Here is a 100580-nt window from a genome sequence, read left to right on the forward strand (position 1 = left end):
TTGGACTTAAGTTTGCTTTTCAAGGGATTTCCGATTTGTTTGCTGTCCTCCTTCAGGCAGCAATTGTAGTTATAGTCAATTTCGGAGCTATTTATTTTTTAGGAATAACAATGTCTGAAAAAGCATTTATAAAAACAATAATACTTCAAAAAATCAGAAAAAAGTAATGAAAAATATAAAAGACATTGTAGAAGCAGGATTGTGTACAGGGTGTGGACTCTGCATATCACAAACACCATCTGCTAAGATGATTTGGGATGAGGAAGGATTTCTTGTTCCTGATTCACAAGTAGAATTGGATCAAAATGCAATACAATATTGTCCTTTCAATCCTTTTCCTGCTGAAGAAGTTAAAAATGAGGATACATTAGCAGAGGAATTTTTAAATACTGCTACCGAAAAAGATGCAAGAATAGGGAAATATAAAAATATTTATGTAGGATATGTTCCGCAATATCGCGAAACATCTTCTTCAGGAGGATTTGCGACCTATGTTTTTGAACGCTTGTTAACACTAAAAGTTGTAGACCATTTATTCATAGTAACAGAAGTAGAAGGAAGGTACCAATACTCTTTTTTTTCTGATGTGTCGAGTATCAAGAAAATATCAAAAACACGATATATTCCTGTAACTTTGTCCGAACTGTTCCAGAAAATTGATTCAGTAGAAGGAAAAATTGCCATATCCGGAGTAGCTTGTTTCATAAAGGCAATTCGTTTAAAGCAGCATTATAAACCGGAATTAAAAGAGAAAATTCCGTTTTTAGTCGGGATTATTTGCGGAGGAATTAAAAGTCGTTTTTTTACTGACTTTTTAGTCCAAAAAGCGGGTGTTCAAGGAGCATACCATTCTCAGGAATATCGTATTAAAGATAAAAAATCGACAGCTCCGGATTATTCTTTTGGAGCATTTGACGAACAAGAAAAGTTTTATGAGCTAAAAGTGGCTACTGTTGGTGATCTTTGGGGATCCGGATTATTTAAGGCAAATGCATGTGATTTTTGTGATGATGTAACTACAGAATTAGCCGATATTTCATTAGGAGATGCTTGGTTACATCCTTATTCTTTAGACGGACTGGGAAATAGTGTGGTTGTAACGCGTTCCGAATTAGCGGAAAAGATCATGCAAGAAGGAATTGCCAACAAAACTCTTAAAGCAGATCTGCTAAGTTTAAATGAATTCAAAAGATCTCAGCAAGGAAGCTTTAGTCATCGTCAGGATGCATTATATCATAGAATAGATCAAACTAAGAAAGCAGGGAAATTAGTGCCGGAAAAAAGAGAAAGGTTTTATGTAAAGATTCCGTTCTATTTTAAAAGGGTACAAAAACAAAGAATGAATGTGAGAAAGCTAAGCTTGGAGATATGGAAAGAGAAAAGACAAGCAATACAGTTTGAAGAAAAAATAGCCCCTTATAGAAAGAAATTGGTTGAAACAACCCTTTTCTACCACAGAATGAAAAAGTTGAAAAATTTAATCTTAAGAAAATGAAAAAAGCTGTAATCTTAACACAACCACTATTTGTTAATTATGGTGGAATAATTCAAAATTTTGCATTGCAGCAAGCATTATTAAAATTGAATATTCAATCCGTTACAGCAAATAGATTAGGTAATTTGCCTTCTTTGCCTAGAAAAGTTTTAAGCTGGATAAAAAATGAAACGTATAATAGAATAAAAGGGTGTCACTACAAAAAGTATACAAAGAAGGAGAAAAATTTGTTCAGTAGAAATGCTCAGTCTTTCATACAAAAAAACATCAATGTTTCTCCGGATATTCATAGTACGAACCAATTGGAGAAATTTATAAAAGGAAAGTATGATTACGTAGTAATAGGAAGCGATCAAACTTGGAGACCAAGTATATCAGCAGATATCTATAACTTTTTCTTAGACTTTTTACAAGATGAAAGTCAGATAAAAAAAATTGCCTATGCGACTTCTTTCGGAACAGATCAATGGGAATTTTCAGAAGAACAGGAAAAAAGATGCAAACAACTGGTAAAACAATTTGATGCAGTTTCTGTAAGAGAAGAATCGGGAATTTCATTGTGCCAACAGTTTTTAGATGTTGATGCGGAACATGTTTTAGATCCGACATTATTGCTCAAACAAGAAGATTATTTAAAAATAGTACATGCTTCTGATTTTGAAAATAAAGAAGGGATTTTTACGTATGTTCTAGATAAAGCGAAACAAAAAAATGATTTGATTAAGCATGTTTCTGATACACTGGGAATGAAAGTGTATACAAACCAACCTAAAAAAGATTTTTATACAGAATCGGCTGAAGATTTGGAAGATTTTGTATATCCGTCCATAGAAGGCTGGCTCGCTTCTTTTTATAAAGCAGACTTTGTAATTACAGATTCTTTCCACGGAACCGTTTTTTCCATTTTGTTCAATAAACCATTTATTACTATTGTCAATCACGAAAGAGGAGCTTCTCGTTTCTATTCGCTATTGAAAAAATTGAATTTGGAAGACAGATTAATACGTGATGTAAATCTTTTTAATGACGAAATTTTACAGCAACCTATAGATTACAGCGCAGTAAATAGTACTTTGGAAGAATTAAGAAAAGATTCGTATGCTTTTTTAAAACAGACATTATGCTAATATCTGTAATTATACCGGTTTATAATGTAGAAAGCTATCTGAAAGAGTGTCTGGATTCAGTTTCAAAACAAACCTACGGGGATTTTGAAGTAATTCTGATTAACGACGGTTCAACAGATTCTTCGTTACAAATTTGTAAACAGTTTGAAGAGCAAGATAAGCGGTTTAAAGTTATAGACAAGAAAAATGAAGGAGTAAGCATTGCCAGAAATGCAGGGATTGAAAAAGCAAGCGGAGAATGGATCTCTTTTGTTGATTCAGATGATAAAATAAATGAAGATTATTTATCTCAATTATTCATAGAAGTAGAAAAGGGTATTGATCTGGTATTTCAAGGAGTAAAAAGAATTGACAGAAACAGCGGTTCACTGATTTCAAAAACTAATTTTACAAGAGAGAAAGTCAATGTCAGCGAAGTAGAAAAAATAGCTGTGAAGCATGAAATTACATTAAATGGAAATCCGGTAGCAAAACTATTTAAAAGAGATATAATTGTTAAGAACGGATTAAGATTTAATGAAAAATTTACCTATAATGAAGACAAACTCTTTATTATGGATTATATTGCTCATAGTAAAGGAGATATTTTGTTTTCTGATATAATCAATTACCATTATTTTATTCACAAAGGTTCTCTTACGAACAGACTACTAGAGCCTGAAGAATATTTAAAGCCTTATCGTCATTTTAAATTTATTTTGAAAGAACAATTTAAAATAGATTACCAGAAATCAGAATATAGTATACTATTTGTGAATTTTAAAATATACCTTCACATGTACATTAATTCCGTTTTTATCCTTAAAAAAGGAGAAGAACAAAAATATCTTGATGAACTAACTGAAGAAGATTGGAAAATTTATAAAAGAGTTTCAAAAATAAGTTCAAAAGGAAGAAAGATATTTGATTTCTTTCTATTGAGAAATTATATGACATTGAGCCGAATTATAATTAAATATACACTAGCAAAGCATTTTAAATAAAAGCCATGCAGCATAAATTAACCCAACAATCTCATCCGGTTTATCCGGAGTTTAATTTTTTTAAAGGAATAGGGATCTATTTAGTGGTATTAGGTCACATGGGAGATTTAAATACTAACGTAATGCATTTTATTTATAGTTTCCACATGCCACTGTTTTTTTTTGTTTCTGGGTTTTTCTATAAGAAAGATACCATTCAGAATTTTATATTAAAAAGAGGAAAGCGAATACTAATACCTTATTTGTTCTTTAGCTTTTTGACTTATTTTGTGTACCGAAATGCGAACGGAGAAATATTTGTAGGTGTTTTTGATCTGGTGTTCGGAACTTTATCAGGAATATCTAACGGACAGTATCTCAGTTGGAATGTTGTTTTGTGGTATTTACCTTGTATATTTATCATGACATTGTTATATACGACTTTTGATATCTACAATAAAAAATGGATTCTCACTTTTGTGTTTTTATTTTTTCTTTATTTTTCTAACGATGACGACTTATTTCTGCCATATCATCTAAATTCAGGTTTTTTACTGCTTCCCTTTTTCTGGTTGGGAACAGTAATAAAGAAATACTATTATTATCTGGATAAGTTCAATAATATAGTAGCAACAATTATACTCATCACTATCGGAGGATATATTGCTTTTTTCAATACTCAAACACCAGATGTTAGGATTAATATAATAGGAAACTCTATAGTTTTTTATATAGCAGGTTCTCTTTTGATTTTAGGATTTTTATATTTTTCTAGGATTTTCAAGAAAGAAATTTTTATTAATTTTTTAGGAGTCAATTCATTATTAATAATGTGTTTGCATATAAAATTCAGTATTGTTAGCAAAAGTTTAGAAAACCAATGGTTTCACCTCTATGATCCATATTTAACATCAATACTCATTTGTGTATTGTTAGTGCTTCCTATTTTGCTTATTAATCGATTTCTCCCTATTATTGCAGGCAGGTCATAAGTCTATGAAAAACTTATTAATAATATCGTATGATTATCCACCTTCCAATGGAGGTATTGCTCGTCTGTGCAGTGAAGTTGCTGTAGGAATGCAAGAATATTACGAGTCGGTAAAAGTTATAACATTAGAAAACGCAAGTGATAATAGGAGTTACAACTTTGAAAATGTTGAAGTTATTCGGTTCTCTAATAAAAGGATTTTATGTGAAATAAGTATTTTTCTATATTTATTTTTTAGGAAAGAAAAAAGAAAAACAGACGTTATTTGTGGTCTTTGGCATCCTGAGGCTACGATAAGTTATTTGGCAGGATTTAGAAATGTCTTTATTCTAGGACACGGAACAGAATTTTTGTTTGGAACGAGTAAACTTCGAAAATACTTTTGGTTGCCGGTTTATGCAAAATGGATACTCAAAAGAGCTAAACTGTGTATTGCTAACAGCCATTATACAGAACAGCTTATACAAAAAATAAATAAAAAAATAAGAACAGAAGCGTTGTCTTTAGCTGTTAATCCTGATTTTTTCCATCCAAAACATAAAACGGTTAATGGTGACGGTTTGTTGAGAATTTGTACAGTCTCTCGGGTTCTAAAATTTAAAGGTCATGATTTTATCGCTCAAACTATAGCGAATCTTCCGGATCATTTAAAAAATAAGATTCACTGGAATATAGGAGGTACAGGAGAATATCTGGAAGGATTAAAACAAAAAGTTCAAGAACTAAAAATAGAAAAGCAAGTCACGTTTCACGGTTTTATACCCGATGAAGAACTTCCGTCTTTCTATTCAGAAAACAATGTCTTTATTCTCTGTACAAGAGAACAAGAAACATCTACTCAGGTAGAAGGTTTTGGTTTAGTTTTTTTAGAAGCTCAAGCTTGCGGACTTCCTGCGATAGGAACTAGAACAGGAGGAATACCGGACGCTATAGAACCGGAGAATGGAGGTTGGTTGATAGAACAGGATAACGAAGAAAACTTAAGTAGTATTTTACAGGAAATTATTCAGTATCCAGAGATACTATTACGCGAATCTGAAAAAGCAAGGAAAAGAGTTGAGGCGCAATATACTTGGGAAAAATATACTAAAAAATTACATCAACTTTTACAGCATTGATACCAGTCGAACTTTATTCAAAAGCGTATTATTTTTTACTTAGTGCAGTAGTGCTATTAAGTATTTTGCCTTTGTTTTTTAAACAAACTCTAGATCAGTTTCCTAAAATAAATCTTTTAACGGGAACATTTCTAATATTGTTGATATGTATAGGTTTTATAGGTTTAAGAGAACCTTACGCAAGTTCAATATTTTTAGGAGATACTATTACTTACACAAGAACATTTGAAAAAATAGACGAGGTGAGTGTATACGATCTTAAAGACTTAGGGTTTTATGCCATGATGAAGTTTTTTGCCCAATTTGCTTCTGTAAATGTGTTCTACTTTTTTTGCGCTTTTCTTTATGTGATCCCTACATTTTATACATTCAAAAAATGGTTTGGAAAATATGCCTTTTTTGCCTTAGTATCTTATGTAGTTTCCATGTCTTTTTGGAGTTTTGGGATTAATGGTCTACGGAATGGAATTGGAGTTTCCTTCTTTATTTTTGCATTAAACTTCAATAAACAAAAAAAGATACAAATACTATTAATGCTTATAGCTATAAGCATGCATAAATCAATGATTTTACCTTTTATAGCATATTTTATAGCAAGTTATTATACAGATACCAAAACATACATTAAAATCTGGTTATTTGTTGCTGTTTTATCATTTTTTATAGGAAGACAGTTTGAGGGTGTAATTACAGATATCCTAATAAGTGTCGGATTAAATGATGATCAAAGGGTAAGCAATATGTTTGAAAGTGAAATTGAAGGGAATTTGGTAGAAAGAAGATACCGTATTGATTTTGTGATTTATAGTGCAATACCTATTATGTTAGGATACTATTACATTTATAAAAAGAATTTCAATGATAAATTATATGAGCATTTGCTGAACTTTTATCTAATAGCAAATACGGCTTGGTTAGTTGTAATCTATGGAGCTTTTACAAATAGAACGGCTTTCTTGTCATGGTTTATTATGCCAATTTTATTATGTTATCCAATCCTGAAAGATAAATACTTAGTGCCTAAACAAAATCTATTTTTGGGGATAGTATTGTTTTTCTCTTTGTTGTTTACATTAGCTATAGAATTTAAATAGAATGGACTATAAATATAAAGTAACCATATTCACTCCTACTTACAACAGAGCTTATACTATAGAAAGATTATACAAGAGCTTACTTTCTCAAAGTTGTATGGATTTTGAATGGCTGATTGTTGACGATGGAAGTAATGATGAAACAGAAAACCTTGTTCAAGAATTTATCTCTGACAAGAAAATCAGTGTGAGTTATTTTAAAAAACAAAACGGCGGTAAACATACAGCTATTAATAAGGGGTTAGATTTAGCGCAGGGAGAATGGTTTTTTATTGTAGATAGCGATGATTATTTACCTACAGATTCTATAGAAAATATATTGCAAGAGCTAAAGAACATAGAAGAGGATAAACGTATAGTAGGTATAGTAGGTCTGATGCAAGATGAAAAAAGGAATGTGATAGGAACTGGATTGAAAGGAAACGACGGACTCCTGTCTACGGTTATAGAAAGTAGGAATAAATATAAAATACAAGGAGATTTAGCTAAAATTGTTCGGACAGATATTTCTAAGAAATTTAAGTTTCCAATAATTCCTAATGAAAGATTTGTAGCAGAATCAATAATTTGGAATAGAATGGCTGCAGAGGGTTATCTATTCAGATTTTTTAATAAAGTAATTTATATTGCAGAATACCAGAAGAACGGATTGTCTGCAAATTCAATTAGAAATAGAAGGAAATATCCTAAATATGCAACACTTTTATATTCTGAACTTGTAATAAATCCTAAGAATACATTCTTGTATAGAATTAGAGCTTCTATTAATTATTGGAGATTTGCTTTCTGTACTAAGGACTTTTATATGTCGTATAAGAAATCAGGTGATAAATTTTTATCTTTGTTTACAGTCTTTTTAGGGGCTCTATATTATATGAAAGACACCATTCAGTTATACATTAAAGAAAGTAGAAATAATTTATAAATGAGTGTTTTTATGATTGTATTTTTTTAGATAAAAAATATATAGAAAAAGGCAGGAGAATAAGATAAAAAGCGAAACAATGACAAAGAAAACAAAGCTCATTCGTATTACAACAGTCCCGGTATCTCTTGACAAGTTACTGGAAGGACAGCTTGGTTATATGAATCAGTTTTATGAGGTTATTGCGATCTCCTCTGATATACAATATCTACAAGAGATTGCAGAAAAAGAGAATGTTCGTTTTCTTTCTGTTGAAATGACCCGCAAAATAACACCTTTAAAAGATATAATAGCAGTATATCGTCTTTATAAGATATTCAGACAGGAGAAACCGGAAATTGTACATACACATACACCTAAAGCAGGTATAGTCGGAATGTTAGCTGCTAAATTAGCTGGAGTTCCCTTGCGTTTTCATACTGTAGCAGGTTTGCCGCTTATGGAAGCAAGAGGAATAAAGAGAGGAATACTGAATTTTGTAGAGAAGTTAACTTATTTTTGTGCAACTAAAGTATATCCTAATTCTAAAGGTTTGTATGATTTTATTTTAGCAGAGAAGTTTACTTCTTCCTCTAAGTTAAAAGTACTGGGCAATGGAAGTTCTAACGGAATTAAAACAGAGTATTTTAAACATGAGAACATATCCCAACAAGAAAAAGTAATTTTAAAGGAAAAGCTGGCAATAGAAGAACAAGATTTTGTTTTTATATATGTAGGACGTTTGGTAAAAGACAAAGGAATAAATGAACTGACAAAAGCTTTTTCCGATTTTACTAAAGGGTACACAAACACAAAATTACTTTTAGTCGGAGACTTTGAAATGGAATTAGATCCTTTACTTCCTGAGACAATACTTGAAATAAACAACAATCCAAAAATAATTGCTGTAGGGTTTCAAAAAGACGTAAGGCCATATTTTTCAATTAGTAACGCTTTAGTTTTTCCAAGCTACCGAGAAGGCTTCCCTAATGTTGTGATGCAGGCAGGAGCTATGAACTTGCCTTCAATTGTGACCAATATTAATGGTTGTAATGAAATCATAGTTGAAAATAAGAATGGAATAATCATTCCGGTCAAAAATACAATTGCAATCTTTGAAGTAATGCGTAAGATAATATCGGATAAAGAATACTATGAAAAGCTTAAAAATAATTCAAGAAAAATGATTCTTGAAAGATATGATCAGCAATTGGTTTGGCAAGCTATTCTAAATGAATATAAAGAACAGAGAAGAAATGTATAAAAAATATATAAAGAGAATATTAGATTTTATATTAGCAGTAATTGGTTTTATGCTCCTATTGCCTATATTTAGTGTAGTTACAGTCTTTTTGATATTTGCAAATCAGGGAAAGCCGTTCTTTTTTCAACTTAGACCAGGAAGAAACGAAAAGATATTTAAGATTATCAAGTTCAAAACAATGAACGATAAAAAAGATAAAGAAGGGAATCTTTTACCGGATGCCGATCGATTAACAAGAGTAGGGCAATTTGTGAGAAAAACATCATTAGACGAAATTCCTCAATTGTTAAATGTAATAAAAGGAGATATGAGTATCATAGGACCACGTCCGCTTTTAGTACAATATTTGCCTTTATATGATGAAAATCAGAAAAGAAGACATGAAGTGAGACCAGGAATAACAGGTTTGGCGCAAATAAACGGAAGAAATGCAATTAGCTGGAAAGAAAAATTTGAGTATGATGTAGAATATGTTGACAATTTAAGTTTTATCTTAGACATAAAAATTATCATTTTTACACTCAAAAAAGTGTTGAAAAGAGAAGGGATTTCACAAGAAGGTCAAGCAACAATGGAATATTTTAAAGGGAACATTGATACAAAATAATGGAAAAAATAGTTATTATCGGAGCCGGAGGTTTTGGACGAGAAGTTAAAACAGTAATTGATACTATAAATGATAAGCAACCCAACGAGGTCTATCAATTTATAGGCTTTTTTGACGATGGTTTTGAAAAAGGAAAAATTATAAATGGTTTTCCCGTTTTAGGAGGAATCGAAGATTTGAATAATTTTTCAGAGCCTTTACATGTAGTAGTGGCTATTGGCGATCCTCTTGTTAAAAGAAAAATAATAAAGAATATAAAAAATAATAGCAAACTGTCTTATCCTAATATTATTCATCCTTCTGTTTTAATTTCTAATGACGATGTAAAAATAGGAATGGGAAATATTATCTGTGGAGGAACTATTATAACTTGTAATATTGAAATTAAAGATTTTGTGATTTTAAATTTAATGTGTACTGTGGGGCACGATACTAAAATAAATTCATATTCTTCTTTTATGCCTTCAGTTAATATTTCAGGAGAAGTGCTGATTGAAGAAGCCGTTTATGTTGGTACAGGGACAAAAATAATAAATCAGCTAACAATAGGACAAAATACTATTGTTGGAGCAGGAGCAGTTGTTGCTAAGTCATTGCCGGAAAATTGTACAGCTGTGGGAATTCCGGCCAAGCCTATAAAATTTCATAACGATTAGAATGAAGAAAAGAACGTTTGATTTAGTGTCGGCTTTATTTGGATTGATTGTTTTAGGAGGAATAATCATTACATCAACAGTAATTGCAGCTTTTGATACTAAATCAAGTGGTATTTTTACTCAGAAAAGAGTAGGACAATATGGAAGGCTATTCACTATTTATAAGTTAAGAACGATTCATAAACAAACCGGAAAGATTAGTAAAATAGGTTCCTTTTTCAGGAAATCAAAGTTAGATGAACTTCCTCAATTGTTAAATGTTCTGATAGGAAACATGAGTATAGTTGGACCACGTCCTGATATTCCGGGATATTATGATAGATTAATCGGAGAATCCAGAAAGATTTTAGAACTTAAGCCGGGATTAACTTGTGAAGCAAGTCTAAAATATGCAGATGAGGAATTATTATTGAGTAAGCAAGAAAACCCTTTGCAGTATAATGATGAAATCATTTTTCCGGATAAAATAAAAATGAATCTGGAATATTATTATAAACAAAGCTTAACCGAAGATTTTAAAATTATAATTAAGACAATACAAAAAATAATATGATAGCCTCAAAAATATGGCTTTCTTCTCCACATATGGGAGGAAAGGAACAAACATTTGTAAAAGAAGCTTTTGATGCAAATTGGATAGCACCTTTAGGACCAAATGTAAATGGTTTTGAACAAGATTTAGAAACGTATTTAGGAGAAAATATACATGTAGCAGCATTGAGTTCAGGAACTGCTGCCATACATTTAGGACTAATCTTGTTAGGAGTAACATCAGGAGATGAGGTGATTTGTCAAAGTATGACTTTTTCGGCTTCTGCCAATCCTATTGCATATCAAGGAGCTACTCCTGTTTTTGTGGATAGCGAACCTGATACTTGGAATATTTGTCCTGTTGCTTTAGAAGAAGCAATTGTTGATAGAATGGTCCAAGGGAATAAACCTAAAGCAATTATAGCAGTACACCTTTACGGTATGCCTTTTAAAGTAGATGAAATAAGGGCTATTGCTGATAAATATGAAATTCCTCTTTTGGAAGATAGTGCGGAAGCTTTAGGAAGCTTTTATAAAGGTAAAAAATGCGGAACTTTCGGAGATATAGGAGTTTTATCTTTTAACGGAAATAAAATTATAACGACTTCGGGAGGCGGCGCATTGGTTTCGCATGATCAAAAGTTAAAAGAAAAAGCTGTTTTTTTTGCTACGCAGGCTCGGGATAATGCTCCTCACTATCAACATTCTGAAATAGGTTATAATTATAGATTGAGTAATGTTTGTGCCGGAATAGGTAGAGGACAAATGAAAGTTCTTGATGAGAGAGTAAAACAAAGAAGAAATGTAAATCAGTTTTACAAGGATATATTTGCAAAAATTGAAGGAGTAGAAGTCTTATCAGAGCCTAATGAAGATTTTTTTTCAAACCATTGGTTGACTGCTATTGTAATTCATGAGCAAGTTTGTGGAATTAATAGAGAAACATTACGTTTAGCCTTAGAAGAAGAGAATATAGAATCTCGTCCACTTTGGAAACCTATGCATTTACAACCTGTTTTTCAAAGCTACCCATTTTATGGAAAAGGAGTCTGTGAAAGTCTGTTTTCAGAAGGACTTTGTTTGCCCTCCGGATCCAATTTGTCTCAAACGGAGCTAGATAGAGTTGCTAAAGTTATTTTGAGCATTTTTAATTCGAAATAACTCTTGAATAAGTTTCCTTATAACCTTTTTTTTTTAATACATTTGTAAACCAAATCTCAAAAGAAACCTAAAAAGTGTTAAATGAAAAACCTAACACCTTTAAAAATAAATTACCTAAAAGAATTGTTGATTTTTTTCAACGCCATTTTCGTAATTTAGGATATCTGCCTAGGTGGATTATAATCTGTATTGATATAGTTCTTTTGGCTATAGCAATACTAATTACGCATTTGATAATTTCAAATTTAACCTTTGGTAATTATGATGTGTTTTCAATAACACAAAGGTATGCAATCATTATTTTTACAAACTTATTTTGCTTTTTTGTTTACCGAACTTATGCGGGAATTATTCGTTATTCAACGATTAAAGATGCTTTAAGATTGTTGCAGGCTACTTTTACCGCTTTTGTGATTTTAGTAGCATTTAATTACTTTCATTATTTTATTAATGGAAACAAAGTATTTCTGATTCCTTTACTGGCGGTTAATTTTATTGTATCTTTTATTCTATTATTAGCGTTTAGAATTGCTGTAAAATTTGTTTTTGAAAGATATCTTTTGACCGCTCATGATAATTTTATAAGAGTCGCTATCTATGGGGTAAACCCTAATTCTGTTGCTTTGGCAAATGCGCTCAGTACGGAAATACCTAAAAGGTATTGTTTAGTCGGATTTATAGATCAAAAAGATTCAAAACTCAGAAAAGAACTTTTGGGTGTTCCTGTAGTTTCTAATGGAAATAGTGATGTAGCAGATGTTCTTAAAGATTTAAAAGCAAATGCTATAATTATCTCTGATAAATCAATTGATAATGAAGAAAAATTGAAAATTGTAGAACAGTGTTTAGAAAATGGATATGAAATTTTAACACTTCCTACAATTTCTGATTGGAATAAGCAAAAAAAGCTATCAGAGAAAATTAAAAAATTCCAGATTAAAGATTTATTAGAACGCAGCCCTATTGTTATACAGAACGACGTCAAGATAAAGGAACAATTAAAAGATAAAGTTTTGTTGGTTACCGGAGCAGCGGGATCTATCGGAGAAGAAATTGTTTACCAGATCATTGCATTTAATCCGCAGAAAATTATTTTGTTAGATCAAGCCGAAACACCTCTTTATCGATTAAATCTTATCTTAACAAAGTTTGAAACAAAAACAGAAATAATATCTTTGATAGGAGATATAAAAGATAAAAAATGCCTTGAGTATATATTTAAAACGTATAGACCAGAAGTGATTTATCATGCAGCGGCATATAAACATGTCCCATTAATGGAAGAAAATCCGTATCAGGCTATTGTTACTAATATTTTGGGGACAAAAAATTTAGCAGATTTAGCAGTTCAATATTCAGTGGAACGTTTTGTTATGATTTCTACAGATAAAGCTGTTAACCCAAGCAGTATAATGGGGGCAAGTAAAAGAATTGCTGAAATATATGTGCAGTCCCGTTGTTTTGATGCTATTCATAATAATGTATCTTGTACAAGATTTATAACAACTCGTTTTGGAAATGTTTTGGGGTCTAATGGTTCTGTTGTTCCACTCTTTACAAAGCAAATTGAAGAAGGAGGTCCGGTAACAGTAACTCATCCTGATATCATTAGATATTTCATGACGATCTCAGAAGCATGTCAATTGGTGTTGGAAGCCGGAGCGATGGGAAATGGAGGTGAAATCTATCTTTTTGATATGGGTAAGCCAGTGAAAATTATAGATTTAGCAAAGAAAATGATTCGTCTGGCAGGGTTTGTTCCAGGGCAAGATATTGATATTAATATCATTGGATTAAGACCGGGAGAGAAATTGTATGAAGAACTTTTAAATGATAAATCCAAAACGCTACCAACCTATCATGAAAAAATAATGATAGCTATTGAGTCAAAAGATGAGAAATTTGAAGAGATAAAAGCAGGAATAGAGTTGCTAGAAAAAGCGATTTCAAAAATGGATATTGAACAAGCTGTTCTAATCATGAAAAGAATGGTTCCTGAATTTAAGAGTTTGAATTCAATACACGAAGTATTAGATAAAAAAGATTATTTTTAATATAAATAGGAGAATTCTATTTAGATAAAAAACTATTGGACGATTATTATGCGTAAATTTTATATATTATTCTTAGTAGCAACTTTTTTATTGTCTTGTGCATCACGAGAGAAAATTGTGTATCTGCAAAATGATTCAAGTGCCGGTGGGGAGCTTAATTTTGAAACATATTTAAAACCGGACGATATTTTGTTAATTGTCGTTTTGTCAGAAGACCCGGCTGTAGCAGAACCTTATAATTTGAAAAGTCTTAGCTTGCAAGGAAGTTCAGAAGAAGCTAGTCAGGTTTCTCGTACACAAACATATCTTGTAGATAGAGAAGGTTATATCGACTTCCCTTTTGTAGGTAAAATTAAATTAGCAGGATTGACAAAAGAAAAAGCGGTTTTGGAAATACAAAAAGCATTAGAGAATCATGTTAAGGATGCCATAATCAATTTAAGAATACTGAATTTTAAAGTTTCTGTTTTGGGGGAAGTTAATAATCCCGGAGCATTTAATATATCAGGAGAAAGAATCACAATTTTAGAAGCAATAGGGAAAGCTGGAGATTTAACTATTTATGGAAGGCGAGATAATGTGTTACTAATAAGAGAAGAAAAAGGAACTAAAAAAATATATAGAATAGATTTAACAAAATTAGACTTTAATTCTCCTTATTATTATTTAACACAGAATGATGTAATTTACGTTGAGCCTAATAAGACCAAAGTAAATTCTTCAGCAATAGGACCAAATATAACTGTTGGAATTTCAGCACTTTCTTTAATAGTTACAATAATAGCCCTGGCAACGAGATAATATATATGCAAGATCAAAATCAACATAGAATAACGACCACTCTAGGGAATAACTCAAATTTTAATCTTAAAGAAGAGTTACTTAAATATGTAAAGAATTGGAAATGGTTTCTTTTTGGAGTTACAATGGCTATGTTGATGGCGTATGTCTATTTAAGATATACTATTCCTCAGTATCGAGCTGTGGCGACTATTTTGGTTAAAGATGATCGAAAAGGAAGTATATATTCTGAACTTTCTGCTTTTTCAGATTTAGATATATTGTCTAATATAAAGAATAATGTTGACAATGAAGTTGAAGTAATAAAATCCAGAGGGATAATTCAGGAAACAATTAAAGAGTTGGAATTGAATTATTTATATTTTAATTTAGGGAGAGTCAGATCGGAAGAACTGTATAAGATTTCGCCTATAAAAATTTTGTTTGTAGAAACAAGTGATGAGTTTGTATCAACATCTTATTATTATAAGTTTAAAAATTCTTCAGCAGATAGTTTTAATTTGTATACAGCGTCTGATGAACTGATAGGAACTTACAAATACGACATGCCTTTTTCTTTAGGTAAAAACAAAGCGATTATCGTTAAGAATGAATTGTTTGTTACTTCTAAAGAGTATAATATAGGAATACAAATTCTTCCGGTAAGTTTAGTTGCAGAGCGATTCAAAGCCAAGCTTAATGCTTCCGTTTTGAGTAAAAACACAAGCGTAATAGAATTAAGTATTATAGATCAGGTAAAAGTAAGGGCAGAAGATTTTTTGAACGGATTAGTAATTAATTATAATAAAGATGCTATTGAAGATAAGAAGTTCGTTGCAGAAAATACCGCTAAATTTATCGAAAATAGATTAGACATTATTTCAGAGGAATTAAAAGATGTAGAAGAGGAAGTTGAGGTTTTCAAAAGAAAAAATCATGTAACAGATATTGTCTCAGAAGCAGGACTGTTTTTAGAAAATACAAGTGAAGCAGAGAAAAAAAGAGTAGAAGTTGAAACGCAAATTAAAGTAACAAAAACAATGCTTGACTTTGCAATGGATAATGAGCAGTTTAATTTGATGCCTTCTAATATTATTCCTGTAGAAGAAGGAGCATCTAAATTGATAGAAGAGTTTAATCTTTTAGTGTTAAAGAGAAATAAATTTGTAAAAACTGCAGGAGAACAGAATGCTGTAGTGTTATCTTTGGAGAAAGAAATAGAATCCTTAAAGCAAAATTTAGTTGTTAGTTTAAAGCAATTAGAAACAAGTTTGAATATCCAATTAAGAGATGTTAAACGTCAAAGTGCAATTTTGAATGGAAGAATCTCTCAGATTCCGACTCAAGAGAAGATTTTTAAAGACATAGACAGGAAGCAACATATAAAGGAAGCTTTATACTTGTATTTACTTCAAAAACGAGAGGAAACAGCAATTTCTCTTGCTGTTACAGAACCTAATGCTAAAGTAATTGACGAAGCTAAATCCACAGGACAGGTTTCCCCTAATAGAAGTATGATTTTGATGGGTAGTCTGGTTTTAGGGTTGCTAATTCCTTTCATGATTGTGTATTTATTAGACTTATTAAATACAAAAGTAAAATCAAGATTAGATATTGAAGGTGTCTTGCCAATACCTTTCTTAGGAGAAATTCCTAAATTAGATTCGGTTAATATGCCTAATGATGTATTTTATAAAACGCCGACAGCAGAAGCTTTAAGGATTGTGAGAACAAATTTGAATTTTTTGCTTAATGGAGTAGTTGAAGGAAATGCAAGAACTGTTTTTATAACATCGACCTATCCTAAAGAAGGAAAAACATTTATTTCGGTTTTTTTATCCTCAATTATTGCAAATACAGATAAAAAAATATTGCTGATGGGGATGGATATTCGTAACCCCAAATTAAATGAGTTTTTTGATATGCCGGAGGAAGGGTTTACTAATTTCTTGACGGATAGGGAGGAAAGATCGATTACAGAATATATAATTTCTTCTAAAGAAGTTAGGAATTTAGATATATTACCTTCAGGTATTATTCCTCCTAATCCTGCTGAATTACTTATGAGTTCCAAAGTAGAAGGGATGTTTAAAGAAGTAAAAAGCATTTATGATTATATAATTGTAGATACAGCTCCTTTAAGTTTAGTGACAGATACTTTGGAAATAGTAAAACATGCAGATGCATTTATATATATAGTAAGAGCAAATTATCTTGATAAAAGAATGCTTGACTTCCCGCTTAATTTATATAATGAAAAGAAATTGCCTAATATGTCCATTTTGTTAAATGATGTTGAGGTAGGAAAAAGGTATGGCTATGGGTATAGTTATGGATATTATAAGCCTGAAAACAAAAAGAGGAGATGGAACTTTTTAAGTAAAAAGTGAAATTAATCTTTCTCTTTTGTTGTGAAAGACTGATAAAGTTATATAAATAAGTAAAAATATCTTTTTTGTGTTTTTTTTAACAAATAAAATATATTTTAGATATAAAAACTTTTAAAAGCTGGTTTTTCAGGTAATTGATCTTTGTTTGTTAATTTTTTTATTGCTTTTTGTTTTGGAAAAGAAAAAAAATGCAATACCTTTACTAAGTCTCATTTCATTATAAAACTAGGTAATATGCGAAAAAATTACAATTTAAGAGCAGGCAAAAAATGGTCTTATTATTTACTTGTGTTTATCATTCTTCCTTTTTTTGGATATAGCCAATTCATGGTTCCTACATCAGGAAATAACTCGGTTTCGACTTGTTCAGGGACCATTACGGATAATGGTGGAACTTCAAATTATCTTGATAATTCTGATGGATATACTGTTATTAATCCGGGTGTGCCTGGTAATTATGTAAAACTTTCAGGGAATGTGCAGTTATCTGCTTCTGGTGATGACTTAATCATATATGATGGGGTTGGCACTTCAGGAACAGTTTTGTGGAGTGCTTCTTTCTATGGTTCTTCTTTTAGCTGTGTTAGTTTTTCTTTTCCGGAAATTACATCACAGTCAGGATCTTTAACAGTACGATTTAAATCTGATGCTTCAACAAATTGTTCCGGTTTTGATTTAAATATTGGATGCTCTACTTATCCCGGGTATTGTATTCCAATAACAGAAACCTCTGCAGCTAATATTTATATAAGTAGTTTTAAAATCTATGATGGATTTGTTAATTCTGCAGTTAATACTTCTACCTATAATAGTATAGGCTATCAAGATTTTTCTGTGGTTACTCCTATTGCTCAAATTCCGGTAGGTCATATAGCAAACGTTTTGGCGGTGGCAAGTGGTCCTGCATCTAAAGGTAAATGGAGTGCTTGGGTAGACTGGGATAAAGATGGGATATTTGATGAAGCTACTGAGGTTGTGTTTAATTCTACAGATGTTCCTTTGCGTAAATGTAATTTTGCATTATCCGTGCCTTCGGGGCAAGCTACCGGAGATTATAGATTAAGAATAAGAGTTAATAATGCTAAAGGTATAGATCCTTTTACAGGTGACCCTGCTACAAATTATAATGGAGGAGGATATTTAGCTCCTTGTGAAAATGCAATCGATGATTCTTGGGGTATAACAGGAGCTATCTATTATGGAGAAACAGAAGATTATACTATTAGAATCATTGCAGATTGTACGGCTAAAATAACAGGTGTGACAAACGGGCAAAACTGTGGTCAAGGTGCTGTAACTCTTGAAGCAACAGGTAGTGCAGGGGTTACTGGATTTAATTGGTACAGCAGTCAAACAGGAGGAAGCTTAATTGCATCTACGCCAACAGGTGTTTGGGATACGCCGGTTATCACTTCAACAACATCATACTGGGTGACAGCTCTTGACGGAACTTGTGAGTCTTTATTCAGAACTAGAATTGATGCAGAGGTATTGTCTACGGCAGATTTAACGATCACACCGTCAACCCCGACATTATGTGGTGAAGAAGTTTTACATGTGGAGGCTTCAGGAAATGCTTTTGATTATTTGGTTGATGAAGATTTTGAAGGAGGAGGATTAGGTGTGTTTACACATAAAAATTATGATGCTAATGGAGCGTCGTATGATGCTGTAGGTAGGTTTGAAAATAGAACTAGTTCATATATTCCTGATTTTACTCCTAACTGGAAACCTCAGATATCTTCAGGTTTCGAGGGAGATCACTTCGCTTTAGCTGTTTCTGGATATTTAGATTCAAATATTCCTTCTGGAGGTCCTGTTATTAAAGCACTTGAATTAACAAATTCGTTGAATACTACAGGATTCACGGATTTAACTTTAGAATTTGATGCTTTCTATTTTAAAAGTTTCCCAGATGCTAGTAATAGTGAACGTATTCTTTTACAGGTATCTACAAACGGAGGTATTTCTTACACAAATACGGTAGTTATATATAATTCAGAATTAGGGAGTGCTCAGAAATTTGAACATATAACAGTAAGTTTAAACGCTTTTGTTAATAGAACAAATTTAAAGTTTAGATTCTATAATTATACTTATGGTACAAGTGGAGATGCTACATCTCCTCTTACGACAGGTCTTGCATTAGATAATATAAAGCTTTATGGTCATAAACCTTTTGCTGATTTTGAATGGACAAGCGTTCCTGTTGTAGATATTTATACAGATGCGGCTTGTACAGTACCTTATTTATCGGGAACTATTGTTGATGAAGTTTATGTTAAACCAACATATGCGCAATTAGAGCAATCTAATTTTAGTTTTACAATAGGTGCAATTTTAGATAATGGATGTACTTTTAACCAAGATGTTAATGTTAGTAATAATACTAAAATTTGGAAAGGAGCTATTGGTACTAATTGGAGTGATCCGAATAACTGGGCACCAGTTGGAGTACCTACGATAGACAATTGTGTTTACGTACCGTCGCATGCTATTATAGACGGAACAGATTATGATGCTTTTGCTAAAAATCTTACAGTTAGTCCAACAGGTGATTTAGATAACCTTTCAAGTAATACTATTACAGTTAAAGAATGGGTGGAAGTAGAAACTGGAGGTAGTTTTGATTTGGAAAATTCAGCAAGTTTAATACAAATTGATAATGTAGCAAATATCGGTACCATTTCGATGAAACGTAATGCCTTTATTAAGAAGTTAGATTATGTATATTGGTCTTCACCGGTATCACCATTTACTACAAGTGCTATTTCTCCTTCAACGCCAACTGGATTTATTTATAAATGGATACCTTCAATCTCAGGATTGTCAGGAAATTGGGCTGCAGGAAATGAAACTATGGTTCTAGGGAAAGGGTATATTGTTCGTGGACCAAATGGATTTGGTGCAGCTCCGTCAATGTTTACAGCTAATTTTGTGGGAGTTCCTAACAATGGTAATATTATAGTGCCAATTTCTAGAGGAACTTATACGAGTGACCCATATAGCGTATGTGCAGAATGTACTTTGGCGACTAAAGATGATGATAACTGGAATCTTTTAGGAAATCCTTATCCGTCAGCTATAGATGCAGATGTATTTTTATCGACAAATTCAACTAATCTTGATCAATTTGTAAAAATCTGGACTCATGGATTAGATCCGTCAGATGGTACAGATAATCCTTTTTATGGAGAGTATGGATTTAACTATAGTGTAGCTGATTATATTACATATAATGCATTAGGAGGAACTCAGTTTGGATATGATGGTAAAATCGCTGCTGGACAAAGTTTCTTTGTGTTGATGAATGATGCGAATTCGCAAACAGAAAATGTGAGTTTTGACAACACAATGCGCTCTAATACACTTAGAAATGATCAATTTTATAGAACATCTAATTCAAATCGTGATTTGAGTTCTGTAGAAAAACATAGAATTTGGTTGAAATTAGTTGATGCTTCAGGAGTTTCAAGTGATGCTTTAGTAGGTTATGCAACAGGTGCTTCTAATACATTTGACCCTACATTTGATGCGCCGGCTATAGGGTTAAAAGCAGACTATGAGTTATATTCATTAGTAGATGATAAAGTTTTATCTATTCAAGGCAGAAGTTTACCTTTTACAGATCAAGATCAAGTGCCTTTAGGTGTTGTTGTGCCAGCGCAAGGCGAATATACTATAGCTGTTTCAGCATTGGATGGTGTGTTTTTACAAGAATCTCAATCAGTTTATTTAGAAGATAAAGCGACAAATTATATTCACGATTTAAAAAGTTCTCCTTATTTGGTTAACTTAAATGAGGGAAGATTTGAAGATCGTTTTGTATTGCGCTATTCTACAGCTTTAAAAGCGGATGCTCATCAGTTATCTACAGAAGATTTATTAGTATATGCTAATGATCAAATTAACATTTTAGCTTCTACTGAAGATATTAAAAGTGTTACTGTTTTCGATGTTCTAGGTAAAAAATTATACAACAAAGAAAATATTTCTGGTAAAGAGTTAATCATTTCTACAATTGCTAAAACTCAGTCAGCTTTGATAGTTAATGTTGTCTTGGAAAACGGATATGAAAAAAGTTATAAAATTATATTTTAAGCCTTAGGTTTGAAGAATAACAAAAAGAGAGAGCTTAGCTCTCTCTTTTTGTTATAAATATTTTTGATATTGTTTAGTTGAAAAATGAATTGTTTTCAATTGCCTCTTGTAATTCTTTTATGGTCTTCGTTTTCACAGAGGAATTAAAAGAAGAAATATGTTCTTTATTATGAATGTCTGAACCTGTAAAATCGATTAGTTCCCTTTTAAGTAAACTCTCAGCAATATTCATAACATCTTTTCCGTAATATCCAGTTACAGAAAGTAAATTGATTTGAAATAAGCATCCGGATTTTTTAAGCTTTTCGTATTCTTCGGGCTTGTTGTGGAAATACATATAACGCTCGGGATGAGCTAATACAGGTTTATATCCTTCCAGTTGGAGTTCAAATAGAAAATCATACAATTGTAGAGGAGCATTCAAATAAGACATCTCAACTAAGACATGATTGTTTTTTAAAGTTAATAGTTTTTCTGATTTGAAACGCTTTACAAATTCTTCGTCCATGAAATATTCAGAAGCACAATCTAACGATATTCTTGAATTTGCTAAATCAAGAACATTGGAGGTTTCTTTTAAATTTTCTTTAATAAGAATTGAAGAATTCTCCCAGACATTAGTTTTAGTGTGCGGAGTTGTTATAATTTTTGAAAATCCCATGGTGGTCATTTCCTGCAATAAAAACTTTGTTTCAGTTATGTTTTGAGCACCGTCATCTAGTCCTGGTAAAACATGTGAATGAATGTCAATAAAGCCTTCAGGAATGAGTTCTTTCAGTTTGGGTTTGGATTTTAGAAATGAAAACATACCATTTTTTTGCAAAGATATGCTTTTCTTTTTTTAGTTGAAAAGAATGAAATAGTAGAATTATTATTTTTAAATCAATATGTTACTGCTTTTAATGGCTCTTAATCTTAATTAATAATTAACAATTACAGTATTAATTGCATAAAGAAAGAATGAATCGTTATCTCATGAGGAATAAATTTGCTGCTTCTTTAAAATAGTTTAATTTTGGTACGATTTATACCCCTAACAGAGGTTTTGAGATGAGTTTAGTAAAAAAGACCATAAAAAAATATTTTTCCTCATTTGCTTATTTTTATAAATATCTAGGAACTAGGTTGTTTATAGTTATTCTGTTGAGCATAGTTGTTGGAGTTTTGGATGCTTTCGGATTGACGATGTTTTTACCGTTAATAAAGTTTGCCGATTCAAGTACAATGGAGTCCGTTAAAGGAAGCGAATTTGAAAATTTTGAGTTCTTACTCAATTTCTTTAATAAAATCGGAATAGAGTTCTCTTTGAAGATAGCTTTACTGACGCTAAGTACAATTTTTGTTTTAAAAGGAGTGTTTAATTATCTAACAAACGCTTATAAAGTTTCAGTTAATCAGTATTTTGTATCAAAATTAAGATTACGGCTGTCTTATTTGTTTTCAAAATTCTCATTTAAAAAATTTGTCGTTTCAGATGTCGGTAAAATTCAAAATTCTTTTACTACAGAAGTAAGCAGAGTGTCTAATGCTTATAATGCTTATGCAACTTGTATTCAGCAAATTTTTATGACCGTTGTATATGTTGTTTTTGTGTTTATAGTAGACTGGAGATTTGCTTTGTTAGTTTGTTTGGGAGGTTTATTTACAAATTTGTTATACCGATCAGTATACAAAAAAACAAAAGTAGAATCTTCACGATTAAGTAAAAATAATAGTGACTATCAAGGATTAATTATTCAATATCTGACCAATTTTAAATATCTAAAAGCAACCGGATTTTTGGAAGTGTATGCTAAAAAAATGGAAGCGGCTATCCTTAACATCGAAAAGAATAATAAGAAAATAGGATTGCTTAATGCTGTAGTAGCTTCTACCAGGGAACCCGTTTTAGTAATTGTTGTTTGTCTTGTCATTTTAGTTCAGGTTTATTTGTTAGGAGGAGAATTGGCAGCAGTAATGGTCAGTTTACTTTTTTTCTATAGAGCTCTTACATCTTTAATTGGTTTCCAAAATAGTTATAATCTTTTTTTATCGGTTTCAGGATCTCTTGAAAGTGTGGAATCGTTTGAAAAGGAACTTCAAGAGGGAGCGGAACAAACAGGGAATCAAAATGTAGACAAATTCAATAATCAGATTCTTTTAGAAAATGTTAGTTTTAGCTATGATAGTAAAAGAACAATTTTAGATAGTATAAATATTTCGATACAAAAAAATCAGACTGTAGCATTTGTCGGAGAAAGTGGAAGTGGAAAAACAACTATTGTCAATATAATTTGTGGATTGCTAAAGCCTGTATCAGGTCATGTCAAGGTTGATGAAATCTCCTTAGATGTAATTAATTTGGATTCTTATCAAAAAAGAATTGGTTATATTGCACAAGAACCAGTTGTGTTTAGCGATACAATTTTCAATAATATTACTTTTTGGGATAGTCCGAATGAAGAAAATATAAAACGCTTTCAAAAAGCAATAGAACAGGCTTCTATAAAAAAGTTTATAGAAGAATTACCGGAAAAAGAAAATACATTATTAGGTAATAATGGAATTAACCTTTCAGGAGGACAAAAGCAGCGAATATCAATAGCCAGAGAGCTCTATAAAGAAATAGACATTTTGATTCTGGATGAGGCAACATCTGCCTTAGATTCGGAAACAGAAAGAGAAATTCAGGAAAATATAGATAAGTTAAAAGGAAACTATACTATTGTCATAATAGCGCATCGTTTGTCAACAATTAAAAGTGCTGATGTAATTTGTCTAATGGATCAGGGACGTTTATCAGATCAAGGAAATTTTGATGAATTGATCATAAAGTCAGACAAATTTAAAAGAATGGTAGAGCTACAAGAAATATGACGATTATAACCAATGGAAAATAAATCGCTTAATAATAGAGCAGATATCAGGGATTTCATTATTCAAATGGAAAACCAATTCAGTGTAAATAACTGGAAAGTTAACGCAATTCATCTATGGCCTGTAATTCGAATACAACTTTATTTTTATTTGGTTCAAAAAGTAGAGTTTGAGCAAAAGAATAAAACAGAGAATAAAAAAAGCAAATCTTTTCTGGAAAAAGTAAAAAACAAAACTAAAAAAGAAGTAAAAAAATTATATTCTAAAATTTACAATACATTTTTCTTCTCAGGAAAATTTAATACGTGGTTAAACAAATTGCCCAATAAAAAATATTTGTTTGTGGCATTTGATGGGCATAGAGTCGATTATAAAGAGAACAGATTTAATAAGTATTTTGATGTATTTATCGAAGATAAAGGAATACAAGAGGATTACTTTTATTATGAATACGATGATTCATTTGTTACGAATCAATATAAAAAAGAAAATGTATATCGATTTAATGAGTATCTAAAGAATTACGTAAATACAAAAAATAGCAACACAAATGTAGTATTAGAAGGGTATCAGGATTTTATCTCTTATTTACAAAGTAATGCTATTACCACTTCTTTTGCCGAAAGATTTAACATAGAACAAATCAAAACCAAAGCAGCTGATTTTGTGAAAAAAGTAGCATTTTTTAAAGAAATTCTAAAAGCAAAAGATAAAATAGAACAGGTGCTTATATTGTGCTATTATTCGGAAAAAATAATGGCTTTAGTTACTGCCGCTAATCAGTTGGGAATAAAAACAATTGAATATCAACACGGACCTCAATCAGATATTCACATGGCGTATTCTAATTGGTCTGTAATTCCCTCAGAAGGTTATGATGCACTTCCTGAAACCTTTTGGAATTGGAATAAAGAAAGTAGTGAAATAATACAACACTGGGCAAATAAAAGTAAACGATATAAAACACTCGTTACTGGCAATTTCTGGGTAGATTTTTGGAAAAGACAAAATGAAAAATACCAGTTTGAAGATTATATTTTATATAGCTTACAAACTTTCCCTTATACCATTGAAGATTTTTTTCATCCCAACATCATAAAAACAATTAAAGAAAGTAATAAATTGTGGATGATTAGATTACATCCTAGAGGTTTAGAAGAAAAAGAGAAAATAAAAGAGTTTCTGAAGTTGCAAGGTTTAGAAAAAAATGTTAATATAGAGCAAGCAACAAATGATCCGTTACCTTTATTGTTAAGTAAAGCAATTCTACATGTGACGTATTATTCAGGAACTACAATAGAAGCAGAAATGTTTAATATAAAAACGGTATTTTTAGGAGAAGAAGGAGCGTTGACGTTTCCATATCTTATTGAGAACAACAAAGCTTTTCTGCTTCCGGTACAATCAGATACATTTGAGAAAGACTTCCTAAAAATCATGAATAAAAATATTTTGGAATAACCAATGAAAAAAGTAGCTATTATTCCTTTGCGTAAAGGATCGAAAGGAATTCCGGGAAAAAATAAAAAGAAGATGTTGGGACGTCCTCTTTTTGCTTGGGCATTAGGATCTGCTGTCTTCTCTGATCTAGATGAAATCTACATTTTTACAGACGATCAGGAAATTTTAGATTTTATTGTTAGAGAATACCATTGGACTTCAAAAGTAAAAGGAATGTTACGTAGTGACGAAAATGCAAACGATACAGCTTCAACAGAAAGTGCTATGTTAGAGTTTGCAAAAAATGTACAATATGATTTTGACATATTGTGTCTGCTGCAAGCTACCTCACCTATGACTACTTCTGAAGATATCAATAAAGCATTAGAATTAATTAGTAAAGAAAATTACAATTCAGCTTTATCCGTAGTAAAAACACACCGATTTACTTGGTCACCAGCAGGAACTCCGCAAAATTATGATGTCTTTAATAGACCAAGAAGACAGGATTTTGAAGGATTGCATATCGAGAACGGAGCGGTTTATGCAACAACAAAAGAATCGTTTATGCAATCAAAAAATCGCGTGAGCGGCACTATTGGTTTGGTTGAAATGCCTGAAGAAACTTTAACAGAAATAGATAGTTTAACAGATTGGGAAATAATTGAAAAATTATTAGCCGAACGTCAAATTAAACAGAAAAAACAAAACCGAATCAACTATTTGGTTTTAGATGTAGATGGGGTTTTTACAGACGGTTGTGTATATTACAGTAAAGAAGGAGAAGCTCTGAAAAAGTTCGATATGAGAGATGGGATGGGCTTGGAAATTTTACGTCAGTTTGGAGTGCAGGTTGTTATTATGACCTCTGAAAACTCAGAACTTGTAGCACAACGTATGAAAAAATTGCAAATACAACATGTTTTCTTAGGTGTAAAAGATAAATATGCATTATTGCAGAACTTTATTAGAGAACATAAAACTTCTTGGGGCGACTTAGCATATATAGGAGACGATGTTAACGATCTGGCTAATTTATGTACGGTTGGGTGGAGCTTAACACCTAACGATGCAACAGAAGCGGTTAAACCTTTTGTAGATGTGATTTTGAATCATGAAGCAGCAAATGGTGCCATCAGAGAAGCTTGTGAATGGATAATGAAATACAATAAAAGATTTTAATTTACATAAGAATAATATTTTTCCATTGTAAATAAATAATAAAATCACTTCCTTTGTTTAAAGACAAATTGTTATAAAAAATGAGAGAATATAAAAACCCCTACGTAATTGCTGAGATTGGGTGTAATCATAAAGGAGAAATGGAAATAGCCAAAGAATTAATTAAAATGGCTAAAATTTTCTGTAATGCAGATGCTGTTAAATTTCAAAAAAGAAATAATAAAGAGCTATTAACAGAAGAACAATATAATGCTCCTCATCCAAATCCTGCTAATTCTTATGGAAATACCTACGGTGCACATCGCGAATATTTAGAATTTACAGCAGAACAGCACGGAGAATTAAAAGCCTATTGTGAAGAAGTTGGTATTGTTTATTCTACTTCTGTTTGGGATACAACTTCGGCAAAAGAGATAGCGGCATTAAAGCCGGAATTCATCAAAATACCATCAGCATGTAATAACAACTATGAAATGTTAGAATGGTTGTGCGATCATTATCAAGGTGAGATACACATATCTACAGGAATGACAACAAAAGATGAGACTGAAGAATTAGTGTCATTTTTTGTTAATAAAGGAAGAAATAAAGATCTAGTGCTTTATAATTGTACTTCAGGTTATCCGGTGCCATTCGAAGATGTTTGTTTGTTAGACATTAATGTATTGATTGAAAAATACGGAGATAAAGTAAAACATATCGGATTTTCAGGGCATCATTTAGGAATTGCAGTTGATGTAGCAGCATATACTTTAGGCGCTAATGTTATAGAAAGACATTACACTTTAGACAGAACATGGAAAGGAACTGACCATGCAGCATCTTTAGAACCGGAAGGAATGAGAAAATTATGTCGTGATTTAAAAGCAGTACATAAAGCACTTCATTATAAAAATCAGGATATTTTAGCTATTGAGCAAGTTCAACGAGATAAGCTAAAATATAAAAAATAACATAAAGTTAATTTTGGTAAACTTTTTTCTCATAAAGTTCAAGAATTTATTAGCAAAAGTTAATAATGTAGCAAAAGGAGCCGTTGTATCGCCTACGGCTTCGTTAAGAGGAGCTGTAATAGGGCAAAAAGTAGTGCTGAATCCTAATGTTACGGTCAAAGATTCTACTTTATCAGGCGAAATTCGAGTTGAAGAAAACGGATTTATACAAAATTCGAAGTTCAATGGAATTATCAGTTTAGAAGAAAATTGTAGAGTATTTGGAGCCACTTTACAAGGGAATATTTCCGTAGGAAGATATTCGTCACTTTGGGGACCTAATATGAATATCATATCGGGCAATCAAAAAGTTATTATCGGTAATTTTTGTTCCATAGCTAGGAATGTGACATTACAGACATTCAACCATAATCATAAAAAAATAACAACATACTTCATTGGACAAAATTTATTCAAAGAAAAATGGGACAATGAAACAACCTCAAAAGGAAATATTGTTATAGAGAATGATGTTTGGATTGGAGCGCAATGTGTGATATTGGGAGGTGTCACTATTGGTAATGGAGCAGTTGTTGCTGCAAATTCCGTAGTTACTGCAGATGTCCCGGAGTTTAGCATAGTTGCAGGAACACCCGCTAAAGTAATAGGTTATAGATTTGATAACAATACAATAGAAAAGATCAAGGAATTGCAATGGTGGAATTGGTCAGTTGAAGAAATTAAGCAAAACAAAAAAATATTTCTTGACGAGTTTTCTGTTGATGTACTACAAAATAATTAGAAATGAATCCTTTGGTTTCCATAATTATTCCTTTTTATAATAGAGCTTTATCTATAACTAAAATGCTTCAATCCATAAGTAGTCAAAGCTATTTAAATTGGGAATGTATTTTGGTCGATGATGAAAGTACTGATGCTACCGAAGAAATTATCTTAGAATATATTGCGGTTACCAAAGACACTCGTTTTCAATATTACAAAAGACCCGATTCCCATGAACCAGGAGGGAATGGTGCTCGAAATTATGGTTTTGAAATTAGTAAAGGAAATTATATTAATTGGGTAGATAGCGACGATATTCTACATCCTGATTTTATCAAAGAAAAAGTAAATACATTTGACAAAGAAACAAATTGCGATGTAGTTATTTCCAAAACTATACTAACAAGGTCAAATGTTAATGAAGTAATTAAGTATGAAGACAGAACTAAACTTTCTGATAATTTAATTGAAGATTTTATAACATTAAAGATCAGTTGGTATACGTTTGATCCTATGTGGAAAAGAAGTTTTCTGGAACGCCAAGAAGAACTTTTTAATGAACAACTTCTCAAAGGACAAGATCGGGATTTTCATATTCGAATGTTGTTGCATAATCCTAAAATACAAATAGTAGATAAATACTTGTACTATTATGTAGTTACAAGTCAAGATAGTATTTCTTTAAAAAATTCAGAAAAAGTAGCTTGGTCTATGTTTTTGGGAAACACAAAAAGAAATCAAATACTATTGAGTAAGAAAAAGGTAAGTATTTCAACTAAGCTAATGTTATTAAAACAGCAGATAAAACTATATCCTAATTTATATAAAAAGAAAGATATTTTAAAAAAGTATAATCAGGAAATTAAGCTATTATTTGTCTTAAATTTACAAAATATAATATGGCTGGTAAAATTTGGTTTGGCAATTATATCTTTTAAAATAATTGGAAAAGGAGAAAAGATTTTAAGATGATGAGTAGTAAAAAAACTATTGCAATCATTCCCGCTCGCGGAGGTTCAAAACGCTTGCCTGGTAAAAATATAAAGAAGCTCAATGGTCAGCCGCTCATTGCGCATAGTATTGAATTTGCGAAGCAACATAGCTTTATTGATGAAATTTATGTCTCAACGGATGATACTGATATAAAGAAAATTGCTTTAGAATTTGGTGCCAAAGTAATTGATAGACCTGCTTCAATATCGGGTGATTTTGAGCCTACAGTAACTGCTTTGCAACATGTTCTTGAAGTAATAGAAATGGAAGTTGAAAATGTAGTTCTTTTACAGGCAACCAATCCTTTACGACCAAAATTATTATTAGAAGAAGCCTTTGAAATATACGATAACAGTAAGTTAGAAAGTTTATTTACAGTTTCTCGTGACGAACATAAATTAGGGAAAATTACAGCCAATAAATTTATTCCTTATAATTACAAACCCGGACAGAGAAGTCAAGATTTGGAACCTCTTTATTTTGAAAATGGCTTATTGTATATTGCAAAAGCCAACGTAATAAAAAAAGGTGTTTTAATAGAAGAAAATTCGTTTCCAATGGTTGTAAATCATCCATTTGCAAAAGTAGATATTGATACGCAAGACGATTTTGAATATGCAGAATTTTTATTGCAAAAAAACATTAATCACTAATTACTATTCATTTAAATTATGAATCCATACATAGAAATAGCAGGAAGAAAAATAGGTCAGGATTATGCACCATTAGTAATAGCAGAAATAGGGATCAATCACGAGGGATTACTGCAAGTAGCAAAAGAAATGGTAGATGCAGCACATAGAGCAGGAGCAGAAGTGGTGAAACATCAAACACACATTGTTTCTGATGAAATGAGTGGAGCAGCTAAAAAAGTAATTCCGGGAAATGCAGATGTTTCTATCTATGAAATAATGGAGCGTTGTGCTTTAAATGAAGAAGAAGAATTGGAGTTAAAAAAATATGTAGAAAGTAAGGGAATGATTTTTATTTCAACCCCATTTTCTCGTGCAGCAGCAGATCGTTTGAAGAAGTTTGATATTGAAGCCTATAAAATAGGATCGGGCGAGTGTAATAATTATCCACTGTTAGAGCATATCGCATCATTTGGAAAACCGGTCATTCTAAGTACCGGAATGAATACTATTGAAAGCGTGAAAAAAGCAGTAGCCATTTTTGACCGATATAACGTGCCGGTTGCACTATTACACACGACGAACTTATATCCTACGCCTATTCATTTAGTTCGTTATGGAGCGATGATGGAACTACATCAAGCTTTTCCTGATAAAGTTTTCGGTCTGTCAGATCATACATTGAATAATAACGCTTGTTTAGGAGCAGTCGCTTTAGGAGCATCAATATTAGAACGTCACTTTACAGACCACATGAATCGAACAGGACCGGATATTGTGTGTAGTATGGATGAACAAGCTTGTAAAGAATTAATACAAAGTTCCGCTGAAATTGCTCAAATGAGAGGAGGACATAAAGAACCGGCAAAAGAAGAACAAGTAACTATCGATTTTGCTTTTGCAACTGTTTGCTCAATAGCTGAAATAAAAAAAGGCGAAACATTCTCAAAAGAAAATATCTGGGTAAAACGTCCGGGAACCGGTAAAATTTTAGCCGAACATTTCAACTCACTTATTGGGAAAAAAGCAACACGTGATATTTTAAATGATGAGCAACTTGACTTTTCAGATTTTGAATAATTATCATCAGAAAAGATGTTAAATCATCATTTGAAAAGTTCATTATCATATAAAGCAAAACAATTTAATCGTCTATATTTGCACGAATAGCATACCCAAAATGAAAAAAATACTATTCCTCACAGGAACAAGAGCTGATTTTGGCAAAATAAAATCATTAATTCAAGTTTTGGAAAACAATCCACAATTTGAGCCCCTTGTTTTTGTTACCGGAATGCATCTTCAGGAAGAATATGGTTATACCTTAATTGAGGTTGAAAGATGTAATTTTTCAAATATTTACACTTTTAAAAATCATACGGATGAATCGACAATGGATTTAACATTAGCCAAAACGATTCAAGGGCTGTCTGAATATGTTAAACAATATAAACCAGACATGATTGTTATCCATGGAGATAGAGTAGAAGCTTTAGCGGGAGCTATTGTAGGAAGTTTGAATAATATTTTAGTTGCACATATAGAAGGAGGCGAAATTTCAGGAACAATAGACGAACTTATCAGACATTCAACCAGTAAAATGAGTCATATCCATTTCGTGTCAAACGCTTTGGCAAAGAAAAGATTGGTTCAGATGGGAGAGTTAAAAGAATCTATTTTTGTTATAGGTTCTCCTGATGTTGATATTATGTTTTCAGATAATTTACCATCGTTAGACGAAGCAAAGAAATATTATGAAATACCTTTTCAAAATTATGGAATTGCCATGTTTCACCCGGTAACTACAGAAGCTGCTTATATGCAAGAATATGCGAAAAGCTTTGTAGAAGCGTTATTAGAAGATGATCATAATTATGTGGTTGTGTATCCCAATAATGATTTAGGAAGCAAGTCAATTTTAGCAGAATACGAGCAATTAAAAAATAATAGTAGATTTAGAGTATTTCCTTCATTGCGATTTGAATATTTCTTGACTTTGCTGAAAAAATCGCAGTTTATTATAGGCAATAGCAGTGCAGGAATCAGAGAAGCACCTTATTACGGTTTACCCATAATCAATATTGGTACAAGACAACAAAACAGAGCATTGCATACAGATATTGTTAATGTGGATTATTCTAAAAGTGAAATAAAAAAAGCGTTACAAACAATTGATAACTATCCGATTTCTCCATCTTTATCCGATTTTGGAAAAGGAGATAGTGCTGAATTATTTTTAAAATCACTTATAAATCAAGATATTTGGATGTTGAACCATCAAAAACAGTTTAGAGATATTTAAACATAAACACAACAATGCAAGAGAAAATACTTTTTTTGGTTCCAGACGGAGTAGGTGTTAGAAATTATCTATATTCAAATATTTTAAAAGTTATTTCCGATCAAAATATTGAAGCAACAATAGGAACGGTTTTACCTAAAGAATTTATTCACGATTTGGAAAAAACTCATGGATTTTCCATACAAACATTTCCAATTCGGATTTTTGCTGAAAATTTAACGACGAGACTTTTTAGAGAAGCCGCAACTTTTGGCAGATTGAAAAATAATGCAAAAATTTCTGAGAACAAAACAATACTGACAAATTGGAATTACAATCCCAAGTCTTTAAAACAAAAAGTATTGAATAAAACGGCAGAAATCATGGGAATCTGGGCTTCAAAAAACTATAGCAGGATTTTAAGCCTTGAGTCGTGTTCAGAGAAATACTGGAATCAGCAAAGTGTTGAAAAAGCAGAGAAACTTTTAAAGGAAATACAGCCTAATAAAATTTTCATTACTCATCAAAGAGTAGCCGGCTTAATGCCTTATTGTATTGCCGCAAAAAAACTAGGAATAGAAGTAATATCAGTTATCTATTCTTGGGATAATTTACCCAAAGGAAGACTGGCCGTTAAAGCAGATAAATACTTAGTATGGTCAGATTATATGAAAAAGGAAATGGAAATCTATTATCCTGAAATACCATCTGATAAAGTAATAATAACAGGGACACCACAATTTGAATTTTATTTACAAGAACGATTTCTAAAAAACAGAGTAGAATTTGCAAAAGAAAATGGTCTGGATGCAAGTAAAAAGTGGATTTGTTTTAGTGGCGATGATGAAAAAACATCACCTTATGATCCGCAATATTTACAAGATGTTGCCCAAGCCGTTTCTGAAATGGATGAAAGAAACAGACCTCAAATCATATTCAGACGATGTCCTGTAGATTTTTCCGGTCGATATGATGAAGTTTTGAAAAAATTTGAAACAATTATAATAGCTGTTAATCCTTTATGGAACACGCCTAAATCCGGTCAAAACTGGGGATATGTTTTTCCGCAATTTGAAGATATCGGTTTACAGGTTAATTTAGGATGTCATTGCGAGTTTGTGATCAATTTAGGATCAACAATGGCACATGATTTTGCAATATTCAATAAGCCTTGTTTTTATTTAAACTACGATACCGTAAAAGACGATAATTGGTCTGTAAAAACTATTTATGGATACCAACATTTTAAAAGTATGGAGAAGCTAAATGCCGTAGGTTGGTTAAATAGTTCGTCTGAAATAAGAAATGAACTGGAAGGAGTTCTTTCCAATACTAAAAATATTGGTCCTGATAGAGAAAAATGGTTGCAAAAAATTGTACAGCATCCTATTGATAATGCATCTGTTGCTATTGGCAATCTTTTAAAAAACTAAAAATGGACAAAATAAAGATATATACAGATTTTGAAAAAATATCAGATGTCCCGCATTTTGGTTATGTTTTTCCATTAATTGAATATTTGTATAAAAAGAACGAAATACTTTTAGCGTATTATGAAATAGTACAAGATATAAGTGAAGCAGACTATGTTGCGTTGCCAATAGCAGTTGAATATTTATTTGCTTCTCAAGATAAGGCATATTTCAATCATTTTTTACAAAAAGCTCATGAACATAATAAAAAAATATTGGTATTTACTTCAGGAGATGTAGGAAAGACAATACATGATGAAAATATAATCACAATACGTTTAGGAGGATTTAAATCTAAATTCCCTTGTCAAACTTTTATAATGCCTCCTTTTATAGAGGATCCGCTTTTAAAAATGGATTTATCCTTCTCTTTATTGAAACATCAAGAACAGCCAACGATAGGGTTTGTCGGACATTCAGCATCAGGAATTAAGAAATGGATAAAAGAATTTTTAATTTTTGTAAAAGGATTAGTAAAAAGAATAATTAAAAAAGATCATACAGATTTCCAATCTTTTTATCCTTCAAGTTTAAAGAGACACCAACTTTTAATGGAGCTTAAAAATAAAACACAAATTAAAACGGATTTTATTTTTAGGAAAAAGTATAGAGCGGGTTTAAATTCAGACCAAGACAGAAAAAAAACTACAGCAGAGTTTTTTAAAAATATAGAACAAAACCCTTATACGTTTTGCATGCGTGGAGGAGGAAACTTTTCAGTTCGGTTTTATGAAACATTAGCAATGGGAAGAATACCTCTTTTAGTAGACACAGATTGTAAGCTTCCTTTTGAAAATATAATCGATTGGGATAAACATATAGTAAAGATTGAGGAAAGTAATTTTGGAGCAGTAGAAAATGAAATTCTAAAGTTCCATAATAGATTTGAAGAAAAAGAATTTGAAGCAGTATTGAAAGAAAATAGAAAACTTTGGGAAGAATATTTTACTAAAGAAGGCTATTTTATTAGTTTATATCACGAATTAAAAATATTGTTATAGTTATGCATATTTGTTATATAACATCGGAATTTCCTAAGCAAGGTTTTCCTCATGGAGGAGCAGGAACCTTTATTGCAACTATAGCGAAAACCTTGGTTGAAAAAGGAATTTCAGTTAGTGTAATCGGACTGAATTATGAAAATAAATATGAGGAAGAAATAGTCAATGGAATTAAAATTTATAGACTACAGGTGAAAAAAACAAAAGGATTACAGTGGTATAACAATAGTAAAGCAATAGCAAAAAAAATACAAGAAGTACATACTGAAAATCCTATTAGTATTATAGAAACAGCAGAGCTAGGATTAGCTTTTCTTCCGAAAAATAAAGAGATAAAATATGTCATTCGCCTACACGGAGGACATCATTTTTTTGCTGAAGGAGAAAAACGCGGTATAAATTGGTGGAAAGGTTTTCAAGAAAAACGTTCTTTTAAAAAAGCAGATGCTTTTATAGCGGTTTCAGAATATGTAAAAACGCATACGGCTAAATATTTGAGCTATCATCATAAAATAGTGGAGTTGATCAATTACCCTATTTCGTTTGAACAATTTAAGCCTAGTGAAACAAATCAAGAAGAACCTCAAAGTATTGTCTTTGCAGGAACTGTTTGTGAAAAAAAGGGAGTTAGGCAATTAATACAAGCTTTTCAATTGGTAAAACAAAAATTTGTTGATGCTAAACTCTATATCTACGGACGTGATTGGTTTTTCACGGACGGTAAATCGTATATTAAATTTCTAAAAGAAACATTTACAGAAAATCAATTACATAATGTTTTTTTCATGGGAGCAGTTAGTCATACTGATTTACCTCAAATATACCAACAGGCTCAGGTTTGTGTGTTTCCTTCCCACATGGAAACACAAGGTTTAGTAGCGCCAGAAGCTATGGCTATGGAAAGAGTAGTGGTTTTTTCTGAGACAGGGCCAGGTCCTGAGACAATAAAGCCTTATCAAACTGGACTACTTTGTAATCCCCATAAACCAGAAGATATTGCTGAAAAAATCAGCTGGGTTTTTAATCATCCGGAAGAAGCAAAAACAATAAGTAAACAAGCTCGTATTGCTGCCGTTAAAAAATTTGAGTTAGAGGCAATTGTTGAAAAAAATATTGTATTTTATGAACAATTAATTTAGTCAATAGAAAATGGTAGTATTAACGGACTATAGAAAATACAAAAAATATGGAGGTAATTTTATTTCCATTGTTTTTTTTACACAAGGTTTCTGGGCAATAATGCAATACAGGTTAGCACATAGTGTTTATAAAATGAAGCTTCCTGTAGTAAAACAAATTTTTCAGATATGTATGTTGGTTTGGCAAAAACTAATTGAAATCACTACAGGAATCAGTATACCTGCATCAGCAAAAATAGGACACTCTTTCTATATAGGACATTTTGGAGGAATAATTTTGAATGCTAATACTGTTATTGGAAATAATTGTAATATTTCACAAGGAGTAACCATCGGAGTTTCTGGTCAGGGAGAGAAAAGAGGCGTTCCCGTAATAGGTGATAATGTATATGTTGGCGCTAATTCTGTAATAGCTGGAAAAATACAGATAGGAAATAATGTGATAATAGGAGCATGCTCTTTGGTGACAACTAATGTAGAAGACAATGCTGTGATGATAGGTGTGCCGGCATCTAAAATTTCAGAAAAAGGTTCGGAAGGTTATGTTTAATGGAGGGCTTCGACGAATAGCTTTTATAAAAAAATAGATATAAATTGAAATTATTAGTTGTATCATCAGCACCAATAGTCCTTTTAGAAGAAAGGCAATATATGTATGGACCCTATCAAAAAGAGATGAAAATTTGGGCTCGTCATGTAGGGCATATTCAATTTTGTTGTCCGATATGGAAGGATGATAGAAAATTATTAGTTGATGAAATTTCTTTTCCGGTCTTAAGAACAATAGAATTAAAAGAATTCGATATAAAATCAGTTACAAAGATTCCTCAGGCATTTTATTATTCACTACTCAATTTTTGGATTATTGTAAGGGCAATGAAAACAGCAGACCATATTCATCTGCGTTGTCCGGGAAATATAGGCTTATTAGCCAGTATAGCACAAATTTTTTATCCGAATAAGAAAAAAACGACGAAATATGCAGGGAACTGGGATCCTAAGGCAAAACAACCTTGGAGTTATCGTATGCAGAGAAAGATATTAAGCAATACATTTTTAACAAAGAATATGCAAGTTTTGGTATATGGAGAATGGCCTGGTCAAACGAAAAATATCAAATCTTTTTTTACTGCGACTTATAGTCAATCAGAAATTCAAAATTCAAAATTCAGCACCCAGGACTCAACGTTTCAGGAAGCAATAAAATTCCTTTTTGTGGGAACTTTATCCCCTGGAAAACAACCTTTATATGTTATTCAGTTAGTAGAAAAATTGAAAGAAGCAGGAGAGAATGTTAGTTTAGAAATGTATGGAGAAGGAACTTTACGTAAGCAATTAGAGGAATATATAAAAAGACAACACTTAAAGGAATATGTTCAGCTAAAAGGGAACCAACCTAAAGAAGCTGTTTTACAAGCTTATCAAAAATCGGATTATTTAATATTGCCATCAAAGAGTGAAGGCTGGCCAAAAGTAGTAGCAGAAGCTATGTTCTGGGGATGTGTGCCTTTGGCAACGCCGGTTTCTTGTGTTTCTTATATGCTTGGTCATGGAGATAGGGGCATTGTACTCACTGAAAAATTACAACAAGACGCTCAGACCATTTTAGATAATTTGCAAAATAGAGAATTATACCAAGAAATGTCGCAAAAAGCTCAAACGTGGTCACAACAATTTACGACGGATAAATTTGAAGAAGAAATAAGGAAACTTTTAATTCCTAAAGCATTATAAAGTATATTTACATTCTAAATAAAACGATATAAAAACACAACATAAAAATATTCGAATAGTCCAATTAATTGACAGTTTAGAGCCTGGTGGAGCTGAACGTATGGCTGTTACCTATGCAAATACACTGTCAGGGCATATTGTATTTTCAGGATTAATTGCTACACGAAAAGAAGGACTTTTAAAAGAACAATTAAATTCGGAGGTACATTATTCTTTTCTGAATAAAAAAGGGCATTTTGATATTAATGCTTTATTGAAATTGCGTCATTTTTGCAAAAAGAATAAAATAGAATATATTCATGCCCATAGTTCCTCTTTTTTCTGGGCAGTATTAATTAAAATGACTTTACCCAAGATCAAATTGATCTGGCATGATCATTATGGAGATAGAGCAAAGCAGAGCAAAGCAAATTTTATTCTTAAAGAATTCTCGCGTTTTTTTTATTTAATCATAGCAGTAAATGAAGAGTTAAGAACATGGAGTCTTTCTCAATTGAAAGCTAAAAGAGTAGTTTATTTACCTAATTTTTCTGTTGAAAATGGTTCATCTATAAAATCTCAAACGATATTAAAAGGGGAAGAAGGTAAAAAAATTGTTTTTTTAGCTAATTTAAAACAACCTAAAAACCATATTACTTTTTTAAGAGCATTTTTTAATTCTTCCATTCAAAAAGAAGGTTGGACGGTACATTTAATTGGCAAGATTTTCAATGATAATTACTCTCAGGAAATTTTAGATTTTATAAACAAAAACAATTTACAAGAAACAGTATATCTTTACGGAAGTTGTAATAATATTCAAAATATTTTGAAACAAAGTACTGTGGGAGTTTTAAGTTCTACTTATGAAGGTTTTCCAGTTACTCTTTTGGAATATGGAATTTGCGGATTGCCAGTTCTGTCAACGAATGTGGGATATTGTTCAAATCTTATTGAAAACGGAAAAACAGGATTACTTTTTAATCCATTACAAGAAGAAGAAATTAAAGATATCTTATGTAAATTGGCAAAACCGGAAAAATTAGAAAAAATAAAAGAACTGGGAGTAAACCTTAAAAATAAAATAAAGCAAAATTATAGTGCAGAGAGCGTTATTTCGAATTACATTCAATTATTGAATTAATTTACGAATTATAGCTAGTGAAAATGGAATTTGAAAATGGAAAAAGAAGAATTAAATTCTGGCAACTCAAACCAATCCACTGTTTTTAAAAAGGTTTTGGAAAATCTTATTAAAGACAAACTTTTATTGTTTGTACTTTACGGAATGATATTATCGTATTTCTATAATTTACCAGTCTTAAAATATAGTATTAAAGGAGATAATGAGTTTCGATTGTATGATATTTTCGGAGTATTTATCTTGTATTATTATTATAAAAATCATAAACTCATCAATTATATAACGAATAAAGTAACGTATCTAAAAGTTCTGAAAAAGTTTATTTACTGGTGTATGATGACAATGGTAATATCTTTATTTTTTTATATTTACAATAGTGCGCTATTATCTTTTTTACAAGTTATATTGTATTTATATCACTTTATTGTGTTTTACCTTTCAGCAGTATTTTTTTATATTTTTTGTTTAGATAAAAAAGTGCAAAAAAATGGAGTTTATTTAATAATTATTTTATCGATTCTTTGTAGTTTAATAGTTCTTTTACAGAATTTAGGAATTGTGAATTTTTTATGGAGTGATGCTTATAAAGATGCTTATGGTATATTTTTATCAGGAACTTTAGGTCCCAATAAAATTGTTCTAGGAATGACTACCTTTTTTTCTTTTGCAATGTGTATGGGGGTATTTTTAGAAAGACAGATAAAGATTAATCGGATATTACTCTATTCAGCAATTCTTCTTAATCTTTATATATTAATACTTTCCGGTTCCAGAACATCTTATGTTGCATTAGGCGTTTTTGTACTTTACTTTGCATTGAGAAGCCCGAGGCGCTTTACAGTTGTGGCAGGAGTTTTTAGCGTAATCTTTTTTACAATAATCACAATTAATCCTGATTTACGCTTAAGTATGGAAGAAACTTTAGAAAACAGGATATATTCAAAATTAAGAAGAGATCAAAAAGAAGATAAAGATGTAGGGGATTATTATTCAGACCTAGGATCAGGAAGAGATAAATTGACAATTACTAATGCAATTTATATTATAGAAAATCCACTGATAATCCCTTTCGGAGCAGGTTTCATGAATCGTTTTGATAAGGCGCCAGGACTATCAGCGCATAACATGTATCTACAGGTGATAAAAGAAACCGGGTTAGTCGGTTTTGTATTATACTTTGGTTGGCTTTTTAGTTATTTCAGGATAAAGTTTGATCGATATAAAGATTTCTCATTAGCATTGAATGGGATGGTTTGGGCTATGCTAGTCACACTGTTCTTTGGAGAACACCTTTATATCTATAGGCCTTTGTTTGGATTATTAGGGCTATTTTTGATGATAACGTCTATTTTTGTTTCCGGATTACATAAAATTGAAATTAAAAAAGCGTAAATTCTTTTAGTAATATGAGTAAAGTGAACTACTTAACAATTATGATTCCTGTCTACAACGAGGAGGAATGTATTGATGAACTTTATGGACGTCTACTTAGCGTTAGTAGTTCAATAAGCCCGAAGTGTGAATTTTTATTTGTGAATGACGGAAGTACAGATCGCACACTAAGTCTGTTAATAGAACTTAAGGAAAAGGATGAAAGAGTTTCCGTTGTAGATTTGTCTCGTAATTACGGTAAAGAGATTGCGATGACAGCGGGGTTAGATTATATGAGGGGAGATACTTTGGTTATTATAGATGCTGATCTTCAAGATAATCCGGAGTTATTGCCCGAAATGCTTAAAGAGATAGAAAATGGTTATGATGATGTTTATGCGCAAAGAATTTCCAGAAAAGGCGAAACATGGTTGAAAAAAACAACATCATATTGGTACTATAGAATTTTAGCTTACATGTCAACAGTTCCTATACAAAAAGATACCGGAGACTTTAGAATGTTGAGTACAAAAGCCATTGAAGCGTTGAGAACTTTAAAAGAAAAGGAACGCAATATGAAAGGATTGTTTTCTTTCATAGGCTTTAAGAAAAAAGCAATTTATTATGAAAGAGACGAAAGGATTGCCGGAACAACAAAATGGAACTATTTTAAACTGATAAATTTAGCGATAAGAGGAATTACTGCATTTTCTATAAAACCTTTAAGAATAATTTCTATAGTAGGGATATTAGTTTCACTATTCTCTTTTTTGTTTTTAGTGAAGGTGATTTTTAAAGCTTTGATTTACGGAGATGCTGTGGCAGGTTATCCTTCGATGATGACAGCAATCTTATTTTTAGGAGGATTACAGCTTTTAGCAATTGGAGTATTAGGGGAATATCTGGGAATTATTTTTTCTGAAACCAAAAAACGACCTATTTATTTTATTAACGACTATTACAAATCTGAAAATGATGTTGCAAAATCTGAAGAGACTCATTCAAAGTGAGAAAAATTTAGGAAATATTATAGTATTATTTACTGTTTTTCCTTTTTTAATGTTGTCTTTTTTCAACGTTCCCATAGGGGATGATTTTGCTTATGCAAGTTCATTTATAGAACACGGCTTTGTAGATGCACAATTAAAATGGTATTACGAATGGTCCGGTCGATATATGGCTTCGTTGGCAATATCAACATTTAATCCTTTATCATACGGACATTTAGGATACGCATTCATACTGCCTATTTTTTTGATTATAACAACCGCATGGAGTCTTAAAGTCTTAATTAAAAATAGTGTAGAAACTTTTAAACTGCCTATAAACAGTAATTTGTCTTTTGGGATTCTTTTATTTCTTTATTTTAATTACTTACCCGATTTTGGGGAAACATTTTATTGGTATGCAGGAGCTTTTACCTATCAATTACCGATTGTCTTTTTGTTAATCTATCTCAATGCAGTCCTTAATCTTTTGAAAGAAGATAGAAAAACCATAATGATCATTAAAGATGTGTTGGTATCTTTGGTTAGCTTAATTATAATCATGGGATCCAATGAAGTCATAGTTGTTTATACCTCTTTTATTACTGTTTTAATAGGAAGTCTTTTGATGTTTTTCAAAAGAAAATCTTTCTGGAGATTACTTCCAATTACCATAATTACATTAGGTTTAGCTTATTTTATGATAACTGCACCGGGTAATTTTGAAAGAGCGGTGTTGTTTGAAAAAAGCGATTTTCATCTTTTAAAAGCAATAATACATACATTTTTTAGAGCCGGATTTGTTTTATTATTCTGGATTCCGGTTACAACTGTATTGCTTTTGATTGTTCCTAGATTCTATCAGATAGAATTTCCTCAGCTCAATTTGAAAGCTTTAAAACACATGCAAAAATATATGTTACTTGGTTTTGGTGTATTTATATTAGGTGTTGTTTGCGTTGGTTTTTTTCCAAGTATCTACACAACAAACTGGATTCCTAAAAGGTCATATACACCAATATTTTTTGCCTTTATATTATTTTTTACGCTTCTGTTTATTCAAATTCTTCATAGATTTGAGGTGTTAAATAAAATCAATAAAACACTTTCAGACAAAAAGTATCATGTATTTTTATTATTGATAGTATTGGCATTGTCTGCTAATGCTAATGTGATGAAAGCCTACTCAGATTTAGGAACAGGTAAAGCTACTACTTATCATAAACAAGTTAGCGATACTTACAAAATGTTAAAAGAAACCACGAAAGATACTGTTTACGTACAAGAGTTGATCAAAAAGCCTGAAATATTGCCAATTCGATGGCCTGAGAAAAAAAATAGATTAGCCAATCAAGAATTAGAAGAATATTTTAAAATCAAGCGTATAGAAATAGAATAGTCCAAAAATGAAATTATTATATCTAGGGAATAAGTTAAGCAAACATGGCCTTAATGCTACTACAGTAGAAACTTTAGGAAAAGCTTTTCAGAGCGAAGGGTATGATGTAGTTTCTGTTTCAGAAAAAAAAAGCTTCTTATTCAGAATCTTGGATATGGCTTTAGCTTGTTTATTTCAACGAAATATGGCTTTTGTTCTAATAGATACTTATAGTACTAAGGCATTTTGGTATACTGTTATATGCAGCCAAATCTGTCGCTTAAGAAATTTGCGCTATATTCCCATTTTACACGGAGGGAATTTACCGGAGCGTTTAGTTAAAAATCCAAAATTATGTCGTTTGGTGTTTTCCCATGCTTACCGCAATGCAGCACCTTCAAATTATCTGAAAAACAGTTTTGAAGAAGCTGGATTTACCAATGTGCTATATATTCCCAATTCTATTGAAATTGATAAGTACTCTTTTAAAAAACGAACCGTATTTCATCCTAAACTACTTTGGGTAAGAGCGTTTGCCGAAATTTATAATCCTCAGATGGCGGTTTCGGTACTACACAAAATAAGTGCTGTTTATCCTGATGCATTACTAACTATGGTTGGACCTGATAAAGAAGGGATTCAACATGAAGTAGAACGGTTAGCTAAAGATTTAAATGTAAAAGTTCAGTTTACAGGAAAATTAACAAAAGAAGAATGGTGGAAACTATCTGAGGATTACGATTTTTTTATCAATACCACTCATTTTGATAACACTCCGGTGAGTGTGATGGAAGCTATGGCATTAGGATTATGTGTCGTTTCCACAAATGTAGGAGGCTTGCCTTATCTGTTGGAACATGAAAGAGATTCAATCTTAGTGCCTGATAACGAGATTAATGAAATGGCAGAAAAGATAGTAGCATTAATGCAAAAACCTTTTGAAGCAGAACAATTGACTTTAAATGCCAGAAGTAAAGCAGAACAGTGGGATTGGAGGATCATAAAAGAAGCATGGAACAGATTATTTTCACTTTAAATTGTTAAAAAAATCTAAATAAATTCATTACTTTGCATTATTAAAAAAAGAAAAAATGTCCCCGAAAAAGAAAATACATTTCGAAATTTCCGAACGGAAAATATTACTTCGTTTTTTTGATATTTTCTTCGTGTTTCTGTTTCTCCAAATCATTGGTCATTTTTTCAATTTCGATTATTTTTCCATAAAAATAGATAATTATTATTGGGCTTTAGTATTGGTTCTTTACCTTATGATTATTGGGACAATTTTTGAAATGTACAACCTACAGGTGGCCAGTAATCATTATCAAATTACAAAGAGTATTATTTTAACAGCAGCAGTCACTACACTGACTTACTTGTTAACCCCTTTTTATACTCCTATTTTACCTTCTAATCGTTTACAAATTATTTTCTTTTTCCTCGCTATTTTTACGGCTCTGTTGGTTTGGCGCTATTTGTATATTAAGTTATTAGCTTCACAACGCTTCTTTAAAAATGTACTTTTTGTTGGAAGCAGCAAAAAAATTGAAGATCAAATAAATGAACTTGTTAAGGATAATCCACATTATATTGTTAGAGGCTTTATACCAACGGATGAAAGAAAAAAAGAGACTATCTTTCCTGAAATTAGCGTAGAGGATATAGAAAACTTCGTATACGAAAAAGGAATTTCAGAAATTGTAGTAACTAATGATTCTAACAAAATAATATCTGTTGAATTATATGATCAACTATTAGGGTTATTAGAGCAAGGAGTTGTTATTAAACAATATGCAGACGTTTACGAATCGGCTACATATCGATTACCTATTCATTTTGAAGATAGAGAACTGTATAAATTTTTTCCTTTTAGTCGAAGCAATCAAAATAAAGTGTATTTATTTTATACTCGTTTATTTGATGTTGTTTTTTCAATAATAGGCTTAGTTTTATTATTAGGATTACTGCCTTTCGTTATTTTGTTGAATTTGATAGGAAACAAAGGACCTTTATTCTATAAACAGGAAAGAGTAGGTAGAAATGGCGAAGTATTTAAGATTGTAAAACTTCGTACTATGGTGGTTGATGCCGAAAAAAACGGAGCTGTTTTTGCCAAAGTTAATGATAGCCGAATTACTCCGATTGGACGTTTGTTGCGTAAGTCTCGATTAGATGAGGTACCTCAGTTTATCAATGTTTTAAAAGGAGAAATGGCAATTATTGGCCCAAGACCGGAACGTTCTGTTTTTGTGGAGCAAATTGCCGAGAATATTCCTTTGTATAAAACACGCCATGTGATTAAACCGGGATTAACAGGTTGGGCACAAGTAAATTACCCATACGGTGAAAACTTAGAAGATAGTTTGATGAAGTTGCGCTATGATTTGTACTACATTAAACACCGTAGTTTATTTTTGGATATCAATATTGTGGTAAAAACTTTGAGTACAGTATTGTTCTTTAGAGGACAATAATTAATTTTTCTTCCAATAAAAAAAGAAATTACTTTTAATTATTGCTTTATCACTTAAAGCAATTTTCGCCAGTAGAATAAAATGAGCTACAATAAAAGGCATTACAATTCCCAAATGAATTTTATTGAGCATATAGACCAAATAACCTAAAAGCATAGCAATTAATATTTTTGCCATTAAAATACTTTGTTTGAGTTGTTTTTTGACTAAGAAATAAAACAGAACCAAATAAAGTGGATTGAATAAAAGCGCATTGTAATTCCATAAAACTTCTTGGTGTTCAGAATATAAACCCACAAGACAAAAGAAAAGACCTAAAATTCCTAAAATAAAAAAATAAGAATAGGTAATTGCTTTTTTGCGAACCAAAACAATCAAAGCTAGCACTAAAATAACAGTATAAATGCTATTGAAAATAGACGGTGTAAAACTATTTTCAGGAGCTTGATATACAATTTTAGTAGTTTGCGCCAAAGGTTTTCCGTTGTATTGTGCTTGTTCCAAGGATTGAATAAAATCCAGGGGTAAAAACAAACGTTCAGCCGGCTGGTCTACTTTTGTACCAAAAATGATATTGATGCCTAGTTTTTCAAAAAAATGATTTTCTACATACGGATATAAAACATCACGATACGTTTTTGTTATAGGTTTTAAACTAGTAACAACTTCGCTTCCCAATACTTCATTTACCTTATCGATTACCATAGTAGTGCAATTGCGATCGATAAATTTATAAGTGTAAAAGCGTTCATCTGATTGTAACGATTGCCACAACTTATCAAATAAAATTTGTTTTTGTTCCTGATTTAAGTTTAATTCCTGTTCATAAACGGAACGTTGATCCAATCGATAACTGTATTCAAAATCAGTATAAGAATTAGTACTGACGAAATATTGTAAATCGCCTTTGACAAATTTCAAAGCAAAATTAGGTGTCGAAAAATCAAAAGTTCCATAGTTGAAAACTAGATCTAAAAAGTTGATTCGGTCTTGAATACGGATGGCGGTGTGTCCATAAAGTGAATACGACTCGTTTCCGGTACCACAATTTAAAATACTGATTTTAGCATCTTTTGATAGTAAAATGCTTTGCGAAAAAATAAAGTTGGAGAACAGTAAAACGAGAAAGAAAAGTATTTTTTTCAACATGAGAATCTACTTTAAGAATTATCGGAAAGCACCAAAGTCAATTTTTATAGAGAAAATATTGGAATACAAAGCATCGCTTTGGTTACCCAAATCGGTTAAAGCATAATCCACTTGAATTCCTTTGTATTTAAAACCAACACCAAAGTTAGGCTGGAAACTTACCTTTTTAGAGTCGTCAATTTGTGTGATCTGCTGAAAATTACCCACACCACCTCTTAAAAAAATCAAATCGATATAACCGGCTTCAAAACCAACTGCCGGTGCAATACTGGCTACATTGGTGGAAATAATATCATTAGTTCTGGCAAACTCCATGTTTAAGTTAGCAGCTCCCGTAATGCTATAATCGTAACGAATGATATATTTTTTAGAGATTCCCAATTGTGCTTTAGGCATGGTAATTTCACTTGTCTCCGGTAATTCCTGATTTTCTCCAGGAACAGCATCTTTTATGTCTTCGTATTTTGCTTGGTTAATAGTCCAAGTATTGTAAGTTGTTGTAATATCACGAAGCATTAATCCGAATTTCCAATCTTCTTCGTCTGAAATGTATTGAAGACCAAAGTCAAAACCAAATCCCCAAGAAGAAGCAAAATCTCCAATAACACGATGGATAATTTTCGCATTGACACCGTAGTTCAAATAATCAATAGGAGAACTTCTGGCATAGGAAACCGTTAACGCATAATCAGCAGTAGAAAATAGTGAAATTCTGTTGTAGTCAATGTTTCCCTGACTGTCAATTAATTGAGTGGTGTCCATAATATCATCTACACCGAAACGAATCAATGAAATACCTACTGCACTATAAGGATCAATAGGCATGGCAAAAGCAGCATAATCATATTTGGCAATGTTGGCAAAATAATTAGCATGCATCAACGACAATTGTTTATCTTCCACATGCATTAAACCTGCCGGATTCCAATATCCCGAATTAACATCAGCAGATTGAGCCGTTACGGCATTACTCATCCCCAAAGCTGCTGCATCAACACCAATGTTTAAAAACTCATTAGAGTATTTTCTAATGGTTTGAGCAGTAGTTGTTAAAGAACACAAAATAAGTGTTGAGAAGAGTATTGTCTTTTTCAAATTCTTTTTTTTACAAATATCAAATAAAAATCTTAAATACTAAACTCTAAAAGTAGTAAGTTATTGTATTATATTTGCTCTAAATTTATGAAATCAAACGAGTAACATGTCTTTTAAAAAACATATTCCTAATACTTTTACCTTATTAAACCTATTAAGCGGACTGTTAGCCGCAGTTGAAATTTTTAACGGATATTACGATCACGCCTTTTATTTTGTGTGTTTGGGTATCTTTTTTGACTATTGGGATGGTTTTGCTGCTCGTAAGTTAAATGTGTCAAGCGAATTGGGATTACAATTGGATTCATTAGCCGACATGGTTACCAGCGGTGTGGTTCCCGGATTGATGATGTTTAAATTATTTGATTTTATTCAAGCTGAGGTTCCGCAATACATGTTGACAGATGATACCTATTACATGGGAGTAGTACCTTATTTAGGTTTTTTAATCACATTAGCTTCTGCGTATCGTTTGGCTAATTTTAACATAGACGAACGTCAAACGGAAAATTTCATCGGTTTGCCCACACCGGCTAATGCTTTGTTAATCATGAGTATTCCTATGATTCAATATGCCGATCAGTACCAATGGTTGACTGATTTACTATATAATCCTTATATGTTATTAGCAATTACTTTAGTAAGTACCTATTTATTAAATGCTGAAATTATGTTATTTTCTCTTAAAATGAAAGAATTCAGTTGGGAGAAAAGCAAATTACAAATCAGCTTTTTGGTCTTAGCTGTAGTGTTGTTAGCGTTGTTCCAAGTGGTTGCTTTACCACTTATTATTTTGTCTTATATCTTGATTTCGATTGCTGTCAATTTTGCTAAAGCTAAATAATGACTAAAAGAAATTATACTTCTACTCGAAATTATAAAACAAAGACTTCCGGGAAAACCAAAGGAATTGGGTTTTACCTATTCATATTAATTGCTTTTCTATCGATCAGTGCTTTTGGATTTTATTTTCGAGATGGTTTTTTGTATTATTTTGGTTTTAAATCAAATAAAGACGAGCTATCTCATGAGGAACGTAAAATTACCGATATCCGAATTTATGAAGTATTAAGTTCGCATACTAACCATGAGTTTGGTTTTGATGTTTCAGAATATCAATATGAAGTCGATTGGGAAGGAGTTCAAGTGTTAGAAGATACTTTTCAGCTTTCTTTTGCTTTCATTCGTGCCACTGCCGGACAAGATAAAATAGATACACAATTTAAAAGAAATTGGAAAAAGTCTAAAGAAAATGGATTTTTAAGAGGTGCCTATCATTATTATCGTCCCAATGAGAACTCCATTAAACAAGCTGAAAATTTTATTAAAACCGTTCATTTACAAAAAGGCGATTTACCGCCCGTTTTAGATATTGAAAAGTTACCCAAAAAACAATCTTTAGATAGCTTAAAAAAAGGACTCCGACGTTGGTTGGTAAAAGTGGAGCAACATTATAAAATGAAACCCATTATTTATACCGGAGAAAGTTACTACAATGATTTTTTGAAAAAAGAGTTCAAAGAATATCCTTTTTGGATAGCTAATTACAATTTTTGGCGTAAAAATCCGGATGAACATTGGTTGTTGTGGCAATTTACTGAAAAAGCTAAAATTCAGGGTATTGAAGGAATGGTAGATGTCAATGTTTTTAATGGTGATATTGTGAAATTGATGACGTATACAAAGCCTGAATAAAAAAATGTTTATATATTTGTTTAACGATTTGAAGTAAAATGCTAAACAATATTAAAACCATTTTCAGTGTAAAAGATTTGGAAAATCTTTCCGGAATCAAAGCGCATACTATCCGTATCTGGGAAAAGCGCTATGCTATTTTTGAACCCGATAGGAACGAAAATAATGTTCGGTTTTACACTTCTGAAGAACTTAAAAAATTGCTCAATATTGCTTTTCTTAATCGTTTTGGGTACAAAATTTCTAAAATTGCTCAGTTAAATGAAGAGCAGCTTATAACATTAGTTCAACAAACCTATTCTCAAAAAACGAGTGCCAGTTTAGCGTTGTCTGATTTTAAACTGGCCATGTTCAATTTTGATAGCGATTTGTTCCATCAAGCCTATCAACAATTAAAGGAGATTAAAAGTTTTCACGAGATCTTTTTTGAAGTTTTTATTCCGTTGTTAGACGAAATAGGTGTGCTTTGGCAAACGGCAACCCTTAAACCCATTCACGAACATTTTATCAGCTCTTTAGTCAAACAGAAACTTTTCTACGAAATGGAACAAGTACATTTACAACGTTTGACTGCTAATGATGAATGCGTGTTTGTTTTGTTTTTGCCTTTGAACGAAATCCATGAGCTAGGACTACTTTTTTTGCATTACCAATTGCTTCAAAAAGGATATAAGGTGGTCTTCTTAGGGGAAAGTGTTCCTGTTGAAGATCTAAAAGGAATTACCGACTTATATTCGGAAATTGTCTTTGTGTCTTATTTTACGGTTCAGCCTTCAGCAAACGAAATTGATACCTATTTGGCTGATTTTTCCACTTCACTACTTCAAAATAGTAAACATCAACTTTGGGTTTTAGGTCAGCAAACACAGTATGTATCTCAAGAATTTAAAGGTATTCGTTTGTTCATGAGTATTCAAGAATTGATGCAGTACACTTAATTTTTTTTGCCTAATTTTATTTTGTTTAACTAAATTAGTATATTTGTTAAACAAAATTATTTAAATTGAAAACTAAAGTCAGCATAATAGGTTCCGGATTTTCGTCTTTGGTAGCAAGTTGCTACTTGGCTAAAGCCGGATTTGAAGTCACTATTTTTGAAAAAAATAAAACGCTTGGTGGTCGTGCTCGACGTTTATCAAGAGACGGTTTTCATTTTGATATGGGGCCAACTTGGTATTGGATGCCCGATGTTTTTGATAAATTTTTTAACGATTTTGGTAAAACAACTACTGATTATTATGAATTACATCGCTTGTCTCCTGCTTACAAAGTATATTTTAAAAACAAAGAAAGCATAACGATTGGAGACCATTTGGAGCAAATTATTGCAGTTTTTGAAGCTGAAGAAAAAGGAAGCGGAGAAAAGTTAAGACAATTTATTGCTCAGGCACAAAAGAACTATCATATTGCCATTGATGAAATGGTGTATAAACCCGGTGATTCGATTTGGGAATTGGTGAGTTGGGAAACCGCTGTTCGCCTACATCAGTTTTTTGGAACGATCAGTCAAAAGGTAAAGAGCGAATTCAAAAACGAAAAGCTACAGCAAATTTTAGAATTTCCGGTACTGTTCTTAGGAGCAAAACCTTCTAATACACCTGTTTTTTATAACTTTATGAATTATGCCGACTTTGGTTTGGGAACTTGGCATCCTTCCAAAGGAATGTACGCCGTGGTAGAAGCTATGGTTAATTTAGCACAATCTTTAGGGGTTCAATTTGTAACAGAAGCTGAAGTTAGTCAAATTGTAGTAGATGGTAACGTGGCCAAAGGTTTAGAAATTAATGACACTTTTATTCCTTCGGATGTTGTTTTAAGTGGTGCGGATTACCATCATAGCGAACAATTGTTGCCGGAACGTTTTAGAATGTACGACGAAAAATATTGGCAATCACGTGTATTTGCACCTTCGTCATTATTATTTTATGTTGGTTTTGATCAAAAAATTGAGAATGTAGAACATCATACGTTGTTTTTTGACGAACCTTTTGAACCACACGCCGTTGAAATTTATGATAAGCCGGCATGGCCTAAAAAGCCTTTGTATTATGCCAGTTTTCCATCGAAAACCGATGCCTTTTTTGCTCCCCAAGGGAAAGAAGCTGCTACCTTTTTAATTCCGGTAGCACCGGGTTTACAAGATTCGCCTGAAATTAGAGCGCATTATTTTGAAGTATTGCTCCAACGATTAGAACAAACTACCGGGCAAGCCTTGCGCGATTCGGTTTTATTCTATGAATCTTTTGGTGTACAGGATTTTATTGATGATTATCATTCGTACAAAGGAAATGCTTATGGTTTGGCTAATATTTTGTTCCAAACAGCATTTTTAAGACCTAAAATAAAGAGTAGAAAAGTTCGAAATTTATTTTTTACCGGACAGTTAACAGTACCTGGTCCGGGTGTGCCTCCTTCTTTAATATCGGGAAAAATTGCTAGTGAAAAAATTAAAAAAGAGTTTGGGTTATGAAAGCGTTGTTTGATGTTGCATCTTTAGAATGTAGTAAAAAAATCACCAATACGTATAGCACTTCGTTTTCGTTGGCTATCAAAATGTTGGCTCCGGAAATTCAAGACGATATTTATGCTATTTATGGTTTTGTGCGTTGTGCAGATGAAATTGTAGATTCATTTGAAGGCTATGAACAAGAATTACTTTTAGACGAATTTGAAGCGGAATACAAGAAAGCTTTGGAACGAAAAATCAGCTTGAATCCGGTGTTAAATGCGTTTCAAAAAGTGGTACATCAATACCAATTGCAAGATTTAGTTATTCCTTTTATGAAGAGCATGCGAATGGATCTGACAAAAAAGGAATATGTTTCTGTTGCTGAATATGAAAATTATATTTATGGCTCGGCAGATGTAGTAGGTTTGATGTGCTTGAAGGTTTTTGTGAAAGGCGATGTTCAAAAATATGAAGAATTAAAGGCGAGTGCCATGAAATTAGGTTCAGCTTTTCAGAAGGTTAATTTTCTACGCGATTTAAAATACGATTACGAAAGTTTAGGGCGAGTGTATTTCCCGGGAATCGATTTTAATGCCTTAACCGAAGCCAATAAAAAAGAAATTGTGGCTGAAATTAATGCTGATTTTGAAGAAGCCTTTCAAGGGATTTTGAAATTGCCGGTAGAAGCTAAGTTTGGTGTGTATACCGCTTTTCGTTACTACAAAAGTTTGATGAAAAAAATTAGTGCCACCCAACCGAATGAGTTTTTGAATAAACGAATTCGTGTTTCTAACCCGTTGAAATTGTTAATTTTGGGTAAATCGTATTTGCGTTACCAACTGAATTTAATTGTATGATGACTTTACTTTACATAGTGACTACGATACTGACTTTTCTCGTTATGGAAGGAATTACTTGGTGTACGCATAAATACATTATGCACGGTCTGTTGTGGTATTTACATGAAGATCATCACCAACCCAAATACCAAGGTGTTTTTGAGAAAAATGATGCTTTTTTTGTTCTTTTTTCTATTCCTTGTATAGCGCTTTTTTATTTTGGACTTAATCCTAAACTCAATGTGTTGTTTTTTATAGCTTTAGGAATTTTAGGCTATGGAATTGCCTATTTTTTGGTACATGATGTATTGATTCATCAGCGATTTAAATGGTTCAAACACACGAAAAACAAGTATTTGATTGGATTGCGAAAAGCACATAAAATTCATCATAAACATTTAGGGAAAGAAGAAGGAGAATGTTTTGGAATGCTCTATGTTCCCATGAAATATTTTCGAATGTAATGGAACATTATTTATATCTCATAATCGATCTGGCGACTCTAGCTATTCCTTTAATAGCAAGTTTTTATCCGAAACATGCGTATTATAAAACGTGGCGTTTTTTGTTTCCGGCTATTGCAGCGGTTGCTTTGTTTTTTGTGTTTTGGGATATTCTTTTTACCTCAATGGGTATTTGGGGATTTAATGAACGTTATGTAACCGGACTGAAAATTTTTAATTTGCCTCTCGAAGAAGTGCTGTTTTTCATCTGTATTCCCTATTCGAGTGTTTTTGTGTATTTTTCTTTTTTGTATTTGCAAAAAAAAACGGTTTTACAAAGAACTCATCGCTATATAACTCTTTTATTGATTTTAATGAGTTCAGTGCTTTTAGTTCAATATTACGATCGTTGGTATACTGCTTCTACTTTTGGTCTGCTATTAATTTATTTAGCTTACCATTTGTATCAAAAAACAGATTTAAGCCGATATTATGTATCGTATACGATAACTTTAGTTTTCTTTTTTATAGTGAATGGAATTTTAACGGGAAGTTGGATTGAAGAACCTGTAGTGTGTTATAATAATTCCGAAAATTTAGGAATTCGAATAGGAACTATTCCATTTGAAGATGCTTTTTACGGTTTTTTACTGATAGCTCTTGTAATTGATATCTATCGTTATTTACAACATAAAAAATAATATCATTAGTTTAAGTTTATTTTTCAATCTTGGTTAAAAAGCCTCGCATGTTGTTGCGAGGCTTTTTTAAATTATTCATTGTTATTTTCTTTATTGTCTTCTTTGTTAAATAAGAAATCTCCTTTACCGTGGACAACAGTCGTTTTTGGAGCATCGAAATCGATTTTGGTTCTTCTTAATTCGAAATTTTGACCTAAATATACTCGTCTTACCACTTCATCTGCAGCCAATTCTTCCGGTTTTCCCGCTTTTAGAATACCGCCTTCAAACATCAAATACGTTTTATCAGTAATGGCTAAGGTTTCTTGAACGTTGTGGTCGGTAATTAGAATTCCGATGTTTTTATTTTTCAATTGGGCTACAATTCTTTGAATGTCTTCTACAGCTACAGGGTCAACTCCTGCAAAAGGTTCATCCAAAAGAATAAACTTAGGATCAGTGGCGAGAGCACGTGCAATTTCGGTACGGCGACGTTCACCACCCGAAAGCAAATCCCCGCGATTGGTGCGAATATGTTGAAGCGCAAATTCATCAATCAATTCTTCCATTTTAGCTTCTTGTTCTGCTTTGGAAAGATTGGTTAACTGCAATACACTCATGATGTTGTCTTCAATACTCAATTTTCTAAAAACCGAAGCTTCCTGAGCTAAGTAACCGATACCGTTTTGTGCTCTTTTGTACATCGGAAAATTGGTAATATCCATGTTGTCAAGGTAAATATTACCGCTGTTCGGTTTTACCAATCCTACGATCATGTAAAAAGAAGTCGTTTTTCCGGCACCATTTGGACCCAATAAACCTACAATTTCTCCTTGATTTACTTCAACAGAAATCCCTTTTACAACAGTCCTTTTTTTATAGGTTTTTATTAAATTATCAGCTCTTAATTTCATTTTTTATGAGTTGCTTCGTAGCAAAATTACAAAGATTGTATGCTACTTGTTGACAAATAAACAAATAAACGTTTAAACAAATAAACGAATTAACAATTATTTAGACTCTTCCAAAGCTTCCCAAAACTCGTAAGCTCTTCTTAAATGAGGAATTACAATGGTTCCTCCGACTAAAGTAGCAATTCCCATGGCTTCCATCATTTCTTCTTTGGTGATTCCGTTTTTGTAACTAGTCTCCAAGTGGTATTTGATACAGTCATCGCAACGCAACACCGCAGAAGCCACTAATCCTAGCAGTTCTTTGGTTTTTACATCTAAAGCTCCTTCCATGTAAGCATTGGTGTCCAAATTGAAAATGCGCTTGATGACTTTATTATTGTCGGCCAATAATTTCTCGTTCATTTTAGAACGATATTCGTTAAATTCGGTTACTAAATCGCTCATAATTATAGTTTTTTAAGTTCTTTGTTTTTGTTTTCGATACTTTTCGTTACGCTAGCACTAATTAAAATACTAACCTCATATAAGATCATAATTGGAATAGCAACAATAACCTGACTCAATACGTCGGGAGGAGTGATGATCGCTGATAAAACCAATACAATAATCAAAGTGTATTTACGATATTGACGAAGGAATTTTGGTGTCACCAGACCTATTTTTGTTAAGAAATAAATAATAATAGGTAATTCAAATAATAATCCACAAGCTACTGTTGAAGAACGCAACAAACTGATATATGACGATAAATCGATATCGTTAAAAATTTGTTCACTGACATTATAATTTGCCAAAAAGTTTACTGAAAGTGGTGTAATCAAATAATAGCCAAAAAGGACACCCATGAAAAACAAAAGCGAAGCAATAATGACAAAAGCACGTGCATATTTTTTTTCGTTTTCGTACAAGGCCGGACTAATAAATTTCCAAAATTCCCATAAAATAAAAGGGAAACCAATGATAAATCCTGCAGTAATGGAAGTCCACATGTGAGCTGAGAATTGCCCGCCCATTTCGCGACTTTGAATACGCATCGGAATTTCGGTTACACATAAACTTTGGTCTAAGCCTAAGTTTTGTGACATTTCACAAAACAAACGATAGGTTATAAACTCAGGATTTTTGGGACCGAAAATGATTTGATTAAAAATAAAATCACTGAAAAAAAATGCTACGGTAGCACAAATAAGTACAGCAACAGTACTTCTAACCAATAACCATCTTAATTCTTCCAGATGGTCTAAAAACGACATTTCGCTAAGTTTTTTTTCTGCCATTATACAATGCCTTCTTTAAGTATGTCATGTAAGTGTAATACGCCTTTATAAGCTCCGTTGTCAACAACAATTAACTGAGTTATGGCGTTGTTTTCTAAAATATTCAAAGCATCAGCAACTAAAATGTCTGAGCTGATGTGTTTTGGGTTTTTAGTCATAATATCTGCTGCTTTCAAATGTGTAAAAGTGTCATTGGCATTCAGCATTCGTCTGATGTCACCATCTGTAATAATTCCAACTACGTTGTTGTTGTCTACTACAGCAGTAACGCCTAGTCGTTTTTCTGAAATTTCAACAATTACTTGTTTGATAGGTGCATCCGGACTCACTTGTGGTTTGTGAGTTGCATCCAACATATCTTGTACGCGAAGTAATAATTTTTTACCTAAAGCACCACCTGGATGATATAAAGCAAAATCTTCACTTTTGAACTGACGCATTTCCATTAAAGCAATGGCTAAAGCATCTCCTAAAACCAATTGTGCTGTAGTACTATTTGTTGGTGCCAAGTTATTTGGGCAAGCTTCTTTTGCTACATAAGCGTGCATAATATAATGCGATTCTTTGCCTAGAAAAGAATTTTTATCTGAAGTCATTCCGATTAAAATGTTGCCATGACGTTTTAAAAGTGGAACCAAAACTTTGATTTCAGGACTATTTCCGCTTTTAGAAATACAAATGGTGATATCGCCGGGTTGAACCATTCCTAAATCGCCATGAACCGCTTCCGCAGCATGTAAAAATAAGGAAGGAGTTCCTGTAGAATTAAGGGTCGCTACTATTTTTTGAGCAATAATGGCACTTTTTCCTATTCCGGTAACCACTAAACGCCCTTTAGTTTCATAAATTTTTTGAACTGCAATAGCAAAATCTTCAGTAAGGTAATCGGTTAATTCTGAAATGGTTTTGCTTTCTTCAAGGATGGTTTTTTTAGCAGATTTAAGTATGATGTCAGTTGTGTTCAAAATGTATGAATTATTGTTTTGTTCTTTTAAAGAAAATTGTATCTTTATAATTGCAAATTTATGTAAAATCATATTAATAGAGAATGAAACCGAGCGAAATTGATTTACACAAAGAATTAAAGAAATATTTCGGGTTTAACCAATTCAAAGGACTACAAGAACAAGTCGTAAACAGTATCATCAACGGACATAATACTTTTGTAATCATGCCTACGGGTGGTGGAAAGTCGTTGTGTTACCAGTTGCCGGCTCTTGTACTTGATGGAACTGCAATTGTGGTGTCTCCATTAATCGCTTTGATGAAGAATCAAGTTGATGCTATTAGAAGTTTAAGTTCTGAGCCCGGTGTGGCACACGTCTTGAACTCCTCTTTAACCAAAACAGAGATTAACCAAGTTAAAAACGATATTACTTCGGGAGTGACCAAGTTGTTGTACGTGGCACCGGAATCTTTAACCAAAGAAGAATATATTCAATTTTTCAATGAAGTGAATATTTCTTTTGTAGCTATTGATGAGGCACACTGTATCTCGGAGTGGGGACATGATTTCAGGCCTGAGTATCGAAATCTGAAAAATATTATTAGACAATTAGGTGATAATGTGCCTATTATTGGTCTAACCGCTACGGCTACACCAAAAGTTCAAGAAGATATTTTGAAAAATTTGGATATGCCAAATGCAAATGCATATAAAGCTTCGTTTAATCGTCCGAACTTGTTTTATGAAATTCGTCCGAAAACGAAAAATGTTGAAGGTGATATTATTCGATTTATTAAACAACACAAAGGAAAATCGGGTGTGATTTACTGTTTGAGTCGAAAAAAAGTAGAAGATATTGCGCAGTTGCTTCAAGTCAACGGCATTAGTGCAGTACCGTATCACGCAGGATTAGATGCTAAAACACGTGCCAGACATCAAGATATGTTTTTGATGGAAGATGTAGATGTGGTAGTGGCAACTATTGCTTTCGGAATGGGAATTGACAAACCGGATGTTCGTTATGTAATTCACCACGATATTCCAAAATCGTTGGAGAGTTATTATCAGGAAACCGGTCGTGCCGGTCGTGATGGTGGCGAAGGGCATTGTTTGGCTTATTATTCATATAAAGACATTGAAAAGCTTGAAAAGTTCATGGCTGGAAAACCAGTTGCGGAACAAGAAATAGGATATGCGTTGCTGCAAGAAGTGGTAGCTTATGCCGAAACATCGATGTCAAGAAGAAAATATTTGTTACACTATTTTGGTGAAGAATTTGACGATCTAAACGGGGAAGGAGCTGATATGGATGACAACGTTCGTAATCCTAAGAAAAAAGTGGAAGCAAAAGATCAGGTGAAGTTATTACTCCAAATGATTAATGAAACCAAAGAATTATTCAAGGCTAAAGAAATTATTTTTGCTTTATTAGGAAAAGTAAATGCCGTTATCAAAGCGCATAAAGTGGATGCTAATCCTTTTTTTGGTAAAGGAGAAGCTTTTGATGAACGTTACTGGATGGCTTTAATTCGTCAGATTTTAGTAGCAGGTTATATCAAAAAAGACATCGAATCTTATGGTGTGGTTAAATTAACCGATAAAGGAAAAGCATTTATTGAAAATCCGGAATCTTTTACTATGTCGGAAGACCATGAATATAGTGAAAATGAAGACGAAAACGTAACAACATCAGCTAAATCATCAGGAACTACAGATGAAGCCTTGATGAATATGCTGAAGGAATTGCGTAAAAAAGTTGCTAAAAAATTGGGTGTTCCACCATTTGTAGTGTTTCAAGACCCTTCTTTGGAAGATATGTCTTTGAAATATCCAATTTCTATTGATGAATTAGGAAATATTCATGGAGTAGGAGAAGGAAAAGCTAAAAAATACGGAAAAGAATTCGTAGAATTGATTTCGCGCTATGTAGAAGATAACGATATAATTCGTCCGGACGATTTAGTGGTGAAATCTACAGGAACCAATTCTGCTTTGAAGTTGTACATCATTCAAAGTGTGGATAAAAAATTAGGTTTAGATGATATTGCTAAAGCAAAAGGTTTAGAAATGGACGAATTGCTAAAAGCGATGGAACAAATTGTGTATTCGGGAACGAAATTAAATATCAGCTATTGGGTTGATGATATTTTAGACGAAGACCAACAAGAAGAAATTCACGATTACTTCATGGATTCAGAATCAGATAATATCAAAGATGCATTAAAAGAATTTGATGGCGATTATGATACCGAAGAATTGCGATTAATGCGTATTAAATTTATCAGTGAAGTAGCGAATTAAAAATATAGCATTCAAATAGAACAGGTGTGAAGATGTTTTCTTTGCACCTTTTTTATTTCATTTTTTAAGAAATTCTTACCTTTTAATAGAAAAAGAAATTAATGGAAATAGCGAATTGGGTTCCGCAAAATTTAGTTGAGTTTGTTTTAATTGTACTTTTTTCTTTAAGTATCGGGTTAGAGCAACGTAAGCGATTTCCAAATGAGAAAGAGAAACTAACTTTTGGAACCGATAGAACTTTTACCTTTATTGGAGTTTTGGGCTTTATGCTCCTTTTGGTTGATACTGAAAGACTAGTTCCTTTTTTGGTAGGCTTTGTAACCGTAGGTTCTTTTTTGGCGATCTATTATTTTCAAAAAATAAAAACCGAACAACATTATGGACTAACCACGGTTCTTCTGGGATTAATTACCTATTCCTTTCCCTTGATTCTGCTTAAAAATCCGCATTGGTTTTCATTATTGTTTTTTGTATCGGTTATTATTTTAGCTCAAATCAAAAAACCGCTCCAGGATTTTAGCAACAAATTAGATTCTGAAGAATTCATTATTTTGGCTAAGTTTACAATCATAGGTGGTGTGATTTTACCTTTACTTCCGGAAGAAACTAACCTTGATTGGCTACCGGTTTCACCTTATAAAATCTGGTTGGCGGTTGTTATCGTTTCAGCTATTTCTTATTTAAGTTATTTACTTCGTAAATATGTGTTTCCAAAATCAGGGTTATTGCTCACTGGAATTTTAGGTGGATTGTATAGCAGTACAGCCAGTACTATAATTTTGGCAAGAAAAAGTAAAGAAACCAATAATCAGCCCAAAGCGTATGCTGCCACTATTATCATGGCTACGGCAGTGATGTTCTTGCGAATTTATATTTTAATTGTAATTTTTAATTCGCAATTAGCCTTAAAAGCGTTGCCTTATTTTTTGGGGTTATTTGGTGTTACACTAACCGTTGGCTATTGGTTGTACAAAACAAGTGAATTAGAGAACTCAGAACCTCAAGCCATTTTAGACGATCGCAATCCGTTGGAATTTAAAGTAGCCGTAGTTTTTGCCCTTTTATATGTTTTGTTTTCAGTGGTTACCCAATTTTCAATTACTCATTTCGGGCAACAAGGATTAAATGTGCTTTCTATTATCGTCGGGTTCACCGATATTGATCCTTTTTTGTTGAATTTGTTCCAAGGAAATTATGCGGTAAGTCAATCGGTTTTGCTTTTGGCAACCCTTCAGGCAATTTTAAGTAACAATATTTTGAAAATGTGTTATGCTTGGTTTTTAAGTGCCAATGAAACTAAAAAATGGATTCTAAAAGGTTTTGGTTTGGTCTTACTTTTTAATATAGTAGTCGTCTTGCTGATGTATATTTAGAAATTATTCAGCATACACTTCTCCTCGGTGCGGTCTTAAAGCATCGCGAAACGGAATCATGTCTTTTTCTTCAACTACTAAAAAAGCAGTGGCGTACATATCATTTACGATTTCAAAGCCAGTAATCTGTAACGAATATTTTTCTTTTTCTAAGAATTCCTTTAAGTGAATATCGTGATGTTCAGCTGTTTTAGCGGCTGCCGGACCTCTGAAATCCCAGATTAATTTTATTTTTCTCATCTTTAAAACCCTAAAATAATTTTGGCAATCGAAAAGTAAATTAAAATTCCGAAGATATCGTTACTTGTTGTAATAAAAGGTCCCGTGGCTAAAGCCGGATCAATCCCAAATCTATTTAATGTAATCGGGATAAATGTGCCAATTAAAGCCGCCAAAATAATTACAGAAACCAAAGAAATAGCTACGGTGAATCCAACCAAATATTCGACGCCAATAATAAAATGACTTCCTATTAATAATAAAATGGCTAAGAAAAGACCATTCAATAAACTCAAAAGTAATTCTTTAATCAATCGTTTCCAAAGCGAACCACTCAACGAATTATTAGCTAAACCTTGAACGATAATCGCGGATGATTGCACACCTACATTTCCTGCCATGGCGGCAATAAGCGGTGTGAAGAAAAATACAACCGGAAAATCATTCATAGCACCTTGAAATGTACTGGCAATTTTTACGGCAACAAAACTTCCCGAAAGCGCCAAAACCAACCAAGGCAAACGAGCTTTGGTTAATTCTAAAATGCTATCATCGGCTTCAACGTCTTGTGAAATACCGGCTGCCAACTGATAATCTTTATCGGCTTCTTCCTTAATAACGTCAACGATGTCATCAATGGTAATTCGTCCGACTAATCGTCCTAGTTCGTCAATAACAGGAATGGCTTCCAAGTCATATTTTTGCATGATACGAGCCACTTCCACACTATCCGTATCAACTTTTACATAGTCTACTTTTGGAATGTAAACATCTCGAATAGGTGTCGTGGTTGAAGTCGTTAATAAATCTTTTAAAGATAAACGACCTTTCAAACGTTCTTCGTCATCCACAACATAAATAGAGTGCACACGAGTAACATTTTCGGCTTGTGCACGCATTTCTTTAACACATGTGAGAACGTTCCAGTTTTCATTGACCTTGACCAACTCTTTAGCCATCAAACCGCCGGCAGAATTTTCGTCGTAACGCAATAAGTCCACAATGTCTTTTGCGTGTTCCACGTCTTCTAATTCCGATATTACCTGCTCTTTTTTATGTTGCGGTAATTCGGCAATAATATCGGCAGCGTCATCGGTGTCTAATTCGTCTAACTCATCTGCAATTTCTTTAGGCGAAAGGCTTTTTAAAATTTTGATTCTGACTTCTTCATCCAATTCCAATAGGATTTCAGCCGTTTTTTCAGAATCTAAAGTGTTGAAAATATAAATAGCGCCATAATCATCTAATTCTTCCATGATTTCGGCAACGTCAGCATAGTGCATATCCTTGAGCAGGTGAAAAACTTCCTGTTCTTTATTTTCTTGAATTAAAACTTCAAGTTCTTGAATAAGCTCTCTACTGATTTTGAACTCCATGGGCAGCTATTTTTTGAGTTAGATCAATGAATTGTTCAACCGAAAGTTGTTCCGGACGCAGGTCAAAGATACTATCTTCTTTTAAAATATCGCTACTAATAAAGCTTTTTAAACTGTTTCGAAGTGTTTTTCTTCTTTGGTTAAAAGCTTGTTTTACTACCGAAAAAAACAATTTTTCTTCACAAGGCAACTGATAATTTTCTTTTCGAATTAATCGTAAAACACCCGATTTTACTTTTGGTGGCGGATTAAATACATGTTCCGGAACCGTAAATAAATATTCGGCTTCATAAAAAGCTTGCGTTAAAACCGATAGAATTCCGTAGGTTTTGCTTCCGGCTTTTTCGCAAATGCGTTCGGCAACTTCTTTTTGGAACATTCCTGAAAATTCAGGAATTTGATCTCTCATTTCTAAAGTTTTGAACACAATTTGAGACGAAATATTATACGGGTAATTTCCAATAATAGCAAACGGTTCGCCATTAAAAACTTCGTTGATGTTGTATCTTAAAAAGTCTTTAGAAATAATATGATTGTGCAACTTCGGATAGTGATTTTCCAAATATTCAACCGATTCGGTGTCGATCTCAATCACAAAAGTCTCCACCGGTTTGTCCAAAACATATTTGGTCAACACGCCCATACCCGGACCTATTTCCAAAACTTTTTTGTAGCCATTCAGCGTTAAGGTGTCGGCTATATTTTTGGCTATATTTTCATCTTTCAAAAAATGTTGGCCTAAGTGTTTTTTAGCTCTTACTTTGTCCATGGATAGTGTTTAAAAATGGAAAGAAAAATTAGTTGCTTTCGGCAAAAAATTCGTTCATTACTTCAAGTTCTGTTCTAAACGAAAGCATTTTATCGCCAAAAAGACGTAAACCTTCTTCGCGAAGTCTCGGTGCGTGGTCTTTATAATATACTTCTAAATTCTCACGCGAAGGACAAAAATATTGTATAGAATAGGTAGTTCCGCCCATTTCTTCCTCCACTAAAACTTTCACCATACGCGCGTTGTTAAACAAACCGGTAGCCAAAACATCCTGAATGTGTTTGTTTTTTATCCATTCTAACCATTGGTGGTGAACGGTTTCGTCAATATTTACCGTAACGTTGTATATAATCATAAAGCTGTTTGTTTTTATTTGGGCGTTTCCCTTCGGGTCGGGTCTTTCGCTATATTTTTGTTTCCATTGAAAATGGAAAACAAAAGATGCCGCTTCAACCCCTAACGCAATTGTGTTTAAATATTCGTATCTCCTCTTAAAATTCTATATTGTCTTCTGGCTTCAGTGTAATAAATACTATCCTGATGTTCAAAAATTATTTTTTCATAAAAGATTTTTGCCTTTTCCGGATCGTTGAGGTCTTTATTGTAAATTTCGCCCGAAAAAAATAAAGCTTCGTCCGTGTACACGCTTTCTTTGTGTTCCGTTAAAATAGCGTCGTAATAACTCAACGCATTTGTAAAGTCGTTAGTGTCGTTATAAATTCCGGCAATTCGGCACAAGGCGGCATCTTCAATCTTTTCGCCTTTGTGTTGTTCCACAACCTGAAGAAATTCGGTTAAAGCTTCTTTTTTCTTGTTTTGGTACAATTTTAAATCGGCTTCTGCAAAAGCTTTCAACGCTGTTTTGGTACTGTCTTCTACCGAATTGTCTTGGATGAGTAAAAACAACTCCAAAGCGTCATTAGCAATCAATAAACTGGGCGATTGTTTTAAGACTTTTACGTTTTGTAAAGCCCAGTCAAAATCTTTCTTATAATAGTTGGCTTTTGCCATTTTCATGCTGGCTTCGTGAGCCATTTCGTCATTTTTTAGGTTGTCTTCAATTTGTGCATAGTACAAAATCGCCTGATTGAATTTGGTGTCATACAAGAAAATATCAGCCAATTCCATTTTGATCTTTGCAGCCTGTCTGGTGTTCAACGGCAAATCCAACGATTGTTGCAATAGTGTAATTCCTGATGGTGCATCATTCAAATAAAAAACTTCAAAATGAGCAGTCATGATTTGCAATTCTAATGTATAAGGTGTAAAACCATATTTTTTAAGCAAAAGCTTCATGTTTTCTAAAAGTGTCGGGTAATCTTTTGCGTCAGCGTTCGCTATTTTGGTTTGCATTAAATACTGTTCGGCTTCAATTTGCAAACTCGTATTTTGCGTATTGGCGAGAATGAACTCAAACATGGTAGCCGCATCTTCGGTTTGTTGGTCTTCAACAGCCATTTTAGCTAACGAAATAATATTGTACAACGACTCCGGATCTCTTTTAAAAACTGCTTTCTCTTGAACAAAAGCTTTACCGTATTCTTTTTGCTGAACGTAGTACCAACTCAAAAATTGGTTCCAAAATACATCTGGTGTTTTTTGTGTTCGTATCAGCAGTGCTTTTTTTAGACTGGCATTGAAACTTTCGCTGGCGTCATCCAGTAGAAAACGCGTTAAATAGTTTTGTACGGTTACAATGTTGTCGGGTTTACTATAAGCATAATCCAAAAGCTTATTGGTCATTTCGTCCAGTTGTCCCATTTGACCATATAATAATGCAATTTGATAGTCAAAGTTGATATTTGGATTTAATTCCTGACCTTTTTGATAGGCTTTTAGAGCCCATTTAGGTAACGTTTTTTTTTCAAAAACACTTCCTATTTGGTAAGCATAATTAGGATTATTTTCAATAGTCTTTAAAGCTTCTTCATATTTCTTGTGTGCTTTGTTTTCTTGCTTTTGCAATTGCCAATTATAACCTTCTTCAATCAGTAAATACGGTTGAAAGGATTTTTTACTTCTTTTGACAATTAAATCTTCTGCTTTGCTGTATTGTTGTAATTGTTGATAACAAAAAATAACTTTATCAAAATAAAAGCTGTTTGAAGGTTGCTTTTCTAAAAGCGGTTCAAGTAAAGTAAGTGCCTTGTCAAATTCGCCTTTTTCGAAATAATCTAATGCCAATTGATCGCTTTGGGCAAACAATATCCATTGAAATAAAATAAAAAAAGTAAGAAAGGCTTTTTGCATATTTAAAAAATAAAGAATGCACTAAGTTAACATATTTGTGTTAAAATAGTGCATTGTTTTGTATAAGATTAACGCTTAGTCAATGATGTCAAATCCTGTGTATGGGCGTAAGGCTTCTGGAATTACAATTCCTTCCGGAGTTTGATAATTTTCCAAAATTCCGGCTAATACACGAGGTAAAGCTAATGAACTTCCATTTAAAGTGTGTGCCAATTGGTTTTTACCTTCTTTATCTTTGAAACGTAATTTCAATCGGTTTGCTTGGAAAGTTTCGAAATTAGAAACTGATGAAATTTCTAACCAACGATCTTGCGCTGTTGAAAATACTTCAAAGTCATAAGTTAATGCTGAAGTGAATCCCATATCGCCACCGCAAAGTCTTAAAATGCGAAACGGTAATTTTAATTCTTGTAAAATTCCTTTAACGTGTTCCACCATTCCGTCTAGTGATTCGTAAGATCTGTCAGGATGTTCAATGCGAACGATTTCTACTTTGTCAAATTGGTGCAAACGATTTAAACCTCTAACATGAGCTCCGTAAGAACCTGCTTCTCTACGGAAACAAGGTGTGTAACCTGTGCAAAGAATAGGTAAGTCGTTTTCATTTAATAAAACATCACGGTATAAATTGGTTACCGGAACTTCTGCTGTTGGGATTAGATATAGGTTGTCTTCGCCTACAAAGTACATTTGTCCTTCTTTATCCGGCAATTGTCCTGTTCCGTATCCTGAAGCTTCATTTACCAAATGCGGAACTTGTGTTTCCTGATAACCTGCAGCGGTATTTTTGTCTAAAAAGTAATTGATTAAGGCACGTTGTAAACGAGCTCCTTTTCCTTTATAAACCGGGAAACCTGCACCTGTAATTTTAGCCCCTAAATCAAAATCGATGATATCGTATTTTTTAGCTAATTCCCAGTGTGGTAAAGCACCTTCAAATAATGTTGGGATGTCACCTTCTTGGTATACATTTAAATTATCGTCCGCAGTTTTGCCTTCCGGAACAATAGTATTAGGGATATTAGGTAATTTATATAATTCTTCTTGTAAAGAAGCAGTTACTTCGTTTAAAACATCGGTAAGTTCTTTGCTTTTTTCTTTTAATTGAGCTGTTTTTTCTTTAAGTGATTCAGCTTGGGTTTTATCACCGCTGCGCATCAATTCGCCGATTTCTTTGGATAACTTATTGGATTCAGCAAGTGTGTTGTCTAATTCAACTTGAGTAGTTCTTCTTTTTTCGTCTAAATCTACCACTAAATTTACCAAATCGTTAGCGTCCATATTTCTCTTGGCTAATCCTTTGATAACTTCTTCCTTGTTTTCTCTAATGTAAGCTATCTGTAACATGATTAAAAAATTTAAGTGGCAAATTTAAAGAAATTTAGTGTGAATTTGATAATCAAATAGTTTATTTTTAAATAAGGGAATTATTTAAAATTTTAATAAATGATTGCTTTTGGTTACATTAGCTTAAAATTTGCCAAAAAATGAAAAAACTTTACTTTTTTGTGTTTTTTGTGTTGGGCTTTTTTTCTTTTGCTCAAACAGAACAAGATGATTTTGAACGAATGGTTGAAGCTGAAATGAAATCTGCTGCTGCTGTTCATGATTTTCAAGTCAATCCAAATACGCAAAATTACGATATTACATATCATGAGTTGCGATTTACAGTAGATCCTGCGGTATATTATATTTCCGGAACTGTAACAACAACTTTTACTGCTTTGGAAGATATGAATACTATTACTTTTGATCTGGATGAAGCTTTAACAGTTTCTAGTGTAACCATGAATGGGAATAGTTTGTCATTTGTTCAGCAGACCTCAAAAGAATTGGTGATTACTTTTCAAACTACTCTTACTTCCGGTAATAGCGGTACAGTTGTTGTAACTTATGCAGGTTCTCCGCCGGCAAATGGTTTTGGTTCTTTTGTAACAACTACTCATAGTGGAACGCCGGTATTATGGACATTGTCTGAACCGTTTGGAGCACGCGACTGGTGGCCATGTAAGCAAGATTTGAATGATAAAGTAAATTCTATTGATGTTTATATTACTGCTCCTTCAGCTTATGTAGGAGTTTCAAATGGATTAGAACAGTCAGCTATTGATAATGGAAATGGTACCAAAACAACTCATTTTCATCACGGATATGCTATTCCGGCGTATTTAATTGCTATTGCAGTAACTAATTATCAAATTTATACGCAAACTGCAGGAATTGGGACCACATTTCCTATAGTAAATTATGTATATCCGGAGAATTATACTAGCGCTCAGTCACAGTTGGCGGAAACCGTATCTATTATGAATGTATATGAAACATTATTTGAACCTTATCCTTTCTTGAATGAAAAATATGGTCATGCTCAATTTAGTTGGGGAGGAGGAATGGAGCATACTACGGTTTCTTTTATGGTTAATTTTAGTAGAGATTTGATAGCTCATGAATTAGGACATCAATGGTTTGGAGATAAAATCACTTGTGGGTCGTGGAAAGATATTTGGTTAAATGAAGGCTTTGCGGAATATTTATCAGGATTGATTTATGAGAATTTATCTGGTGCTTCAACTTTTGTTTCTTGGAAAGCCTCAAAAATAGCAAGCATCACTTCTCAGCCTAATGGAGCTGTTTATCTGACAGATGCAGAAGCTACAGATGTTAATCGTATTTTTAGTGGTCGACTAACCTATAACAAGGGTTCTATGGTAGTTCACATGTTACGTTGGAAAATGGGTGATGCTTTGTTTTTTCAAGCGATACAGAATTATTTAGCAGATACAAATTTGGCTTATGCTTATGCGATTACCCCTCAATTACAGTCGCATTTGGAAGCTGCATATGGAAGTAGTTTGACAGAATTCTTTAACGATTGGATTTACAATCAAGGCTATCCATCCTATTCAGTTACGGCTCAAAATTGGGGTGCGGGTCAAGTCAAAATTGCCGTAAATCAAACACAGTCTGATCCTTCGGTAAGTTATTTTGAAATGCCATTGGAAGTTCGTTTGACAGGTGCAGGAGGAGAAGAGCAAGACGTAGTGGTGGATAATACGTTTAATGGACAAGAATTTATTGTTTCAGTTCCTTTTACAGTTACCGGAGTTCAATTTGATCCTAATTATCACATTATTTCCAGAAATAATACAGCTACTTTGAATGCAGAAACTTTCAGTATTGATGAGGTGATTAGTCTATATCCTAATCCGGTTGAAAATATATTGACAGTGAAAATTCCTAATGATGTTCAATTACAATCGATAATTCTTTTTAATGAATTAGGGCAAAAAGTGCTGGAAGGTAATACGGCAACAATAGATATGACGTCTTTATCTCAAGGAGTTTACCAGGTAAAGTTGTTTACCAATGAAGGTGAAATTCATAAAAAATTGATAAAAAAATAGACTCTGTTTAAAATAATGATAAAAAGTAAGGTGAAAACCTTACTTTTGTCGTTCTAAGTAAAAATAAAAATATAAATGATTCAATTAGCACAAATCGTCTTTATCTTATCGGTTTTAGTTATTCTTCACGAGTTTGGTCATTACATCACTGCAAAATGGTTTAAAGTAAGAGTTGAAAAATTCTACTTGTTCATGGATGCCGGTTTTTCTTTGTTTAAAAAGAAAATCGGAGAAACCGAATGGGGAATCGGGTGGTTGCCTATTGGCGGGTATGTAAAACTTTCAGGCATGATTGATGAAAGTATGGATACTGAACAAATGAAACAAGAGGCACAACCTTGGGAATTTCGTTCAAAACCAGCTTGGCAACGATTGATTATTATGTTAGGAGGGATTATTGTAAATATCCTTTTGGCTTGGTTTATCTACACGGTAATGTATACCACAGTTGGTAAAAAATATGTTTCTACAGAGATTATCCAGAAAAATGGATTGGCTTTTGGCGAGGTAGGTCAAAAAGCAGGTTTCCAAAATGGAGATAAAATTATTTCGGTTGATGGAAAATTTCAAGAAAATTTCAACCGTATGGTAATGGACGTTTTGTTTAGTAGCGAAGTTAAAGTGGATCGTAATGGAAAAGAAGTAACGTTGAATTTAACGGATGAGCAAATTGGCGACATCTTAGCTAAAGAAGGCAAAAGCTTTATAGAACCTCGTTCGTATGGAGCCGTAGTGGATTCTGTTTGGGCAGGAACAGCTGCTTATAAAGCTGGTTTGCAAAAAGGAGATTCTATTGTAGCTCTAAACGATCAAAAGATTGTTTTCAAAGATGAATTGCCGACGATCTTAGATAAACATAAAAACGATTCAGTGAATTTGACTGTTTTTAGAGGAAATAAAGAAGAAGTATTGAAAGCTAAAACAGACTCTTTAGGGAAATTGGGTTTTATGTTTAGAACTTATTTGAAGGATAATTACATAGTAGATCAAAAAATGAGTATCACGGAAGCAATTCCGGTAGCTATACAAGAATCATGGGCATTGTTGGTTTACAACGTAAAAAGCTTTAAATTGATCTTAAGACCGTCAACAGGAGCCTATAAACAAGTGAAGAGTCCGGTAGGAATTGCTCGTCAATTACCTGATAGTTGGGATTGGGAATTTATTTGGAATTTCACTGCTTTGTTTTCAATCGGTTTGGCTTTTATGAACTTGTTGCCAATTCCTGGTTTAGACGGTGGTCATGCTTTGTTTACTATTGTTGAAATGATTACCGGAAAAACTTTAAGTGATAAAGCTGCAGGTTATGTTCAAACCGCTGGAATGATTATCTTGTTGACTTTAATGGTTTTAACTTTTGGGAAGGATATTTTTCAATTAGTAGTCGATAAAATTTTCTAATTTTTTTATAAAAATAATTTGCGAGAACAAAAAAACCACTTATATTTGCACTCGCAAAAAAGGTAATACACCTTCCTCCTTAGCTCAGTTGGTTAGAGCATCTGACTGTTAATCAGAGGGTCCTTGGTTCGAGCCCAAGAGGGGGAGCAACTTTTTTGTAAACGGATTTAACCTATACGGTTATTCCTCCTTAGCTCAGTTGGTTAGAGCATCTGACTGTTAATCAGAGGGTCCTTGGTTCGAGCCCAAGAGGGGGAGCAAAAAAAATAGAAAGCCTAGCGAAAGTTGGGCTTTTTTTGTATCAACACGTTAAATACTACTGTTGTCATGCCACGAGAATTCCAATTTCAAGTCACACCCGAAGTAGCAGCTCAAGAAGAGTTGTTAAAGCAACATGTAGCTAAGCTATTTCATGTTTCTCCTAAAGAAATTCAAAAGGTAAACGTGTTAAAGCGTTCCATTGATGCACGTCAAAAAAGCATCAAAATCAATATTAAGGCTTTGGTGTATTTGATAGGCGAAGATTATTATGACACTACTATTGAATTGCCAGATTATCCCAATGTAGAAAATGCACAAGAAGTAATTGTGGTTGGCGCAGGTCCTGCCGGATTGTTCGCTGCTTTACAATTAATCGAAAAAGGATTAAAACCTATCGTTTTAGAACGCGGTAAAGATGTTCGAGGCCGTCGTCGTGACTTAAAAGCAATTAACAGAGATCAAATTGTAAATCCTGATTCCAATTATTGTTTTGGCGAAGGAGGTGCAGGTACTTATTCTGATGGGAAGTTATATACGCGTTCCAAAAAAAGAGGCGATGTAGATCGAATTCTTCAGTTATTGGTAGCTTATGGTGCTTCGGCTGAAATTTTAGTGGAAGCACATCCTCATATCGGAACCAATAAATTACCTCAGATTATTCAAGATATCCGCGAAAAAATCATTGCTCACGGTGGAAAGGTTTTGTTTGAAACTAGAGTGAATGACATCTTGATTAAAAATAATCAAGTACAAGGTGTGGTTACACAACAAGGTGATACCATTGAAGCGTCTAATATTATTTTGGCTACCGGGCATTCGGCTCGTGATATTTTTGAGTTGTTGTATCAAAAAGGGGTTGAAATTGAAGCTAAACCTTTTGCGTTAGGAGTTCGTGCCGAGCATCCGCAAACATTGATTGATAGCATTCAGTATTCTTGCGATTTTAGAGGACAATATTTGCCTCCGGCTCCTTATTCGATTGTGAAGCAAGTAAACGGCCGAGGAATGTATTCCTTCTGTATGTGTCCGGGTGGTGTTATTGCGCCTTGTGCCACAGCAGATGGCGAAGTGGTTACTAATGGATGGTCGCCTTCTAAACGCGATCAGGCTACGGCTAATTCCGGAATTGTGGTGGAATTGCGGTTGGAAGATTTTAAACCGTTTGCTAAATTTGGTCCCTTAGCAGGAATGGAATTCCAAAAAGATATAGAACAACGCGCTTGGCGCTTGGCGGGGCAAACTCAAAAAGTTCCGGCTCAGCGAATGGTTGATTTTTCACAAAATAAAATTTCTGCTGAAATTCCGAAGACTTCTTATGTTCCGGGTACGACTTCAGTGGAATTGGGAGAAGTATTTCCGAGTTTCTTAACGCAAACCATGCGTCAAGGATTTCAGGAATTTGGAAAAAGCATGAGAGGTTATTTTACCAATGAAGCTATTTTGCATGCACCAGAGAGCAGAACGTCATCTCCAGTGCGTATTCCTAGAGATCCAATAACTTTGGAACACACACACATTAAAGGATTATATCCGTGTGGTGAAGGTGCGGGTTATGCCGGAGGAATTATTTCAGCGGCTATTGATGGTGAAAAATGTGCGCTAAAAATTGCCGAAAGTCTTAAGAAATAAGATTCAACTGCAAGTAGGCTTTTCCTAAAAAGTCAATAATATCAGAAGCAATTAAACTTTCCTGACTTTTTTCTTTAGCTGCTAAATCGCCTGCTAAACCATGTAGATAAACGCCTAAAAGACAACTCTCTTTAGCCGTGTATCCTTGTGCTAAGAGTCCGGTTAAAATTCCCGTAAGCACGTCGCCACTTCCAGCAGTTGCCATTCCCGGATTTCCGCTACTGTTGAAATACAATGTTCCATCGGGACAAAAAATACACGTATAGGCGCCTTTTAAAACAACGTAAATTTTGAATTGGTCCACCAATTTTAAAACTTTTTCTATTTTTTCGGTGTCGTTTTTCCAAGAACCAATCCAGCGCGATAATTCTTTAGGATGAGGTGTTAGAATGCTATTTATTGGAATTGATTTTTGCAATTCCTGATTTTCGGCTAATAAGTTCAAAGCATCGGCATCTAAAACCAAAGGTTTATCGCAATAGTAAAGTAAATGCTTGAGTGTTTCTAAAGTTTCGGGCGCTTTGCCTATTCCTGGACCAATTCCTACTGCTTCAAAATGGGTTTCAATAGTTCCGGCAATAGTGTTTTCGTCAGCACTAAACAACGTCATAATTTCGGGGTTTGCTATTTGTAAGACATTGTTTCCGATTTTTGGAATAAAAGCTGTAACCAATCCGCTTCCGCTTTTTAAACAGGCTTTGCTTGACAAAATGGCGGCCCCCATTTTTCCTAAACTTCCGGCAATGATTAAAGCATGACCATTGGTTCCTTTGTGTACAAATTTAGGTTTAGGTTTGTAAATGGCTTTGCAATCACTGAAAGTCGTAAAATGATAATTTGTTTCTTGTTGGTTAATACTTTCTTTTAGTAAACCAATGGGTAAAATAACTACTTCTCCACTTTTGGTTTGGTTATCAGGTAAGAGTAAAGCTAATTTTTGTAACTCAAAAGTCAACGTATAATCAGCATTAATAATAGTATCGTATGTATTGTTACTGTTATCATTGGCAAAAAGACCGCTGGGTAGATCAATGCTGATCGTTTTATGATGTAAAGAGTTTATAGACTTAACTAATGCAGCTTCAAAACCTGCTAATGGTCGGTTTAATCCGTAGCCTAAAAGTGCGTCAATAATAATGGAATTTTCATTGAACTGAAAATTAAAGTCAGTGTTTTTTTCGAGTGTAACAGTTCGTCCTTTATTGTCTTGCCAAAGTTCTAAGTTTGATTCAAAATCTTCTGAATAGCTATCACTTTTTTTGATGTAAACGGTAACCGGATATAGTTTTTGTTTTAGGATTCGAGCAATAGCCAAACCATCACCGCCGTTATTTCCTGTTCCGCAAAAAACATGAAAATCATAACGATTATCAAAATGAGCCATTATCCATTTGCTGCATTCTTCCGCCGCTTTTTCCATTAAATCAATGGACGAAATAGGTTTGTTCTGAATAGTGAAAGCATCAACGACTTTCATTTGTTGTGCATTTATGATTTTCATTCTTCAATAAAGGATTTAATTTTGTTTTTATCACCTACAATCCAAACGACATCATCTTCATGTAAAATATAACTCGATTTAGGGTTGAGCATACGATGTCCTTTGTGTTCTACACCAACAATAATTCCATTTGTTTTTTCTCTAATTAAAGAATCTTTAATGGTTTTACCACAAAAAGCAGTATTTTTCAAATCTAATTTCCATAGTACAATTTCCATATTTGAATTATCCGTAGAAATCAGATGTGTTTCCAAATATTTTTTGAATTCATTTACTTGTGAATCGGTTCCAATGACATGCAATTCGTCTTTAGGGTAAATTCTTTCTGTTTTTTCCGGAATATAGAATGTCCTTGTATCTCTTTTGATAAAAGCAATATTGATTCCGAATTTTTCTCTGATTTTCAGATCTTCAATAGTATGTCCGGTAAAAGTAGAATCACTTGGAACTACAAAAGAAGCAATATGTCCGTCCCAAGGCGTTAAGTTCTGACGTTCCATTTTTGGTTTTTGTTCTTTTTCTTCTTCCTTAAAATTCTTTAAGAAATGATTCTCCAATCGATAATACAACTGATTGATTTGTTTCGTGTAAGTAATGTATATAAAGATAGCCAAAAAGAACATGATAATCCCTAAAAATGGCGAAATGATTTTGTTCAGCATAAAACCAATCAAGAATACGGAAAGTAAAATTCGGGCAATAAACATAATGATGATTGCACCTCTGTATTTTCGTTCTTGAATCAAAGTTTGAACAGCTTCTTTATTTACACGTTTTAGGGAAATAGCCCATAAAAAAGGAAGCAAAACCAATAAAGTGGCTATGGCAGTAATCACCGAACTAAAAGGAAGTTTAAGTTCTTCGGCAAAAGGCAATAAATAAATTCGCGATAATAAAATAATGGCAACCACTAGAACCGTGTTAATGGCTACTTGTCGTGCGTAGTCAATAATGTAAGATCTCCAAAGACTAGTTGGTTTTATGGCTTGGGTGTTGGCACTATAGCGTTCAATTTGTTTAACCCATTTTTTAGGAAGTTTATCTTCGACAAAACCTGCAAATGGCGTGGAGAATTTAATCATGTAAGGCGTTGTAAAGGTTGTTACCGCTGAAACCGCCACCACAACCGGATATAAAAAGTCTTGTGTTACTTTAAGAGATAATCCCAAAGTAGCAATGATAAACGAAAATTCACCAATTTGTGACAAACTCATTCCGGCTTGAATGGATTGTTTTAACGGTTGGCCAGATAACAATGAACCAATGGTAGAACTTATCGACTGACCAAAGATGGTAACCAATGTTAGAATGATAACCGGAACATAATACGTGACCAAAGTTTGTGGATTGATTAACATTCCTACCGATACAAAGAAAATAGCACCAAACAGATCTTTTACGGGTTTGATTAATTTTTCAATGTGTTCGGATTCGGTAGTTTCTGCAATAATAGACCCCATGATAAAAGCTCCTAATCCCGGAGAAAACCCTGCGTTTGCTGCAAAAATAACCATCAATAAACATAAAGCGATAGAAATAATCAGTAGCATTTCATCAGTAAGTAAGCTTTTAGCTTTATTGAGAAAACTGGGAATAAAAAAGATACCTAAAATGAACCATAGTATTAAAAAGAAGAACAATTTGAAAATAGCAAAAACTAATTCGCTGCCCGAAAATTGGCTACTTACCGCAATGGTAGAAAGTAAAACCATCATCAAAATGGCTAAAATATCTTGAACAATAAGTGAACCAATTACATTTCCCGCAAATTTTTGACTTTTCACGCCTAACTCTTCAAAAGCTTTTAAAATAATTGTAGTGGACGAAATGGATAAAATAACGCCTAAAAAGATGCTGTCCATATTCGTCCAACCCATCAATTGCCCTACAGTATACCCCAAAACTAACATGCAGATAATTTGTGTCAGCGCAGTAATAGAAGCAGTTCCGCCCACTTTTGTGAGTTTTTTAAAACTGAATTCTAAACCTAAACTGAATAGTAAAAAAATAACGCCGATTTCTGCCCAGATGGAAACATCATGTGTTTTTTCAACAGTAGGAAAAAAATCAAAATTATTACCTGCTAAAAATCCGGCAACCAAATAACCAAGAACTAATGGTTGTTTCAATTTTTTAAAAATAATTACCGCGATACTGGCTGTAATTAAGATCAAACCAAGGTCAGTGATAAGTCCGGGTAAATGAATTGTGTTTTGAGATAAAGCGAATATTGGCATATAGTTAATTTTTCCCCCAAATTAATCAAAGATTAGTAACCGAACAAACCACATTTTCCTTTCCCGTCAATTTTATGAAAAGATTATGAAAAAAGGAAGTTGGGAACCATTGAAAAGTTTTTTTATCGGTTTATATTCTTAAATTTGTAATTCTTGAAAACTATGGATTAATTTTTCAAAAGCATGAAAGAAGAAAAAGTAATATTGGTAGACCATAATGATGAACCCATTGGTCTTATGGAAAAAATAGAAGCACACAGAAGTGCTTTGTTGCATAGAGCTTTTTCGGTTTTTATTTTAAACGATAAAAATGAAGTAATGCTTCAGCAAAGAGCTAAATCAAAATACCATTCCCCATTGTTGTGGACCAATACGTGTTGCAGTCATCAACGCCCGGGCGAATCAAATATTTTAGCCGGAAAAAGAAGACTTAAAGAAGAAATGGGATTTGAAGTAGAGTTAAAAGAACTTTTTCATTTTATTTATAAAGCGCCTTTTGATAACGGTTTAACGGAACATGAATTGGATCATGTGATGTTGGGAAGATTTAACGGGGAACCCGAAATTAATCCGGAAGAAGTTGAAAGTTGGAAATGGATGGCAATAGATGCCATTAAAAACGATTTGCAACAACATCCTGAAAATTATACCGTTTGGTTTAAAATCATTTTTGATGAATTTTATCATCATTTAGAAAGTCATAAAGTTTAAAAATTAAAAACGATGAGAGCTACTGTTTCCCGAAAAGCCCATTTTAATGCTGCCCATCGTTTGTTTCGTAGCGATTGGTCTATGGAAAAAAACGAATTGATTTTTGGGAAATGCAATAACCCTAATTTTCACGGGCATAATTACGAATTGATTGTAAGTGTTACCGGAGCTATTGATCCTGAAACAGGATTTGTAATAGATATTAAAATTTTAGCGGATTTGATTAAAGAATATATTGAAGAAGCTTTCGACCATAAAAACTTAAATTTAGATGTAGAGGAATTCAAAAATCTTAATCCTACAGCAGAAAATATTGCCGTAGTTATTTGGAATAAGCTGAGAATGTTAATCAGTCCCGATAAAGGTTTGGAAGTAACACTCTACGAAACCCCAAGAAATTTTGTAACTTATAAAGGAGAATAATGAAGTTTTATCCTATTCAATTTGAAACTATTTTAAAAGAAAGAATTTGGGGCGGAACCAAATTAAAAGATTATCTGAACAAACCCATTAGTTCTGAAATTACAGGAGAAAGCTGGGAGATTTCAACCGTTCCGGGCGATATAAGTGTAGTAGCTAACGGAGCATTGAAGGGAAAAAATGTAAACGAGATTATTGCTGAGTTTCCCAACGAAATATTAGGCGAAAGCGTTTTGGCTAATTTCGGTCAGCAATTTCCTTTATTGTTTAAGTTCATTGATGCCAAAGAAGATTTATCTATTCAGTTGCATCCCAATGATGAATTGGCTAAAAAACGTCACAATTCGTTCGGAAAAACTGAAATGTGGTATGTGATGCAGGCGGAAGAACAATCGCGTTTAGTAGTCGGCTTTACCAAAGAAAGCAATCAAGAAGAATATGTTCAACATTTGGAGAATAATTCTTTGTTAGAGTTACTAGAAGAAATCCCGGTAAAAGTTGGCGATGTTTTCTTTTTGGAGACAGGAACCATTCATGCTATCGGAGCCGGAGTTTTGATCGCAGAAATTCAACAAACCAGTGATATTACCTATCGTTTGTACGATTGGGATAGAGTAGATGCCGAAGGAAAATCAAGAGAATTACATACTGAATTAGCTTTGGAAGCCATCAATTACCAAGTAACGCCTTCTAAAATTGATTATGAAGTAAAAGAAAACCAATCGGTGGAATTAGTACATTGTCCTTATTTTAATACCGATGTTTTATCAGTTAGCGGAATAGTAAATTGGAAATCTCATGAAGGATCTTTTACAGTTTTTATGTGTGCTGATGGCGAAGTAACTTTTCTAGTAGAAGGTGAAAGTTATGCATACAAAAAAGGAGATACAGTTTTAATTCCGGCTGAAATTTCTTCAATTACGATAGAAGGGAAAGCAACTTTATTAGAAATTTTTCTGTAAATCAGCTTTGTAAAAGATATTTACTTAATTTTGCATAAATTTTTAAACCAAGAAATAATGGCAAGCGTTAAAAACTTGAAAAAAGAAATCAACTACGTTTTAGGAGATTTAGTAAACATCGTTTATGTGTGGGAAATGACAAATGGTGGAAAACCTACAGAAGCTACTGATGCTATTGTAGATGGTATCTATGACCAATACGATGAATTCCTTACTAAAATCAACAATAAGAAAGTTGAAAATAAAAAAGCGCATTACAAACAAATTCGTAAAGAATATGAGGATGCTGCAAATCAAATAGTTGCAAAAATTAACGATTTGAACTAAAAAAAAGTATAAAAAAATCGCGTTTTTTCTTTGCAAATGTCAAAATCCGTTTTATATTTGCACCGCAATAAAGCTAACGGGACACTTAGAAAAACGTGGTTTTAAATGCCGGTGTAGCTCAGCTGGCTAGAGCAGCTGATTTGTAATCAGCAGGTCGTGGGTTCGAGTCCCTCCATCGGCTCTTAAAAAGAGAAAACTTGAAAAAGTCTTCTCTTTTTTTTTGGAATATAGCGAACGAGAAGTTTATCCCGAGCGAAGTCTCTCATCGGCTCAAAAAAAGGAAAGCATTTGCTTTCCTTTTTTTATGGATATAATTTTAGAAAGCACAAACTAGTAAAAGTAGTTTGTGCTTTTTTATTTTATAAACCGGCTTCTACTAATTCTCTGTTGATAAAAGCAATTTCTTCTGCCGAAAGTTTAATATGTATTGCTTTAGCATTCTGAATAGACTGCTCTGCATTTCTGGCTCCGGCTAATGCAATTGTAATTCCCGGACGTTCTATTGTCCAACGTAAAACCAATTGCGCTAAACTTGCTCCTTTGTCATCGGCTAAAGGTTTAATTTTGGCTAAAAAAGCATTCGTTTTAGTAATGCTATCATCAGTGAAGAATTTATTTTGCGCTCTGTGATCGCCTTCTTGGAATTGGTAACCCGGTTTCATTTTTCCGGTAAGTAAACCTCTTTCTAACGGACTATAAGCTAAAACCGATTTTTTATTTTCGATACAATAGGGAACCGTTTCATTTTCTACCTCACGATTTACCATGCTAAACGGAATTTGATTGGACGCCAATTTAACAGCCTTTTCAGCTTCCGCCATTTGTGCAGCACTGTAATTACAAACACCGGCATAACGAACTTTTCCTTGTTCAATTAAACGTTCCACAGCTTCAAAGGTTTCTACGATTGGTGTAGTACTTTCCGGCCAATGGATTTGGTATAAATCAATATAGTCGGTTCCTAATCTTTTTAAACTGTCTTCACATTCTTTAATAACACTTTCTTTTCCTGCATATTTGTAAATATCAATTGGTTCGCCATTATTTTTTTGGCTTTTAAAAGAAAAATCGCCTTTGGCTGAATCCCAACGCATACCAAATTTGGTTAAGATTTGTACTTTATCACGCGCGATTCCTTTTATGGCTTCGCCTACAATTTCTTCGCTGGTTCCTTGACCATAAATAGGAGCGGTGTCAATAGAAGTTACGCCTAAGTCATACGCTGCCTGAATCGCTTCTACAGCGTCTTTATGTTCGGTTTTCCCCCACATCCATCCTCCGGCAGCCCAAGCGCCAAAAGTAATTGCTGAAACAGCTAAATCTGTTTCTCCAAGTTTTCTAAATTCCATAGTTTTTAAATTATCAATTGATTTTTAAAAGAAACTTTTGCTCATTAAGAGCGATGCTGTAAAAGAGTAGTTTTCCAAATTTACGAAGAAATAAAAAAGAGGCAAAAGCCTCTTTTAATTATTGTTCTGATTTTTTTCGATCTTCAATATGTTCTTTAAAAATTTTACCATATTTTGATTCGGCTACTTTAGGGGTCAATTTTTTAGCCACAGTATCTAAATAAGGTATGGCAATATCTGAAATTTCAGTTAACATCAAATAAGGAGCAATTTCATAATCGCCATGAGTTGCCGCAAAATTGGCTACATAACGATATTTTCTAATCAATAATTTTTGATAGGCTTCGTCAATACTATCTTGTGTTTTTTGATTGAAGTTAATCTCGTTTTGTAATCTTTTGGTAACCAACTCTAAATTCATATCTGTAAATTTAGAATTAAGAGAATCAAATTTTTTCCACAAATCGTGATTTTTTGAACCTTTAACTTGAGCACTTCTATAGAATTCTTTTAAAGAAGTATTAATGGTGATATCGCCGGGTTCTGCAAAAATAGGTAAGCTGTTGTCAATAGAATTGGTTTTACCTCTGTCTAAAAATAAATAAATTACTTCCGGAGAATCTAAATCGAAAGCCGTATCAAAGTTTGAATTTCCTTTAAAAATGATACTGTCTATTGTAACCAATGTAGTATCTTGAAGTTTTTTGATGTATAATTTTCCTTGGCTTAAGCCTTTGATATCACCTGAAAGATGAACATTTCCTTGAGGTGTTTCCTTATTACAAGCTGCAAAAGCCAATAAACCTAATCCGAAAAGAATAACTTTTTTCATAAATGAGTATAACAAATTATTGAGGTGATACAATTTCCATTAAATAGGTGCAAATAATTGCGCCATACGTTCCGGCAATATAACCGAAAATAGCTAATAAAACACCAACACTCGCTAGTGAAGGATGAAAAGCAGATGCCACAACGGGCGCTGAAGCGGCTCCACCAACATTGGCTTGACTTCCTACGGCTATAAAGAAATAAGGTGCTTTAATGATTTTGGCAACCAAAAATATGATAATAAAATGAATTAACATCCATATAAGACCAACCATAATTAATCCCGGATTTTCTAAAACGGCAAATAAATCCATCTTCATTCCGATAGAAGCTACTAAAATGTAAATAAATACACTTCCTATTTTGCTGGCTCCGGCTCCTTCGTATTGTTTCAAAGGGGTGAATGATAAAGCAATTCCCAGAAAGGTAGCAATGGTAATCATCCAAAAGAAGGTTTCGCCAAAGGTTGAAGCAAAGCTTTTAGGATCGCGAACAATTTCAAAATTGGTACTAAAAAAATCAGCGAAAACTTTTGCTCCCCAATGTGATAAACCAACAGCAGTAAATGCAATAGCAGCAATAATCATATAATCGGTTAACGTTGGGTTTCGTTTCACACTTTCCTGATAGCTGGAAACTTTATCTTGTAATTCTTGTATGGAAGAATTATCAGCTTTTAGCCATTTGTTGATGCTATCTTTTTTACCGATTCCATACAATAACGCTGCCATCCCAATATTAGCTACTACAATGTCAACTAATACCATGGCACCATATTTTTGCTGGTTGTATTTAAAAATTTCTAACATAGCGGCTTGGTTAGCACCACCACCAATCCAACTTCCGGCTAGGGTTGATAATCCTCTCCAGACGGCATCGAAACCTTGACCACCAACGGTTTCCGGTGAAAAGATAGAAACGATTAAAATGGCTATTGGTCCACCTAAAATGATACCTAAAGTTCCGGCTAAAAAGATGACAAGTGCTTTTGGACCTAAGTTTAGTAAAGCTTTTAAATCAATGCTAATGGTCATCAAAACTAAGGCAGCAGGCAGTAAATAGCGACTGGCTACATAATATATTTTGGAACTATTGGTTACTGCTTTGCCTTGAGCATCGAGTTCTGTCCATTCAGGTGAAATGATATGAAAAGAACTGAAAACAGCGGGCAAAAGGTAACACAATAATAATGCTGGAACAATACTATAGAACTTTTTCCATCCGCCTGTTTCTTTGGAAGAAGTATAAAAAACTAATCCGATTAAGAACATCAGGATTCCAAAAACAATAGTATCGTCAGTAAAAAACGGTGGATTATGCATTTTATTTATTTTGACACAAATAAAAGAAAAAATCCTCAAAGTACTCAGTACTTTGAGGATTTATATGATTGTAGGTGTTTTGAATTTATCCTTTTAACCAAGCTTCGCGTAAAGCGGCTTTGCTCTCATCAGTAATCTGGTACCCTTCTTTAGTTTCTTTTGGCATTACTACTTTACCTTTTAAGATTTGCTCTTTACCATCTCTCTTAATTGTTACAGTAATATCATCACCATCTTTCCAAGACATGCTCCCTAATACTAAATCATAAACATTATCTAAATTATAATCTTTTCCATTGATATTCTTGATAATGTCGTCATTTTTGATTCCTAGAGAAGTCATGAATATATTTAGTTCAACACTTGGTAAAATTTTGATTTCTTTTGTTGAAGGATCAATCGTGATGTAAGGCATCTGTCCTTTTAAGAATGGATTCCCGGGAACTTCTAATTTAGCCTCGGTAACGCCCATTTTTGCGAAGTATTCTTCGTAAGAAATTGGAGTTTCTCCGGCAACATATTTGTTCAAGAAAGCACCTACTTCAGGATAGGTTAATGAAGTGATTTTGTTAAACAATTCGTCGTCTTTGAATGCTTTTGTTGTTCCGTATTCTTTAGATAATTTGTTCATTAAATCTAAGATTCCTCTTTCGCCATTGCTTTTTTCGCGGATGATAATATCAACGCACATAGCAATTAAAGCACCTTTTTGGTACACATTAATGTATTGATCTTTGTAAGGTTGATCGAAAACGTTTTTACTCATTTTAGTAAAACTCATTTTGTCATTCATTCGTTTTGACTGAATGATTTTTTCAGACATTCTTTCGAAGAATTCATCTTCTGAAATTAAGTTTTGATTGACTTGGAATAAGTTAGCAAAATATTCAGTCACACCTTCGTACATCCATAAGTGTTCAGACATTTGAGGATTGTTGAAATCAAAATATTGGATTTCGTTTGAGTGAACGGTTAAAGGTGTTACGATGTGGAAAAATTCGTGAGAAACAACATCTTTTAACTGTTCTTGTAGCATTTCTAATCCCATCATTTCCGGCATTACTACAGTAGTAGAAGTAGGGTGTTCCAATGCTCCAAAACCTTTAGCGTCATTTGCTCCAACATCTGATAAGTATAATAAGATGGCATACTTCTTAGTTGTATTCATTTGGCCTAAAAAACGTTTTTGTGCTTTCATCATGGTTTCCATGTTAGGCGTAATGTCTTTTGCTGTGTATTTTCCTGTTGGAGAATACACACTGATGATGATTTGCATATCATCTACCATGAATTCTGTGAAATCAGGTTTTGAATACATGATAGGATTTTCTACTAAACTGGCATAACGTGTAGTGTAGAAAACATCAACAGTATCACTGACATCAGAATCATTCATTGCGGAAACACCTAGTAAATTAGCAGGGTGTTGCACCGTTAATTTGTATGGAGTTTCAGTATTTGTATCGAAATAACCGATAAAGCCGTGTGTGTTTAACATGAAGTTTTCTCCGGCTTTGATGTTAGTTCCTGCGGGAGAAAAAACGTCTTCGCTTTCGCCGGAAAAATGACCTCCTGTTTCGGTGTCAAAAGTATCATTTACCCAATACGTTACTTTTGCTAATTTTTTGGCATCAGAAATTGTATATGAGTTTTCATCAATTTTAGCAGCTGAAAGGCTGTTTCCTTTAGCATCGTAAGCTTTAAAACCTTCAATGAATCGCCCATAATCATCTTCAGAATACGTTCCCGGAACGGTTTTAGGAATATGGAAAGTTACTTTATCTGTTGTAATGGTAGGCGCAATAGTTGTAACCATCACTTTATCATCTTTTACATTGACAAGGTCAATAGTAACGTCCACTTCATTTTTAGCAGTCGGTTGAGCTGTTTTACAACTCCATAAAAAACTTACCAATGCTAGTGTAAGAATTATTTTTTTCATTATTAAATTTTATTTGGTTTCTATAAGTAGCTTAAAGATAAAAAATGTTACAAAATAGAATAAAAAAACTCCTCTATAGGAGGAGTTTTTGTTTGGTTTTAATCAAACTTATTTTTAAAATAATATTTGCTGTCTAAATCGTCATCTTCTATGTCATTAAATCGTTGAGGTTTTGGTTTTGGTTTACTGCCTGCCGCCTTTTTTTTCCACAATTCAAAATTTTCTTTTGAAAGTTTTTTCCGCATCAATTCTGTTACGTCGCTTTCCACAACACCGAATTCTTCCTTAATTGCTTCAAAAGGTTTCCTTTCCTCTTGTGCCATACTGACAATTCTTTCTATCGCTTCATTGTCAAGATCTGAAATCTGTCTTTTTTTCATTAGATGAAAAATTAATTCCTAAATTTTTTTTATTTGGTTATGTATGTCAATATTACTAAAAAAATAAATTGATTGTAAAGGATAATGTTGATTTTTTTTAAATTTAATGAATTTAATGTAAAAAGGACTTTTTTTAATAAATCATTAATAAATTGTTCGGAAAGTTAAATTTATTCTTGGTTTTTTGGATTTAGTAGATTTTGGAAGTTGATGCTTATAATACATCTGACTGCCTTCTTTCATTAGTAAAAGACTACCGTTTTCGATATTTAAATTTATTTTTTCAGATTTGTTGCTGTTATGCTTTATTTGAAATAATCTTTCTTCGCCTAAACTTACAGATGCAATTATCGGATTTGGTCCCAATTCTTTTTCGTTGTCAGCATGCCATCCATTACTATCATTTTCATTGCGATATAAATTCAATAAAACAGCATTAAATTGTAATTTCGTTTGTTTTTCAATTTCTTCTTTGATATATGTTAACGGAACGGTCCAAGGATGCGGATTCATAACAATATTTGAATAACCATAAGTTCTTCCGTTGTTTCCGTATAAAGCTGTTAAACGAGGTTGTTGATATATTTTTCCGAAAACAATAATATCATCTTGTTGCCAAGGTGTTTCCTTAAGTAAGATTTTAAATAATTGATTGGCACTCTCCTGATTAAAAAAATTAGGATGGTATTCAAAAACACCATCTTTTAGTGGAAGGGTTATTGCTGTTCTGTCAAATAGTTCCATTCTTGGAAGCGATTTTTTAATAAGAAGAAAGATAATAAAAAATCGAAATAAAAATACCTGTATTACAGGTATTTTTATTTCGAAAGAAATGATGTTTACGTAATGTAACTATTTTATTCGTTTGTTTGAAGTAAATTTTTGTAAATTAATCCACCTGCAATACCTCCTAAAATAGGGGCTAACCAAAATAACCAAACTTGAGCTAGAGGAGTTCCACCAACAAATAAAGCTTGAGAAAGTGAACGTGCAGGATTCACAGATGTGTTTGTTATAGGAATGCTAATTAAATGGATTAACGTTAATGCTAACCCAATGGCTACACCTGCAAATTTACCATTAGCGAATTTATCCGTAGCTCCCATAATTATAATTAAGAAAAATAGGGTTAGTACGAATTCCGCAATAAAAGCAGAAACCATTGAATATCCTTGTGGAGAAAACGAATCGTAGCCATTTGAAGCAAATGTTCCGGCTTGAGAAGCATCGATTGCAAAACCTTCTTTTCCTGATAAAATTAAAAATAAAACACCGGCCGCTGCAATTGCACCTAGACATTGAGAAATGATATAAGGAGCTAATTCTTTAACGGAATGTCTACCTCCGGCTAATAAACCAAAAGTAACAGCAGGATTAAAATGACCACCGGAAATGTGTCCGACTGCGTAGGCCATAGTTAGAACGGTTAGACCAAAAGCTAATGCTACTCCTGCAAAGCCAATCCCAAGTTCGGGAATGCCAGCAGCAAATAATGCGCTACCACAACCGCCAAAAACCAGCCAAAATGTTCCGAAAAATTCTGCAAAAAGTTTTTTCATAATTTTAGTTTTTATAATTAATATAATAAAAATACTAAAAAAATAAATTCCTTTTATTTTAAAATATTAAAAAATTAACAAAAAGAGTAATAAGTTTATTTTTTAGATTTGATATTGATAACTACAATTGCAGCTATAATAAGAAAAATTCCAAACCATTGCCAAATTTCAACTTTTTCATTTAGAATGAAATAAGCCATGGAAACAGAAACCGGAAGCTCTAAAGAAGAAATGATGCTTCCTAAACCAAGTCCGGTTTTTGGAAAGCCGGCATTCATTAAAATAGGAGGGATAATAGTGCCAAAAAGCGCTAAAAGAATTCCCCATTTAGTAAAGATTGCCCAATTGAAAGGTGTATGTTGAGTGATAAATGTAAATATCAAAACGACAATTGCTCCACCCCATAACATATAATAAGTACGTTTTAGGTTTGGCGTACCAACGGCTACTCTGTTTGCCGTAAACATAGTAGTTGTAAATGAAGCGGCAGCCAATAATCCCCAAATAATTCCTAATAAGCTAGGGAATTCTTGTAGATTATAAATTTTGGTAGCTAGCAAAGTTCCGGTTAAGACAATAATCACGGCTAATAAGGTTTTAGCAGACGGCTTTTTTTTATCTAAAATAGCTTCCAATAAAACACTCATCCATACGGTTTGCATGAGCAATACAATAGCAATAGAAACATTGATTTCTTTTACACATAAATAATAAAAAACACTAGTTAAGCCCAGAGAAGTTCCGGCAAGCATTAATTCTTTAATATCTTTTCGTGTAGTAGGATCTTTTTCTTTTTTCTTTTTAGAAAACAATAATAAAACTACAATCCCAAACAGACCATATATAAATTGGGACAACGTAACTTCAGCAGTAGTAAAGTTCTCTTTATACGCTAGTTTTACAAAAGTAGCAAGAAAACCATAGCTTATGGCGCCTATTCCAACTAATAGTATTCCTTTAAATATAGTATTTTTTGACATGTTCTGTTTTTTTAAGGGGCGCAAAGATAATAAATTTAGAATAGGAACTGTTTGAAAAGAATTCTTCTCATTTTGTATCAAAATAAGAATTGTTTTTTAGAAGAGTGTAACATTTAGAGGTTATTTTGGACTAAAAGAATGTAGTTTGTTTAACCTTATAAAAAAAGAACCATGAGATTTTTTGTATTACTGATTGTTTTGAGTTGTATTCCAAATTGTATAAAAGCGCAAAATACCACTGAACAAGATAGTTTAAAGACAAAAGAATTAAATGAAGTTGTAGTAGTACAAAAGAAAAAGGCAGTAGAGCAAAAAGCTGATCGAACTGTCTTCGATTTTTCGGAACAAGCTCATTTAAATTCCGGTTCTGTAATGGAAGGGTTAAAAAAATTACCCGGACTTATTGTTTCAGATGTTGCCGGAATGATGTATCAAGGGAAACAGTTAGAAGTGTATATGGATGGTAGACCTTTAAATATTTACTCTAACGAATTGAATTCTTATTTAGAAAGTTTACCTGCAAATTCCATAGAAAAAGTAGAAGTAATTACACAACCTGGTGCTGAATTTCCGGCAACTTCCGGAGGTGCTATTATCAATATTGTAACATCAAAAAATGCTAAAAATTATCTCACTGCAACCTATTCTAATGGATATAGTTATACTAAATATGATGATTCCAGACATCGATTTAATAATAGTTTACTAGTGAGTGCTAAAAATAGTATTTTCGGTTGGCAAGTGCAGGCCGGACAAAGTTATGCCGAGTCGTACCAAAGAAGTAATTTTTACAGTCCGGATGTTACAATTTCTAAAAATCTTTCGGATAAAATCAATCGTTTTTATTTTATCAAAACAGGATTGAAATTTGATTTTAAGAAAGATCGATTATTATTGAATTATGATTTTAATACCAGTACTAATACTTCTTATATTGATGCAGAAGGGTTTGGTTTTACTTCTTCCGACAAAGGAAATACTGCTATAGATCGTCACGATGTAATGCTAACGTATCAAAAACGATTTGAAGATATTACGAAAAAATTGGATTTCCGATTTAATTATAATGTAAACACAAATGATTTCGGACTTTTGTCTAGAAATACAAATAGTTTAGGGTTAAATAACCTTTCCGATCAAAAATTCTATCAGTTGAAAACAGATTATTCGCAAGAAGTAAGTTTCTTAGAAGAATCGAAATGGAGTATAGGAGCTTTGGCTGATCGATTGGATTTTACTACCAAAAGTTTTGGTACAGAGAATTTAGATTATTGGAGAACAACATTAGCCGCTTATACGGAATGGCAAACTACCTATAATAAATTTGATTTCATTTTAGGGGGAAGATTGGAATCCTATAAAATTGAAGGAAATACAGATGTTGCTGCTTTGACGCCTTTTGACTTAGTGAAGTTTTTTCCAAACGCAACAGTCCAATATAATTTAATGGAACAGGTTTACTTCAATGCAAATTATAACAAAAAAATAAGCTTGCCTAACACTTCAGCGTTGAATCCTAACAATACAAATTATCAAAATCCGAATGTTTCGTTTTACGGAAATCCAAATTTAGATCCCACAATTTTTGATAATTACGAAATTAAGTTAAGTGCTTTTGAATATTTTTTCATTGGTTATTCTATCAGTGACGCTAACAATCAGGTTATTAGTAGAATTATCCAGACCAATGAAGGTGCAGCGAGTACATCGCTTAACGTTCCTAAATTAACAATCCATAATTTTAACTTTGGATTACCATTACCTTATATGTTGTTTACCAAAGGATTGAAAGAAACTTTACAATTCAATTTCAATCCGGACGAAATCAACTTCATGTATATTTATGTAGGACACCAAAAACATGTTTTAGATGATATTGATTACAAAGGATTTTGGATATTTAATTTGATGTCTCAAATTCAGTTACCGTCAAAAATTAAATTCACAGCAAACTATAATACATCAACAACCGGTGGAAATTATCAGTATTACGCCGTTCGCTATCCTTTTAGTCATCAATTTGATTTGACTTTTTCCAAGAAGTTTTTGGATAATAATTTGTCAGTTTCTGTTTATGCAAATGATATTTTTAATACCAATAAGCAACAATTGGGCGCAATAGGGACCAATTTGCTTTACGATAGTAAATACGATTCCAGAAGAGTCGGTTTTTCTTTGAATTATAAAATTCCGACAAAAAATAGATTGGCAAAAGTGGAAAACAATATACTGAATAATGATAAAAAAGAAGACGGTGGAATTTTAACCAATTAATGGTTTTGAAAGCTTTTACTAACAATTCATTTTAGAATTCAATCATTTATTGCAGAAAGAAACTGCCATTTTGTGTATTTTATGAAAAAGGGTATTTCAAAAAGTAAATTGGTATAATTTTGGTATCTTTAAGATAAGAAATACAATTATATTATGAAGTTTAAAATCAATGATAAAGAAGAATTTTTAAATACGGTTTCGCATGCTGCCGGAATTGTTTTAGGAATTGTAGGTTTGGTTTTCCTTTTGCTTAAAAATAGAGAACTCAATAGTTTTAGTACGATGAGTATTTGGATTTATGGTTTTTGTGTGATTGCCTTATATACGGCTTCCACAGTGTATCATGCCATTTCTCATGAGATGAAAAAACAAAAAGCACGAATTTTTGATCATATTGGGATTTTCTTGCTTATTGCCGGAACATACACACCTATTTGTTTGGTTACTTTGGAACAAACCTCGGGATGGATGTTATTTTTTATTGTGTGGAGTATTGCCACTATTGGTTTGGTCATGAAATTGTTTTTAACCGGAAAAGTCGAAAAGTTATCTTTGTTTCTTTATTTAGGAATGGGATGGTTGGTGGTAGCCCAAGCCAAAGAATTGATTCATTTGCTTTCTGTAGAAAGTTTAGTGTTTATGGCAATTGGAGGTGCTTTATATACTTTGGGGACTATATTTTATGCTTCTAAACGAATTCCTTACGGACATTTTATTTGGCATTTGTTTGTTTTAGGCGGAAGCATTTCGCACTACTTTATGATTTATACTATTGTTTAAAATAAAAATCCCGCTTCATTGAGCGGGATTCTTGTTTACTCTTATTTCATTTTATTTCAAAGTTTCAAAACTACGTTTTACAAAAGCGGTTAATTCTTCACCTTTTAATAAACCTTGCGATAGTTTTGCTAAATCTAATGCTTGTTTTACTAAAGCCGATTTTTCGGTTTCATTTTCTACGTTTAAGATAGAAGTAGCCAAATCAGAATTGGTATTCACCACCAAATTGTACATTTCCGGGAAGTTGCCCATTCCGAACATTCCGCCGCCGCCAGTTTGACTCATTTCCTTCATTCTTCGCATGAATTCCGGTTGTGTAATGATAAACGGAGCTGCTTTGCTATCCATTGATTCTAATTGAACGCTGTATTTTTCTTTTGGAACCACAACTTCAATCACTTCTTTCAGTTTTGTTTTTTCGTCTTCCGAAAGTCTTGAAATTTGCTCTTCTTCTTTCTTAATCAAATTATCTACATGATCAGCATCTACACGAACAAATGAAAGTTTTTCGTTATCGGCTTCTAATTTTTGGATTAAGTGCGAAACAATTGGAGAATCTAATAACAAAATTTCATATCCTTTTTCTTTTGCTGCTTCAATATAACTGTGTTGCAATTCTACGTTAGAAGCATAAAGAACTACTAAGTTTCCGTCTTTATCGGTTTGTGTTGGAGCCAAAGCTTCTTTTAATTCGGCTAACGTATAATATTTATTTTCTGTTGTGGGATATAAAGCAAAATCGCCTGCTTTTTCGTAGAATTTAGCTTCCGAAAGCATTCCGTATTCCAAAACAATTTTAATATCGTTCCATTTTTGTTCAAAATCAACTCTGTTTTCGTTGAAAAGCGATTTTAATTTATCGGAAACTTTACGCGTAATGTAATTCGAAATCTTTTTCACATTTCCATCCGCTTGTAAATACGAACGCGAAACGTTCAACGGAATATCCGGCGAATCAATTACACCTTTTAACATCGTTAAGAATTCCGGAACAATTCCTTCCACATTGTCCGTTACAAAAACTTGATTTTGGTACAACTGAATTTTATCTTTCTGAATTTGTAAATCATTCGACAATTTAGGGAAATACAAAATACCGGTTAAGTTGAACGGATAATCAACGTTTAAGTGAATGTTGAATAATGGCTCGTCAAATTGCATTGGATACAATTCGCGGTAAAAGTTTTTATAATCTTCATCCGATAAATCAGAAGGTTGTTTCGTCCAAGCCGGATTTGGATTGTTGATGATGTTGTCAACTTCAATGTATTCAGTTTTGTAATCATCTGCAGCATCTTCAGGTTTAGGCAACGCTTCTTGTTTGATTCCAAATTTAATTGGAATTGGCATGAATTTGTTGTATTTTACTAACAACTCATTGATTCTGCTTTCTTCTAAAAATTCTAACGAATCTTCTGCAATATGAAGTACGATTTCTGTTCCACGAGTGGTTTTATCAGCTGGTTCTAAAGTAAATTCAGGACTACCGTCGCAAGTCCAGTGTGCTGCTGGCTCATCTTTGAAAGATTTGGTGATGATTTCAACTTTACTCGCAACCATAAAAGCAGAGTAAAATCCTAAACCAAAGTGACCGATTACACCTGAATCTTTGGCAGAGTCTTTATATTTTTCTAAAAATTCTTCGGCGCCTGAAAAAGCGATTTGGTTGATGTATTTTTCCACTTCTTCGGCAGTCATTCCTAAACCTTGATCGATAATGTGAAGTTTTTTTCCTTCCTTATCGATTTTAACTTCAATTACAGGATTGCCATATTCTACTTTTGCTTCGCCAATGCTGGTTAAATGTTTTAATTTTAAAGTGGCATCGGTAGCATTTGAAATCAATTCACGAAGAAAAATTTCGTGGTCACTGTATAAAAATTTCTTAATTAAAGGAAAGATGTTTTCTACTGAAACGTTAATTTTTCCACTTGACATATTGTTATATTTTTGATTAGACATATATATTGTCCAATCTTTTTCAAATAAGATACCAAAAATATTTTGATGACAAAATGACATAAAAAAAGCCCTCATTCAGTAAGAAAAAGGACTTTTATAAAAATAGTTAAGGTTGGTTGAAATTTTAATATTCGCCGAATCTGAAAGTAAGTCCGGCTGTTACATTATAAGTTATTGATGTGAATGAATTTACAACGTCGCTGTACGCTAGGTCTCCATCAAAATTGTAGTGTTGAGACAAAATAAAGATTGCAGAAGCGTCTAACGAAAGATATAATTGTCGGGTCAGTTTGATTCTTGGAGTGATTCCGCCTAAGAAATTAACAGTATTGTCTCTTCCGGATCCAAGAGTAGATTTTATACTTGAAAGTCCAAATCCTCCGTGTACAAAAACATTAATTGGATCATAGATTCTTATTCTTGAAGATATAGTAGAAAGGTTTACAGCGCCTTGTAAAGAAATACGAGACATGTCTAGACCGGCTTCGGCGCCAATTCTTTCATTAAAAGTACGAAATTGATCAGAACCATAATCTAGTCTAAGGGAATATATTTCATCAAATTCATAGTTAAATCCTACTCCAAAATGAGAAAAATCGTTAATATTTGGTTGCGAAACTCCGCTTAAACCATAATTTACATCAATCGAATATTTATAATATTGAGCAAAACAATTGGTTAAGTTTAAAAATAGAAAAAATACTAATAATAGTATAGGTGTAGTTTTTTTCATGGGGCAAATTTAAAAACTTCCGCAAGTTAATAATATTTTTAAATTAGAATTCTACTTTTGTTTAAAAATGTAAAAAAATGTTAAAAGTAAGAGAAGTGGGGTTTTTATATGATGTTGAGAAAGAGATATTAAAGGATATTAATTTTTCTATTGATGTAGGTGAAAATTTAGCAGTCATAGGTGAAAGCGGATGTGGTAAAAGTACATTACTGAAATTGATCTATGGTTTATATGATTTAAATTCAGGAAGTATTCATTGGAAAGAAGAACTAGTAACCGGGCCTAAATTTAATTTGGTTCCAGGAATGCCTTATATGAAATATTTAGCTCAGGATTTTGATTTGATGCCTTATATTTCAGTGGCGGAAAATGTGGGTAAATATCTCTCTAATTTCTTTCCGGAAGAAAAAAACGAGCGAATTAAAGAATTACTCGAAGTAGTAGAAATGGAAGAATTTGCTGCTGTAAAAGCCAAATATTTAAGCGGAGGTCAAATGCAGCGTGTCGCTTTAGCGAAAGTATTAGCAAAAGAACCGGAACTATTATTGTTAGACGAACCTTTTAGTCATATTGATAACTTCAGAAAAAACAGTTTACGCCGAAAAATCTTCAAATACTTAAAACAAAAAAATATAACCTGTATTATTGCTACGCATGATGTACAAGATGTATTGTCTTTTTCTGATGAAGTTGTAGTTATGAAAAACGGGCAGATTGTAAAAAGTGGTAAAACAAAAAAAATATACAATCAGCCTGAAAGTTTCTATACAGCTTCGCTTTTTGATGAAGTGAGTGAAATTTCAACAAATTTGCTCAATAGTGATGATATTTCAAATGAAAAAATATTAGTTTATCCTCACCAATTGAAAGTCGTAGAACAGTCTGATTTACAGGTTAAAGTAATCGCAAGTTATTTTAAAGGAAAACATTATTTAATTGAAGCTCAGAGTGCGGAAGGAAAAGTTTATTTTAATTCATCACAGGGGATTTCTGAAAAGGAAGATGTTTTTTTAGTGTTAAATCGCTAAAATTTCAATTTAGTTAGGTGTTTTTTAATAAATTAGTAAATTTGTCGCACAAACTAAACAAACATGTATCACTCTAAAATAACTGGGTTAGGATATTATGTGCCGGATAATATTGTAACCAATGATGACTTATCCAAAATAATGGATACAAACGACGAATGGATTCAGGAGCGTACCGGTATTAAAGAAAGAAGACACGTTAATACAACTGAAGAAACCACTACGTCAATGGGAGTTAAAGCGGCAAAAATCGCTTTAGAAAGAGCAAAAGTAGCAACAGACGATATCGATTTTGTCATTTTTGCAACGTTGAGTCCCGATTATTATTTTCCGGGTCCTGGCGTTTTGGTACAAAGAGATTTGGGCTTAAAAACAGTCGGTGCATTAGATATTCGTAACCAATGTTCGGGTTTTGTATATGCGTTGTCAGTTGCTGACCAATTCATTAAAACCGGAATGTATAAAAATATTTTGGTAATCGGTTCTGAAGTGCATTCCAGAGGTTTGGATATGACCACTCGCGGAAGAAATGTTTCGGTGATTTTTGGTGATGGGGCAGGAGCAGCTATTCTTTCTCGTACAGAAGATACAACCAAAGGAATTTTATCTACGCATCTGCATTCCGAAGGACAATATGCGGAAGAATTAGCATTAATTGCTCCTGGAATGGGAAAACGTTGGGTTACCGATATTATCAAAGATAACGATCCTAATGATGAAAGTTATTATCCATATATGAACGGACAATTTGTGTTTAAAAATGCAGTAGTTCGTTTTAGCGAAGTAATCATGGAAGGTTTGAAAACCAATAATTTACAGGTTTCAGATGTTGATATGTTGATTCCTCACCAAGCCAATTTGAGAATTTCTCAGTTTATCCAACAAAAATTCGGATTGACAGATGATCAGGTTTACAACAATATCATGAGTTACGGAAACACTACGGCAGCTTCTATTCCTATTGCTTTAACGGAAGCTTGGGAGCAAGGAAAAATCAAAGAAGACGATTTAGTAGTTTTAGCTGCTTTCGGTTCCGGATTTACTTGGGGAAGTGCTATTATTCGTTGGTAGTTTTCAAACGAAAAGAACATAGAAAATAAAAAAAAGAAGCGATTCACAGGAATCGCTTCTTTTTTTGCTAAAAAACTAACTCCTAATTGCTGATTGCTAAGGACTAATTCTTAAATTTGCACCTCTAAAAAACAAGCGAAAATGACATTACAAGAAACATTAACCATTCACATTCAATCAGCCGTAAAAGATGTATTTGATTTAACTATTGAAAATGTTGAATTTCAAGCGACTAGGAAAGAGTTTGAAGGTGATATTACAATGGTTGTATTTCCGCTGGTAAAACAATTAAAAGGCAATCCGGTTGAAATAGGAACCAAAATAGGAACCTATTTGGTAGAAAATGTAAAAGACGTAGAGAAATTCAACGTAGTTGCCGGATTTTTAAATATCGTAATTTCCGATTCATTTTATATCGACTTTTTTAACGGAATTAAAGGAAATGCTGACTTTGGTAAAGTAGGACCAACCGTTGGTGACAAAGCCGTTATGGTCGAATATTCTTCGCCTAATACGAATAAACCGTTGCATTTAGGACACGTGCGTAATAATTTATTAGGCTATTCTGTTGCTGAAATTATCAAAGCATCCGGAAAAAAAGTATACAAAACCCAAATTATCAACGACCGTGGAATCCATATTTGTAAGTCGATGTTGGCTTGGGAAAAATTCGGAAACGGAGAAACGCCTGAAACTACAGGAATCAAAGGCGATCATTTGGTTGGGAAATATTATGTGAGATTTGAAAAAGAGTTTCAAAAGGAATTTGATAATTGGATTCCTACTGAAGAAGGACAATTAGAATTTGAAAAGTTTAAGGAAACTCCTTTTTGGGAAAAATTATTTCCAGATGATGAAGTTAAATATGAAATAAGAATTACTGATTCAGGAATTGTAACTGATAATGAAGAGTTTTTCTCTGAAAAGAATGTTATTAAAGAGTTTAAGTCTTATTTTAAGGATAAATATTTTAACGAGAAAAGTGAAATTGGATTTCAAGTAAAGGAAATGCTACGTAAATGGGAAGCAGGCGATGCTGAGGTTGTGGCTTTATGGGAAAAAATGAACCAATGGGTATACAATGGTTTTGCAAAAACCTATGAGAGTTTGGGCGTTGATTTTGATAGTTACTATTATGAAAGCAATACCTATTTGTTAGGAAAAGATGTGGTTGCTGATGGTTTGGCTAAAGGTGTATTTTTCAAAAAACCGGACGGTTCGGTTTGGATTGATCTTACCGATGAAGGTTTAGACGAAAAATTAGTTTTGCGTGCCGACGGAACTTCTGTGTACATTACACAAGATATTGGAACAGCCATTCAGCGTGTAAAAGATTATCCGGATGTTGGCGGAATGGTGTATACTGTGGGTAACGAACAAGATTATCACTTTAAAGTGTTGTTCTTAATCTTGAAAAAATTAGGATTCGATTGGGCTGCTAATTTATATCACTTAAGCTACGGAATGGTGGAATTGCCTTCTGGTAAAATGAAATCGCGTGAAGGAACTGTAGTTGATGCTGATGATTTAATGGCTGAAATGACCGAAACAGCAAAAACAATTTCGGAAGAATTAGGAAAACTTGACGGCTATACTGACGAAGAAAAAGCTACGCTTTTTAAAACTATTGGTTTAGGTGCGTTGAAATATTTCATGCTAAAAGTAGATCCGAAAAAACAAATGATGTTCAATCCTTCAGAATCAGTAGATTTTAATGGAAATACAGGACCGTTTATTCAATATACTTACGCTCGTATTCAGTCTATTCTTCGCAAAGCCGATTTCGATTACACTTCTGTTACATTAAGTGGAACCGAAATGTCTTTACATGAAAAAGAAAAAGAATTAATCAAACAAGTGCAGTTGTTTCCTGAAGTTATTCAAAGTGCGGCAGCTAATCACAGTCCGGCTTTAGTAGCAAATTATACGTATGATTTGGTGAAAGAATTCAATTCGTTCTACCAAAACGTATCGATATTAGGCGAAACCGATCATTTCAAAAAAATATTCCGTGTACAACTTTCACAAGTAGTCGGAAATACCATAAAAACAGCGTTTAGCTTGTTAGGAATTAGCGTTCCAAACCGTATGTAATTGGGTTTAATACATTGAAAACAACAAATTATTTTTGGATAACGTTCATTACGTTACTTATAGCCGGAGCATCATTTTTGGTGTTCAAGGCTGTTTTACCCAAACGAATATTTCCTGAAACTCGAATAGCTGCTAAAAACGTAGTTATTGACAGTTTGTTATTGGAAGCCATTGCCGAAGAAGAAAAACCCGAAGTGAAAGATTCTCTTCCGGTCGAGGTAAAGGTTGATCCGATGGCGAAGAAGGAAATTCGATTTGTTCCCATAGAAGGAGTTTCGTTTCCAACGGAAAAATATGAGTCTTTCAAAGGAAACCAATATTTGATTCCGTTCTACGAAAAATTATACCAATTGCAAACACAGCAAACCGGTAATATTCGTATTGCTTATTTTGGCGATTCCATGACCGATGGCGATATGATTGTTCAAGATTTACGCATGTTGCTACAAGCTAAATTCGGTGGCGAAGGTGTAGGTTTTGTCAATATCACATCAGAGTCGGCAGCTTCACGTGGATCAATTCAGCATCAATTTTCTCCCAATTGGAAAACGCAATCGTATTTAAAAGCTAAAAATCCGGTTTTCCCTTTTGGAGTTAACGGACATGTGTTTTTTATTCCTGATAGTGTAAATAATGTTTGGGTAAAATACAAAGCCGGAAGAAATCGTTTTTCAACAACATTAAATAAGCCCACACTTTTCTTTGGTAAGTCAAACAAAGGGAAAGGTGAAATTAGCATTATCATTAATGACGAAGATACATTGATTAAAAAATTACGTCCGAATCGTTTGGTGAACGAATTGCAATTGACTGCTTCCGATATTAAAAGTTTAAAAATCAATTTTAAATCTGCCGATAGTATTCCGGTTTACGGTTTGAATTTTGATAACGGAAAAGGAATTCACGTAGATAACTTTTCGAGTCGTGGAAATTCCGGTTTGCCATTGTCTATGTTTAGTCCGGCAGTAATGCAACAATTTCAGGAAAAATTAGGTTACGATTTAATTGTGTTACATTACGGAACCAATGTGCTTAACTATGGTTCATATAATTATTCGTGGTATGAAAAACGAATGAGTAATGTGGTAGAACACTTACGTCAATGTTTTCCGGGAGTTGCTATTTTGGTTATTTCTACTGCTGATAAAGCAACCAAATACGATTTAGAAATGAAAACCGATTCGGCAGTTGTACCTTTAGTCACTGCTCAAAAGAAATATGCCATAAAATCACAAACCGGATTTGCTAATTTATATGAGCTTATGGGAGGTGAAGGTTCTATGGTAAAATGGACCGATGAAGAGCCGATAAGAGCCAATAAAGATTATACGCATTTTAATTTTAGAGGAGCCAAAGAAGTAGCGAATCTTTTATATAACCAATTGAACGGAGGTTACGAAACCTATCGAAAAATGAAAGCTAAAAGCAAACCTAAAACTGTGATAAGACGAAAAGATAGTGTAATTTCCAAAACCGATAGCATTCATGAAGATTAAGTTTCTTTTTTTTGTGTTGTTCATTTTTCAATTTGGACAATGCCAACAGATAGATACAACAGCAGTAACAACTGAAGAAGTTATCAATGAGTTTTTGGAGGATTCATTACGTGGCGATAATTTGGCTACTGATGTTATTTTGAACGGTGGTGCAGTTCGTCATTTTTTCGAAAAATTGCAGCAACTTGAAGATAATAAAGATTGTAAACTTCGTATTGTACACATTGGTGATTCTCACATTCAAGCCGATTTTTTCTCGGGAAAAATGAGAAGTATGTTGCAGGCTAAATTTGGTAACGCAGGTTTGGGTTTTTCGTTTCCCTATAATTTGGCAAAAACCAATGGAAATTATTTTATAAAATACAAATCTTCTGTAGGCTTTGAAAATTACCGAAACATTTATCCCGATACTACAAAACCCGTTGGGTTAAGCGGAATTGCATTGTATAATTCGGCTAAAGATTATGCAGTAGAAGTAAGTGTTCGAGATACAAGTTATGCGTTTTCAATGGTAAAAATGCTAATGCCAAAGAACCAAAAATGTTTTGATTTGGCAACAGCTTCTAAAGAAATTGTGATGGAATCGGTAGAACCAAAGAAAATTGTGCACACTATTAAAAGTGGTGAAGCACTTTCTATTATTGCCGAAAAATACCATACGAGTGTTACGGCTATTAAAAAGGCAAACAATTTGAAGAATAACAATATTCAGGCTGGGAAGAAATTGATGATCCCAACTCATGAAATGGAAGCCAAAAAAATAAGCCGAACCGAATTTATCCCTTTGGAATTGTTCAAAGACAAATTTTCCTATGCTTATTACAGCACAACGCCTTTGGATAAAATCTACATTATTCCGGCTGAAGGCCAATCGAATTTTGCATTAAACGGATTAATTTTAGAAAAGAACAATCCGGGAATCATGTATAGCGCCATTGGTGTGAATGGAGCTAAAGCCTCTGATTACAATAAATTCCCTATGTTTTTTGAACAAATTCCTGCTTTGGAAGCTGATTTATTCATTATTTCCTTGGGAACCAATGAAAGTTTTGACAAACAAGAAGCAACTGTTTATTACGAACAATTAAAAAATATGATAGCCAATATTAAAGCTCAAAATCCTTCAGCCGAAATATTAGTTACAACGCCGCCTCCATCTTTATTAAAACGTAAATATCCTAATGTTTTGGTAAAAAACTATTCGACTCTTTTAGTAGAAAAAGCTGCTGAAGATAACTTTGCCGTCTGGAACTTGTTTAAAGGAATGGGCGGAAATAAAAAAGTTCAGCAAAATTTTGCACAAGGTTTAATGGCTAAAGACAAAATACATTATTCAAAAGCAGGCTATGAAATGCAAGGCGAATTGTTTTTTAATGCTTTGATGAACACTTACGAACAATTTAAATTACTAAAATAACCTTGATAAATTTGTTTTTGTTAGCCAATGGGTTACAAAACCTGATGGGGAATGTAACAATAGAAACCATAAAAAGCTGGTTTGTTTTTGATCCAAAAGCACCTTTGCTATTTAATAGCGGTTTGTTTTTAGGGATGTTTCTGGTTTTCTATCTTATTTATATTTTGAGTCAAAAAACGCATTACTTCCGAATAACGTATGTAGTGCTGTTTTCTCTGTTTTTTTATTATAAATCAAGCGGACATTATTTTTGGTTGCTTATTTTTTCTTCGGTAGTCGATTATAGTTTGTCGCGACTCATTTATACAGAAGGTAAGCAATTTTACCGGAAATTCTATTTAATCGTGAGTTTGATTATTAATTTGGGATTGTTGGGCTATTTTAAGTATACCAATTTTTTTATTGATAACTTCAATTTATTATCTGGCGGCCATTTGGCTTTTGCTGATATTGTGCTACCGGTAGGAATTTCGTTTTATACGTTTCAAACCTTGAGTTATACAATTGATGTCTATAGAAAGGAATTGGAACCGACAAAAAGTTTCATCGACTTTTTATTTTTCGTTTCGTTTTTCCCGCAGTTGGTTGCCGGGCCCATCGTTCGTGCAAGTGATTTTATTCCGCAGATTTATCAAAAATTAAATTTAACCAAAGAAGATTTCAATAAAGCACTGTTTTTAATTATCGGCGGATTAATCAAAAAGGCGGTAATATCTGATTATGTTTCGGTCAATTTTGTAGATCGCGTTTTTGATGCACCTAATAGTTACACTGCCTTTGAAAACTGGATGGCTTCTTATGGTTATGCTATTCAAATTTATTGTGACTTCTCCGGATATTCTGATATGGCTATCGGTTTAGCCTTGTTGATGGGCTTTACTTTACCACCCAATTTTAAAACACCTTACCAATCGGCTTCTGTAACGGAATTTTGGCGCAGATGGCACATTTCATTGTCAAGTTGGCTACGCGATTATCTATATATTTCTATGGGTGGAAACCGCAAAGGCAAAATCAGAACCTATTTCAATTTGTTTATGACTATGTTTCTTGGTGGGTTGTGGCATGGTGCTAATTGGAAGTTTGTGTTTTGGGGTGTTTTACACGGTTTAGCCTTAGCAGTCGAACGCTATTTTGGTCAGTTTATTAAATTGCCAAAAACGACTTGGGTTAAGATAATAAAAGTATTTTTAACTTTTCACTTTGTGGTTTTTTGTTGGCTGTTTTTCAGAGCCAAAGACTTTACAACAGCATTTCAAATTGCAGAAAATATATCTCGCCTTAAATTCAATTGGGAACAATGGAGCGCCATGATTTCAGCTTATAGAAATGTGTTTTTATTATTAGCGTTCGGATTTGTTTGGCATTTTCTACCGGAAAAATGGATGGAGTATAATGAAAAGTTATTTGGAAAACTTCCGTTTTGGGGTAAAGCCATTCTTTTAGGTTTTGTATTTTGGATTGTTTATGCAACCGCAGCCGAAGGAACACAGCCTTTTATTTACTTTCAGTTTTAAAAATACAAAAGCCAACTATTAGTTGGTTTTTTGCTTAAAATGATATTTAATTACTCCTGCTGTTTCCTCTTTACACTAATTATATAGACTTCAATAGTTGTAGAAAAATCTTTTTTTGTAAATTAATGATATTCGGATGGTACTATATATTATAGTATAAAAACAAAGTTAAATATAGTATTCCGGAAAGCAGTTTTCAAAACCA

The 100580-nt window shown here is 33.0% G+C and carries 86 protein-coding genes, 3 tRNA genes and 1 pseudogene (1 of these 90 only partly in view); 65 read left to right on the top strand and 25 right to left on the bottom strand.

Annotation, left to right across the window (positions count from 1 at the left end; genetic code table 11):
• The 17 genes from ACUSJC_RS02410 to ACUSJC_RS02490 all read left to right on the top strand — a co-directional run.
• On the top strand, positions 1-167 hold the 3' end of the coding sequence (locus ACUSJC_RS02410) for a lipopolysaccharide biosynthesis protein (RefSeq protein WP_449267952.1). It extends 1360 nt beyond the left edge of the window; the window shows 167 of its 1527 coding nt (coding positions 1361-1527); the start codon falls outside the window, past its left edge; its stop codon occupies positions 165-167.
• Positions 167-1495 (top strand): Coenzyme F420 hydrogenase/dehydrogenase, beta subunit C-terminal domain, encoded by a 1329-nt coding sequence (locus tag ACUSJC_RS02415; RefSeq protein ID WP_449267953.1) that lies wholly within the window; start codon positions 167-169, stop codon positions 1493-1495. The genes ACUSJC_RS02410 and ACUSJC_RS02415 overlap by 1 nt, the downstream gene beginning before the upstream one ends.
• Positions 1492-2622: a polysaccharide pyruvyl transferase family protein gene (locus tag ACUSJC_RS02420; RefSeq protein WP_449267954.1), complete on the top strand. Its 1131-nt coding sequence runs from the start codon at positions 1492-1494 to the stop codon at positions 2620-2622. The genes ACUSJC_RS02415 and ACUSJC_RS02420 overlap by 4 nt, the downstream gene beginning before the upstream one ends.
• Entirely contained in the window at positions 2616-3605 is a 990-nt protein-coding gene (locus ACUSJC_RS02425; protein ID WP_449267955.1) for a glycosyltransferase family 2 protein, read from the top strand. The genes ACUSJC_RS02420 and ACUSJC_RS02425 overlap by 7 nt, the downstream gene beginning before the upstream one ends.
• Before the next feature lie 5 nt (positions 3606-3610).
• Positions 3611-4576, top strand: a complete 966-nt coding sequence (locus ACUSJC_RS02430) for an acyltransferase family protein (RefSeq protein WP_449267956.1) — start codon at positions 3611-3613, stop codon at positions 4574-4576.
• Between the two features lie 4 nt (positions 4577-4580).
• A complete protein-coding gene (locus ACUSJC_RS02435; protein WP_449267957.1) occupies positions 4581-5693 on the top strand; it encodes a glycosyltransferase family 4 protein in 1113 nt (370 codons plus the stop codon).
• Between the two features lie 71 nt (positions 5694-5764).
• Positions 5765-6787: an EpsG family protein gene (locus ACUSJC_RS02440; RefSeq protein WP_449267958.1), complete on the top strand. Its 1023-nt coding sequence runs from the start codon at positions 5765-5767 to the stop codon at positions 6785-6787.
• A 1-nt stretch (position 6788) separates the two neighbouring features.
• Positions 6789-7712, top strand: coding sequence for a glycosyltransferase family 2 protein (locus ACUSJC_RS02445; protein ID WP_449267959.1), 924 nt, complete (start codon positions 6789-6791; stop codon positions 7710-7712).
• Between the two features lie 79 nt (positions 7713-7791).
• Positions 7792-8955: a glycosyltransferase family 4 protein gene (locus ACUSJC_RS02450; protein ID WP_449267960.1), complete on the top strand. Its 1164-nt coding sequence runs from the start codon at positions 7792-7794 to the stop codon at positions 8953-8955.
• Positions 8948-9562 (top strand): sugar transferase, encoded by a 615-nt coding sequence (locus ACUSJC_RS02455; protein WP_449267961.1) that lies wholly within the window; start codon positions 8948-8950, stop codon positions 9560-9562. The genes ACUSJC_RS02450 and ACUSJC_RS02455 overlap by 8 nt, the downstream gene beginning before the upstream one ends.
• Entirely contained in the window at positions 9562-10218 is a 657-nt protein-coding gene (locus ACUSJC_RS02460) for an acetyltransferase (RefSeq protein ID WP_449267962.1), read from the top strand. The genes ACUSJC_RS02455 and ACUSJC_RS02460 overlap by 1 nt, the downstream gene beginning before the upstream one ends.
• A 1-nt stretch (position 10219) precedes the next feature.
• Positions 10220-10771 (top strand): sugar transferase, encoded by a 552-nt coding sequence (locus tag ACUSJC_RS02465; protein WP_449267963.1) that lies wholly within the window; start codon positions 10220-10222, stop codon positions 10769-10771.
• Positions 10768-11910: a DegT/DnrJ/EryC1/StrS family aminotransferase gene (locus tag ACUSJC_RS02470; protein ID WP_449267964.1), complete on the top strand. Its 1143-nt coding sequence runs from the start codon at positions 10768-10770 to the stop codon at positions 11908-11910. Before ACUSJC_RS02465 ends, ACUSJC_RS02470 begins: the two co-directional genes overlap by 4 nt.
• Positions 11911-11984: 74 nt before the next feature.
• On the top strand, positions 11985-13964 hold the full coding sequence (locus tag ACUSJC_RS02475; protein WP_449267965.1) for a polysaccharide biosynthesis protein: 1980 nt from the start codon (positions 11985-11987) through the stop codon (positions 13962-13964).
• Positions 13965-14012: 48 nt separating this feature from the next.
• Positions 14013-14765 carry a polysaccharide biosynthesis/export family protein gene (locus ACUSJC_RS02480; protein ID WP_449267966.1) on the top strand — a complete coding sequence of 251 codons (753 nt, stop codon included), beginning with the start codon at positions 14013-14015 and terminating at the stop codon, positions 14763-14765.
• A gap of 5 nt (positions 14766-14770) precedes the next feature.
• Positions 14771-17134 carry a GumC family protein gene (locus tag ACUSJC_RS02485; RefSeq protein WP_449267967.1) on the top strand — a complete coding sequence of 788 codons (2364 nt, stop codon included), beginning with the start codon at positions 14771-14773 and terminating at the stop codon, positions 17132-17134.
• Positions 17135-17368: 234 nt separating this feature from the next.
• Positions 17369-21235, top strand: a complete 3867-nt coding sequence (locus ACUSJC_RS02490) for a T9SS sorting signal type C domain-containing protein (protein WP_449267968.1) — start codon at positions 17369-17371, stop codon at positions 21233-21235.
• Between the two features lie 73 nt (positions 21236-21308).
• Here ACUSJC_RS02490 and ACUSJC_RS02495 read toward each other — a convergent pair whose 3' ends face one another.
• Entirely contained in the window at positions 21309-22043 is a 735-nt protein-coding gene (locus ACUSJC_RS02495) for a tyrosine-protein phosphatase (protein WP_449267969.1), read from the bottom strand.
• A 242-nt stretch (positions 22044-22285) separates the two neighbouring features.
• On the opposite strand from ACUSJC_RS02495, the gene ACUSJC_RS02500 reads away from it, so the two are divergent.
• The 20 genes from ACUSJC_RS02500 to ACUSJC_RS02595 all read left to right on the top strand — a co-directional run bounded on the left by ACUSJC_RS02500 (position 22286) and on the right by ACUSJC_RS02595 (position 45012).
• Positions 22286-24091: an ABC transporter ATP-binding protein gene (locus ACUSJC_RS02500; RefSeq protein ID WP_449267970.1), complete on the top strand. Its 1806-nt coding sequence runs from the start codon at positions 22286-22288 to the stop codon at positions 24089-24091.
• A gap of 12 nt (positions 24092-24103) precedes the next feature.
• Positions 24104-25552 (top strand): hypothetical protein, encoded by a 1449-nt coding sequence (locus ACUSJC_RS02505; RefSeq protein ID WP_449267971.1) that lies wholly within the window; start codon positions 24104-24106, stop codon positions 25550-25552.
• A gap of 3 nt (positions 25553-25555) precedes the next feature.
• Positions 25556-26713 carry a cytidylyltransferase domain-containing protein gene (locus ACUSJC_RS02510; protein ID WP_449267972.1) on the top strand — a complete coding sequence of 386 codons (1158 nt, stop codon included), beginning with the start codon at positions 25556-25558 and terminating at the stop codon, positions 26711-26713.
• 80 nt (positions 26714-26793) lie between these two features.
• Positions 26794-27666 carry an N-acetylneuraminate synthase family protein gene (locus ACUSJC_RS02515; protein ID WP_449267973.1) on the top strand — a complete coding sequence of 291 codons (873 nt, stop codon included), beginning with the start codon at positions 26794-26796 and terminating at the stop codon, positions 27664-27666.
• A 13-nt stretch (positions 27667-27679) separates the two neighbouring features.
• Positions 27680-28447, top strand: coding sequence for a CatB-related O-acetyltransferase (locus tag ACUSJC_RS02520; RefSeq protein ID WP_449267974.1), 768 nt, complete (start codon positions 27680-27682; stop codon positions 28445-28447).
• A 2-nt stretch (positions 28448-28449) separates the two neighbouring features.
• The gene (locus ACUSJC_RS02525; protein ID WP_449267975.1) at positions 28450-29400 is read left to right on the top strand and encodes a glycosyltransferase family 2 protein; all 951 of its coding nucleotides are present in this window, start codon (positions 28450-28452) and stop codon (positions 29398-29400) included.
• Positions 29400-30074 (top strand): acylneuraminate cytidylyltransferase family protein, encoded by a 675-nt coding sequence (locus tag ACUSJC_RS02530; RefSeq protein ID WP_449268039.1) that lies wholly within the window; start codon positions 29400-29402, stop codon positions 30072-30074. Before ACUSJC_RS02525 ends, ACUSJC_RS02530 begins: the two co-directional genes overlap by 1 nt.
• A gap of 18 nt (positions 30075-30092) precedes the next feature.
• Entirely contained in the window at positions 30093-31133 is a 1041-nt protein-coding gene (gene neuB / locus ACUSJC_RS02535; protein ID WP_449267976.1) for an N-acetylneuraminate synthase, read from the top strand.
• A gap of 100 nt (positions 31134-31233) precedes the next feature.
• A complete protein-coding gene (gene neuC, locus ACUSJC_RS02540; RefSeq protein WP_449267977.1) occupies positions 31234-32355 on the top strand; it encodes a UDP-N-acetylglucosamine 2-epimerase in 1122 nt (373 codons plus the stop codon).
• Between the two features lie 14 nt (positions 32356-32369).
• Positions 32370-33767 carry a hypothetical protein gene (locus ACUSJC_RS02545; protein WP_449267978.1) on the top strand — a complete coding sequence of 466 codons (1398 nt, stop codon included), beginning with the start codon at positions 32370-32372 and terminating at the stop codon, positions 33765-33767.
• An 86-nt stretch (positions 33768-33853) separates the two neighbouring features.
• A complete protein-coding gene (locus ACUSJC_RS02550) occupies positions 33854-34807 on the top strand; it encodes an exostosin domain-containing protein (RefSeq protein WP_449267979.1) in 954 nt (317 codons plus the stop codon).
• A gap of 2 nt (positions 34808-34809) precedes the next feature.
• Positions 34810-35946 carry a glycosyltransferase family 4 protein gene (locus ACUSJC_RS02555; protein WP_449267980.1) on the top strand — a complete coding sequence of 379 codons (1137 nt, stop codon included), beginning with the start codon at positions 34810-34812 and terminating at the stop codon, positions 35944-35946.
• A 10-nt stretch (positions 35947-35956) separates the two neighbouring features.
• Positions 35957-36496 carry a serine O-acetyltransferase gene (locus tag ACUSJC_RS02560; protein WP_449267981.1) on the top strand — a complete coding sequence of 180 codons (540 nt, stop codon included), beginning with the start codon at positions 35957-35959 and terminating at the stop codon, positions 36494-36496.
• Positions 36497-36540: 44 nt separating this feature from the next.
• Positions 36541-37680 carry a glycosyltransferase gene (locus tag ACUSJC_RS02565; protein WP_449267982.1) on the top strand — a complete coding sequence of 380 codons (1140 nt, stop codon included), beginning with the start codon at positions 36541-36543 and terminating at the stop codon, positions 37678-37680.
• A gap of 67 nt (positions 37681-37747) precedes the next feature.
• Positions 37748-38803 carry a glycosyltransferase gene (locus tag ACUSJC_RS02570; protein ID WP_449268040.1) on the top strand — a complete coding sequence of 352 codons (1056 nt, stop codon included), beginning with the start codon at positions 37748-37750 and terminating at the stop codon, positions 38801-38803.
• A 36-nt stretch (positions 38804-38839) separates the two neighbouring features.
• Positions 38840-40195, top strand: coding sequence for an O-antigen ligase family protein (locus ACUSJC_RS02575; RefSeq protein WP_449267983.1), 1356 nt, complete (start codon positions 38840-38842; stop codon positions 40193-40195).
• Positions 40196-40209: 14 nt separating this feature from the next.
• Positions 40210-41184 (top strand): glycosyltransferase family 2 protein, encoded by a 975-nt coding sequence (locus tag ACUSJC_RS02580; RefSeq protein WP_449267984.1) that lies wholly within the window; start codon positions 40210-40212, stop codon positions 41182-41184.
• Entirely contained in the window at positions 41147-42559 is a 1413-nt protein-coding gene (locus ACUSJC_RS02585) for a DUF6056 family protein (RefSeq protein WP_449267985.1), read from the top strand. Before ACUSJC_RS02580 ends, ACUSJC_RS02585 begins: the two co-directional genes overlap by 38 nt.
• A gap of 7 nt (positions 42560-42566) precedes the next feature.
• Entirely contained in the window at positions 42567-43574 is a 1008-nt protein-coding gene (locus tag ACUSJC_RS02590; RefSeq protein WP_449267986.1) for a glycosyltransferase family 4 protein, read from the top strand.
• Positions 43575-43629: 55 nt separating this feature from the next.
• A complete protein-coding gene (locus tag ACUSJC_RS02595; RefSeq protein ID WP_449267987.1) occupies positions 43630-45012 on the top strand; it encodes an exopolysaccharide biosynthesis polyprenyl glycosylphosphotransferase in 1383 nt (460 codons plus the stop codon).
• Here ACUSJC_RS02595 and ACUSJC_RS02600 read toward each other — a convergent pair whose 3' ends face one another.
• Together ACUSJC_RS02600 and ACUSJC_RS02605 are read right to left on the bottom strand one after the other, a co-directional pair.
• The gene (locus tag ACUSJC_RS02600) at positions 45013-46161 is read right to left on the bottom strand and encodes a lipoprotein N-acyltransferase Lnb domain-containing protein (protein WP_449267988.1); all 1149 of its coding nucleotides are present in this window, start codon (positions 46159-46161) and stop codon (positions 45013-45015) included. It lies immediately after the preceding gene.
• Positions 46162-46179: 18 nt separating this feature from the next.
• Entirely contained in the window at positions 46180-47256 is a 1077-nt protein-coding gene (locus ACUSJC_RS02605) for a putative type IX sorting system protein PorV2 (protein WP_449267989.1), read from the bottom strand.
• 106 nt (positions 47257-47362) lie between these two features.
• On the opposite strand from ACUSJC_RS02605, the gene ACUSJC_RS02610 reads away from it, so the two are divergent.
• The 7 genes from ACUSJC_RS02610 (at position 47363) to ACUSJC_RS02640 (ending at position 53383) form a co-directional block, all read left to right on the top strand.
• Positions 47363-48100 (top strand): CDP-alcohol phosphatidyltransferase family protein, encoded by a 738-nt coding sequence (locus ACUSJC_RS02610; protein WP_449267990.1) that lies wholly within the window; start codon positions 47363-47365, stop codon positions 48098-48100.
• The gene (locus ACUSJC_RS02615; protein ID WP_449267991.1) at positions 48100-48951 is read left to right on the top strand and encodes a glycoside hydrolase family 25 protein; all 852 of its coding nucleotides are present in this window, start codon (positions 48100-48102) and stop codon (positions 48949-48951) included. Before ACUSJC_RS02610 ends, ACUSJC_RS02615 begins: the two co-directional genes overlap by 1 nt.
• Positions 48952-48989: 38 nt before the next feature.
• Positions 48990-49889: a MerR family transcriptional regulator gene (locus ACUSJC_RS02620; protein WP_449267992.1), complete on the top strand. Its 900-nt coding sequence runs from the start codon at positions 48990-48992 to the stop codon at positions 49887-49889.
• 65 nt (positions 49890-49954) lie between these two features.
• Positions 49955-51421 (top strand): phytoene desaturase family protein, encoded by a 1467-nt coding sequence (locus ACUSJC_RS02625; RefSeq protein ID WP_449267993.1) that lies wholly within the window; start codon positions 49955-49957, stop codon positions 51419-51421.
• Entirely contained in the window at positions 51418-52257 is an 840-nt protein-coding gene (locus tag ACUSJC_RS02630; protein WP_449267994.1) for a phytoene/squalene synthase family protein, read from the top strand. The genes ACUSJC_RS02625 and ACUSJC_RS02630 overlap by 4 nt, the downstream gene beginning before the upstream one ends.
• The gene (locus ACUSJC_RS02635; protein ID WP_449267995.1) at positions 52254-52703 is read left to right on the top strand and encodes a sterol desaturase family protein; all 450 of its coding nucleotides are present in this window, start codon (positions 52254-52256) and stop codon (positions 52701-52703) included. Before ACUSJC_RS02630 ends, ACUSJC_RS02635 begins: the two co-directional genes overlap by 4 nt.
• Positions 52703-53383 (top strand): lycopene cyclase domain-containing protein, encoded by a 681-nt coding sequence (locus tag ACUSJC_RS02640; RefSeq protein ID WP_449267996.1) that lies wholly within the window; start codon positions 52703-52705, stop codon positions 53381-53383. Before ACUSJC_RS02635 ends, ACUSJC_RS02640 begins: the two co-directional genes overlap by 1 nt.
• A 71-nt stretch (positions 53384-53454) precedes the next feature.
• Here ACUSJC_RS02640 and lptB read toward each other — a convergent pair whose 3' ends face one another.
• From lptB to ACUSJC_RS02660, 4 genes are all read right to left on the bottom strand, one after another.
• Complete coding sequence (gene lptB, locus ACUSJC_RS02645) at positions 53455-54276, bottom strand: LPS export ABC transporter ATP-binding protein (RefSeq protein WP_449267997.1); 822 nt, start codon at positions 54274-54276, stop codon at positions 53455-53457.
• Between the two features lie 96 nt (positions 54277-54372).
• Positions 54373-54720 carry a carboxymuconolactone decarboxylase family protein gene (locus ACUSJC_RS02650; RefSeq protein ID WP_449267998.1) on the bottom strand — a complete coding sequence of 116 codons (348 nt, stop codon included), beginning with the start codon at positions 54718-54720 and terminating at the stop codon, positions 54373-54375.
• Positions 54721-54722: 2 nt separating this feature from the next.
• Positions 54723-55553 carry a twin-arginine translocase subunit TatC gene (gene tatC / locus ACUSJC_RS02655; RefSeq protein WP_449267999.1) on the bottom strand — a complete coding sequence of 277 codons (831 nt, stop codon included), beginning with the start codon at positions 55551-55553 and terminating at the stop codon, positions 54723-54725.
• Positions 55553-56518, bottom strand: a complete 966-nt coding sequence (locus ACUSJC_RS02660) for a KpsF/GutQ family sugar-phosphate isomerase (protein ID WP_449268000.1) — start codon at positions 56516-56518, stop codon at positions 55553-55555. The genes tatC and ACUSJC_RS02660 overlap by 1 nt, the downstream gene beginning before the upstream one ends.
• Positions 56519-56601: 83 nt before the next feature.
• On the opposite strand from ACUSJC_RS02660, the gene recQ reads away from it, so the two are divergent.
• Positions 56602-58800 carry a DNA helicase RecQ gene (gene recQ, locus ACUSJC_RS02665; RefSeq protein ID WP_449268001.1) on the top strand — a complete coding sequence of 733 codons (2199 nt, stop codon included), beginning with the start codon at positions 56602-56604 and terminating at the stop codon, positions 58798-58800.
• A gap of 101 nt (positions 58801-58901) precedes the next feature.
• The gene (locus ACUSJC_RS02670) at positions 58902-60173 is read left to right on the top strand and encodes an MgtC/SapB family protein (RefSeq protein ID WP_449268002.1); all 1272 of its coding nucleotides are present in this window, start codon (positions 58902-58904) and stop codon (positions 60171-60173) included.
• 3 nt (positions 60174-60176) lie between these two features.
• Here ACUSJC_RS02670 and ACUSJC_RS02675 read toward each other — a convergent pair whose 3' ends face one another.
• From ACUSJC_RS02675 to serS, 6 genes are all read right to left on the bottom strand, one after another.
• Complete coding sequence (locus ACUSJC_RS02675) at positions 60177-60413, bottom strand: hypothetical protein (protein WP_449268003.1); 237 nt, start codon at positions 60411-60413, stop codon at positions 60177-60179.
• A 2-nt stretch (positions 60414-60415) separates the two neighbouring features.
• Positions 60416-61768 carry a magnesium transporter gene (gene mgtE / locus ACUSJC_RS02680; protein WP_449268004.1) on the bottom strand — a complete coding sequence of 451 codons (1353 nt, stop codon included), beginning with the start codon at positions 61766-61768 and terminating at the stop codon, positions 60416-60418.
• Positions 61749-62537 carry a 16S rRNA (adenine(1518)-N(6)/adenine(1519)-N(6))-dimethyltransferase RsmA gene (rsmA, locus tag ACUSJC_RS02685; RefSeq protein WP_449268005.1) on the bottom strand — a complete coding sequence of 263 codons (789 nt, stop codon included), beginning with the start codon at positions 62535-62537 and terminating at the stop codon, positions 61749-61751. The genes mgtE and rsmA overlap by 20 nt, the downstream gene beginning before the upstream one ends.
• Positions 62538-62565: 28 nt before the next feature.
• Positions 62566-62892 (bottom strand): DUF4286 family protein, encoded by a 327-nt coding sequence (locus ACUSJC_RS02690; RefSeq protein WP_449268006.1) that lies wholly within the window; start codon positions 62890-62892, stop codon positions 62566-62568.
• Positions 62893-63008: 116 nt separating this feature from the next.
• Positions 63009-64787, bottom strand: a complete 1779-nt coding sequence (locus tag ACUSJC_RS02695) for a tetratricopeptide repeat protein (RefSeq protein ID WP_449268007.1) — start codon at positions 64785-64787, stop codon at positions 63009-63011.
• Between the two features lie 75 nt (positions 64788-64862).
• On the bottom strand, positions 64863-66134 hold the full coding sequence (gene serS / locus ACUSJC_RS02700; protein ID WP_449268008.1) for a serine--tRNA ligase: 1272 nt from the start codon (positions 66132-66134) through the stop codon (positions 64863-64865).
• Between the two features lie 140 nt (positions 66135-66274).
• Between serS and ACUSJC_RS02705 the strand changes: the two genes are divergently transcribed.
• From ACUSJC_RS02705 to ACUSJC_RS02725, 5 genes are all read left to right on the top strand, one after another.
• Positions 66275-68191: a M1 family aminopeptidase gene (locus ACUSJC_RS02705; protein WP_449268009.1), complete on the top strand. Its 1917-nt coding sequence runs from the start codon at positions 66275-66277 to the stop codon at positions 68189-68191.
• A gap of 75 nt (positions 68192-68266) precedes the next feature.
• Entirely contained in the window at positions 68267-69592 is a 1326-nt protein-coding gene (gene rseP / locus ACUSJC_RS02710; RefSeq protein WP_449268010.1) for an RIP metalloprotease RseP, read from the top strand.
• Positions 69593-69665: 73 nt separating this feature from the next.
• Positions 69666-69739, top strand: a tRNA-Asn gene (locus ACUSJC_RS02715).
• Between the two features lie 37 nt (positions 69740-69776).
• Positions 69777-69850: transfer RNA gene (locus ACUSJC_RS02720), tRNA-Asn, on the top strand.
• Positions 69851-69919: 69 nt separating this feature from the next.
• Positions 69920-71482 (top strand): NAD(P)/FAD-dependent oxidoreductase, encoded by a 1563-nt coding sequence (locus ACUSJC_RS02725; RefSeq protein WP_449268011.1) that lies wholly within the window; start codon positions 69920-69922, stop codon positions 71480-71482.
• Here the strand turns inward: ACUSJC_RS02725 and ACUSJC_RS02730 are convergent.
• Complete coding sequence (locus ACUSJC_RS02730; RefSeq protein ID WP_449268012.1) at positions 71472-72983, bottom strand: NAD(P)H-hydrate dehydratase; 1512 nt, start codon at positions 72981-72983, stop codon at positions 71472-71474. The two genes, ACUSJC_RS02725 and ACUSJC_RS02730, sit on opposite strands and share 11 nt — an antisense overlap.
• Positions 72980-75220 carry a cation:proton antiporter domain-containing protein gene (locus ACUSJC_RS02735; protein WP_449268013.1) on the bottom strand — a complete coding sequence of 747 codons (2241 nt, stop codon included), beginning with the start codon at positions 75218-75220 and terminating at the stop codon, positions 72980-72982. Before ACUSJC_RS02735 ends, ACUSJC_RS02730 begins: the two co-directional genes overlap by 4 nt.
• A gap of 183 nt (positions 75221-75403) precedes the next feature.
• Here ACUSJC_RS02735 and idi point away from each other — a divergent pair, with 183 nt between their 5' ends.
• The 5 genes from idi to ACUSJC_RS02760 all read left to right on the top strand — a co-directional run bounded on the left by idi (position 75404) and on the right by ACUSJC_RS02760 (position 77821).
• On the top strand, positions 75404-75931 hold the full coding sequence (gene idi / locus ACUSJC_RS02740) for an isopentenyl-diphosphate Delta-isomerase (RefSeq protein ID WP_449268014.1): 528 nt from the start codon (positions 75404-75406) through the stop codon (positions 75929-75931).
• A 12-nt stretch (positions 75932-75943) separates the two neighbouring features.
• Positions 75944-76354: a 6-pyruvoyl trahydropterin synthase family protein gene (locus ACUSJC_RS02745; RefSeq protein ID WP_449268015.1), complete on the top strand. Its 411-nt coding sequence runs from the start codon at positions 75944-75946 to the stop codon at positions 76352-76354.
• Positions 76354-77313 (top strand): type I phosphomannose isomerase catalytic subunit, encoded by a 960-nt coding sequence (locus ACUSJC_RS02750; protein WP_449268016.1) that lies wholly within the window; start codon positions 76354-76356, stop codon positions 77311-77313. The genes ACUSJC_RS02745 and ACUSJC_RS02750 overlap by 1 nt, the downstream gene beginning before the upstream one ends.
• Positions 77314-77370: 57 nt before the next feature.
• Positions 77371-77640, top strand: a complete 270-nt coding sequence (locus ACUSJC_RS02755; RefSeq protein WP_449268017.1) for a hypothetical protein — start codon at positions 77371-77373, stop codon at positions 77638-77640.
• A gap of 107 nt (positions 77641-77747) precedes the next feature.
• Positions 77748-77821 (top strand) — tRNA-Thr (locus ACUSJC_RS02760).
• A 178-nt stretch (positions 77822-77999) separates the two neighbouring features.
• On the opposite strand, the gene ACUSJC_RS02765 is transcribed toward ACUSJC_RS02760, so the two are convergent.
• From ACUSJC_RS02765 to ACUSJC_RS02800, 8 genes are all read right to left on the bottom strand, one after another.
• On the bottom strand, positions 78000-78989 hold the full coding sequence (locus ACUSJC_RS02765; RefSeq protein ID WP_449268018.1) for an aldo/keto reductase: 990 nt from the start codon (positions 78987-78989) through the stop codon (positions 78000-78002).
• Between the two features lie 118 nt (positions 78990-79107).
• Complete coding sequence (locus tag ACUSJC_RS02770; RefSeq protein WP_449268019.1) at positions 79108-79821, bottom strand: DUF4369 domain-containing protein; 714 nt, start codon at positions 79819-79821, stop codon at positions 79108-79110.
• A 16-nt stretch (positions 79822-79837) separates the two neighbouring features.
• Positions 79838-81142, bottom strand: coding sequence for a DUF819 family protein (locus ACUSJC_RS02775; RefSeq protein ID WP_449268020.1), 1305 nt, complete (start codon positions 81140-81142; stop codon positions 79838-79840).
• 85 nt (positions 81143-81227) lie between these two features.
• Positions 81228-83084 (bottom strand): M61 family metallopeptidase, encoded by a 1857-nt coding sequence (locus ACUSJC_RS02780; protein WP_449268021.1) that lies wholly within the window; start codon positions 83082-83084, stop codon positions 81228-81230.
• Between the two features lie 98 nt (positions 83085-83182).
• Positions 83183-83464 carry a TIGR03643 family protein gene (locus tag ACUSJC_RS02785; protein ID WP_449268022.1) on the bottom strand — a complete coding sequence of 94 codons (282 nt, stop codon included), beginning with the start codon at positions 83462-83464 and terminating at the stop codon, positions 83183-83185.
• Positions 83465-83608: 144 nt separating this feature from the next.
• The gene (locus tag ACUSJC_RS02790; RefSeq protein ID WP_449268023.1) at positions 83609-84208 is read right to left on the bottom strand and encodes an alpha-ketoglutarate-dependent dioxygenase AlkB family protein; all 600 of its coding nucleotides are present in this window, start codon (positions 84206-84208) and stop codon (positions 83609-83611) included.
• A 113-nt stretch (positions 84209-84321) separates the two neighbouring features.
• Complete coding sequence (aqpZ, locus tag ACUSJC_RS02795) at positions 84322-85023, bottom strand: aquaporin Z (RefSeq protein WP_449268024.1); 702 nt, start codon at positions 85021-85023, stop codon at positions 84322-84324.
• A 95-nt stretch (positions 85024-85118) separates the two neighbouring features.
• Complete coding sequence (locus ACUSJC_RS02800; protein ID WP_449268025.1) at positions 85119-86003, bottom strand: DMT family transporter; 885 nt, start codon at positions 86001-86003, stop codon at positions 85119-85121.
• 171 nt (positions 86004-86174) lie between these two features.
• Between ACUSJC_RS02800 and ACUSJC_RS02805 the strand changes: the two genes are divergently transcribed.
• Together ACUSJC_RS02805 and trhA are read left to right on the top strand one after the other, a co-directional pair.
• Positions 86175-88277, top strand: coding sequence for a TonB-dependent receptor domain-containing protein (locus ACUSJC_RS02805; protein ID WP_449268026.1), 2103 nt, complete (start codon positions 86175-86177; stop codon positions 88275-88277).
• Between the two features lie 153 nt (positions 88278-88430).
• Positions 88431-89057: a PAQR family membrane homeostasis protein TrhA gene (trhA, locus tag ACUSJC_RS02810; protein WP_449268027.1), complete on the top strand. Its 627-nt coding sequence runs from the start codon at positions 88431-88433 to the stop codon at positions 89055-89057.
• Positions 89058-89108: 51 nt separating this feature from the next.
• Here the strand turns inward: trhA and htpG are convergent, their stop codons facing one another.
• Both htpG and ACUSJC_RS02820 read right to left on the bottom strand, forming a co-directional pair.
• Complete coding sequence (htpG, locus tag ACUSJC_RS02815; protein WP_449268028.1) at positions 89109-90995, bottom strand: molecular chaperone HtpG; 1887 nt, start codon at positions 90993-90995, stop codon at positions 89109-89111.
• A 148-nt stretch (positions 90996-91143) separates the two neighbouring features.
• The gene (locus tag ACUSJC_RS02820; protein ID WP_449268029.1) at positions 91144-91752 is read right to left on the bottom strand and encodes a hypothetical protein; all 609 of its coding nucleotides are present in this window, start codon (positions 91750-91752) and stop codon (positions 91144-91146) included.
• A gap of 77 nt (positions 91753-91829) precedes the next feature.
• Here ACUSJC_RS02820 and ACUSJC_RS02825 point away from each other — a divergent pair, with 77 nt between their 5' ends.
• The 7 genes and pseudogenes from ACUSJC_RS02825 (at position 91830) to ACUSJC_RS02855 (ending at position 100375) form a co-directional block, all read left to right on the top strand.
• The gene (locus tag ACUSJC_RS02825) at positions 91830-92780 is read left to right on the top strand and encodes an ABC transporter ATP-binding protein (RefSeq protein ID WP_449268030.1); all 951 of its coding nucleotides are present in this window, start codon (positions 91830-91832) and stop codon (positions 92778-92780) included.
• A gap of 63 nt (positions 92781-92843) precedes the next feature.
• Positions 92844-93851, top strand: a complete 1008-nt coding sequence (locus ACUSJC_RS02830) for a 3-oxoacyl-ACP synthase III family protein (protein WP_449268031.1) — start codon at positions 92844-92846, stop codon at positions 93849-93851.
• 141 nt (positions 93852-93992) lie between these two features.
• Positions 93993-94679 (top strand): annotated as a pseudogene (gene argS / locus ACUSJC_RS02835) (arginine--tRNA ligase domain-containing protein); the annotation flags it as partial.
• Between the two features lie 63 nt (positions 94680-94742).
• On the top strand, positions 94743-95945 hold the full coding sequence (gene argS / locus ACUSJC_RS02840) for an arginine--tRNA ligase (protein ID WP_449268041.1): 1203 nt from the start codon (positions 94743-94745) through the stop codon (positions 95943-95945).
• Between the two features lie 14 nt (positions 95946-95959).
• Positions 95960-97441: a hypothetical protein gene (locus tag ACUSJC_RS02845; RefSeq protein ID WP_449268032.1), complete on the top strand. Its 1482-nt coding sequence runs from the start codon at positions 95960-95962 to the stop codon at positions 97439-97441.
• Positions 97431-98858, top strand: a complete 1428-nt coding sequence (locus tag ACUSJC_RS02850) for a GDSL-type esterase/lipase family protein (RefSeq protein WP_449268033.1) — start codon at positions 97431-97433, stop codon at positions 98856-98858. The genes ACUSJC_RS02845 and ACUSJC_RS02850 overlap by 11 nt, the downstream gene beginning before the upstream one ends.
• A gap of 44 nt (positions 98859-98902) precedes the next feature.
• Positions 98903-100375 carry an MBOAT family O-acyltransferase gene (locus ACUSJC_RS02855; protein WP_449268034.1) on the top strand — a complete coding sequence of 491 codons (1473 nt, stop codon included), beginning with the start codon at positions 98903-98905 and terminating at the stop codon, positions 100373-100375.
• Positions 100376-100580 lie beyond the last annotated feature (205 nt).

It is taken from the genome of Flavobacterium sp. U410, from assembly GCF_053570605.1.

Bases quoted from the DNA above. Each gene is read 5' to 3' on its own strand.
- ACUSJC_RS02415 (WP_449267953.1), top strand. From the start codon at position 167: ATGAAAAATATAAAAGACATTGTAGAAGCAGGATTGTGTACAGGGTGT.
- ACUSJC_RS02420 (WP_449267954.1), top strand. From the start codon at position 1,492: ATGAAAAAAGCTGTAATCTTAACACAACCACTATTTGTTAATTATGGT.
- ACUSJC_RS02425 (WP_449267955.1), top strand. From the start codon at position 2,616: ATGCTAATATCTGTAATTATACCGGTTTATAATGTAGAAAGCTATCTG.
- ACUSJC_RS02430 (WP_449267956.1), top strand. From the start codon at position 3,611: ATGCAGCATAAATTAACCCAACAATCTCATCCGGTTTATCCGGAGTTT.
- ACUSJC_RS02435 (WP_449267957.1), top strand. From the start codon at position 4,581: ATGAAAAACTTATTAATAATATCGTATGATTATCCACCTTCCAATGGA.
- ACUSJC_RS02445 (WP_449267959.1), top strand. From the start codon at position 6,789: ATGGACTATAAATATAAAGTAACCATATTCACTCCTACTTACAACAGA.
- ACUSJC_RS02450 (WP_449267960.1), top strand. From the start codon at position 7,792: ATGACAAAGAAAACAAAGCTCATTCGTATTACAACAGTCCCGGTATCT.
- ACUSJC_RS02455 (WP_449267961.1), top strand. From the start codon at position 8,948: ATGTATAAAAAATATATAAAGAGAATATTAGATTTTATATTAGCAGTA.
- ACUSJC_RS02460 (WP_449267962.1), top strand. From the start codon at position 9,562: ATGGAAAAAATAGTTATTATCGGAGCCGGAGGTTTTGGACGAGAAGTT.
- ACUSJC_RS02465 (WP_449267963.1), top strand. From the start codon at position 10,220: ATGAAGAAAAGAACGTTTGATTTAGTGTCGGCTTTATTTGGATTGATT.
- ACUSJC_RS02470 (WP_449267964.1), top strand. From the start codon at position 10,768: ATGATAGCCTCAAAAATATGGCTTTCTTCTCCACATATGGGAGGAAAG.
- ACUSJC_RS02480 (WP_449267966.1), top strand. From the start codon at position 14,013: ATGCGTAAATTTTATATATTATTCTTAGTAGCAACTTTTTTATTGTCT.
- ACUSJC_RS02485 (WP_449267967.1), top strand. From the start codon at position 14,771: ATGCAAGATCAAAATCAACATAGAATAACGACCACTCTAGGGAATAAC.
- ACUSJC_RS02490 (WP_449267968.1), top strand. From the start codon at position 17,369: ATGCGAAAAAATTACAATTTAAGAGCAGGCAAAAAATGGTCTTATTAT.
- ACUSJC_RS02495 (WP_449267969.1), bottom strand. From the start codon at position 22,043: ATGTTTTCATTTCTAAAATCCAAACCCAAACTGAAAGAACTCATTCCT.
- ACUSJC_RS02500 (WP_449267970.1), top strand. From the start codon at position 22,286: ATGAGTTTAGTAAAAAAGACCATAAAAAAATATTTTTCCTCATTTGCT.
- ACUSJC_RS02505 (WP_449267971.1), top strand. From the start codon at position 24,104: ATGGAAAATAAATCGCTTAATAATAGAGCAGATATCAGGGATTTCATT.
- ACUSJC_RS02510 (WP_449267972.1), top strand. From the start codon at position 25,556: ATGAAAAAAGTAGCTATTATTCCTTTGCGTAAAGGATCGAAAGGAATT.
- ACUSJC_RS02515 (WP_449267973.1), top strand. From the start codon at position 26,794: ATGAGAGAATATAAAAACCCCTACGTAATTGCTGAGATTGGGTGTAAT.
- ACUSJC_RS02525 (WP_449267975.1), top strand. From the start codon at position 28,450: ATGAATCCTTTGGTTTCCATAATTATTCCTTTTTATAATAGAGCTTTA.
- ACUSJC_RS02530 (WP_449268039.1), top strand. From the start codon at position 29,400: ATGAGTAGTAAAAAAACTATTGCAATCATTCCCGCTCGCGGAGGTTCA.
- neuB (WP_449267976.1), top strand. From the start codon at position 30,093: ATGAATCCATACATAGAAATAGCAGGAAGAAAAATAGGTCAGGATTAT.
- neuC (WP_449267977.1), top strand. From the start codon at position 31,234: ATGAAAAAAATACTATTCCTCACAGGAACAAGAGCTGATTTTGGCAAA.
- ACUSJC_RS02545 (WP_449267978.1), top strand. From the start codon at position 32,370: ATGCAAGAGAAAATACTTTTTTTGGTTCCAGACGGAGTAGGTGTTAGA.
- ACUSJC_RS02555 (WP_449267980.1), top strand. From the start codon at position 34,810: ATGCATATTTGTTATATAACATCGGAATTTCCTAAGCAAGGTTTTCCT.
- ACUSJC_RS02560 (WP_449267981.1), top strand. From the start codon at position 35,957: ATGGTAGTATTAACGGACTATAGAAAATACAAAAAATATGGAGGTAAT.
- ACUSJC_RS02575 (WP_449267983.1), top strand. From the start codon at position 38,840: ATGGAAAAAGAAGAATTAAATTCTGGCAACTCAAACCAATCCACTGTT.
- ACUSJC_RS02580 (WP_449267984.1), top strand. From the start codon at position 40,210: ATGAGTAAAGTGAACTACTTAACAATTATGATTCCTGTCTACAACGAG.
- ACUSJC_RS02585 (WP_449267985.1), top strand. From the start codon at position 41,147: ATGATGTTGCAAAATCTGAAGAGACTCATTCAAAGTGAGAAAAATTTA.
- ACUSJC_RS02590 (WP_449267986.1), top strand. From the start codon at position 42,567: ATGAAATTATTATATCTAGGGAATAAGTTAAGCAAACATGGCCTTAAT.
- ACUSJC_RS02595 (WP_449267987.1), top strand. From the start codon at position 43,630: ATGTCCCCGAAAAAGAAAATACATTTCGAAATTTCCGAACGGAAAATA.
- ACUSJC_RS02600 (WP_449267988.1), bottom strand. From the start codon at position 46,161: ATGTTGAAAAAAATACTTTTCTTTCTCGTTTTACTGTTCTCCAACTTT.
- ACUSJC_RS02610 (WP_449267990.1), top strand. From the start codon at position 47,363: ATGTCTTTTAAAAAACATATTCCTAATACTTTTACCTTATTAAACCTA.
- ACUSJC_RS02615 (WP_449267991.1), top strand. From the start codon at position 48,100: ATGACTAAAAGAAATTATACTTCTACTCGAAATTATAAAACAAAGACT.
- ACUSJC_RS02620 (WP_449267992.1), top strand. From the start codon at position 48,990: ATGCTAAACAATATTAAAACCATTTTCAGTGTAAAAGATTTGGAAAAT.
- ACUSJC_RS02630 (WP_449267994.1), top strand. From the start codon at position 51,418: ATGAAAGCGTTGTTTGATGTTGCATCTTTAGAATGTAGTAAAAAAATC.
- ACUSJC_RS02635 (WP_449267995.1), top strand. From the start codon at position 52,254: ATGATGACTTTACTTTACATAGTGACTACGATACTGACTTTTCTCGTT.
- ACUSJC_RS02640 (WP_449267996.1), top strand. From the start codon at position 52,703: ATGGAACATTATTTATATCTCATAATCGATCTGGCGACTCTAGCTATT.
- lptB (WP_449267997.1), bottom strand. From the start codon at position 54,276: ATGAAATTAAGAGCTGATAATTTAATAAAAACCTATAAAAAAAGGACT.
- ACUSJC_RS02650 (WP_449267998.1), bottom strand. From the start codon at position 54,720: ATGAGCGATTTAGTAACCGAATTTAACGAATATCGTTCTAAAATGAAC.
- tatC (WP_449267999.1), bottom strand. From the start codon at position 55,553: ATGGCAGAAAAAAAACTTAGCGAAATGTCGTTTTTAGACCATCTGGAA.
- recQ (WP_449268001.1), top strand. From the start codon at position 56,602: ATGAAACCGAGCGAAATTGATTTACACAAAGAATTAAAGAAATATTTC.
- ACUSJC_RS02670 (WP_449268002.1), top strand. From the start codon at position 58,902: ATGGAAATAGCGAATTGGGTTCCGCAAAATTTAGTTGAGTTTGTTTTA.
- ACUSJC_RS02675 (WP_449268003.1), bottom strand. From the start codon at position 60,413: ATGAGAAAAATAAAATTAATCTGGGATTTCAGAGGTCCGGCAGCCGCT.
- mgtE (WP_449268004.1), bottom strand. From the start codon at position 61,768: ATGGAGTTCAAAATCAGTAGAGAGCTTATTCAAGAACTTGAAGTTTTA.
- rsmA (WP_449268005.1), bottom strand. From the start codon at position 62,537: ATGGACAAAGTAAGAGCTAAAAAACACTTAGGCCAACATTTTTTGAAA.
- ACUSJC_RS02690 (WP_449268006.1), bottom strand. From the start codon at position 62,892: ATGATTATATACAACGTTACGGTAAATATTGACGAAACCGTTCACCAC.
- ACUSJC_RS02695 (WP_449268007.1), bottom strand. From the start codon at position 64,787: ATGCAAAAAGCCTTTCTTACTTTTTTTATTTTATTTCAATGGATATTG.
- serS (WP_449268008.1), bottom strand. From the start codon at position 66,134: ATGTTACAGATAGCTTACATTAGAGAAAACAAGGAAGAAGTTATCAAA.
- ACUSJC_RS02705 (WP_449268009.1), top strand. From the start codon at position 66,275: ATGAAAAAACTTTACTTTTTTGTGTTTTTTGTGTTGGGCTTTTTTTCT.
- rseP (WP_449268010.1), top strand. From the start codon at position 68,267: ATGATTCAATTAGCACAAATCGTCTTTATCTTATCGGTTTTAGTTATT.
- ACUSJC_RS02725 (WP_449268011.1), top strand. From the start codon at position 69,920: ATGCCACGAGAATTCCAATTTCAAGTCACACCCGAAGTAGCAGCTCAA.
- ACUSJC_RS02730 (WP_449268012.1), bottom strand. From the start codon at position 72,983: ATGAAAATCATAAATGCACAACAAATGAAAGTCGTTGATGCTTTCACT.
- ACUSJC_RS02735 (WP_449268013.1), bottom strand. From the start codon at position 75,220: ATGCCAATATTCGCTTTATCTCAAAACACAATTCATTTACCCGGACTT.
- idi (WP_449268014.1), top strand. From the start codon at position 75,404: ATGAAAGAAGAAAAAGTAATATTGGTAGACCATAATGATGAACCCATT.
- ACUSJC_RS02745 (WP_449268015.1), top strand. From the start codon at position 75,944: ATGAGAGCTACTGTTTCCCGAAAAGCCCATTTTAATGCTGCCCATCGT.
- ACUSJC_RS02750 (WP_449268016.1), top strand. From the start codon at position 76,354: ATGAAGTTTTATCCTATTCAATTTGAAACTATTTTAAAAGAAAGAATT.
- ACUSJC_RS02755 (WP_449268017.1), top strand. From the start codon at position 77,371: ATGGCAAGCGTTAAAAACTTGAAAAAAGAAATCAACTACGTTTTAGGA.
- ACUSJC_RS02765 (WP_449268018.1), bottom strand. From the start codon at position 78,989: ATGGAATTTAGAAAACTTGGAGAAACAGATTTAGCTGTTTCAGCAATT.
- ACUSJC_RS02770 (WP_449268019.1), bottom strand. From the start codon at position 79,821: ATGAAAAAAGTTATTCTTTTCGGATTAGGTTTATTGGCTTTTGCAGCT.
- ACUSJC_RS02775 (WP_449268020.1), bottom strand. From the start codon at position 81,142: ATGCATAATCCACCGTTTTTTACTGACGATACTATTGTTTTTGGAATC.
- ACUSJC_RS02780 (WP_449268021.1), bottom strand. From the start codon at position 83,084: ATGAAAAAAATAATTCTTACACTAGCATTGGTAAGTTTTTTATGGAGT.
- ACUSJC_RS02785 (WP_449268022.1), bottom strand. From the start codon at position 83,464: ATGAAAAAAAGACAGATTTCAGATCTTGACAATGAAGCGATAGAAAGA.
- ACUSJC_RS02790 (WP_449268023.1), bottom strand. From the start codon at position 84,208: ATGGAACTATTTGACAGAACAGCAATAACCCTTCCACTAAAAGATGGT.
- aqpZ (WP_449268024.1), bottom strand. From the start codon at position 85,023: ATGAAAAAACTTTTTGCAGAATTTTTCGGAACATTTTGGCTGGTTTTT.
- ACUSJC_RS02800 (WP_449268025.1), bottom strand. From the start codon at position 86,003: ATGTCAAAAAATACTATATTTAAAGGAATACTATTAGTTGGAATAGGC.
- ACUSJC_RS02805 (WP_449268026.1), top strand. From the start codon at position 86,175: ATGAGATTTTTTGTATTACTGATTGTTTTGAGTTGTATTCCAAATTGT.
- trhA (WP_449268027.1), top strand. From the start codon at position 88,431: ATGAAGTTTAAAATCAATGATAAAGAAGAATTTTTAAATACGGTTTCG.
- htpG (WP_449268028.1), bottom strand. From the start codon at position 90,995: ATGTCAAGTGGAAAAATTAACGTTTCAGTAGAAAACATCTTTCCTTTA.
- ACUSJC_RS02820 (WP_449268029.1), bottom strand. From the start codon at position 91,752: ATGAAAAAAACTACACCTATACTATTATTAGTATTTTTTCTATTTTTA.
- ACUSJC_RS02825 (WP_449268030.1), top strand. From the start codon at position 91,830: ATGTTAAAAGTAAGAGAAGTGGGGTTTTTATATGATGTTGAGAAAGAG.
- ACUSJC_RS02830 (WP_449268031.1), top strand. From the start codon at position 92,844: ATGTATCACTCTAAAATAACTGGGTTAGGATATTATGTGCCGGATAAT.
- ACUSJC_RS02850 (WP_449268033.1), top strand. From the start codon at position 97,431: ATGAAGATTAAGTTTCTTTTTTTTGTGTTGTTCATTTTTCAATTTGGA.
- ACUSJC_RS02855 (WP_449268034.1), top strand. From the start codon at position 98,903: ATGGGGAATGTAACAATAGAAACCATAAAAAGCTGGTTTGTTTTTGAT.